Origin of the sequence: Streptomyces sp. NPDC058619, from assembly GCF_042717785.1 — a bacterium.
GTDB lineage: Bacteria > Actinomycetota > Actinomycetes > Streptomycetales > Streptomycetaceae > Streptomyces.
Genome location: NZ_JBHXQN010000002.1, coordinates 56175 through 169447, shown reverse-complemented (window position 1 = coordinate 169447; position 113273 = coordinate 56175). Strand labels below are relative to the sequence as shown.

The following is a 113273-nucleotide window of genomic DNA, read 5'->3' as shown; positions in this document are numbered from 1 at the left end:
CGTCACCGCCACCGCCGGAACCACCGACGCCGGCCTCATCGACCCCCTCCCCGAAATCGCCGACCTCTGCGACCGCCACGGCAGCGCCGAACTCCACATCGACGCCGCCTACGGCGGACTCCTCGCCCTCAGCCCCCGCCACCGCCCCAAGCTCGCCGGCCTCGACCGCGCCCGGTCCCTCACCGTCGACCTCCACAAACTCGGCTGGCAGCCCGTCGCCGCCGGACTCCTCACCGTCCCCGACGCCGCCCTCCTCGCCCCCCTCGCCCACCAGGCCGACTACCTCAACGCCACCGACGACACCGAAGCCGGCCTCCCCGACCTCCTCGGCCGCTCCCTGCGCACCACCCGCCGCCCCGACGCCCTGAAGACCGCGGTCACCCTCCGCTCCCTCGGCCGCGACGGCCTCGTCCGCCTCATCGACCGCACCTGCGCACTGGCCGAGGACCTCGCACGGCGCCTCGACGCCCACCCCGGCTTCGAACTCCACGCCCCGCCCACCATCAGCACCGTCCTCTTCCGGCCCGCCCACGCCGACGACGAGCAACTCGCCGCCCTGCGCCGCACCCTCCTCCACGAAGGCCGCGCCGTCCTCGGCCGCGCCAGCGCCGACGGCCGCCTCTGGCTCAAAGCGACCCTGCTCAACCCCCACACCACGGCGCGGGACCTGGACACCCTCGTCGCCCTCCTGGAAGGCAGCACCCACCGATGACCGCCCACCTCGATGCGCCCCACGACCTCGTCGGAATCGGCATCGGCCCGTTCAACCTGTCCCTCGCGGCCCTCGCCCACGGCCTGCCGCAGCAGGGAGCGGGAGAACTCGCCACCGCCTTCTACGACCAGCGCCGCGACTTCCGCTGGCACCCCGGCCTCCTCATCGACGGCGCCACCCTCCAGGTCCCCTTCCTCGCCGACCTGGTCACCCTCGCCGACCCGGCCAGCCCGTGGAGCTTCCTGAACTACCTCAAGCAGAAGGAACGCCTCTTCCCCTTCTACTTCGCCGAGCGGTTCCACATCCAGCGCGCCGAATACGACGCCTACTGCCGCTGGGTCGCCGGCCGCCTCCCCGGACTCCACTTCGGCCACCAGGTCGACGCCGTCCGCTGGAACCCCGAACGCGACCTCTTCGAAGTCGACTTCACCCAGGTCGACGCCGACGGCGAAGCCGAAGCCCTCGGCCGTACCTACACCCGCAACCTGGCCCTCGGCATCGGCACCGCCCCGTTCGTCCCCGAACCGCTGCGCCCCCTCGCCGAAGCCCCCACCGTCCCGGTCATCCACTCCGCCGACTACCTCGACAACCGCGACCGCATCCTCGGCGCCGGCCACGTCACCGTCATCGGATCCGGCCAGTCCGGCGCCGAGGTCTTCCTCGACCTGCTCCGCGCCCGCCCCACCGGCCGCGAAGGCCTCACCTGGCTCGCCCGCACCCCCTCCTTCGCGCCCATGGAGTACTCCAAACTCGGCCTGGAGCACTTCACCCCCGACTACACCCGGTACTTCCACGCCCTGCCCGAACCGGTCCGCGACCGCCTCGTCCCCGCCCAGTGGCAGCTCCACAAGGGCATCGACACGGAGACCATCGCCGCCATCCACGAGGAGCTCTACCGCCGCTCCCTGCACGGCGGCTGGCCCGACGCCGTCCTCACCCCCGGCGTCAGCGTCCGCACCGCCGGCCGCGTCGCCACCACCAAGGTGGAACTCCACCTCGAACACCTCGAACAGGGCACCCGCTCCCGCCTCACCACCGACGCCGTCGTCCTCGCCACCGGCTACCGCGAACGCCCCCTCGGCAGCCTCCTCGCCGGCCTCGACCCGTACCTGCGCAAGGACTCCTCCGGCCGCCCCCGCATCGACGACAACTACCGCATGGTCCTCGACCCCAGCATCACCGGCAGCGTCTTCGTCCAGAACGGCGAACGCCACACCCACGGCGTCGGAGCCCCCGACCTCGGCCTCGCGGCCTGGCGCAGCGCCGCCATCCTCAACACCCTCACCGGCAAGGAGCCCTACCCCCAGCCGGTGCGCACCGCGTTCACCACCTTCGGCCTCGACCAGCGCGAACACACCCGCCCCCGGCCCGCCGGAGAACTCCTCCCGCTCGTCGAACACCCGTAGGCACCCATGCCCCGGCGGCCGCCGAACCGCCCCGCGACCGGCCGCCCGGCCCCACTCCGCCCCGGCTGTCGGCGCACCCCGGACACGCCGGAGGGCCGGGGCCCCGCCGAAGCGGGCCCCGGCCCCCGGAACGGACGATCAGGCCCCGAAGACGGGCACGCCCGCCCGCGTCAGCCGCCAGTCCACCGAGGCGAACCCCGACGGGTCCACCGTCCCCTTCGCCTTCACCCACTGGATGATCGTGTTGCGGATCTCGTCCGAGTCCGCCCACACCTGCCGGGCCTGCGGCACGTGCGGGAAGTTCCCGCCCCCCGACGCCCGGTAGTTGTTCACCGCGAGCACGAACAGGGCCGCCGGATCCACCGGCGCACCCCCGAACGACAACCCCGCGATCCGCGAACCGGCCGGCTGCGCGATGTCGATGTCGTACGTGAACCCGTACACCGCGTCGTAGTTGTAGTCCGGAATCCCGTCGGCGTTCGTCAGCTTCGCCGGGTCCACCACGCCACCGGGCGCGGTCCGCACGAAGTACCGCGCCGAATACTCCAGATAGTCCTTCAGCTGCGCGCCGGTCAGCAGCCGCGCCTCCAGCGTGTTCTCGAACGGGTACAGACCCGCCGCGTCCTTGAGCGTCACCTGCCCGGCCGGGATCGCCGCCGTCCGGGAGAAGCACGAGGCCTGCGACAGCACCGGCAGCGCCGCCCACTCCGTACCCGCCAGCGCGGCCCTGACCGTCTCCGCCTGGACGTGGTTGATCAAGTCGATGATCGCCACGTCCTTGACCGGCCCCTCCGCCGAGGACATCGCCTGCGTGGACGTGCCGATCACCTGATTGACGTAAGCGACGACCTTGCGGTGCTCGTCCGACAGCAGGCGGGTGATCTTCCGGTCCTCGGCGACCTCGTTGGAGTTCAGCACCTTCGCCGCGACCTTCGCCACCGACCAGCGGCCCTTCACCCACGTCAGCTCGAAGTCGAACAGGGTCAGCCGCTGACCCCACTTGAGCGGCTCCGACAGCACCACGTCCCTGCCGGTCGCCCGGTTCTTCACCCGGTACTCCGGGATCTCCGTGTGCGCGTGCCCCACCAGGATCGCGTCGATCCCCGGGACCTGCTCCGCCACCAGCCCCGCCGCGTTCTCGACGTACGGCAGCTGGTCCCCGTACGAGGACGTCCCGCTCGACCCCGAGTGCGCCGAGACGATCACCACGTCGGCGCCCATCGAGCGCAGCTTCGGCACGTACTTCGCCGCCTGCTCCTCCAGCCCCGGGAAGGTCATCTTCCCCTGCACGTTGGCCTTGTCCCATATCGCGATCCCCGGGTTCGTCAGCCCCAGCACCGCCACCTTCACGTCCGGACCGTGCGGGGTCCGCAGCCGGTGCATGCTGTACGGCGGGAACGCCGGCCGCAGGGTCTTCGCGTCCAGCGCGTTCGCACCGAGCAGCGGAAAGTCACACTGCTCCTCGAACTTGCGCAGCACCGGGATGCCGTAGTTGAACTCGTGGTTCCCCAGCGCGGCCGCGTCGTAGCCGATCGCGTTCATCGCCTGGGCCATCGGGTGCACCGGGCCCCGCCGCGCCGTGATCGGGTCGACCTTCGCGTAGTAGTACGACAGCTGGGTGCCCTGGATCGTGTCACCCGCGTCGATCAGCAGCGTGTTGCACCGGCCCTTCTCCTCCCGGACCCGGTTCACCAGGGTGGAGATCTTCGCCAGGCCGACGTCGTTGTGCGCCTTGTCGTCGAACTCCCTGTCCGTGAAGTAGTCCCAGTTGAAGACGTTCCCGTGCAGATCGGTCGTGCCCATCACGGTGAACGAGTAGGTCCGCGGCCCGGAACGCGCGGCGGCCGGGGTGCTCGTGGCCCCCGTCAACGCCACGGCCGCACCGGTCGCGGCCGTGGTCCCCAAGAAAGTCCTGCGGTCGAACGCCATGCCATCTCCCCTTTGTAGGCGTGAACAACGCGCGTAGATTCTGACCCAGCGGTAACAAGCCGCAACACCCCCACCAGGTTTCGATCCGGTGACCACACCCCCGCACGGACGACAGTGCGACAGTGAAGACATGACTCAGGACGCAGCGCACCAGCCCTACGGAACCCCGGAAGTACCCCGTGTCGCCGTCTGCGGCGAGGCCCGCATCGAGGTCGACCCCGAGATCGCCCGCATCGGCATCACCGTGAGCGCCCGCGGCACCGACCGCCGCACCGCGCTCGACGACCTCACCCGGCGCAACAACGCCGTCCTCGACCTCGTCAAGAGCTACGGCGACCCCGTGGAGAAGCTGGAGACCGGCGCCTTCTCCATCAGCCCCGAACTCACCCGCCACGGCCGCGGCGACCGGATCCGCGCCTACCATGGCCGCGTACACATCACCGCGGAGCTCAACGACTTCACCACCTTGGGTGAACTCACCACCCGCCTCGCCGACCTCGAACTCACCCAGGTCGACGGCCCCTGGTGGGCCCTGCGGCCCACCTCGCCCGCCCACGGCGAGGCCCGCCGACAAGCCGTGCTCGAAGCCGTCCAGCGCGCCCGCGAGTACGCCGAGGCCCTCGGCTCCCGCCTCTCCGCCCTCGTCGAACTCGCCGACCTCGGCGCGGAGAACGCCGTCCCCTTCCAGGCGGCGGCACCCGGCGGAGGCATGCGCACCATGGCCTTCAGCGCCACCGAGGACGCGGGCGCACCGCCGCTCGACCTCGAACCCCAGCGGCAGACCGTCTACGCCCAGGTGAACGCCCGCTTCACGATGACCCCTCCGCAGCTCTGAGGAACCGTACGCAACACGCCATGGGGGTGCTCATCAGAGCACCCCCATGCACATTCAACAGTTGTCAACAACCTTTTTCCCAAAGGTTGTTGAGTGGACACCTGGAAGCGATTACCTACCCGTTGGTAGGGGAATACGCTCGCCTCATGCGCCGAGCGAAAATCGTATGTACCCTGGGCCCCGCCACCGACTCATACGACCAGATCAAAGCCCTGGTCGAAGCCGGAATGGACATCGCCCGCTTCAACCTCAGCCACGGCACCTACGCCGAACACGAGGAGCGCTACCAGCGCGTACGCAAGGCCTCCGACGAGACCGGCCGCAGCGTCGGCGTCCTCGCCGACCTTCAAGGTCCGAAGATCCGCCTCGGCCGCTTCCGCGAAGGCCCCGTACTCCTTGAACGCGGCGACGAGTTCACCATCACCGTCGAAGACCTCGAAGGCGACCGCCACACCTGCGGCACCACCTACAAGGGCCTCGCCGCCGACGTCACCACCGGGGAGCGCATCCTCGTCGACGACGGCCGCGTCACCCTCGAAGTCACCGCCGTCGACGGCCCCCGCGTCCGCACCACCGTCATCGAAGGCGGCATGGTCTCCGACCACAAGGGACTCAACCTCCCCGGCGTCGCCGTATCCGTCCCCGCCCTGTCCGAGAAGGACATCGACGACCTCCGCTGGGCCCTGCGCATCGGCGCCGACGTCATCGCCCTCTCGTTCGTCCGCAGCGGCCGCGACATCGAGGACGTCCACCGCGTCATGGACGAGGAGGGCCACCGCCTCCCCGTCATCGCCAAGGTCGAAAAGCCCCAGGCCGTCGAGAACATCGACGACATCGTCGCCGCCTTCGACGGCATCATGGTCGCCCGCGGCGACCTCGGCGTCGAAATGCCCCTGGAACAGGTCCCGATCGTCCAGAAGCGCGCCGTCAAACTCGCCAAGCGAAACGCCAAACCCGTCATCGTCGCGACCCAGATGCTCGACTCGATGATCGACAACTCCCGGCCCACCCGCGCCGAGGCCTCCGACGTCGCCAACGCCGTCATCGACGGCACCGACGCCGTGATGCTCTCCGGCGAGACCAGCGTCGGCAAGTACCCCGTCGAAACGGTCCGCACGATGTCCCGCATCGTCGAAGCCGCCGAGGAGGACATCCTCGCCAAGGGCCTCCCGCCCCTCACCGACCGCAACAAGCCCCGCACCCAGGGCGGAGCCGTCGCCCGCGCCGCCGCCGAGATGGGCGACTTCCTCGACGCGAAGTTCCTCGTCGCCTTCACCCAGAGCGGCGACACCGTCCGCCGCCTCTCCCGCTACCGCTCGCCGATCCCGCTCCTCGCCTTCACCCCGGACCCGGCCACCCGCTCCCAGCTCAACCTCACCTGGGGCGTCGAAACCTTCCTCGGCCCCCACGTCGACTCCACCGACGCGATGGTCGCCCAGGTCGAGGAAGAACTCCTGCGCATCGGCCGCTGCGTCCCCGGCGACGTCGTCGTGATCACCGCCGGCTCGCCCCCCGGCGTCACCGGATCGACCAACCTGGTCCGCATCCACCACATCGGCGACGCCGTCCGCTGACCCGCCGCCCGACCGCGCCGGGCGCAGCCACCGAGCCGGTCGGCGCCGCGTCGAGCACCCGCCCGACGCGGCGCCCGGCTCCGTGCCGGCCCCGCCGGACCTACCAGCCGAACCGCCGGTCGACCACGGCCGCGAACTCCTCGAACGACAACACCGCGTCCCCGTTCTGATCCGCCGAGTCGAACAGCGCCGACGACGCGTCCACGTCCCCCACACCCCAGTACGGCATGTCCCCCCGCGCCGCCAGCGTCGGCCCCTTCGAGCGCAGCGCCGTGATCACCTCGACACGGGTCAACTCCCCGTTCGCGTCCAGATCCAACGCCTCGAACAGCTTCCGGGCCTTCTCACTCATCACACAGTCCCCTCATCGCGAATGCCTTGACCTCAACCTACGTCGACGTCGTACGTTCACGGCATGACGATCAAGGAGTACCCCCGGCAGCAGCAGCTCGCCGCCCAGCCCCACGGCCACTGGAGCCGCGAGGCCGCCAGCCCGGGCGGCGACGGCGACCCCCCCGTAACCGCTCAGCCGGCCGAGACCTTGGCCGCGAAGGCGTCCAGGTTGCCCGCCATCCGCGCCACCCGCTCGTCCACCGTCAGGGACTCCTCGTACCGCGTCGTACGCAGCTTCGGCTGCCGCTTCCCGCGCACGTACAGGGAGCAGGCGAGGTCGGCGCAGAAGTACGTGCCCACCGTGTTCCCCTCGCGGCCGCGGGCCCCCGCCAGCGGGGCGGCGAGCAGGGTGACCCCTGACGAGGCGTGCCCCGTCAGGCAGATCTGGCACAGGCTGGACTTCAGCGCACTCGTCCGCCCCACGGAGGGCACCCGCAGCGAGATCCCCAGCGGCCCCTCCTCCCGGGGCAGTACCAGATGCGCCCGCAGCGGCGCCCCCGGATCCACCCACCCCAGGAAGTCCAGGTCCTGCCAGGGCAGTTCGGCGAAGTCGAGCGGCAGTCTCAGCCGCGACGCCTCGCCCTTGGTGCAGTTCACGAAGGACGAGCGGATCTGTTTCTCGGAGAGCGGCTCCACGGGCGTCGACTCTACGGCCACCATGGATGGCCCGCACATCAATATCCCCGGGTCAGTGCTTCGGCCCGATGTGCAGGTCCATGAGGGCCACGGACCCCTTCCGCGCGATCGAGACGTTGCAGGCGTTCGCCTGCTTCCACTCGACGCCGAGCCGGCCCAGGGTGGCGGTCAGGAGACCGGTGATGTCGTCGGACTTGTCGGTGAAGAAGTACCGGGAGTACTCGTACCGCTTCCGGACACCGCCGACGAGGCGGGTGGTCCAGTTCGTGGTCCGGCACCCGTCGGAATGGATCAGTCCCCGCACGAACTCCCAGGGGTGGGCGTCGACGATCTCCTGCTGCCAGCCTTCGAGGGCGATGCGCCGCTCGTGCTTCTTGCCGGGCCCGTGCTGCGGGAACAGGCACGTCCAGTGCCGTGTGTACGACTTGACTTCCACGCAGCCCTGCCTCTGGCGTCGTCCCACCCTTGGCAGAGGCATGACGAGGTGCATGGCCTCCTCGGCGGCGTCGATGAGTCCGGGCCATGCCACGTCGCAGAAAACGGACAGGTGGTGCTGCTTGTACCGCGAGACGATATGGCCGTCGCCGAGGTAGAGGCCCAGAAGGTAACTGTAGGCGCGATGATCGAATGCGCGCCCCGTGCACCTAGGGCAGTCGGTCGGCGGTTCATATGTCTCGCCGCGATGCTTCCGGTCCTGATACCTCGGCGCAACAGCAGGACTGCCTCTTCGCGTATCGAAGGATTGTGCTCCACAGTCCGTGAGCTTGGCCGCGCCTCGTCCGGTTGTCCGTGAATCGAAGATTCGTTCACCATGACGAGTGAAGATCGTAAAAGCGCTTTGCGGCCTTGGAAAAGAAGGAGAAGTGCCCCGAGTCGGATTCGAACCGACGCTGAATGGGTTTTGAATCCATCGCCTCTGCCGCTGGGCTACCGGGGCTCCTTCGAAACAAAGGATACCGAAGACCCTCCGTGTCACAAACATACAGGAGCTAGGTAGGCTCGGGGGAGCTGAATCGCCTTGCAACAAGGAGCCCCCCGTGACCGCCGAGCACGAGTCGACGCCCACGCCCGACGCCGACCAGTCGCACGTTCCGCCGCTGACGACCCGCGTCGTCATCGCCGAGGACGAGGCGCTCATCCGTCTCGACCTCAAGGAGATGCTCGAGGAGGAGGGGTACTCCGTCGTCGGCGAGGCCGGCGACGGGCAGACGGCCGTCGATCTCGCCCGCGAGCACCGGCCCGATCTCGTCATCCTGGACGTGAAGATGCCCGTCCTGGACGGGATCTCCGCCGCCGAGAAGATCGGCGAGGAGTCCATCGCCCCCGTGCTCATGCTCACCGCGTTCTCGCAGCGCGACCTCGTCGAGCGGGCCCGCGACGCCGGGGCCATGGCGTACCTCGTGAAGCCGTTCAGCAAGAGCGACGTCGTGCCGGCCATCGAGATGGCCGTCTCCCGCTTCGCCGAGCTGAAGGCGCTGGAGAAGGAGGTCGCCGACCTCTCCCTCCGGCTGGAGACCCGCAAGCTCGTCGACCGGGCCAAGAGCATCCTGCAGACCCAGTACGGCCTCACCGAGCCGAACGCCTTCCGTTGGATCCAGAAGACCTCCATGGACCGCCGCATGTCCATGCAGCAGGTCGCCGAGGCGGTCATCGAGGACGCCGAGGAGAAGAAGAACGCCGCCAAGGGCTGATCCGCGCACCGGGCGCCGCGCACCGCGCGCCCGCCGTGCCCCGGACATGCGTGAGGCCCGCCTCCCCCCGGGGGGAGGCGGGCCTCACGCGTTTTCCGGCTCTCAGTCCTCGCCGAGGTACGCCTTGCGGACGTCCTCGTTGACCAGGAGCTCGCGGCCCGGGCCCGAGAGGACCACGTTGCCGATCTCCATCACGTGGCCCTGGTCGGCCAGCGAGAGCGCCGCCTGGGCGTTCTGCTCGACCAGCAGGATGGTGGTGCCCTGCGCCTTGAGCTCGGCGATGGTCGCCATGATCTTCTGCATCATGATCGGCGAGAGGCCCATCGAGGGCTCGTCCAGCATCAGCAGCTTCGGCCGGGACATGAGCGCACGGCCCATGGCCAGCATCTGCTGCTCGCCGCCGGACAGGGTGCCGGCCGCCTGCTTGCGACGCTCTCCCAGGATGGGGAAGAGGTCGTAGGCGCGCTGGACGTCCTGCTGGATGCCTTCCTTGTCCTTGCGGAGGAAGGCGCCCAGGAGGAGGTTGTCCTCGATCGTCATGCGCGGGAAGATGTGGCGCCCCTCGGGGGAGTGGGCGAGTCCGAGCGCGACGATGTCGTGCGCGGGCACCTTCTTCAGCGACTTCCCGTTGAACTTGATCTGGCCGCCGCGCGGCTTGATCAGGCCCGACAGGGTGCGCAGCGTGGTCGTCTTACCGGCGCCGTTGGTGCCGATGAGGGTGACGATCTGGCCGGCGTCGACGCTGAACGAGATGCCCTTGACGGCTTCGATCTTGCCGTAGGCGACGCGGAGGTCCTCGACCTCGAGGAGTGCGGTCACTTGGCTTCTCCGTCCGTGCGGGTGGTGCTGTGCGCCTCGGTTTCGGCCTCGGCGGCTTGGGCCTGCGCGGCTTCGGCCTCCGTGGTTTCGGCCTGTGCGGCTACGGCCTCGGCGGCTTCGGCCTCCGCGGCCTCGACCGCGGCGGCTTCCTCGGCGCCGGGGGCGCCTTCGAAGGGCTCCCCGAGGTACGCGGCGACGACGCGCTCGTCGCCCTGGACCTCGCTGGCGGTGCCCTCGATGAGCTTCTCGCCCTGGACGAGGCAGGCGACCCGGTCGCAGAGGTTGAAGATGAAGCGCATGTCGTGCTCGATGACGAGGACGGCGATGCCCTTGTCCCGGATGGCGAAGATGAGTTCTTCGGTGGTCCGGGTCTCCTGCGGGTTCATGCCGGCGGTGGGCTCGTCCAGGAGGATGAGGCCGGGGTCGCTGGCGAGCGCGCGGGCGATCTCCAGCTTGCGCTGGTCGCCGTACGGGAGGTTGCGGGCGAGGTGTTCGGCCTTGCTGTCGAGGCCGATGAACTCCAGGAGTTCCATGGCCCTTTCACGGCTGGCCTTCTCCTCCCGGTGGAAGCCGGGGAGGCGCAGCAGGGCGGACCAGAGGCCCTCCTTGGTGCGGGTGTGGCGGCCGACGAGGACGTTTTCCAGGACCGTCATGTTGTTGAAGAGACGGATGTTCTGGAAGGTGCGGGCGACGCCGGCGGCGGTGACCTTGTAGGACTTCGGAGGCAGGACCGTGCCCTTGTACCGGACTTCGCCCTCGGTGGGGATGTAGAGGCCGGTGAGGCAGTTGAAGAAGGTGGTCTTGCCGGCGCCGTTGGGGCCGATGAGTCCGACGATCTCGCCGCTGCGGACGGTCAGGTCGACGTTGCGGACGGCGGTGAGGCCGCCGAAGCGCATCGTGACGCCGCGTGCGTCGAGGACGGTCTCCGCCGTGCTGGGGGCGGTGGTGGTGGTCGTCATGGGTCAGACCCCTGCCTTGCCGAGGACCGTCGGAGCTGCAGCCTCGGGGTGGAGTTCGAGCTGGTTGCGCCGGTTGGGGATGAGGCCTTCGGGGCGCAGTCGCATGAGGACGATGAGTGCGAAGCCGAAGACGAGGAGCTGGTACTCGCCGAGGAACTGGAGCTTGTTGGGGATCAGGAAGAGGAGCGATCCGCCGACGAGCGGTCCGGCGATGGTGCCCATGCCGCCGAGGACGACCGCGGCGAGGAGGAAGGCGGAGTTCGGCGGTACGGCGTTGGCGAACTGGTACTGGTCGGGGGTGACCGTGTACTGGACGTGTGCCTGGACGACGCCGGCGAGGCCGGCGAGGGTGGCGCCGAGGGCGAAGGCGATGAGCTTGACGCGGAAGCCGTTGATGCCCATGGCCTCGGCGGCGGTCTCGTCCTCGCGGATGGCGACCCAGGCCCGGCCGATGCGGGATTCCGCGCTGCGGCGGAACACGAGGACCACGATGAGCGTGATCAGCAGCATCAGCAGGAAGTAGTTCGCGAACCGGCCGATGGTGAAGCCGGCGATCGTGTGTGCTGCCCCGAAGTCGAACCCGAAGAGGTTGATGTTGGGGATGTTGGCGATGCCGTTGGGCCCGTTGGTGATGTCGGGGCCGGAGACGCCGTCGAGGTTGTTCATCGAGATGCGGAAGATCTCTCCGAAGCCGAGCGTCACGATGGCGAGGTAGTCGCCGCGCAGGCGCAGGGTCGGGGCGCCGATGAGGACACCGAAGATCATCGAGGCGGCGGCGCCGGCGAGGAGTGCGGCCCAGAAGGGCAGCTGCACGCCGAACGGGGAGTTCGGGGAGCCGGAGACCAGGGCCGCGGTGTAGGCGCCGACTCCGAGGAAGGCGACGTATCCGAGGTCGAGGAGGCCGGTGAGGCCGACGACGATGTTCAGGCCGAGGGCGACGGTGGCGAAGATCAGGATGTTGACCCCGAGGTTCGCGTACTGGTCGTCGGTCTGGGTGAGGGGGAAGGCCGCCGCGGCCGCGAAGGCGCCGACGAGGGCGACGTTGCGGTGGCGGGCGGTGAGGGTGGTGAGGCGGCCCATGAGGCCGGCCTTGTTGAGCGCGGCGGCACCGAAGCCGGTGGTGATCAGGAAGCCGATGAAGAGTTCCTGGTACGGGGTGGTGATGCCGTAGGTGAAGACGGTGAGGCCGAGTCCGAGGACCGCGGCGATCAGCAGGATCTCGACCCAGGAGGGCAGGGCGCGGGCGGGGGTGGCGGGACCGGAGGCGAAGGAGGCCTTGACGGTCGTCCACTTGTTGCCGGCTTCGTGCTTGAACTTGTCCCAGCCGGTGTCGTCGGGGTCCGGTCCTTCGAGCGAGGGGCGCTCGAAGGGCAGGGCGAAGGCTCCGACGACGGCGAGGAGGCTGACCAGGGCGGCGACACCGGCGCCGGGTTCGAGGTCGACGATCGCGCCGAGCTTCACCACGATGGCGATGACGGTGTACCAGATGACGGCGAACGCGGCGAGGGCGGAGAGCTTGATCGCCGCGTCGGCTCCGGAGGGTGCGAGCCAGCGGAAGCCCTTGACGCCGTAGGAGGCGAGGCCGAAGGCAGTGGTGAGGGCGCCGCCGATGAGGGCGAGCCACTGGAGTCCGCCGGGGTATCCGTAGACGGTGAGGTCGCCGGGGAAGGCGGAGGTCCAGGTCCAGGCGAGGAATGCGGAGAGGACGGTGAGTGCGCCGCCGACGGTGGCCAGGGCGCGGGCCGTCTTCTCGGGGAGGGCGATGAAGCCCTTGTCCGGTGCGGGGGTGGTCTTCGCGGTGTCCGCGGTGATGGTCGTCGTCATGGATCTCACACCCTGTCCGCCACGCGCTGGCCCAGCAGGCCCTGCGGCCGGAAGAGGAGCACGAGGATGAGAAGTACGAACGCCCAGGTGTTGCCCCAGGACTGTCCACCGAGCTGTTCGAGGCCGGGGATTTCGGCGACGTAGACGGTGGTCAGGGTCTCGGCGAGGCCGAGGACGAGGCCGCCGACCATGGCGCCGTAGATGTTGCCGATTCCTCCGAGGACGGCGGCGGTGAACGCCTTGAGGCCGAGGAGGAAGCCCATCTTGAAGTTGACCTCGCCGTACTTGAGGCCGTAGGCGACGGCTCCGACGGCGGCGAAGACGGCGCCGAGGGCGAACGCGGTGGTGATGATGCGGTCGGTGTTGACGCCCATCAGCTTCGCGGTGTCGGGGTCCTGCGCGGTGGCCTGCATGCCGCGGCCGGTGCGGGTCTTCTTGACGAAGAATCCGAGGAAGGCCATCGAGATGGGGGCCGCGATCAGGAGGAAGATGTCACCGGTCTGGATGGTGATGCTGCCGAGGTGGAAGGGTCCGCCGGGGATCTCGGGGAAGACGAGCGAGCTCGTCGCGCCCGGGTACCAGGCCCATACCGCCTGCTGGAGGGCGATGGAGAGCCCGATGGCGGTGATGAGTGGTGCGAGGCGCGGAGCGTTGCGCAGCGGGCGGTAGGCGAAGCGTTCCGCGGCGACTGCGATGGTGGTGGCCACGAAGACCGCGCCTATGAGCATCAGGGGCAGCGCGACCCACATGGTCGAGCCCGTGGGGAGCATCATCCAGACCGTGAGGGCTCCGAAGCCGCCGGTCATGAAGATCTCGCCGTGGGCGAAGTTGATGAGCTGGACAATGCCATAGACCATCGTGTAGCCGATGGCGACGAGCCCGTACATGGATCCCAGTAGCAGGCCGTTGACCAGCTGTTGCGGCAGTTCGTGCACCGCAGGTCCTCCGAGTCTTTCGACGGATGTGACACCGCGCGGGGCGCTGTGGTGTGCGCGCCCCGCGCGGCAGGTGTGGTGGGTGCCGGCGGACGTTGTCCGTCAGCGGGTGGAGGTCAGCCGCCGAAGGTGCCGGACTCGACGGACTTCCAGTCGCCGCCCTCGACCTTGTAGACGGTGAGCTGCTTGTTGGTGGCGTCACCGAACTCGTCGAAGGAGACCTTGCCGGTCACACCCTCGAAGGAGACGCTCTGGACGGCGCCGAGGACCTTGGCGCGGGCGTCGGTGGGCAGCTTGCCGCCGTTGCCGTCGACGACGGCCTTGATGCCCTCGATGATGGCCCAGGCGGAGTCGTACGAGTAGCCGCCGTAGGCAGCGAACGGCTCCTTGAAGCCGGCCTTCTCGTAGTTGGCGACGAACTCCTTGGCGGAGGGCAGGCTCTCGACCGGCGCGCCGACGGAGGTGGAGAGGTCGCCGACGGCGCCCTCTCCCGCGAGCTCGACGAACTTCTTGTCGTAGATGCCGTCGCCGCCGACGAGCGGGATGTTGGTGCCCGACGCCTTGATCTGCTTGCTGAGCGGGCCGGCCGCCGGGTACTCGCCGCCGTAGTAGACGACGTCGGCGCCAGAGCTCTTGACCTGGGTCACGATCGCGGAGAAGTCCTTGCTCTCCGGGTCGATGTGGCCTTCGCCCGCGACGGCGCCGCCGAGCTTGGTGAACTCGCCCTTGAAGGTTCCGGCGAGGCCGGCGCCGTAGGTCTTCTTGTCATCAATGATGAAGACCTTCTTCTTGCCCGCCTTGTTGAAGAGGTACTGCGCCGCGAACGGGCCCTGGATGGCGTCCGTGGTGGCGGTGCGGAAGTAGCTCTTGTAGGTGCGGACCTTCTCGCCGGTCGCCCACTTCGGACCCTGGGACAGGGACGGGCTGGTGTTGGCCGGGGAGATCTGGACGAGCTTGGCGTCGTCGAAGACCTTCTGCATCGACTCGGAGACCGAGGAGTTCAGGGGGCCGACGACACCGAGGACGTCCTTGTTGGCCGTCAGCTTCGTGGCGTTCTGCTGGCCGGACGAGGCCTGGGCCTGGTCGTCGAGGGCCTCGATCTTGAAGGTGACGCCCTTGACGTACTTCTTCTCGTTGGCCTGGCGGACGGCCAGGTCGACGGAGTTGCGGATGCCGAGGCCGAGGGCCGACAGGTCGCCGGTGAGCGGGGCGTCGACGCCGATGACGACCGTGGTGTCGCCGCCGCCGGCGTCGTTACCACCCTTGTCGTCGCGCGAACCACAGGCGGTGAGAGTGAGGGCACCCGCGGCAAGCGCGGCCGTCACGGCTATGAGCGAACGATGACGCACGATCAGTCCTTTCCAGGCACAGCGTCCCCCGTGGGACGCTCCGAGTCGTATCGCGGGAAACCGAACTGAAGGAAATCCGGTGGTCGCGGTGACTGGCCGTGACTCTAGGCGGCTGATAGGCCGATATGGAGGGCTCAGGCCAATGATGTGACTCTCTTGTTATGCCACGGCGTAATGCATAGCGGATCTCTGGGGGTGGAACGGGGGAATTCCGGTCGGTTCGTCTTGTCCGCATGCTGAGATGCGGCAGGACTGTCAGGTGGTTTGAGTCCTGACGGCGCAGGAGTGTGGGGGGTTTTGCTCATGACGCGCCGGAGGTCACCGCATCTCGATCTTCGGGACAAGCCCTGGTCAGAGCGTCGGAGAGGTCGCGCGCATAACGGTCACCCAGGATGTAGCCGTGCTCTTCTTTCTGGCGTTGATTGCTCAGAGTTACCTCAAGAAAGGGAAGCCCTGAATTCCGTGCTACATGCACGCAGTCGACGGCCCGAATCTCGACCACCAGGTCACGGGCCTCGCCCGCGGCGACGACGAGCGGCGGCCGTGGCCGGGAAGCGACGGCGAGTGCCCGCGACGGCTGGCCGATCCGCTCGACGGTCACCGGCGGCCCCGACGATGCGGCGACACGGAGGGTGAAGGCGAAGGCGCTGCCCGGCTCGGCGGGGTCCACGGGGTGCCCGTACGCGAACGAGACCACCTGGGACGGCGCGGAAGGCGCCGCCGCCACCGGCGCGGGCGGCCGCGGACGGGCGGCGTGGAGGTACCCGCCCCCGCCGGCCAGCGCGGTCAGCGCGGCCGCGGCGACCAGGGCGCGGCGGTGCCGTGGCGCCCGCGCCGCCCAGGCCGGGAGCGGCCGGGGCCGGGCCGGCGGGCGTTCGAGGCCCCTGGTGCCCTCGCCGGGCTCCACGGGGCCGACGCCGCTCACCGCGGGCCGTCCGCGGCGGCCGGGCGGCTCACCGCCAGGGGCCGTCGGTCGGGGCGCCGGAGCGGTGGCGCTCGGTGCAGCGGGCCCGCGCCTCCCGGGCGGCGAGGGCGCGCCCGGCGGCCGGGCCCGCGGTCCGCTCCTCGGCGCGGGCGGCGGCGGTGACCGCGCGCAGGATCTCGTACTGGGCGCCGGACAGGCCCATGGCCTGGTAGTCGAGCCCGACGGCGTCCCGGCGCTCCCCGGCGTCGAGCAGGACGCCGCTCCAGTGGGTGACGAGGCCGGTGCACAGCTCGGCGGGCGAGGTGGTGTGCGGGGCGGGTGTCCCGGGGGCGGGCGCGCCGGACGGGCCGCCGGCCCCGGAGCAGCCCAGGGCGAGCGCGGCGATCAGCGTCGCCGCGCCCGTCGCCCGGGCGCTGCCCGGCATCGGTCCCGTACCCATGCGAGGCACGCTAGACCGATGGGCCGGGGGTGACAACGGTCAGGCGTTGCCGGGGTGTTGCGGGTTCGCGTCGCGCAGCAGGCAGGTCAGTCGGGCGGTGCAGACGCGGCGGTCCTGGTCGTCGCTGATGACGATCTCGTAGGTGGTGGTGGAACGGCCCCGGTGGACCGGGGTCGCGACGCCGGTGACCAGGCCGGACCGGGCGCCGCGGTGGTGGGTGCAGTTCAGGTCGACGCCCACGGCGATCTTGTTGATGCCGCCGTGCATCATCGCGCCGACGGAGCCGAGGGTCTCGGCCAGCACGGCCGAGGCGCCGCCGTGCAGGAGCCCGTACGGCTGGGTGTTGCCCTCGACCGGCATCGTGGCCACGACGCGGTCGGCCGAGGCCTCCAGGATGCGGATGTCCATCCGCTCGCCGAGGTGGCCCGCCGAGAACAGCTTGGGCAGGTCGATGCCCAGGGCCGCGTACTCGTCGAGGACCTCCTGCGGGAACTTCACGGTGTGCTGCTCGCCCATGGGCCGGCTCCGTCTCTCAACGCTCGTCAACCTGCTTGTCCTGAGGTCGTTCTATCAGGCCGGTTCGAAGCGGATGACGACGGACTTGCTCGCGGGGGTGTTGCTGGTGTCCGCGGTGGAGTCGAGGGGGACCAGCACGTTGGTCTCGGGGTAGTAGGCGGCCGCGCAGCCCCGGGCGGTCGGGTAGTGCACGACGCGGAAGCCGGGCGCGCGCCGCTCCACCCCGTCCCTCCACTCGCTGACCAAGTCGGTGTACGCGCCGTCGGCGAGCCCGAGCTCCGCCGCGTCCTCGGGGTTGACCATGACGACGCGGCGGCCGCCGGTGATGCCGCGGTAGCGGTCGTCGAGGCCGTAGATCGTGGTGTTGTACTGGTCGTGGCTGCGCAGGGTCTGCAGGAGCAGCCGTCCGGCCGGGACCCTCGGGTACTCGACGGGAGCGGCGGTGAAGTTCGCCTTGCCCGTCACGGTCGGGAAGCGGCGTTCGTCGCGCGGGGCGTGCGGCAGCCGGAAGCCGCCGGGGCGGGCGACGCGGGCGTTGAAGTCCTCGAAGCCGGGGACCACGCGGGCGATCCGGTCGCGGATGGCGGAGTAGTCCCGCTCGAACTCCTCCCACGGGGTCTTCGACGCCTCGCCGAGGACCGCGCGGGCCATGCGCGCCACGATCGCGGGCTCGGAGAGCAGGCGTGGGCCCGCGGGGGCGAGGTTGCCGCGCGAGGAGTGGACCATGCCCATGGAGTCCTCGACGGTGACGAACTGCCGGCCCGAGGCCTGGTTGTCCTTGTCGGTGCGGCCCAGGGTGGGCAGGATCAGGGCGCGGCGGCCGGTGACCGCGTGGGAGCGGTTGAGCTTGGTGGAGACGTGCACGGTGAGCGAGGCGCGGCGGACCGCGGCCTCGGTGACCTCGGTGTCGGGGGTCGCGCCGACGAAGTTGCCGCCCATGGCGAAGAAGACCTTGGCCTCGCCGTCCCGCAGGGCCTGGATGGAGCGGACGACGTCGAAGCCGTGGGCGCGCGGAGAGGTGATCGCGAACTCGCGGTCGAGGGCGTCGAGGAAGGCGGGCGCGGGGCGCTCGAAGATCCCCATGGTGCGGTCGCCCTGAACGTTGGAGTGGCCGCGGACCGGACAGACCCCGGCGCCGGGCCGGCCGATGTTCCCGCGCAGCAGCAGCAGGTTGACGACCTCGCGGATGGTGGCGACGGAGTGCTTGTGCTGGGTGAGACCCATGGCCCAGCAGACGATGGTCCGCTCGGAGGCCAGGACCATGGCGAGGGCGCGCTCGATCTCGGACCGGGTCAGGCCGGTCGCGGCGAGGGTCTCCTCCCAGTCGGTCTCTGCGGCGGCCGCGGCGAACTCCTCGTAGCCGTGGGTGTGTTCGCGGATGAAGGCCTCGTCGGTGGCTCCGCCCGCCGCGATGACCAGCTTGTTGAGGAGCCGGAAGAGGGCCTGGTCGCCGCCGATGCGGATCTGGAGGAACAGGTCGTTCAGCGCGGTGCCCTTGAGCATGCCGAGCGGGGTCTGCGGGTTCTTGAACCGCTCCATCCCGGCCTCGGGCAGCGGATTCACCGAGATGATCTTCGCGCCGGACGACTTGGCCCGCTCCAGGGCGGACAGCATGCGGGGGTGGTTGGTGCCCGGGTTCTGCCCGGCCACGATGATCAGGTCGGCCTGATGCAGGTCCTCCAGGGAGACGCTGCCCTTGCCGATGCCGATCGTCTCGTTCAGCGCGGAGCCCGAGGACTCGTGACACATGTTGGAGCAGTCGGGGAGGTTGTTCGTGCCGTACTCGCGGACGAAGAGCTGGAAGAGGAACGCGGCCTCGTTGCTGGTGCGGCCCGAGGTGTAGAAGACGGCCTCGTCGGGGGAGGCGAGTCCGCGCAGCTCCTCGGCGATGATCGCGAAGGCGCGCTCCCAGGACACCGCCTCGTACCGGTCGCCGCCCGGCGGCAGGTACACCGGCTCGGTGATCCGGCCCTGCTGCCCCAGCCAGTACCCCGACCGCGCCGCCAGCTCGGCGACGGGGTGCGCGGCGAAGAACTCCGGGGTGACCCGGCGCAGCGTGGCCTCCTCCGCGACGGCCTTGGCCCCGTTCTCGCAGAACTCGGCGGTGTGCCGCTCGTCGCCCTCGGGCCAGGCGCAGCCCGGGCAGTCGAAGCCGTTCTTCTGGTTGACCTTGAGCAGGGTGCGGGCGGTACGCGCGAGGCCCATCTGCTGCTGCGCGATCCTCAGGGTGTGCCCGATCGCCGGCAGCCCCGCCGCGGCGTGCTTGGGGGGCGCGACCTGCGGCGCGTCCTGTACCGGATCACCTGCGGGCGGCTTGGTGGCCATGTCGCTCCCCTTCGAGCAGTTATGCGCGTACACGACCGATCCTGTCACGGTCCTCCGACATCGCCGACGCCGGAATTGTCAGCGGGGGCGCCTAGGATCGGGGGCGTGGCAGAGACAGCAGCGCAGAAGACGGACCAGACGACCGCGGCGGACCGCCCCCGCCTGATGCTCATGGACGGGCACTCCCTGGCGTACCGGGCGTTCTTCGCGCTGCCCGCGGAGAACTTCACGACCGCGACCGGACAGCCGACCAACGCGATCTACGGCTTCGCGTCGATGCTGGCGAACACGCTGCGCGACGAGGCGCCCACGCACTTCGCGGTCGCGTTCGACGTGTCCCGCAAGACGTGGCGCTCGACGGAGTTCCCCGAGTACAAGGCGAACCGCTCCAAGACGCCCGACGAGTTCAAGGGGCAGGTCGAGCTGATCGGCGAGCTCCTCGACACGATGAACGTGCCGCGGTTCGCGGTCGACGGCTTCGAGGCCGACGACGTGATCGCGACGCTGGCCACGCAGGCGGAGGCCCTCGGCTTCGACGTGCTGATCGTCACCGGCGACCGCGACTCCTTCCAGCTGGTGTCCGAGCACACCACCGTGCTGTACCCGACCAAGGGCGTCTCCGAGCTCACCCGGTTCACCCCGGAGAAGGTCGAGGAGAAGTACGGCCTCACCCCCCAGCAGTACCCGGACTTCGCGGCGCTGCGCGGCGACCCGTCCGACAACCTGCCCGGCATCCCCGGCGTCGGCGAGAAGACCGCCGCCAAGTGGATCACCCAGTTCGGGTCGTTCAAAGAGCTCGTCGAACGCGCCGAGGAGGTCAAGGGCAAGGCCGGACAGAACTTCCGGGACCACCTGGAGGCCGTCAAGCTCAACCGCGTCCTGACCGAGATGGTCAAGGACGTTGAGCTGCCCAAGACCCCCGCCGACCTGACCCGCCTCCCGTACGACCGCGCCGGGATGCTCGGCGTACTGGACGTGCTGGAGATCCGCAACGCCTCGCTGCGCGAGCGGCTGCTCGCCGTGGACCCGGGCACCGCAGAGGAGGAGGCCCCGGCCCCGGCGCCCGCCGTGGAGCTGGACGGCTCCGTCCTGGGCGCGGGCGAGCTCGCCCCCTGGCTGGAGGCCCACGCGGGCGGACCGCTGGGCGTGGCCACCGTCGACAGCTGGAACCTCGGCGCGGGCAAGGTCACCGAGATCGCGCTCGCCGCGGCGGGCGGCGCGGCCGCCTGGTTCGAGCCGCACGCCGTGGACGAGGCCGACGAGCGGGCCTTCGCGGCCTGGGCCGCGGACCCGGCGAAGCCCAAGGTCGTGCACAACGCCAAGGGCCTCATGCGGGTCTTCCCCGAACACGGCTGGACCCTCGCCGGGGTCACCATGGACACGGCCCTCGCCGCCTACCTGGTCAAGCCCGGCCGCCGCTCCTTCGCCCTGGACGCCCTGTCCAACGAGTACCTGCACCGCGAGCTGGCCCCCGCCGCCGCCGACGGCCAGCTCGCCTTCGGCGCCGACGACACCGCCGAGGCGGACGCGCTCATGGCGCAGGCCCGCGCGGTCCTCGACCTGGGCGACGCCTTCACCGGCAAGCTCGACGAGGTGGGCGCGACCGAGCTGCTCCACGACATGGAACTTCCGACGTCCGAACTGCTCGCCCGGATGGAGCGGACCGGCATCGCCGCCGACCGCGACCACCTGGACGCCATGGAGCAGCAGTTCGCCGGCGCGGTCCAGCAGGCGGTGAAGGAGGCGCACGGCGCGGTCGGCCACGAGTTCAACCTCGGCTCGCCCAAGCAGCTCCAGGAGGTCTTCTTCGGCGAGCTGGACCTGCCGAAGACCAAGAAGACCAAGACCGGCTACACCACCGACGCCGACGCGCTCGCCTGGCTCGCCACCCAGACCGACCACGAGCTGCCGGTCATCATGCTGCGCCACCGCGAGCAGGCCAAGCTGCGCGTCACCGTCGAGGGCCTGGTCAAGGCCGTCGCCGCCGACGGCCGGGTGCACACCAGCTTCAGCCAGACCGTCGCCGCGACCGGCCGCCTGTCCTCCACCGACCCGAACCTGCAGAACGTCCCGGTGCGCACCGACGAGGGCCGCGCCATCCGCCGCGGATTCGTCGTCGGGGAGGGCTTCGAGTCCCTCATGACCGCCGACTACAGCCAGATCGAGCTGCGCGTCATGGCCCACCTCTCCGAGGACGCGGGCCTGATCGAGGCCTTCGCCACCGGCGAGGACCTGCACACCACCGTCGCCTCCCAGGTGTTCGCGGTGGAGCGGTCCCAGGTCGACGCGGAGATGCGCCGCAAGATCAAGGCCATGTCGTACGGGCTGGCGTACGGGCTGTCCGCCTTCGGCCTGGCCCAGCAGCTGAACATCGAGCCCGCCGAGGCGCGGGGCCTGATGGACACCTTCTTCGAGCGGTTCGGCGGGGTCCGCGCATACCTCCAGCGCGTCGTCGACGAGGCCCGCGCCACCGGGTACACGGCGACCGTCTTCGGCCGCCGCCGGTACCTGCCCGACCTCAACAGCGACAACCGCCAGCGCCGTGAGGCCGCCGAGCGGATGGCGCTCAACGCCCCGATCCAGGGCACCGCGGCCGACATCGTCAAGGTCGCCATGCTGCGCGTGGACCAGGCGATCACCGGGGCCGGGCTGTCGTCGCGGATGCTCCTCCAGGTCCACGACGAAATCGTGCTGGAGATCGCCCCGGGCGAGCGGGAGCGGGTCGAGGAGCTGGTGCGCCGCGAGATGGGCGCCGCCGCCGACCTGCGGGCCGAGCTGGACGTGTCGGTGGGCGTGGGCCCCGACTGGGAGTCCGCCGCGCACTGACGTCCGCCAGGTGTGGAGCGCCCGTCCCCGCTACGCGCTGGGGACGGGCGTTCGCGCGTCCGCGTCGGTTCCGGCGTCGGTGTCGGAGCTCGGGTCCGCGCCCTGCGCCGTACGGTCGTGGCGGTGCCGCAGCCGGACGAGGACCCCGAACAGCAGCAGGGCCACGGCGAGCCCGCCGCCCGCGCCGAAACAGATGGTCGGGACGATGTCGAGCGGATGGCCGATGCGGTCGGAGAACGCGAAGAAGCGGACCACGCGCACCGTGACCCCCGCCGCCACGCCCACCACGACCAGGACGAGCGCGCCCACGGTCTCGGCGCGGGTCAGCACCGGTACGGACGCCGGGGCCGGAGCGGCCGGGATCCGGCGCAGCGCCGTCGCTGTGAACCAGAGCAGGACGCAGGCGGCGACCGCCGAACTGCCGTACTGCAGGTACGAGTAGAGGGGCAGACCGAAGGCGACCGGCTCGCCGAGCGCGGGCAGCGCGTTGGTGCCCCACCGGTCCAGGTGGGTGAAGCTGTCCCACACGACGTGCGTGAGGGAGCCGATGACCGCCGAGAGGTAGAACCACGCCGCGAGCAGAGGCAGTTGGCGGCCGCGCCACCGCTCACCCCGCAGCAAGGCGTACACCCGGCCCCGCTGCCCGCGCGGGAGGAGCGCGACCAGCGGCTCGCGCATCAGCAGCCAGCACGCCGCGAGGACCGCGGTGAGGACGGCGTCCGCGGTGAGGACGCCCGTCAGCGTGTGGGTGAAGGAGCCGTACGACATGACGCCCCCGACGACCGCGTCCGCGAAGTAGAAGGTGTCCGGCGCGAACGAGCCGAGGACCAGCGCCGAGGCCACGAGCGGGCCGCGCGCCCGGCCGGTCCGGCGGACGGCCGGCAGGACGGCGGCCGCATGGCTGAGGGTGAACGGCATGGCGCCTCTTCTCGGTGTGCGGTGTGCGGTGGGTGGTGGTTGGTGGTTGGTGCGGAGGGGTGTCGGGGCCGGGGGCCGGAGACCCGCCCTTTACTTCGGTTACTTCGGGCCAATGGGCCCTGAGGGTCCGGACAGTATGCGTGACCTGCGCAGGGACGTGGGGATGTGGTGAAACTCCGTACCGTGGTGCGTGCCCTGTGCAGCGATCTGACATAGGGTCACGCGGACGTCGAGGGGGAGGGGTCCGGCTCATGGCGGCTCGAATATTCGGACGCAGGCTGCGCAGGGGCGGCGCCGCCGCCCTGGTCTCCGCTCTGGTGGTCGCCGCGGTGACGGCCTCCCAGGGGCCCGGCGCGGGCGGCACGGACCGCATCGCGGCGGCCGGGGAGGACAGCGCGCGGTCCGCCCCGGAGGCGCACTCCGGCGGCGACTCCTCCTACTTCACCGAACTGCCCCCGCTGATCAGCCCCGAGGCGCTGCCCGTCGTACCACCCGCGGACGCCGCGTCGGCGGATGCTCCCGCGCCGGCCGGGCAGGCCGCGGCGGCGACCGGGCCGGGCGCGGAGCAGGTGGTCACCGGCGCGGGCGAGGGCGCGCAGGGGATACCGGCGAGCGTCCTCGCCGCGTACCGGAACGCGGAGCGCACGGTGGGGGAGAGCGACCCCGGGTGCGGGCTGCGCTGGCAGCTCCTCGCGGCGATCGGCAAGGTCGAGTCGGGGCAGGCACGCGGCGGCCGGGTCGACGCGGCGGGAACCACGCTGCGGCCGATCCTGGGGCCGGTGCTCGACGGCAACGGCTTCGCGAACATCTCGGACACGGACGGCGGGGCCTACGACGGCGACGCCCGCTACGACCGCGCGGTCGGACCGATGCAGTTCATCCCCTCCACCTGGGCGGCCTGGGGCCAGGACGCGGACGGCGACGGCCGGCGCAACCCGAACAACGTGCACGACGCGGCCCTCGCGGCCGGCCGCTACCTGTGCGCCGGCACGCGGGACCTGCGGGTGGCGGCGGACCTCGACCGGGCGGTGCTCTCGTACAACCAGTCCACGGAGTACCTGCGGACGGTGCGGTCCTGGTTCGCGTACTACCTGAAGGGGGCGCACGAGGTCCCGGACGGCAAGGGCGGCGGCACCGGCACGGGCGTCGGCGCGGGTACCGGTCCGGCCGCCCCGGCCGCACAGCCGAAGCCGGGCCCGCACCCGGGTCCGGACCCCACCCCGTCCCCCCGGCCCACCCCGAAGCCGACGCCGACCCAGCCCCCCAAGCCGACGCCGTCTCCCACGCCCCCGTCGGCCCCCACCCCGGTGCCGACCCCGAGCCCGAGCCCGACTCCCACCCCCGAGCCGACGCCGCCCCCGACGCCGTCCCCGACGCCGACCCCGACTCCCACCCCCGAGCCGACGCCGTCCCCGACGGCCACCGCGTCCCCGAAGCCGGCCGCGACGCCGTCGACGGCCGCGACGCAGAAGCCCACCGCGTCCCCGGAGCCCGGCCCGACCGCCTCGCCGTCCGCGTCCCCCTCCGCCACGCGCCCGGTCGCGCCGACCCCGTAGCCGGAGCCGTAGTCGTAGCCGGGGCGCGTCACCTGACCCGGCTCCGCCCGCCGCCCGGCTCCGCCCGGTGCCCCGACGGCGCCGGGCGCCGCCGTCCGCCCGCCGCCCGGCCCCTTCGCCGGAGGCGACACGGCGCCCGAGCGCGCGGCGCCCGAGCGCGCATCACCCGCGAGCGCGCTCCGGCGAGGCGGTCCGGTACCCCCGCCCTCCCCGCCCCGGTGTTCGGCCGCGCAGGTCAGGGGTGTTCCCGGGATCCGGGGCCCAGACGGTTCTCATCTCGTCCCCGCATTGCTACGGTGCCTCCGCCCTGACGCCCTATCAGATTCCGGAGGCCCGGCATGCGTCCGTTCATCGCCGCCGCCAGCGGGCTCGTCCTCGCGGTGCTCCTCGTCCTCGCCGTCACGGCGCTCGGGGCGCCCGAGGGCAAGACCTCCCCCAAGCCCCTGCTCACCACCGCGCCCCCCGCGCCCGGAAAGTAGAGGAGGGCCCGGCGATGCGACGCAGAGCGAGCCTTGTCCTGCTGGCCCTAGCCGTCTTCTGCGCGGCCCTCGCGCCGCTGCTGCGCTGGTACGCGTACCCGCGGCTCGCGAAGATCCCGCCGAACCAGTACCAGGAGATGGTCCTGGAGGCGAAGGACGCGACCCTCATCGACTACCTCGACGGCATGAAGCCCAAGAAGGTCGACAAGGTCACCATCGTCCAGACCCTCAAGGGCAACGTGGAGGCCTCGAGGGAGATCGAGGCGAGCGCGGGCCGGGACGTCGTCGTGTGGGACACCCTGTCCCACATCATGGGCCCGGACGGGAAGACGGTCTCCCAGATCCCCGAGCGCTACATCTTCGACGCCCACACCCAGGACCCGGTGCACGCCACGGGCGAGATGGTCGACGGGGACGCCGTCAAGCGCGAGGGCATCGAGTTCAAGTGGCCCTTCTTCACCGAGCCGCGCGACTACCTCTACTTCGACGCGCAGACCCGCACCTCGTCGCCGATCCACTACGTCGGCCCGCGCACCTTCAAGGGCATGGACGTCTACTACTTCGAGCAGACCGTCCCCTGGACCAAGGTCCCCATGCCCAAGAAGATGCCCATCGAGGGCATCGACCCGACGACGCTCGAACAGACCACCGGCACCAGCCTCTGGTACACGACCAAGGCGATGTTCTGGGTCGACCCGGTGACCGGCGCGCCCGTCAACGCCGAGCAGCAGATCCAGCAGGAGATGCGCGGCGGGTTCGCGGCGGCGGCCCCCGACGGCAAGATCACCGCCTTCGCCGGGCACGTGAAGATGCGCGAGGACTACAGCGACTACACCGTCGACCTTGTCCGGGCGAACCGTACGAAGGTCCTCGCGCTCCACACGTACGCCCCCACCGGCCTGGCTGCCGGCGGCCTGGTGTTCCTCGGGCTCGCGCTGTGGCTGGAGGGCCGGGGCCGGCGGCGCCGACCGGACGGCGGGGACGGCGCGCTCAGCGCTTGAGCCGGGCGCTGGTGTACCGGGTGGCCTCCGCCGTGGCCGGGTCCTCCGGCCACGGGTGCTTCGGGTACCGGCCGCGCAACTCGGCGCGGACGGCGCGGTAGCCGCCCCGCCAGAACGACGCCAGGTCGGCGGTGACGGCCGCGGGCCGCCCGGCGGGGGACAGCAGGTGGACGAGTACGGGCACCCCCGCCACCCGCGGCGTCTCGGCCAGCCCGAACAGCTCCTGCAGCTTCACGGCGAGCACCGGCTGCTCCCCGGCGTAGTCCACCCTGACGCGGGAGCCGCTGGGCACCCCGATCCGCTCCGGGGCCAGCTCGTCCAGCCTGGACGCCTCCCCGGTGGCCCACGGCAGCAGCCGGTTCAGCCCCTGCGCGGCGCTGATCCGGCCGAGGTCCGAGCGGCGCCGGGCCCGCGACAGCTCGGGCTCCAGCCAGTCGTCGGCCCGGTCCAGCAGGGCGGCGTCGTCCGCCACGTCCGGCCAGCCGCCGCCGAGGGTGCGGTGCAGGAAGCCCAGCCGGGCCCGGAGCGCCCGCGCGTCGGGGGACCAGTGCAGCAGGCCGAGGCCCTCCGTGCGGAGCCCGTCGAGCAGGGCCGCGCGCACCAGCGCCGGATCCGGGGCGCGCAGTGGCCGGACGGCGAGCTCGATCGCCCCGAGCCGTTCGGCCCGGCGGGCCACCAGGTCGCCGTCCTCCCAGCGCACCTCCTCCGCGTCCGAGTGGAGGTGCCCGGCGGCCAGGCGGGCGGTGTCCCCGTCGATGACGGCGGCCAGCCGGATCCGGGCCGAGGCCGCGTGCGCGGCGCGGTCCGCCACCGCCACCGCCAGCCAGGGCGCGCTGCGCAGCCGCGACCCGTCGCCGAGCTCGGCTCCGGTCCCGGACGCCATGAGGAACGCCCCCTCGCCCCGCGCCCGCGCCACCCGCTCCGGGAACGCGAGCGCGGCGACGAGCCCGGCTGCGGCGTCGTCGGGGAGCGCCGCACCGGGGGAGCGCCCCGCGGCGTCAAGGGAGGAGCGCCCCGCGGTGTCAAGGGAGGAGCGCCGCGCGCCGTCCCCGCGCGCGGCCCCCGCTGCGCGGCCGCCCACGGCCCCCGCGGTACCGCTGCCCGTGGATCCCGCGCCGTCGCCGGTGGACCCCGTACCGCTGCCCGTGGATCCCGCGCCGTCGCCGGTGGACCCCGTACCGGCGCCCGTGGATCCCGCGGCGCGCTCCAGCCGCCCGGCCTCCGCCCGCCAGCGGGCCGCGTAGGCGTCGCCGCCCCGGCGGGCCGCCCGCCACGCGCCTGCCAGGTCGTCCCCGTACTCCCGCGGCGGCTCCTCGCTCAGCAGCGCCACCACCTCGGCCGCCCGCCGGGCCCCGAGGGCCGGGGCGCCGTCGAGCAGGGCCCGGGCGAGCCGCGGGTGGAGCCCCAGCCGGGCCATGCGCACCCCGCGCGGCGTCGGCCGCCCGGCGGGGTCCACCGCGCCCACCGCGCGCAGCACCTCCCGCGCCGCGGCCATCGCCCCGGCCGGCGGCGGGTCCAGCAGCGCCAGCCCGGTCGCGTCCGGGTCGCCCCAGCACGCGGCCTGCAGGGCGAACTGGGCCAGGTCGGCGATACGGATCTCGGGCGCCGGGTAAGAGGGGAGCCGGCCGTCCTCCGCCTCGGTCCAGCACCGGTACACCGCGCCCGGCGCCTCGCGGCCGGCCCGCCCCGCCCGCTGGCGCCCGGCCGCGCGGGACGCCCGTACGGTCGCCAGCGCGCCCAGCCCCCGCGCGTGGTCCACCCGGGGCTCGCGCGCCAGCCCGGAGTCCACCACCACGCGCACCCCCGGCACGGTGAGGCTCGACTCCGCGACCGCCGTCGCGAGGATCACCCGGCGGTGCTCCGAGGCCGTCAGCGCCGCGTCCTGCACGGCCGCCGGGGCCCGGCCGTGCACCTGGAGCACCTCCGCGTCCACCCCGCGCAGCTGCCCGGCGACCCGGGCGATCTCCCCGACGCCGGGCAGGAAGCACAGCACGTCACCGGAACGTTCCGCCAGCGCCCGCCGCACCACCGACGCCACGTGCGCCAGCTGCGCCGGGTCCACCCGCATCCCGTGCGGCGGCCGCACCGGGCGGGCGGGCGGCGCCCAGACCGTCTCCACCGGGTACGCGGTCCCCGCGGCCTCCACCACCGGCGCGCCGCCCAGCACCCGGGACCAGCCCGCCGCGTCGGTCGTCGCCGAGGCTGCCACGAGGCGCAGCTCCGGCCGCAGGGTCTCCCGTACGTCCAGCAGGAAGGCGGCGACGGTGTCGGCGTCGAGGTGCCGCTCGTGGCACTCGTCCAGGACCACCACGTCCACGCCCGCCAGCTCCTGGTCCCGCTGGAGCCGCTGGAGCAGGACGCCCGTGGTGACCACCTCGACGGCGGTCGACGGGCCCACGGCCCGCTCCCCGCGCACGGTGAAGCCGACCGAGGCGCCGATCCGCTCGCCCAGCAGCCAGGCCATCCGCCGCGCCGCCGCCCGGGCGGCGATCCGCCGGGGCTCGGCGACCACCACCCGGCGGCGCGGCCCGCCGCCCACCAGGCCGGCCAGGACCAGGGGCACCAGGGTGGTCTTGCCGGTGCCGGGCGGCGCGCACAGCACGGCGGTGCCGGGGCCGTCGAGCGCGGCCGTGAGCGCCGGCAGGGCCTCCCGTACGGGAAGGGCGTCGAGGTCGCGGGTGCGCGGGGTCGGGGACACGGTCAGTCGCGCTCGCAGACGAAGATCGCGGTGCCGGGGATCAGGTTGCCGCGCAACGGGGACCAGCCGCCCCACTCCTGGCTGTTCCAGGCGGGCCACTCCGGCTCGACCAGGTCGAGCAGGCGGAAGCCGCCGGCGACGACGTCGCGGACGCGGTCGCCGACCGTGCGGTGGTGCTCCACGTAGACGGCGCGGCCCTCCTCGTCCTGCTCGACGTACGGGGTCCGGTCGAAATAGGACGCGGAGACGGACAGTCCCTCCGGACCCGGTTCGTCGGGGAAGGCCCAGCGCAGGGGGTGGGTGACGGAGAAGACCCAGCGGCCGCCGGGCCGCAGGACGCGGTGGACCTCGCGCATCACGTTCACCGGGTCGGCGACGAAGGGGACGGCGCCGTACGCGGAGCAGGCCAGGTCGAAGGAGCCGTCCCGGAAGGGCAGCCGGCCGGCGTCGGCCTCCACGAGCCGGACCACCGGCAGGTCCGGGCGGCCGATGCGCAGGGCGTGCTGGAGCTGGCGGTGGGAGAGGTCGAGGGCGACCGGGCGGGCGCCCCGGGCGGCCAGCCAGCGCGAGCACTGCGCGGCGCCGGCGCCGATCTCCAGGACGTCCTTGCCCTTGAGGGATCCGGCGGGACCGAGCAGCGCGGCCTCGGCCTCGTCGAGCCCCTCGGGACCCCAGACGAAGCGGTCGTCGCCGAGGAACGCGCCGTGCTCGTTCTGGTAGTCGTCGGCGTTGCGGTCCCACCAGCCGCGGGCCGCCCGGCTGCTCTCCGCTTCCCCGGCGTCACGCCGCGTGGCCTCGGCGTCGTCCTCGGGGGCCGGATCGGCTCCGCGGGCGTCTTCGTGGGCGTAGTCCTCTTGGTTCATGGGGCCCGTCGTCGTAGTCTGCGAATGTCTGCTGGAACCGGCAGGGAAGTCCCATAGGGGCGCCCACACCTACGAATTGTGCCGGTAATGCGGCGATCCGCCCGTGGTGTGCGCCTTCGCGCATTGACCCTGTCCGGCTGTCCCCGTATGCTACAAGTTGCGCTGCGAGCCTGTGCTCCTCAGACCTAGCAGGCTGCGCTTGTATTTGTTGAGGTCCCCTCGGTTTTCGAGGCCCCTCCGCATCTGCGGAACGGGGGTCTCCTTGGCTGTCCGGCTTCGGCAGATGCCGATAAGGGCTCCCGGCGTAGCAGTACCTACGACTTTCTGTCCGTAACCGGAGCCCTTTCCCACATGACGAGCAGCACCGAGACCACCGCCACCACTCCGCAGGTTGCGGTCAACGACATCGGCGACGCGGACGCGTTCCTCGCGGCGATCGACGAGACGATCAAGTACTTCAACGATGGCGACATCGTCGATGGAGTCATCGTCAAGGTTGACCGGGACGAGGTTCTCCTCGACATCGGTTACAAGACCGAAGGTGTCATCCCGAGCCGCGAGCTCTCGATCAAGCACGACGTCGACCCGAACGATGTCGTCAAGGTCGGCGACGAGATCGAGGCCCTGGTTCTCCAGAAGGAGGACAAGGAAGGCCGCCTGATCCTCTCGAAGAAGCGCGCTCAGTACGAGCGTGCCTGGGGCACCATCGAGAAGATCAAGGAAGAAGACGGCATCGTCACCGGTACCGTCATCGAGGTCGTCAAGGGTGGTCTCATCCTCGACATCGGCCTCCGCGGCTTCCTGCCGGCCTCTCTCGTCGAGATGCGTCGCGTCCGCGACCTCCAGCCCTACGTGGGCAAGGAGCTCGAGGCGAAGATCATCGAGCTGGACAAGAACCGCAACAACGTGGTCCTGTCCCGCCGCGCCTGGCTCGAGCAGACCCAGTCCGAGGTGCGCCAGACGTTCCTCACCACCCTGCAGAAGGGTCAGGTCCGCTCCGGCGTCGTTTCCTCGATCGTCAACTTCGGTGCCTTCGTGGACCTGGGCGGCGTCGACGGTCTCGTGCACGTCTCCGAGCTGTCCTGGAAGCACATCGACCACCCGTCCGAGGTTGTCGAGGTCGGCCAGGAGGTCACCGTCGAGGTCCTCGACGTGGACATGGACCGCGAGCGCGTCTCCCTGTCGCTGAAGGCGACGCAGGAAGACCCGTGGCAGCAGTTCGCCCGGACCCACCAGATCGGTCAGGTCGTCCCGGGTAAGGTCACCAAGCTGGTTCCGTTCGGTGCGTTCGTCCGTGTGGACGAGGGCATCGAGGGTCTGGTCCACATCTCCGAGCTGGCCGAGCGCCACGTGGAGATCCCGGAGCAGGTCGTCCAGGTCAACGACGAGATCTTCGTCAAGGTCATCGACATCGACCTTGAGCGTCGCCGGATCTCGCTGTCGCTGAAGCAGGCCAACGAGTCCTTCGGTGCCGACCCGGCGTCGGTCGAGTTCGACCCGACCCTGTACGGCATGGCCGCGTCCTACGACGACGCGGGCAACTACATCTACCCCGAGGGCTTCGACCCCGAGACCAACGACTGGCTCGAGGGCTTCGACAAGCAGCGCGAAGCCTGGGAGGGCCAGTACGCCGAGGCGCAGCAGCGCTTCGAGCAGCACCAGGCCCAGGTCATCAAGAGCCGCGAGGCCGACGAGGCCGCCGCTGCCGAGGGCGCTGCCGCTCCGGCCGCGGGTGGCGGCAACGTCAGCGCGGGCATCTCGGGCGGTTCGTACTCCTCGGAGTCGGACGAGACCTCTGGCGCCCTGGCGTCGGACGAGGCCCTCGCCGCGCTCCGCGAGAAGCTGGCCGGCGGCCAGAGCTGATCGCAGCACGCTTCGCACCCCGGTGTGAGCATGCAGAGCAGAGCTGAACAGAGCTGAAAGGTAAGGCCCGTCCCCTCAGGGGGGCGGGCCTTACTGCTGTGCCCGCGCGGTGCCCGGCCGGCGTGCCCGGCCGCTGCCGGCGGCCGGAGTGATCCGTCGCGTTCTCGTGAAGGGCGTCAACTGGGGAATGACGGCGGTCGTTTGGACGTTCTTCCAGAGAACGAGGCGAGGAGGAGTGGTGACGGTGCTTGATCCACAGGGTCTGTACGAATGGGACGCCAAGGGCCTGGCGGTGGCCGACCTGGCTCTCACCCAGGACTCGGCCGGGCTGGTCATGCTGTACCACTTCGAGGGGTACATCGACGCGGGTGAGGCCGGGGAGCAGATCGTCGAACGGCTCCTGGACACCCTGCCCCACCAGGTCGTGGCCCGCTTCGACGCGGACCGGCTGGTGGACTACCGGGCCCGGCGCCCGCTGCTGACGTTCCAGCGCGACCACTGGGCCGAGTTCGAGGAGCCCCGCCTGGAGGTCCGGCTCGTCCAGGACGCCACGGGCGCGCCCTTCCTGCTGTTCTCCGGCCCCGAGCCGGACGTGGAGTGGGAGCGGTTCGCGCTCGCCGTCCGGCAGATCGTCGAGCGCCTCGGCGTCCGTCTCTCGGTCAACTTCCACGGGATCCCCATGGGCGTCCCGCACACGCGCCCCGTGGGCATCACCCCGCACGGGAACCGGACCGACCTCATGCCGGGGCACCGCAGCCCCTTCGACGAGGCCCAGGTGCCCGGGAGCGCGGAGTCCCTGGTGGAGTTCCGGCTGGGGCAGGCCGGGCACGACGTGCTGGGCGTCGCCGCACACGTACCGCACTACGTGGCGCGTTCCGCGTACCCGGACGCGGCGCTGACGGTGCTGGAGGCGATCACCGCGGCCACCGGGCTGGTGCTGCCGGCCGTGGCGCACGCGCTGCGGACCGAGGCGCACCGAACGCAGACCGAGATCGACCGGCAGATCCGGGAGGGCGACGAGGAGCTGGTCGCCCTGGTGCAGGGGCTGGAGCACCAGTTCGACGCGGCCGCCGGGGCGGAGACCCGGGGCAACATGATCGCCGAGCCGGCCGAGATCCCGTCGGCGGACGAGATCGGGCGGGAGTTCGAGAAGTTCCTCGCGGAGCGCGAGGGCGAGAACTGACGCCGGAACCGACAGGGGAGGCGATACCGGCGGGGAGCGATTCCGGCGGGGAGCGGCCGGGTGACCGCGGGGGTGCAGGGGGCTGTGGTGGCCAGGGGGGCAGGGCCTAGGCTGCGGGGCATGCTGAAAGTAGGACTGACGGGCGGAATCGGCGCCGGCAAGAGCGAGGTCTCGCGGCTGCTCGCGGGGTACGGAGCGGTCGTCGTCGACGCCGACCGGATCGCACGGGAGGTCGTCGAGCCCGGGACACCCGGGCTCGCCGCCGTCGTGGCGGCGTTCGGGGAGTCGGTACTGACCTCCGCGGGGACGCTCGACCGGCCCCGGCTCGGATCGATCGTCTTCGCCGATCCGGAGAAGCTCCGGACCCTGAACGGGATCGTGCACCCGCTGGTCGGGGCCCGGTCCGCCGAGCTGGAAGCCGCCGCGGGACCCGACGCGATCGTGGTCCACGACGTTCCGCTGCTCACGGAGAACGGTCTGGCCGCGCTGTACGACCTGGTGGTCGTGGTGGACGCCGCCCCCGAGACGCAGCTGACGCGGCTCGTCGACCTGCGGGGAATGGCCGAGGAGGAGGCGCGGGCCCGGATGGCCGCGCAGGCCACGCGGGAACAGCGGCTGGCGGTGGCGACGCTCGTCATCGACAACGACGGGCCGCTGGAGGCCCTCGAACCGCAGGTCCGCAAGGTCTGGGAGGAACTCGTGGCGCGGGCGGCGGAGCGGCCGGACTCCGGAGCCTGACGCGCGCTTCCCCGGGGCCGCGTCGGGGACCAGGAGAAGGAACACGGGCCGGGTCCGGGTGAGGAACGGGCTGGGAGAAATCGGGAAGAGACCGCCTGGGGCGGATGCGTCGAACGCGCCCGCAGAGGGAAGGAACAGATCGTGTCCGACACCACGCCGCCGCCGTCGTCGCCGTCTTCGTCCTCGTCCTCGTCGTCCGGTGCGGCGAGCCCGGAGACGCACGTCATCGACTACCGGGCCGCCGAGCAGCTGCTCGCCGCACGTGATCCGCGCGGTGCGGTCAAGCTGCTCGACTCCGTCATAGCCGCCCACCCGGAGAACACCGCGGCCCGGCTGCTGCGCGCCCGCGCCTTCTTCGCGTCCGCCCAACTGCGCCCGGCGGAGCTTGAGTTCGAGCTGGTGCTGGAACGGGAGCCGGACAACGCCTTCGCCCACTTCGCACTGGCCCGTACGCACGAGCGCTCCGGCCGCCCCCAGCAGGCCCGCAAGCACTTCCGGCTCGCCGCGGCCCTCGACCCCCGGCCGGAATACCTGGCGGCGGCCCGCTTCGAGGACTGAGCGGCGGGCGGGGGGCCGCAAGACCGGGCCCGTCGGCGGGCCTCAGGCGCCGGGCGGCGGCTCGTACGGCGGGACGTCCCGGCCGGGCTGGTAGTGCGGCCCCTGGCGGATGTGGCGGACGACCACGGCCAGGTCCACGGCCGCCAGCAGCGCTAGCGCCCCGCAGGCCGCCGCCCACCCGGGGCGACCGGCCAGTGAGAACACGGCGGTCCCGCCGGCGGCCCACAGCAGCCCCCACAGGCTCAGCCACAACCGCAGCCGCAGCGGGCTGCGGGCGGTCACCGGCTCGTTTCCCGTACGCATGCTCATCGCCTCGGTTCCCATGGTCCCACCGCGGCGGCGGCAGCGGGGGATCCGGGGGTGCGGGAATTCCCGGATCAGGGACTACGGATCGGGCATCAGCGATCGGGGATCAGCGATCAGGGATTGAGCTTGTTCACGGCCTTCGTGGTGGTCTTCTTGAAGGCCGGGACCGGGGCGTCGGTCAGGTATCCCATCTGGCTCCACTTGACGACCGTCACCGTGGAGCCGTCCCGCCCGATGCCGAAGAGGGTCACGCCCGGCTCGGACTCGGGGATCGAGGTGTGCACGCCGTAGACGTGGGCGCCCTCCTCGACGGAGAGCTTCCCGTAGTCCTGCCAGGAGGCGGTGCCGCCCGGCGTGGTGCGCAGCCAGTCGGAGGCGCAGGCCGCGACCTTGCGCTCCAGGGCGCGGGCGAGTTTGACGGCCGCGGCGTCCGAGGCGGCCCGTACGGAGACCTGGACGGCGCCTGCGTCGACGTCGGTGCCGAACGAGCGGTGCCAGCTGCCGGCCGCGGGGAGCGCGCCCTCCAGACAGAACGGCGTGGTCTCGGGCAGCCCCTTGGTGACCTTGCCGGAGTACCAGGGCGAGCTGGCGTGCGGCGGCAGGTCGGTACCGGTGAGGAACCCGGGGGCGGTGACCGCCGCGGTGGCCGTGGACGAGGCGGTGAGGACGAGCGCGGAGGCCGCCGCGAAGAGCGCGGTGGCGAGGGTGGCGGAGGCGCCTGAGCGTCGGAACATCGGTGGATCTCCCCGTTGGTGTCGGTGTGTTGCGGTACGGGGACAACCCTGCCCCGGCGCGGGGTGTCGGGCGACGGATCGCGGGGGATTCGGGACACTGGAACGACCGTACGTGCTGTCACCTGGGGGAACAGCCGCTGCATGGAACGGCGTCGTGGGACGGGTGGCGCCGTGACGCCGTGGGCGTGGGCGGGGGAACGGGCAGGGGGACGGGAACGGGCATGGGGGCGGGCATGGGCATGAGGACGGGTGCGGGGACCGGCGCGGGGACGGGGACGGGCGAGTCGGAGCGGTTCGCGCGGCTGATGCGGGAGCTGAAGGAGCGTGCGGGGCTGAGTTACGGGGCCTTGGCGCGCAATCTCCACACGAGCACCTCGACCCTGCACCGCTACTGCAACGGTGAGGCGGTGCCGACGGAGTTCGCGGTCGTGGACCGCTTCGCGCGGGTCTGCGGGGCCTCGCAGGGGGAGGCGGTGGACCTGCACCGGGCGTGGCTGCTGGCGGACGCGCGGCGACGGGCGGGCGCGGCGGGTGCGGGAGTGCCGCAGGCCGTGCCGCTGGAGGCGGAGGCGTCGGGAGGGGCGGCGGAGGCGCCGCCGGAGCCCGCGGTCGCGGTGGAGGCGGGGGCAGCGGGCGCCGTCGCGGCTGCGGGCGCCGCCGTGCCGCCGCCCGCGGGCGGCGGCGAGGGCGGACCCGCCCGGGGTGAGGGCGCGGGTACCGGCAAGGGAAAGGGCGCGGGCGAAGGCACGGGCCAGGGCGTGGACGCGGCCAACGGTGCGGGTACCGGCAAGGGCGCGGGTACCGGCAAGGGCGTGGACGCGGGTGAGGGCGCGGGCCAGGGCGTGGACGCGGCCCAGGGCGGGGGCACTGGCAAGGGCGTGGACGCGGTTCAGGGCCGGGGCGAGTGCGGGGGCGGGGGCGGCGGCGTTGGGGCCGGGGCGGGTGCGGAGCTGGGCCTGGCCGTCGTGGTGGACATGGCTCCGCCGGTGCCGGGGGCCCGGCTCCCCTGGTACCGGCGCCGGGCGGCCGCGGTCGCCGCCGCCGGGGTCACCGCGGGCGTGGTCGCCGTGGCGGTGCTGGCCGCGGCCGGCCCGGAACGGCCCGGCACGCCGACCGGGACCACCGCGGGCCCGTCGACGTCGGCCGCCGCGCGACCGGGACACACGCCGGCGCCGCCCGGCGGGACGGCCTCCGCCCCGGGCTCCGGGGCGCCGTCGGTGCTGCCCTCGGACCCGGCACCGGGAGCGGCGCCGGCCTCGGGAAGCGCGTCGGCGGCCGCCTCGGCCGCGGGGCAGCCCCCCGGGGCGTCGGCGCCGCCGGCCTCGGGACCGGTCCAGGCCCCGGTGGTGCCGGTCAGGGCCGCGGTCCGGTCGCACGTGTGGGCCGCGGGGTGCGACCACGCCTACCTGACCGAGCGCGGCCCCGGCGCGGTGCCCCCGCCGCCCGTGGAGGCGGACGCGCCCGCCTGGGCCTCCGCGCAGCGGGCCGTACACGCCGGGCAGCAGATCCTGGAGGTCACGGTGCACGGTGCGGGTGCGGGCACGGTGGTCCTGGAGGGCCTGGACGTACGGGTGGCGGCGCGCCGCACCCCGCCGGCCTGGAACGTGTACCAGATGTCGCCGGGCTGCGGCGGGGCGCTCACCCCCGCCGTCTACGCCGTCAACCTGGACGCCCCGCGCCCCGTGGCCCGGCCCGTCGACGGCGGTGACTCCGAGGGCCCCATCCGGGCGCCCGCGTTCCCGATGCGCGTCTCGGCGGCCGACCCGGTGGTGCTGCGGGTGCTAGCCGCCACCACGGGCTGCGACTGCGACTGGTACCTCGACCTGCGCTACACCGGACCCACTGGTTCCGGCCGGCTGCGCATCGACGACAACGGCCGCCCGCTGCGCACGAGCGCCGCGACGGGACGGCCGGTGTACGGGTACGCGTCGGACCAGGGCCGCTGGGCGCGCTGACCCCGGCCCCTGGCTCCCCGGCTCCGAGATCCGTGCAGGTCAGCGGCATTGTCAGTGGGCCCGCCTAGACTCGGCGGCACAGGAGACCCGCGCCGGACCCGCGCCGGACCCGCGTCGGGACCTGATCGGGACCCGTATCGGGATCCGTAGCGACGGGGGAGGGAGGGGACGCGGTGAGGACGACATCGGAGCCGTCAGGAGTGTGGTCGCCGCAGCCGCAGCCGCTGCCGCAGCGGCACGGGCAGCCCACGCAGCCGCAGCCGTCGGGACAGCGGCAGCAGCATCAGCAGCAGCCTTCGGCCGCCGCGCGTGCGCTGCTGCGCCATGCCGCCGTCTTCCTGCCCGCCGCCGTTCCCCGTGAGGCCCGCGTGGCCTTCTGGGCACCCGACGGGGACGACCTGCCCGAGGCGGGCCGCCCGGCCCCGCTCACCGTCGTGCGCCCCTCCGGCTCGGGGGTGCGCAGCCGGACCGTGCCCTCCGTGAGCCTGTCCGTCACCGCCGCCCTGCCGCTGCTCGCGCGGGCGCCCCGCAACCCCGCCGCGCATCCCGCCACCCGTGCCTGGGGCACCGCCGCCGTCCAGGCGCTCACGCTGGCCGCTCGCGGCCGGCTGCTCCCCGGCCTGACCCCCGAGGGGTTCGACGCGTGGCGTGCCGGTCCGCTCGAAGCCGCCGATGTCGCCCACCTCCGGGCGGTCGCCGCCGCGCTGCCGCACGAGGGTTACGCGACCCCGCTGGCCGGCCGCCGTCCGCTCCAGCTGCCCGAGCCGGAGGCGCTGGTGCGAGCGTTCCTCGACGCCGTGGCCGACAGCCTGCCCCGGACGCCCGCCGCGGGCGTGGCCGCCGGGCGGCCGTTCGCGGCCCGGGAGCCGCAGCGTGTGCCCGGGATACAGGACTGGGCCGCCCAGGTAGCGGCCGGCTCCGACACGGGCGTGGGGATCTCGCTCCGGCTCGACCTGTCCTCGTTCCGCCTCTTCGACGAGGCCGAGGGGGAGGACACCCGGAGGGCGGGCGCCGCCGTGGTCCAGGTGCACAGCCTCGCCGACCCCACGCTGGTCGCCGACGCCGCCACGCTGTGGGCGGGCACGGCGGCCGCCGGGTTCGGGCCCCGTGCCAGGATCGACGCCGTGCTCGCGCTGCGCCGGGCCGCGCGGGTGTGGCCGCCGCTGCTGCGGCTGCTGGACCAGCCCGCCCCCGACGCGCTCGCCCTCTCCGACCCGGAGCTGGAGGACCTGCTGGGCGCCGCCGCGACCCGGCTGGCGGCCGCCGGCGTCCTGGTCCACTGGCCGCGCGAGCTGGCCCGTACGCTGTCGGCGACCGCCGTCGTACGGTCCACGGCGCCCGGCTCCGCCACCGACGGCACCGCCTTCTTCGACGCCGAGCACCTCTTCGCCTTCTCCTGGGAGCTGGCCCTGGGCGGCGACCGGCTGACCACGGGGGAGATGGACGCCCTGTCCCAGGCCCACCGGCCCGTGGTGCGCCTGCGGGACCAGTGGGTGCGGGTCGACCCGGAGCTCGTGCGCAAGGCCCGCAAGCGGGAACTGGGCCTGCTGGACCCGGTCGACGCGCTGGCGGCCGCCCTCTCGGGGACGGCCGAGATCGCCGGAGAAGCGGTCGAGGTGGTCCCGGTGGGGGCGCTGGCCGCCCTGCGGGAGCGGCTGACGGCCGAGCTGGCCCCGCTCCCTCAGCCCGCCGCGCTCAAGGCCACCCTGCGCGACTACCAGGCGCGCGGCCTGGCCTGGCTGGACCTGATGACCTCGCTCGGCCTCGGCGGCTGCCTCGCCGACGACATGGGCCTCGGCAAGACCGTCACGCTCATCGCCCTGCACCTGCACCGGGACCGCCCCGAGCCGACGCTCGTGGTCTGTCCCGCGTCCCTGCTGGGCAACTGGCAGCGGGAGATCGAGCGGTTCGCCCCCGGCACGCCCGTGCGCCGGTTCCACGGCGGCAGCCGCAGCCTCGACGGCGCGGCGTCCGGCACCGGCGGGTTCGTCCTCACCACGTACGGGACGATGCGGGCCAGCGCCCCGCTCCTCGCCGAGCAGCGCTGGGGCATGGTCGTCGCCGACGAGGCCCAGCACGTCAAGAACCCCCACTCGGCGACCGCCAAGGCCCTGCGGACGATCCCGGCGCCCGCCCGGGTGGCGCTCACCGGCACCCCGGTGGAGAACAACCTCTCCGAGCTGTGGGCGCTGCTCGACTGGACCACCCCCGGGCTCCTGGGCCCGCTCACCACCTTCCGGGCCCGCCACGCGCGGCCCGTCGAGCACCAGCAGGAGGAGGACGGCGGGAACGAGGCGGCGGTCGCCCGGCTCGCCGCGCTCGTCCGGCCGTTCCTGCTGCGCCGCAAGAAGTCCGACCCCGGGATCGCGCCCGAGCTGCCGCCGAAGACGGAGACGGACCACCCGGTCTCCCTCACCCGTGAACAGGCCTCGCTCTACCAGGCGGCGGTGGACGAGGCGATGGCGGTCATCGGGTCCAGCGAGGGCATCGAGCGGCGCGGCATGATCATGAAGCTGCTGGCCTCCCTCAAGCAGATCTGCAACCACCCCGCGCAGTACCTGAAGGAGGACCGCCCGCGGATCCCGCACCGCTCGGGCAAGCTCGCCCTGCTCGACGAGCTGCTGGACACGATCCTCGCCGAGGGCGGCTCCGTCCTGGTCTTCACCCAGTACGTGACCATGGCCCGTCTCATCGAGCGGCACCTGTCGGACCGCGGGATCTCCCACCAGCTGCTGCACGGCGGGACGCCGGTGCCGCGACGCGAGGAGCTGGTCGACCGCTTCCAGGACGGCGGGGTCCCGGTGTTCCTGCTGTCCCTCAAGGCGGCCGGGACCGGACTGAACCTGACCCGGGCCGGACACGTCATCCACTACGACCGCTGGTGGAACCCGGCCGTCGAGGAGCAGGCCACCGACCGCGCCTACCGGATCGGCCAGACCCAGCCCGTACAAGTCCACCGGATCATCGCCGAAGGCACCGTCGAGGACCGGATCGCCGAGATGCTGGAGGCGAAGCGGGCCCTGGCCGACGCGGTCCTAGGCTCCGGCGAGGCGGCGCTGACCGAGCTGACCGACCGCGAGCTGGCCGACCTCGTCTCCCTGCGCAGGCCCGAGTGATCACCGCACGGGACGACCGCCGCCGCACCTTCGAGACCCTGCCCGCCGGGACGGAGGCGGTCAGCTGGTGGGGCCGGGCCTGGGTGACCTCGCTGGAGGAGGCCTCCCGCGACGCGGCCCGCCTGGCCCGGGGCCGCACGTACGCCGCCGAGGGCCACGTCGACGCGGTCACCGTCACTCCCGGCAGGATCGTGGCGTACGTACGGGGCAGCCGGGCCCGCCCGTACCGCACCGAACTGGCCCTGCCCGCCTTCGCGGACGCGGAGTGGAGCGAGCTCCTGGAGGCGGTCGCGGCCGACCCCGCCGCGCTCGCCGCCCTGCTGGAACGGGAGGTCCCGCAGAGCCTCGCCGGGACGATCCTGCCCGGCGCGGGCGAACTCGCCCCGCACTGCTCCTGCCCGGACGTCGCGCGCCCGCCGTGCAAGCACGCGGCGGCCCTCTGCTACCGCGCGGCCCGGCTCTTCGACGAGGACCCCTTCGTCCTGCTGCTCCTGCGCGGCCGCGGCGAGCGGGAGCTCCTGGACGAGCTCACCCGCCGCAACGCCGCCCACGCCGCCCGCGAACAGCCCGACACCGCCCCGGACTTCCCCGGGGTACCGGCCCGCGCCGCGCTGGCCCGCACCGGACTGCCGCTGCTCCCGGCGCCCTCGGCCGTGCCCGCCGCGGCCGGACTGCCGCCGGCCTTCCCCGCCGACCCGGCGGCCCCCGACCCGCTGGCCCTGGACCAGCTCGCCTCCGACGCGGCCGCCCGCGCCCTGGCCCTCCTGACCACCGGCGAGGACCCGATCGAGGGCCTCGGGCTGTGGCAGGACGCCGTCCGGCTGGCCTCCGCGCACCCCACCGCGGGCCTTACCGGCGCGGCCCGCACGCTGTACCGGGACCTCGCCCGCGCCACCGGCCGCACGACCACCGACCTCGCCCGGGCGGCGGCGGCCTGGCGCCAGGGCGGCCGCGCCGCACTCGCCGCCCTCGAAGAGCCGTGGGACCCGCCGGCCGGCCCCTTCGACCGGGCCCGCCCGGCGCTCCTCGCCGCGGCCCCGGGCTCCTTCCGCCCCGACCGCAACCGCCTCACGTCCGGCACGCGCCAGCTTCGCCTCGGCCGCGACGGCGTCTGGTACGCCTACGAGTCCCGCCCGGACACGGAGGACTGGTGGCCCATGGGCCGCCCCTCCCCGGACCCCGTCACCGCCCTGCTGGGCTGAGTTCCGCCGCCCAGCGGGTCAGCGTGGTGAAGTCCCGGTCGCGCAGGCCGTGGCGGGGGTGGACGCGCAGGAGGAGGGCCGGGGCCGGGTGGTGGGCGGCGACCCAGGTGCGGTCGAGGGGGCTGATCATGTCGTCGACCCAGGCGAAGGGCCGGCCGGCCGCCCAGTGGACGAGGGCGCGGGTCTTCCACGCGAGGCCGTCAGGGTCCGGAGCGAACAGTTCCGGCCACTCGATGACGGGCAGGTCGCCGGGAAGCCCGATGCGCGGCGCGATCATCGTGTTGGCCTGGTGCATCCACGTGGTGGCCCAGGCGAGCTCGTACGGCAGGGCCGTCAGCCGCGCGCCGTGGGCGGGGTGGAGGCGGACCTTCAGGCCCCGGCGGGCACTGCGGGAGTCAGGTGCCCGGCGGGACATCCAGATCGCCGGGCGCATCCGGTGGCCTGCGTAACCGCGCAGGCCGGCGAGGCGCGACCGGAACGGGTTGAGGGGGCCGTCCACGTCGAGGAGGAGCAGGGGGCGCTCAGTCATGAAGTAGGCACTACCCAGTACACGATGGGGTGAAATGCCCACGGCCTCTATAACCCGAATGGGTTCAAGGCGTTGTTCCGGTACGGGTGCAACGCCCGTGGACTCCTCCGGAAGGCAGGGAAACTGATGCGTCACAGTCGACGGAATGGCTTGATCGCGGCGGTGGTTGCGGGAGGTGGGCTGGCGGTCGCGGGTGTGGGTGGCCTGGCCCACGCCGATGCGGACGCGGCGGGGAAGGCCGAGCGCTCCCCGGGGCTGCTCTCCGGGAACCTGGTCCAACTGCCCGTGAACACACCGGTGAACCTGTGCGGCAATACCGTCAACGTGGTCGGCGTGCTCAACCCGGCCGCCGGGAACCGATGTGCCAACGAGGCGCCCGGGAGCGGTCGGGACCATCCGGGGCCGAGGTCCGGACACGCCTCGAACTCGGGCCCGAACACCGCGGGTCACGGCGGCGGGGCGGTCGCCGACGGGCACGGAAAGGATTCACCCGGGGTGCTGTCCGGCAACGGGCTCCAGCTGCCGATCGACCTGCCGCTCAATGTGAGCGGCAATTCCGTCAACGTCGTCGGCATCGGAAACCCCTCGACCGGCAACACCTCCGTCAACGGCGAGACGCCCAGCGGACCCAAGCCCGTCCAGCCGCCCGTCCGGCCGCCCGTCGTGAAGCCGCCCGTGACGCCGCCGGCGCCGGAGACCCGGACCCTGCCTCCGCGGCCCGCCGAGCCGCGACCCGGCGAGGCGCTCGCGCACACCGGGGCCGACGGCGTCGGCTACCTGCTGCCCGGCGGGGGAGCGCTGCTGCTGGGCGGGGTGCTCCTCTACCGCCGGTTCCGCCTCAACTGACCCCTGCCGTACGCCAGCCGTCGAGGACCGCGTCGATCTGCGCGGCCAGCCGGGCGCGGGCCGCGAACCGGGGGACCCCCGCCATCAGCAGGGCGTCGTACTCGGTGTCGACGTGCCGCACCGCCGCGCGGACCGCGAACGAGACGGCCGGTTCGTCGAGCGCCCGGCCGGCCGCGCTGCGCCCCACCCGGCCGCTGCCCCGCACCGAGGCGTGGGCCGCGATCGACTGCGCCCGGTCTGCGGGGCAGCCCGGGAACAGCCGCCGTATCTCCGCCGCGAACGCGGCGGTGAACCGGGTGTCCTCGGCCGCGCGGCGCAGCCGGTCACGCTCCCGGCGACGGGCCCGGGCCTCGGCGTCCGCGAGGCAGGCGAGCTCCGCGCGAGCCAGCGCCGCGTCCTCGACGAGCAGGCCCCGGCGCTCGTAGCGCCGCCGGCGCTTGTCGAAGCGGACGACGACGGCGGAGAGCGAACTGGCCTCGCGGGAGCGGCGGGTGAGCGCCGCGTCCCCGCGGGGCAGGAAGACCAGGTGCCCCAGGTCGGCGCAGTCCAGGCAGCGCGGCACGCCGCACTCGCGCACGAGGTGCCGGAGCGGGCCCTGCCGGCACTCGGCGCAGTTGATCTGCTTCAGGGACTCGAACACCACCAGGCTCATACGGGTGTGATACCGCCGTGCGGGCCCTCTATCACCTGGTGGAGCAGGGAGGTTGGTGTTTCACCGATTCCTTGGGGACGGGGTGAGGTCCTCCTACGGTGGGGTCGAGCGGACCGGGACCGGTCCGGCCGGGGAGGGCACATGGGCGGGTGGCAGGCGACGGTACGGCCCGCCGGGGCGCGCGTCGCCCCGGCGCCGGCGGGCCGGGAGGTGGTCATCGCGCCGGGCGGCTGCACCGGCTGGCACTATCACCGCGTCCCGCTGAACGCCGTCGTCCGCGCGGGGACGCTCACCCGGGTCCTGCACGACCGCACGGTCGTGGTGCACCGGGCCGGATCCGCCTTCGTGGAACCGGCCGGCATCGACCACGTCCACCTCGGCCACAACCTGGGCAGCGAGCCGGTCGTACTCCACGTGACCCCCGGTTTCCGCACGCGTGCGGGGACCCCCTTCGCCATAGCGACCCCCGCCCCGCACGGTGTCACGCGCGCGGTGTGCCGCGAACACGCGCTCTGAGCGCGCGCCCTGAACAAGCGCCCTGAGTAAGTGCCGTGGCCGCGCGTCGTGACAGCGCGTCGTGGCCGCGCGGGGCGAGCCCGTCCGCGTGAGTTGTCCCGGCCCCGACCGGCACCGCCCCGGTGCCGGGTCCCGGCCGCCTCCACCCCGCGTACCCCCGTGCTCACACCAGGCGGCGTATCTCTCCGCGCACCCGGTAGAAGCCTCCCGAAGCCGGGTGCAGCCCGTCCACCACGTACCGGGCGCCCGCCTCCCGTATCCCGCGCGGGAACTGGACGTTCCACGAGGGCTCGAAGCCGCCCGTTACCACCTGCACCCGCGTCCGGCCGCCCTGCTGGACGCACTCCACCACCACGCCGCCCGCCGGGGCCGCGGCCACCGAGACCGTCGCCACCGCCGAGGCCGACGCGGCCGGGGTGTACACGGGCAGCGCCGCCGCCGACTTCACGTCCATCGCCGCCGGAACGGATCCCTGCTGGGCGGCCGCGATCGCCTGCTCGCTCGCGTCCACGCAGACCAGCGAACCGTCCGTGGTGACCAGGTACAGCCGGCCGTCCAGGTACTGCATGGACAGCGCGGACCCGCACCCGGTGCCCAGCTTCCACAGCCGCCGCCCGTCCGCGTCGAAGCAGTACACCGACGAGGAGTAGTCGCCGGCGAAGACGTGCCTGCCGTCCGGCGAGGTCGCGCACGAGTACACGGCCGCGTCGCACAGGTACGAGGCCTCCACCGCGCCGGTGGCCTTCGACAGCCGCTTCACCGCGTGCCGCCCGGTGCCCGCGTAGACCGCGTGCTCCTCCTGCCAGCCGAACAGCACGGAGCCGCCCGTGTCGGTGTGCCACAACTCCCGCCCGCCGTCGGCGGCGTAGGCTGTGACGCCGTTGCTGTGCCCGTGGTAGACGCCCCGCTCGTCGGCCCTGACCATCCAGGCGCTGGAGCCGCCCGAGCGCCGCGACCACTGGAACTCGTCTTCGTGGTCGATGACCGTCAGACCGCCGCTGCGGTCGGACACGTTCAGCACGCCCTCGCGGATGTCGAGCCAGAAGATGTCCACGTCGGCGGCTATGTCGTATGCCCCGAACGGCACCTTCGAGGACAGGTCGTACACCGTGCCGTCGTCACAGCCCGCGTAGATCCAGAACTCGTCCGCCACCAGGCACTTCACGCCGTCCGGCAGCGAGTACCGGGCCAGCACCTCGCCGCTGTGGCTCAGCGTGTAGACGTCCCCGGCCTGGTTGCCCACCCAGCAGCGGTCCTCGTCCACGTGGATGCCGAACGCCGAGGATCCGGTGCGGAAGCGCCACAGGACCGGGGCCACCGACCGCGCCGTGGACGGTGCCGAGGTGACCTGACGGCGGGTCACCGAACGGGCGGTGCGCTGCCCGCGCACGGCCGTGGCGTACCCCTTGCGGACCTTCTCCCCGACCTTCTTCGCGGCGGCCGCCCGGGCCTTCTCGACCGTGGGGAAAGAGGAGCTCTGCACCTGGCCGTCCGCACCGATGCGTCCGTACCGCACGGTGACGTCCGCGCCGTCGACCGTCACCTCGTAGAACTTGTGCGCGGCGCCGTCCTCCTGCGACAGCTCCAGGTACGTCGTCTCCCGAGCCATGACAGACCCCTCCCCAAGGTCGGGCCGCCGACTCCTGTCCGCCGGTGATCCCTCGTGAAAAAGCTAAGGGCCGCCACTGACAATGGTCGGGTGCAGTGGGAAGCGATCACATGGCAGCGGATGGCCGAGCGGCTCGCCGGTCACCTCGACGGGCCCGCGGCCGCGCCGGAGGAAGGCGCCTGGCAGCGCGTGGGCATCGACGGTGCGCCCGCCGCCGGGACGGGCGTGCTCGCGCAGGCGCTCGCCGACGCCCTGCGCCCGCGCGGACGTTCGGTACTGGTGGTCCCGGTGGCGGGATTCCTGCGGCCGGCCTCCCTGCGGTACGAGTTCGGCCGCGAGGACGTGGACTCCTACCTCGGCGGCTGGTTCGACACGGCCGCGCTCTGGCGGGAGGTGTTCGGCCCGACGGAACCCGGCGGCACCGGCCGGGTACTGCCCGACCTCTGGGACCCCGTCACGGACCGGGCCACGCGCAGCCCGTACGCGCACCTGCCGCCCGGCGCGGTGGTGATCGTGCACGGACCGCTGCTGCTCGGCCACTGGTTCCCCTTCGACCTGAGCGTCCACGTCCGGCTCTCCCCGGGTGCGCTGGCCCGCCGCACGGAGGAGTCGGCGCGCTGGACCCTGCCCGCCTTCGCCCGCTACGAGGCCGACACCGACCCGGCGTCGGCCGCCGACGCCGTGGTCCGCGCCGACGACCCCCGCCACCCCGCCTGGACCGGCATCCGCGGCACCGGGGCCCGGGCCGCCGGGGGCTGACACGAGCGGCCGTCCGGACCGTCGGCCGTCTCCTTGCCGTCCTGCCCGCCCGTCCAGCCCGGCTGTGTCCGCGCCGCCCGTCCACCCCGGCTGTGTCCCCGCCGCCCGTCTTGCCCGTCCGTCCGCGCCGCCTGTCCTGCCGGCCCTTATCCGCGCCGCCCCTCCCGTGCGGGCCTACCCCGGCCGGCCCCCCAGCCGGGTGACCGCCGACGCCGCCGCCCGGCAGCCCGCGCGGGCGGCCTCCGCCGGGTCGGCACCCCCCAGCCGGGCCGCGAGGAAGCCGCCCGTGAACGCGTCGCCCGCGCCCGTGGAGTCCACCGCCTCGGCCGGCGCCGCCTCGACCTCGGCGGTGATCCGCCCGCGCTCGGCCACCAGCGCCCCGGCCGCGCCCCGGGTCACCACCACCAGCGGCACCCGCAGGCTGAGCTCCGCCGCCGCCCGGCCCACCCCCGCCGGCTCCGGCAGCCCGGCCAGCAGCCGCGCCTCGTCCTCGTTCGGCAGCAGTACGGCCGCCCCCGCCACGGCGTCCAGGAACCGGCCCGGACCCAGCGCCGCCAGGAACCCCGCCGAGGCCGGGTCCACGCTCACCGGAACCTCCCGCGCCACGGCGGCCCGCAGCGCGACCAGGGCCAGTTCCCGGCTGCTCCCGGCGAAGAACAGGTAGCCGGACAGGTGCAGGTGGGCCACCCCGTCCAGCAGGTCCGGCGCCCAGTCGGCGGGGGAGAGCCGCAGCGAGGCGCCGCTGTCGGTCAGGAACGTCCGCTCCGCGTCCTTGCCGACCAGCGCGACCACCGTCCCGGTCGGCTCGGCCGGATCGACCACCAGCCGGGGCCGCACCCCGGCCTCCCGCAGCGCCCGTTCGTGCCACGGGGCCGATTCGGAGCCGACCCGCGCCAGGAGGCGTACCTCCGCGGTCCCCGTACGGGCCGCCCAGCAGGCCGCGTTGGCCCCGGCACCGCCCGGGAGGGTGCGAATGCGGGCGGCCGTGTCCGTGCCCGGCGCCAGCGGCTCCGGATGGACCGCCACCACGTCGGTCACCACGTCCCCGACGACCAGCAGCGCCCCGCGGCCCGCCCCCGGTCCCGTCCTGCCCGCGCCGTTCTGCGCCGGCCGCCCCGTCATGCCCGCGCCGCCCAGGCCCCCGCGATGGCGGCCCCGAGCCGCACGTTGCCCCGTACCGCCGCCAGGTTCGCCTCCAGGGAGGCCCCGCCCGTCGCCTTCACCAGGAACCCCAGGAGGAACGGCGTCACCGCCTGCCCCGTGATCCCGCGGCCGCGGCACTCGGCGAGCGCCTCCGCCAGCACCCGTCGGTGCAGCTCCGGATCGAGCTGGTCCGCCTCCGCCACCGGATTGGCCACCAGCAGCGCCGACTCCGGTCCGCCGAGCGCGTCCTGGGCGGTCATCACCCCGGCGACCTCCTCAGGCCGGTGCACGGTCCAGTCCACCGGCTCGCCGGAATCGGCCAGGTAGAACCCCGGGAACCGGTCCGTCCGGTAGCCGAGCACCCCCACCCCCAGGGTTTCCAGCCGCTGGAGCGTCCCCGGTACGTCCAGGATCGACTTCACCCCCGCGCAGACCACCGTGATCCGCGTCCGGGCCAGCAGCGCAAGGTCCGCCGACTCGTCCTGGGTCTGCGCCCACTTCCGGTGTACGCCGCCCAGCCCGCCGGTGGCGAAGACCCGCAGGCCCGCCCGCGCGGCCAGGAACGCCGTCGCGGACACCGTCGTCGCGCCGGTCGCCCCCGTCGCGAGCGCGGGCGCCAGGTCCCTGTGGCCGAGCTTGCGCACGCCCTCGCCCCCGGCGATCCGCTCCAACTGCGCCTTGTCGAGGCCCGCGTACGCCACCCCGTCCAGCACCGCGATGGTCGCCGGAACGGCGCCCTCAGCCCGGACCAGCGCCTCCAGTTCGGCGCCCACGGCCAGGTTGCGGGGGCGGGGCAGACCGTGCGCGATGATCGTCGACTCCAGGGCCACGACGGGCCGCCCCCGGTCGAGCGCCTCGCGCACCTCTGGCGACAGGACCGGGACCTCGGATGCTGTGTGCTGTGACATGTCCCCATCCATGGCACGGGATCCGGGCACCCAAACGCCCTCCCGCCCCTCCCGTCCCAAGCTGTCCGAGTACTGCCCCCGCCGCGGCCGGGCTGGACAGGGTGACTCGCCGGGCGGGCCGTTCCTGGACGCTGTGGTCACCGCGCGGCGCGGGCGGCCCGGATTAGGCTGGCGCGCCATGAGCACCAGTGACCACCACGCCGCCGCGCCCGCCGCCGACCCCGCTTCCGCCGGGCCCGCCGCCCCCACCGCGCCCGCATCCTTCGCCGTCAGCCTGCCGGACGTCCCCGACGCCGAGCTGGAGGCCGAGGAGCTCGACCCCGGTCAGATCCTCGCGGGCGAGCCGGTCGTGACGGGCAAGGTGCTGTGGGAGTCGCCGGACGGCAAGCAGGTCCGCGGGATCTGGCAGATCACCCCGGGGGTGGTCACCGACACCGAGGCCGACGAGCTGTTCGTGGTCGTCAGCGGCCGCGCCACCATCGAGGTCGAGGGGGGCGGGACCCTGGAGGTGGGGCCGGGCTCGGCGTGCGTGCTGCGGGAGGGCGACCGGACGACCTGGACCGTGCACGAGACGCTCCGCAAGGCCTACCACATCAGCTACTGAGCCCCTTGGGGTCCTTGGCGTCCCTGAGCCCCTCGGGGTCCTTGGCGTCCTCGGGGTCGCCCAGGCCTGCGGGTCCCGGTGCGGGGTGGCGGCGCGCGGTGAACAGCGCGAGCGCCGCCATCGGCAGCAGCAGCCCGGCGCCGATGGCGTTCAGCCAGCCGTAGCTCGCCTGCGCCATGACCAGCCCGGCGGCCGCGCCGCCCAGGCCGGCGGCGGCGTTCATCGTGAGGTCGCTCAGGCCCTGCGCGGCGGCCCGCGCGGGCTGCGGCACCGAGTCCGTCAGCAGCGCGGATCCGGCCACCATCCCCGCGGACCAGCCGAGGCCGAGCAGGAACAGGCCGAGGGCGCTCTGGCCGTGGTTCGGCCCGGCCGTCCCGGCGAGCAGCGCGGCGACCGACAGCAGCCCGGCCGCCAGCCCGATCACCGCCAGCCGGCCGATGCGGTCCGCGAGCCACCCCATGACGGGGGAGAAGGCGAACATGCCCGCGATGTGACCGCTGATCACCAGCCCGACGAGCTCCAGCCCGGCCCCGTGGTGACCCAGGTCCATCGGGGTCATGATCATGATCGAGACCATGGTGGTGTGGGACACCGTGACGGTGAGGAGGGCGAGCCGCGCCCGCGGCGAGGCCTTCACGGCGGCGATCCCGGCGCGCAGCGAGCGGCCCTCCCGGGTCTGCTCCCCGGGCGCGGCCAGGGCCCGGGCCGTCAGCAGCGGGTCCGGCCGCAGGAGTACGGCGATCAGCGTGCCGGTCAGCAGGAAGACGGCGGCGGCCCACACGAAGGGCCCCGCCGTCTCGGGTATGGAGGTACCGGCGAAGCTGCGGCTGGCCGGGGCGGACAGGTTCGGCCCGAGCACCGCGCCGACGGTGGACGCCCAGACGACGACCGAGATCGCCCGGGCCCGGTGGTCCGGGGCCGCGAGGTCTGCGGCGGCGAACCGGGCCTGGAGGTTGGCCGAGGAGGCGGCGCCGAAGGCGGCCATGCCGAGCAGCAGCAGCGGGAAGTTCCGGACGGTGGCGGCGAGGACGACGAGGGCCGCGCCCGCCGCGCCGATCGCGTACGCGAGGACCAGGCCGGGCCGGCGGCCGCGCGCGGTCATCAGCGCGGCGAGGGGGAGCGAGAGGAGGGCGGTGCCCACCACCGAGGCGGTGGAGGCGAGCCCGGACAGCGCCTCGGTACCGCTGACCTCGGTGGCCAGGACGGGCGCCAGGGCGATGCTGATCGGTACGCCGAGCCCGCCGAGCGCCTGACTGGCGATCAGCACCCCGGAGGTGCGGCGCTGCAGCCGGACGAGGTCCGCCGGGTCGACGGGCGAAGCCGTCCGGGCGGTACGGGGCGAGGAGGTCACGCCGCGCACCCCGGACAGGAACGCGGGGCGGCGGCGGGCGCGGCGGCGGGGGCGGCGGTAGAGGTCACCGCGGCAGTCTCGCACCCCGCTCCGCGCCGCGGAACAGGGACTTCGGCGGCCGGGGCATCGACCCGCCCACCGCTCCAGGTACTGACCGGATACGGCCCGGGCACTGACCTGGGCACCGCACCGGGCGCCGACCCGCCCACCGGTCCAGGTGCTGACCGGATACGGCCCGGGGGCACCGAACGGGGCGCCGGCCCAGGCGCCGGCCCAGGCACCGGCCACGCAAGCCCCGGCTCCCGCCCGGCAGCCCGCGTGGGGCCAGGTGCTGGGCGCTGCGCCAGGGCCTCGGCGGGCCGGATGTGTGGCGGCCCGGCAAGGTGCCGGCGGAGGCGGGACCGGGGTCGGTGCCGGTGGGCACGCGTCGTACGGGCGGCCGAGGGGCCAGGGTCCGGGCGGCTCCGGCGCTGGAGGGCGTACGTCGAGTCCCACGGCCCGCATCGAGCCCGGTGGCGTCCACGGGCTCGGCCCGGCCCGTCGCAGCGGCTTCACGCGTCGGCCCGGCCCGTGGACGTACGCCGGCCCGAGGCTGCCCGCGTCGAGCCCGGTGGCTCCGCGGCTGCGGCCGCGCTGCCCTCCGCGGCGCGAGCCGGTTGGCGCGGGCTGTGCGCCGGTAGCGGCCCGGTCGTGCCGCGGAGGGACGTCCCGCGCCCGGTCCCCCGCCCCGCGTACGCCCCTTGCCCGGCCTCCGGCTCCGCGGGGTCGGGCGCGGCTGCCGATGGGCTCCGCGGCTTCGGCGGGGCCGCGGAAGGCCCCCAGCGCCCCGTCCCGCGACCCGCCCCGCCCCGGGACACGGCGGGGCCCCGGTCCCGCGACCCCGGTCCGTCAGAACAAGGGCTGCGGCAGGACGCCCTCCAGGGCGAGCAGCAGGCGCTTGGTCTCCACCCCGCCGCCGAAGCCCCCGATGCCCCCGTCGTTCTCCACGACCCGGTGGCAGGCCACCACCAGCGGGAGCGGGTTCGACCCCATGGCGTTGCCCACGGCCTGGGCGGCGCCGGGCTGGCCGACCCGGGCGGCCAGCTCCCCGTAGCCGACGACCGCCCCGTACGGCACGGAACGGTCCAGCTCCCGCAGGACCTGCCGGTTGAAGCCGGAGCTGAGCCGCCAGTCCAGCGGCAGCTCGAAGCGCCGCAGTGTGCCGGCGAAGTACGCCCGGAGCTGCCGCAGCGGTTCGGCCAGCAGCACTTCCGTGCCCGGCGCGGGCCGCCACGCGTCGGCGCCGAGCCGGGAGACGAGCGGGCCGATCATCGCGTCGACCCGGTCCGGTCCGGCGTGGAACTCGACCCGGACCAGCCCCTCCGGGGTCGCGGCCAGGAGCAGGGGACCGATGTCGCTGGGGACGACGGTCCATTCGAGGCGCGGCCCGCGGGGCCGCTCGGTGCTGTCCACGGTGCTGTCCACGCGTTCACCGTACGTCGCACCTCCGACAACCCCGGCGAAGGCCCGCCCCTCCGCCCGCCCCGAGACCCAGGCCCCCGCCCGGCGGCGTCAGAGGACGTCGACCGCGTCCCGGACCACGTCCGGCGCGTTGGTGATGATCCCGTCCACCCCCATGTCGCGCACCTTCCGGGCCGTCGCCGCGTCGTCCACGATCCAGGTGTCCACCTCCATCGTCCGGCCGTGGGCGCCGAGCAGGCCGTGCACCGCCGTGACCCAGTCGGCCGAGATCGTGGTGTGCCACGGGTTGATCCGGTCCGTGAACTTCGCGTACAGCGGCAGGTCCGCCACGGAGGGCGTCCCCAGGAAGGCCGTGATGAGGTCCGGCCGCAGCTCGTGCACCATGCGGACGCTGTCGGCGCTGAAGCTCTGCACCACCAGGCGCTGCGACACGTGGCGCTCGTCGAGCCAGCCGGCCGCCCCCAGCACCTTCAGCGTGTCCGCCTCGATCCCCGGGTAGAGCTCCGGCTTCTTGATCTCCAGCAGCAGCCGTTGCTGGTTGCGCTGCACCCGGTCCAGGTACTGCCGCAGGGTGGGCACCCGGGCGCCCGCGAACTCGTCGCCGAACCAGCTGCCCGCGTCCAGCCGGGAGATCTCCGCCGCCGTGAAGTCCCTCACCCGCCACGGCTTGCGGTCGGGGAACACCTCCTCGACGTCGGTGGTGCGGGCCAGGGTGTCGTCGTGGATCACCACCAGCTCGCCGTCGCCGGTGCGCTGCACGTCGTTCTCGACCCAGCCGAAGCCCAGGTGCATGGCCAGGTCGACGGCGTCGAGGGTGTTCTCCGGCGCGTACGCCGAAGCCCCCCGGTGGGCGTACACCACCGGGGTCGCGAAGACGTCGGCGGCGGTTCCGGGAGCCGACGGGCGGGACGGGAGGGTGGGGGAGGCTGCGGAGGAGGCTGTCCCGCCGAGCACGGTGAGGGCGAGGCCCAGGAAGGCGGCGGCTGCCGCGGCGGCGGGTCGGACGACGTACATGTGCGTTCTCCTCGGGTCGTGAACCCTGCTCCCGGCTCAAACGGGCGCGGAGCGGAAGATGTTGCGGCGGCACTTCACGGAGATCTCTTCACGGCGATCATGGCGGCGAAGATCACCGGGCCGCCACCGAACTACGACAAACGGACCAGACCCGTGCAGACCCGTGCAGACCGGCCGGACCCGCCGGAGCCCGCGGACCCGCGCCTTTGCGTGAGTGTCAGTGGCGGGTCGTACGGTTGACCCATGCGGCCCGTATCGAAGATCGAACGCACGGTGGCGCCTTTCGAGGTCGTCAGCTCCTACCAGCCCAGCGGCGACCAGCCGGCGGCCATCGCCGAGCTGGAGAAGCGCGTCCGCGCAGGTGAGAAGGATGTCGTCCTGCTGGGCGCGACCGGCACCGGCAAATCGGCGACCACCGCGTGGATGATCGAGAAGCTCCAGCGCCCCACCCTGGTCATGGCGCCGAACAAGACCCTCGCCGCCCAGCTGGCGAACGAGTTCCGCGAGCTCCTGCCGAACAACGCCGTCGAGTACTTCGTGTCGTACTACGACTACTACCAGCCCGAGGCCTACGTCCCGCAGTCGGACACCTACATCGAGAAGGACTCCTCGATCAACGAGGAGGTGGAGCGGCTGCGCCACTCCGCGACGAACTCCCTCCTCACCCGGCGCGACGTCATCGTCGTCGCCTCCGTGTCCTGCATCTACGGCCTCGGCACCCCGCAGGAGTACGTCGACCGGATGGTCCCCCTCAAGGTGGGGGAGGAGTTCGACCGCGACCAGCTGCTGCGCCGCTTCGTCGACATCCAGTACACGCGCAACGACGTGGCGTTCACCCGCGGCACCTTCCGGGTGCGCGGCGACACCATCGAGATCTTCCCGGTCTACGAGGAACTGGCCGTCCGCATCGAGATGTTCGGCGACGAGATCGAGGCCCTGTCCACCCTCCACCCGCTGACCGGCGAGGTCATCAGCGAGGACCGGGAGCTGTACGTCTTCCCCGCCAGCCACTACGTCGCCGGCCCCGAGCGCATGGAGAAGGCGGTCCGCGGCATCGAGGCCGAGCTGACCGCGCGCCTCGCCGAGCTGGAGAAGCAGGGCAAGATGCTGGAGGCCCAGCGGCTGCGCATGCGCACCACCTACGACCTGGAGATGATGCGCCAGATCGGGTCCTGCTCCGGCATCGAGAACTACTCGCTGCACATGGACGACCGCGAGCGCGGCTCCGCGCCCAACACCCTCATCGACTACTTCCCCGAGGACTTCCTCCTCGTCATCGACGAGTCGCACGTCACCGTCCCCCAGATCGGCGCGATGTACGAGGGCGACGCCTCGCGCAAGCGGACCCTGGTCGACCACGGGTTCCGGCTGCCCTCCGCGCTCGACAACCGTCCGCTGAAGTGGGAGGAGTTCCAGGAGCGCATCGGCCAGACCGTCTACCTGTCGGCCACCCCCGGCAAGTACGAGCTCTCCCGGGGTGACGGATTCGTCGAGCAGATCATCCGCCCCACCGGCCTCATCGACCCCGAGGTTGTCGTCAAGCCCACCGAGGGCCAGATCGACGACCTGGTGCACGAGATCCGCCAGCGGGTCGAGAAGGACGAGCGCGTCCTGGTGACCACCCTCACCAAGAAGATGGCGGAGGACCTCACCGACTACTTCCTGGAGCTCGGCATCCAGGTCCGCTACCTGCACAGCGACGTGGACACCCTGCGGCGCATCGAGCTGCTGCGCGAGCTGCGGGCCGGCGAGTACGACGTCCTGGTCGGCATCAACCTGCTCCGCGAGGGCCTGGACCTGCCCGAGGTCTCCCTCGTGGCGATCCTCGACGCGGACAAGCAGGGATTCCTGCGCTCCGGCACCTCGCTGATCCAGACCATCGGCCGCGCGGCGCGCAACGTGTCCGGCCAGGTCCACATGTACGCCGACAGCATCACCCCGGCGATGGCGCAGGCGATCGACGAGACGAACCGGCGCCGCGAGAAGCAGGTCGCCTACAACACGGCCCACGGGATCGACCCGCAGCCGCTGCGCAAGAAGATCAACGACATCGTCGCCACCATCGCCCGCGAGGAACTGGACACCGAGGAGCTCCTCGGCACCGGATACCGCCAGGCCAAGGACGCCAAGGGCACCAAGGCACCGGTTCCGGCGCTCGGCGGCAAGGCGGACCGGGCCGCGGCGGGCAAGGGGGCGAAGGGCGCCAAGGGGGCCCGATCCGGCGCGGTGCCCACCGACCGCCCGGCCGCCGAACTGGCCGCTCTCATCGAGCAGATGACCGAGCGGATGCGCGGTGCCGCGGCCGAGCTGCAATTCGAGGTGGCCGCCCGGATCCGCGACGAGGTGGGCGAGCTGAAGAAGGAGCTGAGGCAGATGAAGGAAGCGGGCCTCGCCTGACCCGGACCCTGTCAGTAGGGTTGGTGCACAGCCGCGGGTACACGCTGCGCGCCCGATGTCGGGGCGGGCTATGGAGAGGGGACAGCGAGTGACGGTCAACATGACCAAGGGTCAGGCCATCAATCTGCAGAAGGCGGACGGGGGCACGCTGACCGCGGTCCGGATGGGCCTCGGCTGGCAGGCGGCGAAGCGCCGCGGGCTGTTCGGTTCGCGGACCCGGGAGATCGACCTGGACGCGTCGGCGGTGCTCTTCGCCGACAAGCAGCCGGTGGACGTCGTCTTCTTCCGGCACCTGCAGAGCGACGACGGCTCGGTCCGGCACACCGGTGACAACCTCGTCGGCGGCGCCGGCCAGGGCGGGGACGACGAGTCGATCCTCGTCGACCTGCAGCGCGTGCCGGTGCACATCGACCAGATCGTCTTCACGGTGAACTCGTTCACCGGTCAGACGTTCCAGGAGGTGCAGAACGCGTTCTGCCGCATCGTCGACGAGACCAACGGCCAGGAGATGGCCCGGTACACCCTCGACGGCGGTGGCCAGTACACCGCGCAGATCATGGCGAAGGTGTCCCGCGTCGGCACCGGCTGGCAGATGACGGCCCTCGGGAACCCGGCCAACGGCCGCACCTTCCAGGACCTCATGCCGTCGATCCTGCCGCACCTGTAGCAGTACCGGACAAGAGAAGAAGGCACGGGGGAGGGGCTGCACGATGACGGCCGAACTGGTCCGGGGGCAGAACCACCCCGTGTCCCACAGCCGGGTGGAGATCAGGGTCTCGGCGGGCACACCCGTGCTCGCCCTGGCCTCGCTCGCCGACGAAGGGGGCCGGCTCGCCGGCCCCGAGGCACTGGCGCACCCGGGCGCCCCGACCCTCCCCGGTGTCCGCTCACCGGAGGAGTCCGCCGAGCGGCACGCCTTCCCCGTCGACCTCGACGCCGTTCCCGCGGCCGTCCACACGGTCGGCGTGGTGCTGGTGCTGCCGCCCGGCGGCCCGGCGCGCTTCGGCGCGGTACCGGCCTCGTACGTGGCCGTGGCCGACCCGGAGGGCGCCGAGCTCGTCGGGTACACCCTGACGGGGCTCGACGGCGAGAGCGCCGTGGTGGCGCTGGAGCTCTACCGGCGCCAGGGCGCCTGGAAGGTCCGCGCGGTCGGCCAGGGGTACGCCGAGGGCCTGCGCGCCCTGCTGGCCGACGGCGGACTCGCGGCGCAGGAGGCCGCCGAGCTGGCCGCCGCCGCGCTGCGGACCGCCTCGCGGAGCGGCGGGAGCGACGCCACGCTCGCCACCATGCCCACCCTCGTCGGCGACCTGCGCGCCCCGCGGACCCCCGACGAGGCGCCCGCGGCCGCTCCCGAGCCGCCGGACCCGCTCCCCGTCTCCCCGACCCCGTACGCCGGCACGCCGGGCCCCGGGCCCGGTGGTGACGCCTCACCGCCGACGATCGGCGCCGGCACCCTCAGCTACGTGCACCCGCGGCGCCGCCCGAGCAGCACCGAGCCGCCCGAGCCGGCCCCCCGGGCCGCGGCGCCGGCCGAGCCCGGCCGGCCCCCGCGGCCCGTGGCCGGGGACGCCGGAGGCTGGTCCATGGAGGAGCGGCTGTACAACCAGGTCTGGGGCATGTTCGAGGACCTGGCCCGCTCCGTCGCCGCCTACCGCAGCGCCGTGGAATTCGCCGACTCCCGGATGGACCGCGAGCTCGACGACGCCCTGTCCGACCCGCGCCACCGCCTCGGCGGCTCCGGCAACGCCGCCCGCGACACCGCGCGGGCCCGCCGCGACGACCTCGTCGCCCAGGCCCGGGCCGTGCTCGACCGGGACCTCGTCCAGCTGGTCGCCGAGTGCGAGGTCGTCGAGCCCGCGCTGCCCGCCGCGTACGCCCGCTGGGACAACCCGGTCTGGCACGGCCACCGCATCCCCGAGGAGAACCCGCTGGCCCTGCGCCTGGGCGAGCTGCACCTCCCCGAGCGGCCCGACCTGCGCATCCCCATGCTGGCCCGGGTCCCGCTGGAGCGGGGGCTCTGGATCGACAACGGCCGCACCGGTTCCGAGGCCGCGATGGCCATGGACACCGACCGGCTGCGCCGGGCCGCCATGGACATGGCCGTCGCCCTCGCGGCGCGGCTGCTCGCCGTCCACCCCGGCGACCGGTTCTCCGTCCACGTCATCGACGCCGCCGGGGCGGGTGCCGCATCCCTGGCGCCCCTCGTCCGGGCCGGGGTGCTGGCCGGCCCGCCCGCGGCCGGGGCCGCCGGGGTCACGCAGACCCTGGCCGAGCTGACCCGCCGGGTGGACCTCGTACAGATGGCGCTGCGGGCCGGCGCCCCCGAGGACCTGCCTCCGGACGTGGACACGGCCGATCAGCTGCTGATCGTGCACGACTTCCCGCACGGGTTCGACGACCGGGCCGTGACCCGTCTGCGCTACCTCGCCGACGAGGGTGCGGCGGTCGGCGTACACCTGCTGATGGTCGCGGACCGTGACGAGGCCTCGGCCTACGGGCCGCTGCTGGACCCGCTGTGGCGGTCGCTGATGCGGCTCTCCCCGGTGCCGGACGACCACCTCGCCGACCCCTGGGTGCGTCACGCCTGGACGTTCGAGGCGGACCTTCCCCCGCAAGGCAGTCAGGTCCTTGACCAGGCACTGAGGCTGATCGCGGAGGCCCGCCGGACCAGCCGGCCCTGAGCGGGGACGGCCCGCGGCGGCGGGCTCCTAGACCGTCCTATGACCGGTTCTTGGTAGTCCCTTTACCTTTCCCGGCTCGGCCGGGTACCCTGGTGAGCGCGGAGGGGAGTATTCCTGCTTTCCTGCTACGGCGTGCCCGTCAATACGGACTGCAATCGGTCCCGGGGCGTCGGCCCACGGCCTCCAGGCCGCCCGGGTGGAAGAGACCTCCGGCAGCGATGACGCTGACGAAGTCCTGAGCCATCCGCCGGAGGCGCGTTCACCATGGAAGTTTCCTGGGCCCTGTGGGCACTGACCATTCTCGGTCTGTCCGTTCTCATCGGAGCCGATTTCTTCATCGGCCGCAAACCGCACGACGTGTCCATCAAGGAAGCCGGCATCTGGACGGTCGTCTGGGTCGTCCTCGCCGTGATCTTCGGCCTCGGCCTGTGGTTCTTCGGCAACGGACAGGCGTCCCAGGAGTTCTTCGCGGGGTTCATCACCGAGAAGTCCCTTAGCGTCGACAACCTGTTCGTCTTCGTCCTGATCATGGCGAAGTTCGCGGTCCCCTCCCACCTCCAGCAGCGGGTGCTGCTCATCGGCGTGCTGATCGCCCTGGTCCTGCGCGCGATCTTCATCGCAGCGGGCGCCGCGATCATCGCCAGCTTCTCGTGGGTCTTCTACATCTTCGGCGCGTTCCTCATCTACACCGCCTGGAAGCTGATCCAGGAGGCCCGCAAGGACGAGGACGACGAGGAGTTCGAGGAGAACCGCCTCCTCAAGTCCGTCGAGAAGAAGTTCGGCGTCGCGGACCGGTACCACGGCACCAAGCTCTTCATCCAGAGCAACGGCAAGCGCATCCTGACCCCGCTGATGGTCGTCATGCTCGCCATCGGCACCACCGACGTGCTGTTCGCCCTGGACTCGATCCCCGCGATCTTCGGCCTCACCCAGGACCCGTACATCGTCTTCACGGCCAACGCCTTCGCCCTCATGGGTCTGCGCCAGCTGTACTTCCTCATCGGCGGCCTGCTGAAGAAGCTGGTCCACCTCAGCTACGGCCTGTCGATCATCCTGGGGTTCATCGGCGTCAAGCTGGTGCTGCACGCCCTGCACGAGTCCGGGGTGCACGTACCGGTGATCTCCATCCCGGTCTCGCTCGGCGTGATCTGCGGTGTCCTGGTCATCACCACGATCACCAGTCTCATCGCCTCCAAGAAGCAGGCGGCGGCCGAGGCCGCCGCCCACCAGGAGGACAAGAGCGTCGACGCGTAACAGCGGGCGCACCGAGTTCGGCGGCCGCCTTCCGCAGGCCTATGCGGGGGCGGCCGCTTCGGCTGTCCCCGTCCGGGTCCGCAGCACCACCGGGTTCGTCTCCGGCAGGAGCGCGAAGCAGACCAGGCTGACCAGGGCCACCCCGGTCAGGTAGACCGCGACCGCCCAGGGCGGTCCGGAGCCGTCCGCGAGCGCCGTCGCCACGATCGGCGTCAGGGCGCCGCCCAGCACGCCGCCGAGGTTGTAGCCGACGGCCGCACCGGTGCAGCGGATCCGCGGGGCGTACAGCTCCGGGAGGTACGCACCCGCCACCGAGAACATCGTGACCATGCCCAGGAGGCCCACGGCGAAGCCCGCGGTCATCAGCAGCGGGTCGGCCGTGCGCAACAGCGCCACCAGCGGGAACATCCACACCACGCAGACCGTGCAGCCGATCAGGCACAGCGGCCTGCGGCCGTAGCGGTCGCCCAGCATGCCCAGCAGCGGCGTCGCCAGCCCCTTCACGGTCACGGCGGCCATGATGCAGGCCAGCATCGCCGTGCGGCCCACGTCCAGGTGCTCGGTCGCGTACGCGAGGGACCAGGTGGTCACCGCGTAGAAGACGGCGTACGCCGCGGCGAGCGCACCGCCGGTCAGCAGGAGCAGCCGCCAGTGTCCGCGCACGACCTCGGCGAGCGGGGCCTGCGCCCGGCGGCCGGTCTCGGCCAGCGCGAGGAACTCGGGCGACTCCTCCACCGCACGGCGCAGCCACAGCCCGGCCAGGGCCAGCACTCCGGCGGCCCAGAACGGAACCCGCCAGCCCCAGGACGTGAACTGGGCGTCGGTCAGCGTGGCCGACAGCGCCAGGATGATGCCGTTGGCCAGCAGGAAGCCGACCGAGGGCCCGATCTGGGGGAAGCTCGACCACAGGCCGCGCCGCCGCTCGGGGGCGTGCTCGGCGGTCAGCAGCACCGCGCCGCCCCACTCGCCGCCGAGCCCCAGGCCCTGGAGGAAGCGGAGCACGAGCAGCAGGAGGGGCGCGGCGATGCCGATCGAGTCGTACGTCGGTACGCAGCCGACGGCGACCGTGGCCACGCCGGTGAGCAGCAGGGAGCCGAGGAGGACCGGGCGCCTGCCGTAGCGGTCGCCGATGTGGCCGAAGACCGCCGATCCCAGCGGGCGGGCGAGGAAGCCGACGCCGAAGGTGCCGAAGGCGGCGAGGGTCCCGGCGAGGGGCGAGAAGGACGGGAAGAAAAGCGGGCCCAGGACTAGGGCGGCGGCCGTCCCGTAGACGAAGAAGTCGTAGAACTCGATGGCGGTTCCGGCCAGCGAGGCCGTGGCGAGCCGCAGCATGCCGGGCCGGCGTCCGGCGCGTCTGAAGCGTCCGGTGCCGGGGGGCGGTGGGGCCCCGGGGGCGGGCGGGGCCTTGGTGGGCCGCGCGGTGGAGGAGGGGGGCGAGGGCGGGGAAGGGTCCTGTTGCATGGTGCAGCAGATACCGCCTCCCCGTCCCTCAGGGAGTGCTTTCGGTCAGGCACGACCGGAACGAGTCGATCGCGTACCGAAGTTGACGGATTCCGGCCTACCAGCCGCGCTCGCGCCACTCGGCGAGGTGCGGCCGCTCGGCGCCGATCGTGGTGTCGTTGCCGTGCCCCGGGTAGACCCACGCCTCGTCGGGCAGCTGCTCGAAGAGCTTGTGCTGCACGTCGTCGATGAGGGTCGCGAAGGCCTTCGCGTCGCCCCCGGTGTTGCCGACGCCGCCCGGGAAGAGGCAGTCGCCGGTGAACACGTGGGGGTGCCCGTGCGGGTCGTCGTAGACCAGCGCGATCGAGCCGGGCGTGTGGCCGACCAGGTGGCGCGCCGTGAGCCCGACCCGGCCGACGCGCACGGTGTCGCCGTCCGCGACGCGCACGTCGGTCGCCACCGGGATGCCCTCGGCGTCGTCCTCGCCCGCGTACGTCCGCGCACCGGTCGCCCCTACCACGGCCTGGAGCGCGCCCCAGTGGTCGCCGTGGCGGTGGGTGGTGACGACGGACGCGATGCCGTCGTCGCCGATCAGGCTGAGCAGCGTGTCCGCCTCGGCGGCCGCGTCGATCAGGAGCTGCTCGCCGGTGGCCCGGCAGCGCAGCAGATAGGCGTTGTTGTTCATCTCGCCCACCGCAACCTTGGAAATCATCAGGTCCGCGAGTTCGTGCACGTCGGCCGGACCGCCGACCTTGACCGCTCCGCTGTACGTCATGTCGGCAATCCTAGAGCGGGGGGAGCGCGGGGAGGGGCCCGCCCGCCGTGGTGAGGGAGGCGCCCTTGTCCCCGCGGCCGGCCAGCCAGGCCAGGAGGGCGGCGGGGGTGCCCGACACGGTGACCGCCGGATCGCCCGCGGAGCCGGTGCGCCAGGTGCGCCCGCCGGCCGCGGCCAGCGCCGTGGGGGGCACCTCGGAGCGGCCGGACCACCGGTCGGCGAGGAAGGCGATCTCGCGGCCGGCGAACTCCTCCGGGAGGTCGGCGAGCTCGTAGCCGACGGCCAGGTCGACGTGGTGCAGCTCGACCTCGACGAGGCGGCGGAAGGGCACGTTGGCGGCGAGGTCGGTCACGCCGTTGCGCAGTTCGACCGTGCGCGACCAGTCCTGCTCGGGCTCCGTGGTGGCCAGGAAGGCGGCCCCGGAATGACGGAGGTCCGCCAGGTGTTCTTCCAGGGGCCGGCCGGAATCCCGCTCGATGTCCGCGTCGCGCGCGGTGGCGCTCTCGTACATCGGACGTCCCTCGAGGACGTTCACGAGGGCGTCGGCGTTACGCGCGAGATGGGCGAGGACGTGACCGCGGGTCCAGCCGGGGAGGTGTGACTCCCCGGCCAGGGCGGCGTTGTCCAGCTTGGCGACGGCGGTCAGCAGCCGTTCCGTCGCCTCACGCACAGATCGCAGGTCGTGCACATGATCAGTCATGACGGCGAGCCTAGTGGCCGCCGACCCGCGGCCGCACGATCGGGTGAAGCGGTCTCCGGAGTGCCGTAAATCGAATGCGCGTGCTATACGCTCGGAAGTCCAGCTCGACTCCATCGCAGAGGCGCCCCCCATACCCTGGACGGGGGCCCGTCCCCGCTCTCTCAAGAAAGGTGCGGACCGGCGTGACCGACCGTCTCATCGTTCGTGGCGCTCGCGAGCACAACCTCAAAAACGTCTCGCTCGACCTGCCCCGCGACTCGCTCATCGTCTTCACCGGACTCTCCGGGTCGGGCAAGTCCTCCCTGGCCTTCGACACGATCTTCGCCGAGGGCCAGCGCCGCTACGTCGAGTCGCTCTCGTCGTACGCCCGCCAGTTCCTCGGGCAGATGGACAAGCCCGACGTCGACTTCATCGAGGGCCTCTCCCCGGCCGTCTCGATCGACCAGAAGTCGACCTCGCGCAACCCGCGCTCCACCGTGGGCACCATCACCGAGGTCTACGACTACCTCCGCCTCCTCTTCGCCCGCATCGGCAAGCCGCACTGTCCCGAGTGCCGGCGGCCGATCTCGCGCCAGTCGCCGCAGGCGATCGTCGACAAGGTGCTCGCCCTTCCCGAGGGCAGCCGCTTCCAGGTGCTCTCGCCCCTGGTGCGCGAGCGCAAGGGCGAGTTCGTCGACCTCTTCGCCGACCTCCAGACCAAGGGCTACAGCCGGGCGCGGGTGGACGGGGAGACCATCCAGCTCTCCGAGCCGCCCGTGCTCAAGAAGCAGGAGAAGCACACCATCGAGGTGGTCATCGACCGCCTCACCGTCAAGGACAGCGCCAAGCGCCGGCTGACCGACTCGGTGGAAACCGCCCTCGGCCTCTCCGGCGGCATGGTCATCCTGGACTTCGTCGACCTCGCCGAGGACGACCCCGAGCGCGAGCGGATGTACTCCGAGCACCTCTACTGCCCGTACGACGACCTGTCCTTCGAGGAGCTGGAGCCCCGCTCCTTCTCCTTCAACTCGCCCTTCGGCGCCTGCCCCGAGTGCACCGGCATCGGTACGCGCATGGAGGTGGACCCGGAGCTGATCATCCCCGACGAGGACAAGTCCCTCGACGAGGGCGCGGTCTCGCCGTGGTCGCTCGGCCACACCAAGGACTACTTCCAGCGGCTGGTCGGCGCGCTCGCCACGGAGCTGGGCTTCCGCACGGACATCGCGTGGGCCGGACTCCCGCTGCGCGCGAAGAAGGCCCTGCTGTACGGACACAAGACGCAGATCGAGGTCCGCTACCGCAACCGGTACGGCCGGGAGCGGGCGTACACGACGGCCTTCGAGGGCGCCGTGCCGTTCGTCAAGCGGAGGCACTCGGAGTCGGAGAGCGACGCGAGCCGCGAGCGCTTCGAGGGCTACATGCGCGAGGTGCCCTGCCCGACCTGTGACGGCACGCGCCTCAAGCCGATCGTCCTGGCGGTCACGGTCATGGAGAAGTCCATCGCCGAGGTCGCGGCCATGTCGATCAGCGAGTGCGCGGACTTCCTCGGCCGGATGAAGCTCGACGCCCGCGACAAGAAGATCGCCGAGCGGGTCCTGAAGGAGGTCAACGAGCGGCTCCGCTTCCTCGTGGACGTCGGCCTGGACTACCTGTCGCTCAACCGCGCCGCGGGCACCCTCTCGGGCGGCGAGGCCCAGCGCATCCGGCTCGCCACGCAGATCGGCTCCGGTCTGGTCGGCGTGCTGTACGTACTGGACGAGCCCTCCATCGGCCTGCACCAGCGGGACAACCACCGGCTGATCGAGACGCTGGTGCGGCTGCGCGACATGGGCAACACGCTCATCGTCGTCGAGCACGACGAGGACACCATCAAGGTCGCCGACTGGGTCGTCGACATCGGCCCGGGCGCGGGCGAGCACGGCGGCAAGGTGGTGCACAGCGGTTCGCTGAAGGACCTGCTGAAGAACCCCGAGTCGATCACCGGGCAGTACCTGTCCGGCAAGCGGGCCATCCCGCTGCCGGACGTGCGGCGCCCCGTGGACGGGGAGCGCAGGCTGACCGTCCACGGCGCCAAGGAGAACAACCTGCGGGACATCGACGTGTCCTTCCCGCTGGGCGTGCTCACCGCGGTCACCGGCGTCTCCGGATCGGGCAAGTCGACGCTGGTCAACGACATCCTGTACACGCACCTGGCCCGCGAGCTGAACGGCGCCCGCTCGGTGCCCGGACGCCACACGCGGGTCGACGGCGACGACCTCGTCGACAAGGTCGTCCACGTCGACCAGTCGCCGATCGGCCGGACCCCGCGGTCGAACCCGGCGACGTACACCGGTGTCTTCGACCACGTGCGCAGGCTGTTCGCGGAGACGATGGAGGCGAAGGTGCGCGGCTACCTGCCGGGCCGCTTCTCCTTCAACGTCAAGGGCGGCCGGTGCGAGAACTGCTCCGGCGACGGCACGATCAAGATCGAGATGAACTTCCTCCCGGACGTCTACGTCCCCTGTGAGGTCTGCCACGGCGACCGGTACAACCGGGAGACGCTGGAGGTCCACTACAAGGGCAAGTCCATCGCGGAAGTCCTCAACATGCCGATCGAGGAGGCGCTGGGCTTCTTCGAGGCGGTGCCGACGATCGCGCGCCACCTGAAGACGCTGAACGAGGTCGGGCTCGGGTACGTCCGGCTCGGCCAGTCCGCGCCGACCCTGTCGGGCGGCGAGGCCCAGCGCGTCAAGCTGGCCTCGGAGCTGCAGAAGCGGTCGACGGGCCGGACGGTGTACGTGCTCGACGAGCCGACGACGGGCCTGCACTTCGAGGACATCTCGAAGCTGATCAAGGTGCTGTCGGGGCTGGTGGACAAGGGGAACTCGGTGATCGTCATCGAGCACAACCTCGACGTCATCAAGACCGCGGACTGGGTCATCGACATGGGCCCGGAAGGCGGCTACGGCGGCGGCGTGGTCGTGGCCGAGGGCACCCCGGAGCAGGTCGCCTCGGTGGGCGCGAGCCACACGGGCAAGTTCCTGCGGGACATCCTGGGCGCGGACCGGGTCTCCGACGCCGCGACGCCTCCGGCGAGGGCGGCGGTGAAGAAGGCCCCGGCCGGGAAGGCTCCCGCCAAGAAGGCCGCGGTGCCGGCCAAGAAGGCGGCTGCGAAGAAGGCGGCTGTGCCGGCGAAGAAGACGGCGACGCGGGCGCGCAAGGCGTAGCCGGGGCGCTGCGCCGGGCTTGAGCGGCCCGGTGCGTCTCGGGGTCGGCGCGTATCGGGGCGGGCTCGCGCTCGAACGGAGGGGCCCGGCCCGGTGGCCGGGCCCCTCCGCTGTCGCCGCCGGGGGTGGGGCGCGGGCCCTGGCCCCGGCCCTGCCCGGCGGGTTCCTGCCGGAGGGTGCCGTCCGGCCTCGGCGTCCGCCCGGGGGGTCCCGTCGAGGTCCCGTCCGGCGGCCGGGGGTGGAGCGGGGAGCCGCCGTGTGTACGCAGGGGGCAGGTGGCCCCGGCGCGCGCGCCGGCAGGGGTTGGGGCGGATGCCTTCCGGCGGGTGCCGTCCGGCCCTGCACGCTCGGGGGTGCCGTCCGGGCGCGGGCGTGGGCGGTGGGGTTAGGTGGCGATGCCCATCGGGCGGCGGAACGTCGCGGGGTCCGTCAGGGTCGCCAGCAGCGCGTGGGCCACGTCCGCGCGGGGGATGACGTGGCCGGCCGGGACGTTGCCGCCGATCACGCGGCGGTACGTGCCGGTGCCCGGCCGGTTCAGCAGCCGGGGCGGGCGGATCACCGTCCACTCGGTGGGGCTGGCCGCGAGCGCCGCCTCCATGACCGCCAGGTCCGCGTACAGGTCCCGCATGGCCCGCCGCAGGACCGGCAGGAGCACCGCCCGGGTGAAGACGCCCTCGCCCGGCACGTCCGGGCCCAACGGGGCCGCGCTGACCACCGACAGGCGGCTCACGCCCGCGCGGTCCATCGCCGCGAGCACGGCCCGTACGGCGGGCCCGGTCACCGGCGCCGCCTTGGCCTGCTTGTTGCTCCCCGCGCCGAGGGCCGACACCACCGCGTCCCGGCCGGCCAGGACCGGTACCAGCGCGTCCTCGTCCGTCAGGTCGGGCACCACGGCCACTTCCAGCCGCTCGTGCGCCTGCACCCCCAGCCGGGCCGCGTCGCGCACGACCGCCGTCACCTCGTGGCCCGCGGCCAGGGCCTGGACGACCACCTCCCGGCCGACTCCGCCCGTCGCTCCGAACACCGTGATCCTCATGCCTGGCTCCCGCCCCACTAGGGGTGGGTGAGTGTTTACTCACCCCCGTTCCCCTTAGGGTGAGCGAATGCTCACCCCGAAGTCAAGCCGCCCCACCCCCGAGCGCCTGCTCGACGCCGCCGAGACGCTGATGCGCACGAGCGGGCTCGCCAACGCCACCACCAAGGCCATCGCCCGCGAGGCCGGCTGCTCGGAGGCGGCGCTGTACAAGCACTTCGCGAACAAGGAGGAGCTGTTCGTCCGGGTGCTGATGGAGCGCACACCCAACGCCGGCCCCCTGATGGCCGCCCTGCGCGCCGGATCCGGGGAGCGGGGGGTCGAGGAGGTGCTCGCGGACATCGCCCGGCACGCCTCGCTCTTCTACGCCGACGCCATGCCCATGGCCGCCGCGCTCTTCGCCGAGCCCGCCCTGCTCACCCGCCACCGCGAAGGGGTGCGGCAGATCGGAGCCGGGCCCCACATTGTCCTGGAGGCACTCGCGGGCCGACTGCGGCGGGAGCGCGACGCGGGCGGGCTGCGGCCCGACGCCGACCCGGACGCCGCGGCCGCCCTGCTGCTCGGCGCCTGCTTCCAGCGCGCCTTCTTCCTGCACTTCTCCGGTGCGGACGTGGTCGCTCCGGTCGAGGAGTTCGCCCCCGCCGTGGCCCGGACCGTCTGGGCCGCGCTGCGCTGAGGCGTCAGAGCTCGGCCGCGTACGGCGGCTCGGCTCCCGCCCGGGTGCAGGTCAGGGCGGCGGCGTGCGCGGCGTACGCCAGGACGTCCGGCCAGTCGACCGGGTCGCCCCGGTCGCCCGGGCGGTCCGGTGAGGTCAGGGAGGCGGCCGCGCCCGGCGCCCCCGCGAGGCGGTGCAGCAGGGCCGCGCTGACGGTGTCGCCCGCCCCGATGGTGTCCGCTACGGCGACCCGGCGCCCGGGGACCGAGTGCTCGGCGCCGTCCCGCGTCCAGACGCTCAGGCCCGCCGCGCCTCTGGTCAGCACCACCGCCGACGGCCCCGCCGCCAGCCAGTCGCCGACGCCGCCGCCCAGCCAGGCCGCGTCCTCCTCCGACAGCTTGAGCACCGAGGTGTACGGCAGCAGCCGCTCCCGGAACCGCGCGCGGTACCCCGCCGGGTCCGCGATCAGCGCCGGCCTGATGTTGGGGTCCAGCAGGGTCAGCAGCCCGCGCCGCGACTCGCGGCCCAGCAGGGCCTCGTACGCGCTCGCCCCGGGCTCCAGGACCAGGGAGCAGGTCCCGAGCGCGAGGGCCCGTACGCCGTCCGGGAGGGCGGGCGGCAGCGCGAACAGCCGGTCCGCGGTGCCCTCGACGTAGAAGCCGTACGAGGCCGAGCCGTCCGGGGCCAGCGAGGGCACGGCGAGCGTGGTCGGCTCCGGCCCGCGCTGGACCAGCGAGAGGTCCACCCCGGCCGCCCGCAGCCCGGACAGCAGGCCCTCGCCGAACCCGTCGGTCGAGACCCGGGAACAGAAGGCGGTGGCGGCGCCGAGCCGCCCCAGCGCGAGCGCGGTGTTGTACGGGCCGCCGCCCGGCCTCGGCAGCAGCGCGCCCGGCGGCTGCGCCGCGGGGACCAGGTCGATGAGGGCTTCTCCGCCGACGACGATCACGCGGGGGAAGCTACCCCATCGCCGCCGGTATCGTCGGGCGGGCCGGCGCTCCGGCCGGGTCCCCGGCCGGCACCGCGCACGGCCCCCCGAACCCTCCGGCCCCGCACCACCAGGGAGAACCGCATGTCCGCGCCGCAGCCCGCCGCCCGCCGCACCGTCCTCAAGGGCGCCGCCGCGCTCGCCGGGGCAGCCGGTGCCGGGCTGACCCTCGCCGCCTGCTCGACCGCGACCAACAGCGGCGGCAACACCCCCGCGACCCCGACGGCCCCGGTGGACCTGGGCGCCGCGGCCGACGTCCCGGTGGGCGGCGCGAAGCTGTACCGGGAGCGGAAGCTGATCGTGAGCTGCCCGGCGGAGGGCCGGTACACGGCGTTCAGCGCCCAGTGCACCCACGCGGGCTGCGTCCTGGACAAGATCGTCGGGGGCGAGGGCAACTGCCCCTGCCACGGCAGCCGGTTCGACGTGGAGACCGGCGCGGTCCTGCGCGGCCCCGCCACCGAGCCGCTGCCCGCCGTGCCGGTGCGGGCGGAGAACGGCACGCTGATCGCGGGCTGACGGCGCCCCTCGGCCCGGCTCAGCCGCAGTCGGTCACGAACCGGCCTTCGAGGCCGTCCGGGCTGACGAAGACGAACCCGCTGCCGTCGCCGAAGTCCAGGGAGAACGGGTCGTCCGGGCCCGTGCCCCGGTCCGCGAAGCGGCACAGGAACTGCCAGGGGGCGTCGACGCCCCGGCGTCGGGGCCGGGGCGCGGCGTACGCGGCGGCCCCGCCGAGGAAATCCCGGGGGAGGCCGCCCTCCGGGGCCCCGGCGCGGCGAAGGCCGGGGTCCGGCCGCCGGGCTGCACGAGCACGACGGCGTCCCCGAACTCCGGCTCGCAGGGCGCGTCCCAGCCCTCCTCGGCCAGGAACGCGTACGCGAGGCGGACCTCGTCCCCCGGCACGCGGAACCGGCCGACGAACACCAGCCGTTCCCGGACACCGGACACCGGATGCGTCGGCCACACGGTTCGTCGAGCCGCACCGGCTGTCCGCCGAGCTTCGACACCGGCTCGGTGACGGGCTCCGCCGGGGCCCGGAGGACCATCGTCAGCCGCGGTAGGAAGGCCGCGTCGTGGGGGCCGCCGGCCCAGTCGGTCGGCCGGTCGGCCGGTCGCCAGACCATGACGCGGAGGCTACGGGAGCGGGCCGGGCCGCAGGCGACGGGAGCGGGCCGGGCCGCAGGAGACGCCCTAGTCCCAGTCCCACGCGATGCCGAGGATGCCCCGCCGCACGCCCTGCTCCAGCAGGTGCACCGCCCGGTGGCGGCCGCTCGGGGTCAGGTCCGCGAACCCGGTGCGCGGTGCCTGCGGGCCGCTGCGGGCGAAGCGCCGGCAGCGCACCGGCAGGGCCGCCTCGTCGAAGCGGACCTGGAGCATGTACTGCCCGCCCGCGTAGCTGAAGCCACGCACGTACTCGCCGCTGCGCGTGCCCGTGCCGTCCTCGACGCCGTACCCGAAGACGTACGTGTCCCCGCGCCGCAGCCGGGCGTCGAACAGCAGCTCGGCGACCACGACCCCGGCCGCCGGGTGGCAGCGCACGCGGCCGGTGCGGCAGTTCTCGTACGCCGTCACGCCCACCCGGGAGGCGTCGCAGCCCGGATCGCCGTGGTGGACGGCGAGGTAGCGGTCGACCCCGTCGCGGTGGGCCCGGACGATCTGCTGGGACTCCCGGGACCGCAGTTCCCCGGCGGCGCCGATGCGCACCCGCTCGTGGTGGCCGACGGAGTGCAGTCCACCGTCGGCCGGCAGCTCCATCGCCTCCAGCAGCTGCTCCACGGCCGCGCCCACCCCGACCAGGGCCCGGTACGAGCGGGAGGCCGGGCGGGCGGGCCCGGCGGCCGCCCCCGGCGTGCCGAGCAGGCGCAACAGGGCCCCCTCCGGGAGCTCCAGGATCTGCTCCAGGGCGGTGACGGCCCGCAGGGACTCCGGGTGGCGGGGCCGCCGGGCGCCCTGCTGCCAGTAGCTGAGGCTGGTGACGCCGACCTTGATGCCGCGCACCGCGAGCCGGTGCTGCACGCGGTGCAGCGGAAGGCCGCGCGCGGCGAGGGCGGCGCGCAGGGCGAGGTGGAACGGTCCGGCGCGCAGCAGGTGTCCGATATCCGCCGTGTCCCCGGCCGGCCGCATGGCGACTCCTCTGTGAACGTTCACACGCGTCGGAGCGGGGCCTGAGCCGGTGGCTCCGGGGGACCAGGTGAAGCGACGGCAACCGTTCACACCGCAGTCCCACCATTCACACTGCAATGTCACCGCGTATTGAAGCGTGTTGACCTGATCGCGACAACACCCCGATGCTCCTCCACAGCGTCCGGACGCGCTCCTCCACCCCCACATCCCCGCCTCGGGAGGAACGCGATGCGCAACAGAATGCGGTGGCCGTACCCGGCCGCCCTCCTCACCGCCCTGCTCCTCGCCCTGTCCTTCAGTACCGGCACCGCCACCGCCGTCGGCGCCGGTACGGACAGCGCGAGTGCGGCCCTCGCCACCAAGCGCCTGAACATCACCATGCAGGCGCAAGCGAAGACCAACTGGTGCTGGGCCGCCGGCGGCAACACCATCGCCACCTGGTTCGGCCGCAGCTACAGCCAGAACCAGTTCTGCAACGCCGCCTTCAACCGCCAGCAGGGCTCCGAATGCCCCAACAACCAGGCGACCCTCGGCAACGTCCAGACCGGCCTGCGCTGGGCCGGCGTCAACCCCGGCTCCTACGTGACCGGCTGGCTCCAGTACTCCACCGTCCAGACGGAGATCAACGCCAACCGCCCGATCGAGACCCGCATCCAGTGGTCCAACGGCGGCGGCCACATGCACGTCGTCTACGGCTACGACACCGCGAGCAACTGGGTCTACTGGGGCGACCCGTGGCCCTCCAGCGACCGCTACAACTGGGCCTCCCACGCCTGGTACGTGAACAACAGCACCTTCTCCTGGACCCACTCCCTCTACCGGATCGGGGCGTGAGCGCCATGACCCCGCGCGCCACAGCCGCCGCGGCGGTCCTCGCGGCCACCGCCCTCCTCGGCCTCGGCGGACAGGCCGCCGCCGCTCCCGTGCCGCAGCCCGGGGCGGTCACCGCCGAGGTCCTGGCCGCCGCCGACCGGGCGGCCACGGCCCCCGAGACCCTGGCCACCCTCTCCCGCTTCTTCGCCCGGGAGGGCAGGATCGCGGCCGCCGCCGCACGGCCCCGGGTCGAGGGCGCGGCGATCCCGGTCAGCCACCTCTCCCCGGAGTTCGTCGCGGGGAAGGCGGGGGCGCCGGTGGCCCGCCTGGAGTTCCTCGCCAGCGAGGCCGTCTCCGCCGACGGGCAGCGGGCCGCCCTGTGGACCGCCCGTACGGAGGCCGGCTGGCAGGTGGTGAACATCGCCACCGGGGACGACGAGTTCCGCTACGCGCGCCTCGGCGCCGCGAAACTCCCGGGCGGGACCGTGTTCCGGGAGCCGCAGATCGACGCCTGGTACGTCGCCGGGGGCAACAGGGTGCTGCCGCTGGACGAGGACGCGGTCCGGGCCGTGGGCGCCGGGGGCACCAGCCTCGGCGGCTACCGGGCGCGGGTCGTGCAGGCGTACGGGAACAAGCTGCCGGGCTCGGCCTATGCCGAGGGGGGCATGGCGGGGGGCTTCGACGAGACCCCGTCGCCCGCCGGGTCCGCAGGGGTTCCGGTGGAACTCGTCGCCGGAGCCGGGGCGCTCGCGCTGGGCGGTGCGGGGTCACTGGCCCTGGCGCGCTCCCGGCGGCGCACCGCCGCCTCGGCGTAGCCCCGCGCGCGGGGTCCGGCTCCCGCCCCGGGGCCGGACCCCGCCGTGTCCCGCGGCCCCGACCGTCCCGCCGGCCGCCGACGGCCCCGCCGGGTCCTGACCGGGGCCGTCGGGGCTCCGCCCCGGACCCCGACCCCGGACCCCGACCCCGGACCCCGCGCCCCGAACACCGCGCCCCGAACACCGCGCCCCGAACGCCTGCGGCCCCCGCCGGGGGGCCGGGCGTACGGACCGTTGTCGGCGGGCGCAAGTAGGGTGGGCGGCATGGCCGACCCTTCCAGCTACCGCCCCAAGCCGGGACAGATCCCCGACTCCCCGGGGGTCTACCGATTCCGCGACGAGCACCGCCGGGTGATCTACGTCGGGAAGGCCAAGAACCTGCGTCAGCGGCTGGGCAGCTACTTCCAGGACGTCGCCAACCTGCACCCCCGCACCGCCACCATGGTGACCACGGCCGCCTCCGTCGAGTGGACCGTCGTCTCCACCGAGGTCGAGGCGCTCCAGCTGGAGTACTCCTGGATCAAGGAGTACGACCCCCGGTTCAACGTCAAGTACCGCGACGACAAGAGCTACCCCTCCCTCGCCGTCACCCTCAACGAGGAGTACCCGCGGGTCCAGGTCATGCGCGGCCCCAAGAAGAAGGGCGTGCGCTACTTCGGGCCGTACGGGCACGCCTGGGCCATCCGCGAGACCGTCGACCTGATGCTGCGGGTCTTCCCCGTCCGCACCTGCTCCGCCGGGGTCTTCAAGCGCTCCGCGCAGATCGGCCGCCCCTGCCTCCTCGGCTACATCGGCAAGTGCTCCGCGCCCTGCGTCGGCCGGGTCACCCCCGAGGAGCACCGCGAACTGGCCGACGACTTCTGCGACTTCATGGCCGGCCGCACCGGCACCTACCTCTCCCGCCTCGAACGGCAGATGCACGAGGCCGCCGAGGAGATGGAGTACGAGAAGGCCGCCCGGCTGCGCGACGACATGGGCGCGCTGCGCCGCGCCATGGAGAAGAACGCCGTCGTGCTCGCCGACGCCACCGACGCCGACCTCGTCGCGGTCGCCGAGGACGAGCTCGAAGCCGCCGTGCAGATCTTCCACGTACGCGGAGGCCGGGTCCGCGGCCAGCGCGGCTGGGTCACCGACAAGGTCGAGGCCGTCGACACCGCCGGACTCGTCGAGCACGCCCTCCAGCAGCTGTACGGGGAGGAGAAGGGCGAGGCCGTGCCCAAGGAGGTGCTGGTCCCGGCGCTCCCCGAGGACACGCCGGCCCTGAGCCAGTGGCTCGCCGAGCGCCGCGGCTCGAACGTCAGCCTGCGCATCCCGCAGCGCGGAGACAAGAAGGCCCTGATGGAGACCGTCCACCGCAACGCCCAGCAGTCCCTCGCCCTCCACAAGACCAAGCGCGCCAGCGACCTCACCACCCGCTCCCGGGCCCTGGAGGAGATCGCCGAGGCCCTGGACCTGGACGGCGCCCCGCTGCGCATCGAGTGCTTCGACATCTCCCACCTGCAGGGCGACGACGTGGTGGCCTCCATGGTCGTCTTCGAGGACGGCCTGGCGCGCAAGGGCGAGTACCGCCGCTTCCAGATCAAGACGTTCGAGGGGCAGGACGACGTCCGCTCCATGCACGAGGTGGTCTCGCGCCGCTTCCGCCGCTACCTCCAGGAGAAGCTCAAGACGGGCGAGTGGTCCCCCGAGGACGCCGCCGACGCGGGCGCAGCGGCCGGGGCGGAGGACGACGGGCGGCCCAAGCGCTTCGCCTACCCGCCCCAGCTCGTCGTGGTCGACGGCGGCCAGCCGCAGGTGGCCGCCGCCAAGCGGGCCCTGGAGGAGCTCGGGATCGACGACGTCGCCGTGTGCGGCCTGGCCAAGCGGCTGGAGGAGGTCTGGCTGCCGGGCGAGGACGACCCGGTCGTGCTTCCCCGCACCAGCGAGGGCCTGTACCTGCTCCAGCGGATTCGCGACGAGGCCCACCGCTTCGCCATCCAGTACCAGCGCAACAAGCGCGGCAAGCGCTTCACGTCCGGACCGCTGGACGAGGTGCCCGGCCTCGGCGAGAGCCGCAAGCAGGCCCTGGTCAAACACTTCGGTTCGGTGAAGAAGCTGAGACAGGCGACAATCGACCAGATCTGCGAGGTCCCGGGCATAGGCCGCAAGACGGCCGAGACCGTGGCCGCGGCCCTCGCCGGAGCGGTGCCCGCCGGTCCTGCGGTCAACACGGCCACAGGAGAGATCATTGAGGATGAGACCCCCGCGCCCGCGGGAGCATCGTCCGAACGGGGGACCGAGCAATGACCGAGCACGAGACCACGCACGACCGAGACGGAGCACAGGTGAGTACGGGCACGACAGTGGAGCCCGGAGATACCGCCGAGGCGGCCATCCCCGAGCTGGTGATCATCTCCGGCATGTCCGGGGCCGGCCGCAGTACGGCGGCCAAGTGTCTGGAGGACCTCGGCTGGTTCGTCGTCGACAACCTCCCGCCGGCGCTGATCCCCACCATGGTGGAGCTCGGCGCCCGCTCCCAGGGCAACGTGGCGCGCATCGCCGTCGTCGTCGACGTCCGCGGCCGCCAGTTCTTCGACGCCCTGCGCGAGTCCCTCGCCGACCTCGACAGCAAGGGCGTCACCCGGCGCATCGTCTTCCTGGAGTCGTCCGACGACGCGCTGGTCCGCCGCTTCGAGTCGGTGCGCCGCCCGCACCCCCTCCAGGGCGACGGCCGCATCACCGACGGCATCGCCGCCGAGCGCGACCTGCTGCGCGAGCTGCGCGGCGACGCCGACCTGGTGATCGACACCTCCAGCCTGAACGTGCACGAGCTGCGCGCCAAGATGGACGCCCAGTTCGCCGGCGATGAGGAGCCCGAGCTGCGGGCGACCGTCATGTCCTTCGGCTACAAGTACGGCCTCCCCGTCGACGCCGACCTCGTCGTCGACTGCCGCTTCATCCCCAACCCGCACTGGGTGCCGGAGCTGCGCCCCTTCACCGGGCTCAACGAGGAGGTGTCGGGGTACGTCTTCAGCCAGCCCGGCGCAAAGGAGTTCCTCGACCGTTACACCGAGCTGCTCCAGCTCATCGCCACCGGCTACCGCCGCGAGGGCAAGCGGTACGTGACCATCGCGGTCGGGTGCACGGGCGGCAAGCACCGCAGCGTGGCCATGTCCGAGAAGCTCGCCGCCCGCCTCGCCTCCGAGGGAGTCGAGACCGTCGTAGTCCACCGGGACATGGGGCGCGAGTGACCCCACGGACCCCCCGGCTGAGCCGCCTGCGCCGCCTCACCCCGGGACGGGGCGAGGACGGCGCGGGCCGCTCCGGCCACCGGCGCGGCGCCGCTCCGAAGGTGGTCGCCCTCGGCGGCGGCCAGGGCCTGTCGGCCTCGCTCGCCGCTCTGCGCCGCATCACCGGTGACCTCACCGCCGTGGTCACCGTCGCCGACGACGGCGGCTCCAGCGGCCGGCTCCGGGAGGAGCTCGGCGTGCTGCCGCCCGGCGACCTGCGCAAGGCGCTGGCCGCGCTGTGCGGCGACGACGACTGGGGCCAGACCTGGGCCCGCGTCATCCAGCACCGCTTCCAGTCCGAGGGAGACCTGCACGGGCACGCCGTCGGCAACCTGCTGATCGTCGCCCTGTGGGAGCAGCTCGGCGACCCCGTCCAGGCCCTCGACCTGGTCGGCCGGCTCCTCGGGGCGCAGGGCCGGGTGCTGCCCATGTCGGCGGTGCCGCTGGAGCTCCAGGCCCTGGTCAAGGGCCACGACCCGGACCGCCCCGAGGACGTCGACACCGTACGGGGGCAGGCCACGGTGGCCCTGACCCCTGGCGAGGTGCTCTCCGTCCAGGTGGTGCCGAGCGACCCGCCGGCCGTGCCGGAGGCCGTGGCCGCGGTGCTGGACGCCGACTGGGTGGTGCTCGGGCCCGGCTCCTGGTTCTCCTCCGTGATCCCGCACCTGCTGGTGCCGGAACTGCTCGACGCGCTGGTCGAGACGAAGGCCCGGCGGGTCCTGTCGCTGAACCTCGCGCCGCAGCCCGGTGAAACAGAGGGCTTCTCTCCGCAGCGTCATTTGGAGGTTTTGGCCCGACACGCCCCTAAACTCGCCCTGGACGTGGTGCTGGCCGACGAGGCCGCCGTACCCGACCGCGAGTCCCTCTCCGATGCCGCGAAACGCTTCGGCGCCGCGGTCGAGCTGGCTCCCGTGGCCAGGCAGGACGGCTCTCCGAAGCACGATCCGGAGCTGCTGGCCGCCGCGTACGACCGTATTTTTCGGATGCATGGAAGGATCGGCCCATGGCGATGACGCCCGCGGTGAAGGACGAGATCTCTCGCCTGCCCGTGACCCGGACCTGCTGCAGGAAGGCCGAGGTCTCGGCGATTCTCCGGTTCGCGGGCGGGTTGCACCTGGTGAGCGGCCGCATCGTCATCGAGGCGGAGCTCGACACGGGCATCGCCGCGCGAAGACTGCGCAAGGACATCCTGGAGATCTTCGGCCACTCCTCGGACCTGGTCGTCATGGCCCCCGGCGGCCTGCGCCGCGGCAGCCGGTATGTGGTCCGGGTCGTGGCCGGCGGGGACCAGCTGGCCCGCCAGACGGGCCTCGTCGACGGCCGCGGACGCCCCATCCGGGGCCTTCCGCCCCAGGTGGTGTCCGGGGCCACCTGTGACGCGGAGGCGGCCTGGCGCGGCGCCTTCCTGGCCCACGGCTCGCTCACCGAGCCGGGCCGGTCCTCCTCCCTGGAGGTCACCTGCCCCGGCCCGGAGGCAGCCCTGGCCCTGGTGGGCGCCGCCCGCCGGCTCTCCATCGCCGCCAAGGCGCGCGAGGTGCGGGGCGTGGACCGGGTCGTGGTCCGCGACGGCGACGCGATCGGCGCCCTGCTCACCCGGCTCGGCGCGCACGAGTCGGTACTGGCCTGGGAGGAGCGGCGGATGCGGCGCGAGGTGCGCGCCACCGCCAACCGCCTCGCCAACTTCGACGACGCCAACCTGCGCCGCTCGGCGCGCGCCGCGGTGGCCGCCGGAGCCCGTGTGCAGCGGGCGCTGGAGATCCTCGCCGAGGAGGTCCCCGAGCACCTCGCCGCGGCCGGCCGGCTGCGCATGGAGCACAAGCAGGCCTCCCTGGAGGAGCTGGGCGCGCTCGCCGACCCGCCGCTGACCAAGGACGCGGTCGCGGGCCGGATCCGCCGGCTGCTGGCCATGGCCGACAAGCGGGCCCAGGACCTGGGGATCCCGGGCACCGAGTCGAACCTGGACCTCAGCGAGGAGATGGCCGACAACATGGCCGGCTGAACGGCCGCCGCCGCAGTCGCCGTACGCACACCGCGAGGGGCCCGCACGAGTGATCGTGGGGGCCCCTTTCGGCAGGCCCCATTGACATGTGCATGGGCTGGTCGTGAGCCTGTCGTCCGAACGCTTTCGTGGCAGACGACGCCCAGGGGGGCACATGAGGCACCGCGCGAGATCGATCCTCGCCGCAAGCGCACTCGTCTTCGCAAGCACACTGGCCGCGCTGCCCGCGGCAGCCCAGGACCGGGCCGCGACCGGCGCCCCGTCAAGCGCCGACGAGGTGCGGGTCTACGACGCCGACATCACCCGTGAGCAGGTACCGCTCGTCCTGGCCGCCGGCCAGGACGCCCACGAGCTCACCGAGCGTGCCCCGGAGACCGGGACCGCCAAGGTAGAGCTCTTCCTCACGGGCGGCCAGGCGAAGGAGCTCGCCGCGCAGGGGGTCCGGCTCGCCGAGCGCAAGGTCCCCGCCGCGGGCCTGGCCCGCGCAGAGGCAGCCGGGGACGGCGTGTTCCGGCCGTACAGCGGCAAGGGCGGCCTCCAGGAGGAGATCCTGCGGACCGCCCGGGAGCACCCCGGGCTCACCAAGGTCGTCTCCATCGGCAAGACCGTCCAGGGCAAGGACATCCTCGCCCTGAAGGTCAGCAAGAACGCCAGGAAGACCCGGGACGGCGACAAGCCGTCCGTGCTCTACATGTCCAACCAGCACGCCCGCGAGTGGATCACCCCGGAGATGACCCGCCGGCTGATGCACCACACGCTGGACACCTACGGCAAGGACCCGCGCGTCACCAAGCTGGTCGACTCCAGCGAGCTGTGGTTCCTGCTCTCGGCCAACCCCGACGGGTACGACTACACCTTCGCCGCGGACGGCGAGCGGCTGTGGCGCAAGAACCTCCGCGACAACAACGCCGACGGCAAGATCACCGCGGGCGACGGGGTCGACCTGAACCGGAACTTCGCCTACAAGTGGGGCTACGACAACGAGGGCTCCTCGCCGAACCAGGCGAGCGAGACCTACCGCGGGCCCAAGGCCTCCTCCGAGCCGGAGACCGTCGCCGTCGACCGGTTCCAGAAGCGCATCGGCTTCGAGTACGCCATCAACTACCACTCGGCCGCCGAGCTGCTGCTCTACGGCGTGGGCTGGCAGGTCGCCACCCCCACCCCCGACGACGTCGCCTACAGGACCCTCGCCGGAACGCCGGAGAACCCGGCCGTCCCCGGCTACCACCCGCAGGTGTCCTCGGAGCTCTACACCACCAACGGCGAGGCCGACGGACACGCCTCCAACACCAACGGCATCATGATGTTCACGCCGGAGATGACCACCTGCCAGACGGCCTCCGCGATCGACCCGGACGATCAGTGGAAGCCAGAGGACTGCGCCTCCGGCTTCAACTTCCCGGACGACGAGAAGCTCATCCAGGCGGAGTTCGCCAAGAACGTCCCCTTCGCCCTCTCGGTCGGCGAGAGCGCGGCGCACCCGGACCGGCCCGCCTCCACCATGGGCCTGACCGCCCCGGACTTCACCCTCGACCCCTTCGCCACCTCCTACGCCGCCCGCGGCGAGGACCAGCCGGTCGCCGTCACGGCCCGCAAGTCGCTGCGCGACAAGGAGCTCAACTTCCGCGTCAACGGCGGCCGCACGCACGACGAGGACCTCAAGGCCTGGAAGGGCGGCGACGTCTACGGCGGCGAGGACAACAACTGGTTCGACGAGTACCGCGCCGAGGTCGACGGCACCAGGCCCGGCGACAAGGTCGAGGTCTGGTTCACCGGGCGCGACCGCACCGGCCGGCTGGTCTCCAGCGAGCACTTCACGTACGCGGTGGCCGAGCGGCCGCGCGCTGACGTGCTGGTGATCGCCGAGGAGGGTGCCAAGGCCCAGCACTCCCAGACCTACGTGGACGCCCTGCGCGCCAACGGCAGGTCCGCCGCCGTCTGGGACGTCGCGACCCAGGGGGCGCCGCACCACCTCGGGACGCTCTCCCACTTCCGCACGGCCGTCCACTACACCGGGGCCAAGACGCCCGGCGGCGACACCCAGCTGGCGGTCCGCGACTTCCTCAACGAGGGCGGCAAGCTGATCGAGGCCGGCGAGCTCGCCGGCGGGAACGCCCAGGTCGGGCGCGCCGTGACCAACGACTTCAGCCAGTACTGGCTCGGCGCCTACGGCCGTACGAGCGCCTCCGGCGCCACCGGCTTCACCGGCGCGGCCTCCCTCGCCGGAGCCCGCGGAGGCCTCGGCGACGCCGCGGGCAACCCGCTGAACGCCCCCGGCTCCTACACGGTGACCTCCGAAATCCTGGCGCCCGCGCAGTTCCCGCAGTTCAAGAGCGCGCAGGCAGGCCAGTTCGCCGGGGTCGTGAACCCGTACGCCCCCTACGCCGGCACCGGGATGGCCTCGGCCCTGCACACGGACGACGACTGGAAGCGGCTGGTCCGCACGATCGACCTCACCGGCGTCTTGGCCGCGGACAAGCCGCAGCTGAAGCTCGCCCTGAACTGGAACACCGAGGAGGGCTACGACCACGCGGCCCTGGAGGCGCGCACCTCCGGCGGGGACGACTGGACGACCCTGCCGGACGCGGGCGGCCTGAGCAGCTCCGCCGTGCCCGAGGAGTGCGCGGCGGGCTTCTTCATGAACGGCCACCCGTTCCTGCGCCGCTACCTCACGCTGGACGCCGCGGGCTGCACCCCGCAGGGCGCCGGCGGCGCCTGGAACAGCTTCACCGGGTCCTCCGGCGGCTGGAAGCAGGTCTCCTTCGACCTGAGCGCGTACGCGGGCAAGAGCGTCGAGCTCTCGCTCTCCTACATCACCGACCCCGGCTCGGGCGGCCGCGGCGTCTTCGCGGACGAGGCCCGCCTGTCCGTCGGCGGCGTGGACCGCGCCGTCGAGGGCTTCGAGACCTCGCTCGGCGTCTGGGCGGCCCAGGGGGCACCTGCCGGAAGCCCCGACGTTCCGGGCGATTGGTCCCGGTCCGGAGAGCTGTTCAGGTCCTACGCGGCGGTGACTACGCGTGACACGGTTCTCCTCGGCTTCGGCCTGGAACACCTGCCGGCCGCGGCGGACCGCGCCGTACTCGTCGGTAAGGCGCTACGCACACTGAAGCACTGACAGGCAACCCCGTCCCACCCTCACTCTGAGTGACGGATCCAAGGGTCCGGGGGTCCCGTGCCGGAACGGCTGGTACGGGGCCCCCGCGGGGCCTCTCCCGGGAAGGAGGGGGAGTATCAGGCCCACGCCGATGTCACTCAAAAGCTCACGGAGAGGTAGGGTCGTAAGCGGTCGGGGACATCCCATACAGCTCGCCGGCGGACTTTACCGGCGCACCAACGAGGAGATCGGTTCGTGACGATCCGCGTAGGCATCAACGGTTTTGGCCGAATTGGCCGCAACTACTTCCGTGCGCTCCTGGAGCAGGGAGCGGACATCGAGATCGTCGGTGTCAACGACCTGACGGACAACGCCACCCTGGTGCACCTGCTCAAGTACGACACCATTCTGGGCCGCCTCAAGGCCGAGGTCTCCCACACCGCAGACACCATCACGGTCGATGGCAACACCTTCAAGACCTTCGCCGAGCGCGACCCCGCGAACCTCCCCTGGGGCGAGCTGGGCGCCGACATCGTCATCGAGTCGACCGGCATCTTCACCAAGAAGGCCGACGCCGCCAAGCACATCGCCGCGGGCGCGAAGAAGGTCCTCATCTCGGCTCCGGCCAAGGACGAGGACATCACGATCGTGATGGGCGTCAACCAGGACAAGTACGACGCGGCCAACCACCACGTCATCTCCAACGCCTCCTGCACCACCAACTGCGTGGCGCCGATGGCCAAGGTCCTCCTGGAGAACTTCGGCATCGTCAAGGGCATGATGACGACGGTCCACGCGTACACGAACGACCAGCGCATCCTGGACTTCCCGCACTCGGACCTGCGCCGCGCCCGCGCCGCCGCCGAGAACATCATCCCGACCACCACCGGTGCCGCCAAGGCCACCGCCCTGGTGATCCCGGAGCTCGCCGGCAAGCTCGACGGCATCGCGATGCGCGTTCCGGTCCCGACCGGTTCCGTGACCGACCTCGTCATCGAGCTGGAGCGCGAGGTCACCCGGGACGAGGTGAACGCGTCGTTCCAGAAGGCGGCCGAGGGCCAGCTCAAGGGCATCCTCGACTACACCGAGGACGCGATCGTCTCCTCCGACATCGTGAACTGGCCGGCGTCCTGCACCTTCGACTCCTCCCTGACCATGGTCCAGGGCAAGAGCGTCAAGGTCATCGGCTGGTACGACAACGAGTGGGGCTACTCCAACCGTCTCGTGGACCTTACGGTCTTCGTCGGTGGCCAGCTCTAAGGTCGCCCCGGTTCCAAGGCAAGGCACCACGATGTGAGCACAGGGTCCGGGCAGCGCGACGAAGCGCCGCACGGGCCCTGTTGCTTGCCTCGTTCTCCCTTCCTCGCCCTTAGGGTGAAGGGCTCCAAAGGAGTAGAAACACATGAAGACGATCGACGAACTGCTCGCCGAAGGCGTCAAGGGCAAGCGGGTCTTCGTCCGCGCGGACCTGAACGTCCCGCTGGCCGAGGGCACCATCACCGACGACGGCCGTATCCGCGCCGTCCAGCCCACGATCGCGAAGCTCGCCGCCTCCGGCGCCCGCGTCATCGTGGCCTCGCACCTGGGCCGCCCCAAGGGCGCCCCGGACCCGGCCTTCTCGCTCGCCCCGGCCGCCAAGCGCCTGGGCGAACTGCTCGGCACGGACGTCGCGTTCGCCACCGACACCGTCGGCGACTCCGCCAAGGAGACCGCCCTGGCCCTCGCCGACGGCCAGGTCGCCGTCATCGAGAACCTGCGCTTCAACGCCGGTGAGACCTCGAAGGACGACGCCGAGCGCGGCGCCTTCGCGGACCAGCTCGCGGAGCTCGCCGACGTGTACGTCGGCGACGGCTTCGGCGCCGTCCACCGCAAGCACGCCTCGGTCTTCGACCTCCCCGCGCGCCTCCCGCACGCGGCCGGCTACCTCATCGCCACCGAGGTCGGCGTCCTGAAGAAGCTGACCGACGACGTCAAGCGCCCCTACGTCGTGGTCCTCGGCGGCGCCAAGGTCTCCGACAAGCTCGCCGTCATCGACGAGCTGCTCGGCAAGGCCGACCGCATCCTCATCGGCGGCGGCATGGCCTACACCTTCCTCAAGGCCCTGGGCCACGAGGTCGGCATCTCCCTGCTCCAGAAGGACCAGCTGGAGAAGGTCACCGAGTACATGGAGCGCGCCAAGGCCACGGGCGTCGAGCTCGTGCTCCCGGTCGACGTGCTCGTCTCCACGGACTTCCCCGACCTCAAGGGCAAGACCCCGGCGGACTTCGAGACCGTGGACGCGGACAAGATCCCGGCCGACAAGGAGGGCCTCGACATCGGCCCCAGGACGCGCGAGCTGTACGCGTCGAAGATCGCCGATGCCGAGACCGTCTTCTGGAACGGCCCCGTGGGCGTCTTCGAGCACCCCGACTACGCCAACGGCACCAAGGCCGTGGCGCAGGCCCTCGTCGACAGCAACGCCTTCACCGTCGTCGGCGGCGGAGACTCGGCCGCGGCCGTGCGCACGCTCGGCTTCGACGAGAATGCTTTCGGCCACATTTCCACCGGTGGCGGCGCCTCCCTCGAATACCTCGAGGGCAAGACGCTCCCCGGCCTCGCCGCCCTGGAGGGCTGACACCGCATGACTGCACCCGTTTCCGCCGGCCGCACCCCGCTGATGGCGGGCAACTGGAAGATGAACCTCAACCACCTCGAGGCCATCGCCCACGTCCAGAAGCTCGCCTTCGCGCTCGCCGACAAGGACTTCGACGCCGTCGAGGTCGTGGTCCTCCCGCCCTTCATCGACCTCCGGTCGGTGCAGACCCTGGTCGACGGCGACAAGCTGAAGATCAAGTACGGCGCCCAGGACCTCTCGGCGCACGACTCCGGCGCCTACACCGGCGAGATCTCCGGCTCGATGCTTTCGAAGCTGAAGTGCACGTACGTGGCCGTCGGCCACAGCGAGCGCCGCCAGTACCACGGCGAGGACGACGAGACCTGCAACGCCAAGGTCAAGGCCGCCTACCGCCACGGGCTGACCCCGATCCTGTGCGTCGGCGAGGGCCTGGACGTCCGCAAGGCCGGACAGCAGGTCCCTTACACGCTGGCCCAGCTCGACGGCGGCCTCCAGGACGTCCCGGCCGAGCAGGTCGAGTCCATCGTGATCGCGTACGAGCCCGTCTGGGCGATCGGGACCGGCGAGGTCGCCACCCCCGAGGACGCCCAGGAGGTCTGCGGTGCCCTCCGCGGCCGCCTCGCGGAGCTGTACTCGCAGGAGCTCGCCGACAAGGTCCGCATCCAGTACGGCGGCTCGGTCAAGTCCGGCAACATCGCCGCGATCATGGCCCAGCCCGACGTGGACGGCGCCCTGATCGGCGGCGCCGCGCTGGACGTGGACGAGTTCGTCGGGATCGTCCGCTTCGGCGACGCGTAGCGACTGCGGTGAGTATGCGGTAGGACGGATCCGTCGTACCCTTGCGGGGGCCAGAGGCTGCACCAAACAGCCGCTGGCCCCCGCGCACGTCTCAGCGGAGCCCGGAAAGCCAGAAAAGCCAGAAAGTAGGAATCAGCCGTGATTATGGGGTTCTCGATCGCCCTGATCGTCTTCAGCGCCCTGCTGATGCTCCTCGTGCTGATGCACAAGGGCAAGGGCGGCGGCCTTTCCGACATGTTCGGCGGCGGCATGCAGTCGTCGGTCGGCGGTTCCTCCGTAGCGGAGCGCAACCTCGACCGCATCACCGTGGTCGTCGGTCTGCTGTGGTTCGCGTGCATCATGGCGCTGGGACTTCTCATGAAGTCGAGCGCCAGCTGACCGTTCTGGCCATTCCGCCAGTCCCGTCGGTGCCGTCCGGCCTACTATGAGGTTTGGCGTCCATCGCTTGGAATGAGTAACTCCGGTCCCTGGACGTGCGTTGGGCCTTACGTAGACTTGGGCGCCCGCGGCGGAATTCCACTCACGCTCCGCGGCACCATTACGCAGGGAGTTACGACCGTGGCAAGTGGCAACGCGATCCGTGGTAGCCGGGTCGGAGCGGGGCCGATGGGTGAGGCCGAGCGCGGCGAGTCCGCGCCCCGCCTGCGCATCTCCTTCTGGTGCTCGAACGGGCACGAGACGCAGCCGAGCTTCGCCAGCGACGCGCAGGTGCCGGACACCTGGGACTGCCCGCGCTGCGGGTTCCCGGCCGGCCAGGACCGGGACAACCCGCCGGCGCCGCCGCGCACCGAGCCGTACAAGACGCACCTGGCGTACGTCCGGGAGCGGCGAACGGACGCCGACGGCGAGGCGATCCTCGCCGAAGCACTCGCCAAACTCCGCGGCGAGATCTGAACGGCCCGTCAGAAGCGTGTACAGAGGCCCGGTGCGGCAGGGGAGACTCCCGCCGCACCGGGCCTCTTCGCGTCCGCCCGCGCCGACTGTGCCTGTCAGGCATTGCCGCTTGTCATCCTTTAAGTTGGAGATCGGCGGGGCACGACAGGACGCGAGAAATGGGTTGATGGCCAGGATGAATGCAGACAGCCGTACGAAGCTCACCCGGACGCCGGAGTGGCTGGCACTCGGCAAGCACCGGGAGGAGCTCGGGCAGACGCATCTGCGAGAGCTGTTCGAGGAGAACCCCGGCCGCGGCTCCGGCTACACCCTGCGCGCCGGTGACCTGCGCGTCGACTACTCGAAGCACCTCGTGACGGACGAGACGCTCGCGCTGCTGCGCGAGCTCGCGGCGGCAACGGGCGTGGCCGGGCTGCGCGAGGCGATGTTCCGCGGGGACAAGATCAACACGACCGAGGACCGGGCGGTCCTGCACACCGCCCTGCGCGCCCCGCAGGGCGCCGTGGTCGAGGTGGACGGCGAGAACGTGGTCCCCGGCGTGCACGCCGTCCTCGACAAGATGGCCGCCTTCGCCGACCGGATCAGGTCGGGGGAGTGGACCGGCTCCACCGGCAAGCGGATCAAGAACGTCGTCAACATCGGCATCGGCGGCTCCGACCTCGGTCCGGCGATGGCGTACGAGGCGCTGCGCGCCTTCACCGACCGGGCGCTGACCCTGCGCTTCGTCTCCAACGTGGACGGCGCCGACCTCCACGAGGCCGTGCGGGACCTGGACCCGGCCGAGACGCTGTTCATCATCGCGTCGAAGACCTTCACCACCATCGAGACCATCACCAACGCCACCTCGGCGCGGAACTGGCTGCTCACGGGGCTGGGAGCCGGCGACGAGGCCGTGGCGCGGCACTTCGTGGCGCTGTCGACGAACGAGGAGAAGGTCTCCGGGTTCGGCATCGACACGGCCAACATGTTCGAGTTCTGGGACTGGGTCGGCGGACGCTACTCCTTCGACTCCGCCATCGGGCTCTCCCTGATGATCGCGATCGGCCCGGACGCCTTCCGCGAGATGCTCGGCGGCTTCTCCGCCATGGACACGCACTTCCGCACGGCGCCGCCCGAGGAGAACGCGCCGCTGCTGCTGGGCCTGTTGGGCATCTGGTACATCGGCTTCTTCGACGCCCAGTCGCACGCCGTGCTCCCGTACAGCCACTACCTCTCGCGCTTCACCGCGTACTTGCAGCAGCTGGACATGGAGTCCAACGGCAAGTCCGTGGACCGGGACGGCAATCCCGTGGAGTGGCAGACGGGTCCGGTGGTGTGGGGCACGCCCGGCACCAACGGGCAGCACGCCTACTACCAGCTCATCCACCAGGGCACGCGGATGATCCCCGCGGACTTCATCGGCTTCGCACGGCCCGTGTCCGACCTGGAGCCGTCGTTCGCCGCCCAGCACGACCTGCTGATGGCGAACTTCTTCGCGCAGACGCAGGCGCTGGCCTTCGGCAAGACGGCGGACGAGGTGCGGGCGGAGGGCGTGCCGGAGTCCCTGGTCCCGCACAAGACCTTCCAGGGGAACCACCCGACGACCACGATCCTGGCCGCGGAGCTGACCCCGGCGGTGCTGGGCCAGCTGATCGCGCTGTACGAGCACAAGGTGTTCGTCCAGGGAGCCGTCTGGAACATCGACTCCTTCGACCAGTGGGGCGTGGAGCTCGGCAAGGTCCTCGCCAAGCGGATCGAGCCGGTGCTGACCGAGGGCGCGGACGTACCGGGCATGGATTCCTCGACCAGGGCCCTGGTCGCCGGGTACCGGGAGCTGCGCGACCGCGGCTGAGCCGGCCGCGGCCGACCCGGCCGGGCACGACGGAGCGCCCCGCACCTTCGAGGTGCGGGGCGCTCTGCCGTACGGTGCTCTGCCGCCTACGGCTCAGGCCGAGGCCGGCGGGTACATCCCGGAGGGGAGCTTGGCCGCCGCGGCGCGGTCCAGCAGCCACAGGGTGCGGGAGCGGCCGTGGGCCTCCGCCGCCGGGGCCTGGACGCCGCCCGCGCCGCCGAGGGCGATGGAGACCGCTCCGGCCTTGTCCTCGCCCGCCGCCAGCAGCCAGACCTCGCGGGCCGCCCGGATCGCAGGGAGGGTCAGGGAGATCCGCGTGGGCGGCGGCTTCGGTGCGCCGTGGACGCCCACCACCGTGCGCTCGGTCTCGCGGGAGGCCGGGTGCTCGGGGAAGAGGGAGGCCACGTGGGTGTCCGGGCCCACGCCCAGCATCAGCACGTCGAAGCGGGGGACCGGGCCGTGGTCCTCCGGGCCGGCGGCCGCCGCCAGTTCGGCCGCGTACGCCGCCGCCGCCGCGTCCACGTCGGTCCCGTACGGGCCGTCGGAGGCGGGCATGACGTGCACGCGGGCGGGGTCCAGCGGAACGGAGTCCAGGAGGGCCTCGCGGGCCTGGGTGTGGTTGCGCTCGGGGTCGTCGGCGGGGACGTACCGCTCGTCGCCCCACCACAGGTCGAGCCGGCGCCAGTCCACCGCGTCCCGGGCCGGGGCGGCGGCCAGCGCCGCGAGCAGACCGTTGCCGTTGCGGCCGCCGGTGAGCACGATCGACGCGCTGCCGCGGGCCGCCTGCGCGTCCACGATCCTGGTGATGAGCCGGGCGGCCGTGGCCTGGGCCATCAGCTCCTTGTCCCGGTGGACGACGACCTGGGGAGTCGTCATACCCATGTGCTGCCGCCTTGTCGGTAGTTCGGGGGTGCCTGCCTGATGCGCGTACGGGTGCCGGGTACGGGCGCCTGCTGCGGGTTCGGGTGCCGCTGCGCGGAGCGGACCCCGCGCCTCGAACGCCGGCGGGGCCGGATCACCCAGCCCCGCCGGCGTTCTCGTCACTTCGCCGCGGGCTTCTTCGCCGGCTTCGGCGCGGGCTTCTCCGCCGGGGCCGGCTTCGCCGGAGCCTCGGTCGGCTGGGCGGCGGCCTGCAGCTTGGCCACGCCGAACTTCAGCGAGGCCTCGTACGTGTTGTCGGGGTCCAGCCGGCGCAGCTCCTCCGCCAGCAGCTCTGCCGTGTCGCGGCGCTTGAGCGCCACCGCACGGTCGGGCTGCCCCGGCATGGAGAGCGTGGCCAGGGCCCCGTCCGCCCGGTCCAGGACGATGTCGCCGTCCTTGGTCTCCAGGTGGACGGCCGTCAGGCCCGGCCCGGACGACAGCGTCCGCTTGACGGGGACGCCCAGCCGGTCCGCCAGCCACATGGCCAGCAGCTCACAGCTCGGGTTGTCGCCCTCGCCCTCGACGACCGCGGTGTCGACCGACAGGGTCTGCTGGTCCAGCGCGGCCGCCAGCATGGAGCGCCACGGGGTGATCCGGGTCCAGGACAGGTCCGTGTCCCCGGGGGCGTACGCGGAGGCCCGGCCGGCCAGGGCGCCGATCGGGTTCTCGCACGAGTACGTGTCCGTGATCCGGCGCTGCCCCAGCGAACCGAGCGGGTCGCCCGCCAGGTCCGACGGAGCGCCCTCCGGCCACCAGACGACCACGGGGGCGTCCGGCAGCAGCAACGGGAGGACCACCGACTGGGCGTGGTCGACCAGTTCGCCGTGGAGGCGCAGCACCACCGTCTCGCCGGACCCGGCGTCCGCTCCGACGCGGACTTCCGCGTCGAGACGGGCGTCGCGGCGGCTGCGCGGCGAGCGGCTGACCCGCTTGATGACGACGATGATCCGCGAGGGGTGCTCGTGGGACGCGTCGTTCGCCGACTTGAGCGCGTCGTACGCGTTCTCCTCGTCGGTCACGATCACCAGCGTGAGGACCATGCCGATGGCCGGCGTGCCGATGTCCCGGCGTGCCTGCACCATCGCGGCGTTGATCTTGCTGGAGTTGGTCTCCGTGAGGTCGATCTTCATGGCCGGCGCCAGCTCCGTCCGTCTCGTGCGAGCATCTCGTCCGCCTCGACCGGTCCCCAGGTGCCCGCCGAGTACTGCGCGGGCTTGCCGTGCTTGTCCCAGTACTGCTCGATCGGATCGAGGATGTTCCAGGAGAGCTCGACCTCCTGGTGGCGCGGGAAGAGGTTCGCGTCGCCGAGGAGCACGTCGAGGATGAGCCGCTCGTACGCCTCGGGGCTCGACTCCGTGAAGGACTCGCCGTAGGCGAAGTCCATCGTCACGTCCCGTACCTCCATGGAGGTGCCGGGAACCTTGGAACCGAAGCGCACCGTCACGCCCTCGTCCGGCTGGACCCGGATGACCAGGGCGTTCTGCCCCAGCTCCTCGGTCGCGCCCGACTCGAACGGGAGGTACGGGGCCCGCTTGAAGACCACCGCGATCTCGGTCACCCGGCGGCCCAGGCGCTTGCCCGTCCGCAGGTAGAAGGGGACGCCCGCCCAGCGGCGGTTGTTGATCTCCAGACGGATGGCCGCGTAGGTGTCGGTCTTCGACTTGGGGTCGATGCCGTCCTCTTCGAGGTACCCGACGACCTTCTCGCCGCCCTGCCACGCCGCCGAGTACTGGCCGCGCACGGTGTGCTTGCCCAGGTCCTCGGGCAGCTCCACGGCGGTCAGCACCTTGAGCTTCTCCGCCACCAGCGCCTTGGGGTGGAAGGAGCCGGGCTCCTCCATCGCGGTGAGCGCGAGCAGCTGCAGCAGGTGGTTCTGGATGACGTCACGGGCGGCGCCGATGCCGTCGTAGTACCCGGCACGGCCGCCGATTCCGATGTCCTCGGCCATGGTGATCTGCACGTGGTCGACGTACGACCGGTTCCAGATCGGCTCGAACATGGTGTTGGCGAAGCGGAGCGCCAGGATGTTCTGGACGGTCTCCTTGCCGAGGTAGTGGTCGATCCGGAAGACCTCGTCACGGGGAAAGACCTCGTGGACGACCTGGTTCAGCTCTTCCGCGCTCTTCAGGTCGTGGCCGAAGGGCTTCTCGATGACGGCGCGCCGCCACGAACCCTCCTTCTGCGCCAGACCGTGGTCCTTGAGCTGCTGGACCACCTTGGGGAAGAACTTCGGCGGGACCGACAGGTAGAAGGCGAAGTTCCCGCCCGTTCCCTGGGCCTTGTCGAGCTCCTCGATCGTGGCCTTCAGCGTCTCGAAGGCGGCGTCGTCGTCGAAGTCGCCCTGGACGAAGCGGCAGCCCTGCACCAGCTGCTGCCAGACCTCCTCGCGGAAGGGCGTCCGGGAGTGCTCCTTGACGGCGTCGTGGACCTCCTGGGCGAAGTCCTCGTCCTGCCACTCACGACGGGCGAACCCGATCAGCGAGAAGCCCGGCGGGAGCAGGCCGCGGTTGGCCAGGTCGTAGACGGCAGGCATCAGCTTCTTGCGCGACAGGTCACCCGTAACGCCGAAAATGACCAGGCCGGACGGCCCCGCGATGCGCGGGAGCCGCCGGTCCTGTGCGTCACGAAGCGGGTTCGCTCCGTTCACAGACAAAGTGTTCAGGCCTCCGTGGGGGCGAGGCGCTCAAGCTCCGCCTCGGTCGACTTCAGCAGGTCGTTCCAGGACACCGCGAACTTCTCGACGCCCTCGTCTTCCAGCAGCTGCACCACATCGTCGTACGAGATGCCCAGCTTCGCGACCGCGTCCAGCTCGGCGCGGGCCTGGTCGTAGGTGCCGCGCACGGTGTCGCCCGTGATCTGCCCGTGGTCGGCCGCGGCCTCCAGGGTGGCCTCCGGCATGGTGTTCACCGTGTTCGGGGCGACCAGGTCGTCCACGTACAGGGTGTCCTTGTACGCCGGGTCCTTGACGCCGGTCGAAGCCCACAGCGGACGCTGCTTGTTGGCGCCGACGCGCTCCAGCGCGGCCCAGCGGTCCGAGGAGAAGACCTCCTCGTAGGCCTCGTAGGCCAGACGGGCGTTCGCGAGCGCCGCCTTGCCCTTGAGGGCCTTGGCCTCGTCGGTGCCGACGGCGTCCAGGCACTTGTCGATCTCCGAGTCGACGCGCGACACGAAGAAGGAGGCGACGGAGTGGATCAGGGACAGGTCCAGGCCGGCGGTCTTGGCCTTCTCCAGACCCGCGAGGTACGCGTCCATGACCTCGCGGTAGCGCTCCAGCGAGAAGATCAGCGTGACGTTGACGCTGATGCCCTTGCCGATGACCTCGGTGATCGCCGGCAGGCCGGCCTTGGTCGCCGGGATCTTGATGAGCGTGTTCGGGCGGTCCACCAGCCAGGCCAGCTGCTTGGCCTCGGCGACGGTCGCCGGGGTGTTGTGGGCCAGACGGGGGTCGACCTCGATCGAGACCCGGCCGTCCTGGCCGTCGGTGCGGTCGTAGACCGGGCGCAGGATGTCGGCCGCGTCGCGGACGTCCGCCGTGGTGATCATGCGCAGGGCCTCCTCCACGGTGACCTTGCGGGTCGCGAGGTCGGTGAGCTGCTGCTCGTACCCGTCGCCGCCGCTGATCGCCTTCTGGAAGATCGCCGGGTTGGTGGTGACACCGACCACGTGCGACTGGTCGATGAGCTCGGCGAGGTTGCCGGACGTGATGCGCTTGCGGGACAGGTCGTCCAGCCAGATCGCCACGCCCTCGTCGGAGAGGCGCTTGAGTGCGTCTGTCATGGGAATTGCATCTCCTACTGGTCTGGTACGGGCGTCAGCGCGCGGCGGCGGCGAGCGACTCGTGGGCGGCGGCGGTCACGGCCTCGGGGGTGAAGCCGAACTCGCGGAACAGCACCTTCGCGTCGGCCGAGGCACCGAAGTGCTCCAGCGAGACGATCCGGCCGGCGTCGCCGACGTAGCGGTGCCAGGTCAGGCCGATGCCGGCCTCGACCGCGACGCGCGCCGTGACGGACGGCGGCAGGACGCTGTCCTTGTACTCCTGGCTCTGCTCCTCGAACCACTCGACGGACGGCATCGAGACCACGCGCGCCGGGACGCCCCCGGCCTGCAGCGCCTCGCGCGCGGCGACGGCGAGCTGGACCTCGGAGCCGGTGCCGATGAGCAGGACCCGGGGCTCGGCGGCCGCGCCGTCGGGGCCCGTCGCGTCGAAGAGCACGTACCCGCCCTTGGCGGCGTCGTCGTTGCGGTCGTACGTCGGCACGCCCTGGCGGGTCAGCGCCAGGCCGTGCGGAGCGCCCTTGCCGTACACCTTGGTGTGGCGGCGCATGATCTCGCGCCAGGCGACGACGGTCTCGTTGGCGTCGGCCGGGCGGACGACGTTCAGGCCCGGGATGGCGCGCAGCGAGGCGAGGTGCTCGACCGGCTGGTGGGTGGGGCCGTCCTCGCCGAGGCCGATGGAGTCGTGCGTCCACACGTAGGTGACCGGCACGTGCATCAGCGCGGAGAGGCGGACGGCGTTGCGCATGTAGTCGGAGAACACCAGGAAGGTGCCGCCGTAGATGCGGGTGTGGCCGTGCAGGGCGATGCCGTTCATGGACGCGGCCATGGCGTGCTCGCGGATGCCGAAGTGGACGGTGCGGCCGTACGGGTCGGCCTCCGGCAGCGGGTTGCCCACCGGCAGGAACGAGGAGTCCTTGTCGATGGTGGTGTTGTTCGAGCCGGCGAGGTCGGCCGAGCCGCCCCACAGCTCGGGGACGATCGCACCGAGCGCCTGGAGCACCTTGCCGGAGGCGGCGCGGGTGGCGACGCTCTTGCCGGTCTCGAAGACGGGGAGGGAGTCCTCCCAGCCCGCGGGCAGCTCGTTGGCGTTGATGCGGTCGAACTCGGCGGCGCGCTCCGGGTTGGCGGTGCGCCAGGCGGAGAACTCCTTCTCCCATTCGGCGCGGGCCTCGCGGCCGCGGTCGACGGCCTGACGGGTGTGCGCGAGGACCTCGCCGGCGACGTCGAAGGACTTCTCCGGGTCGAAGCCGAGGACGCGCTTGGTGGCCGCGACCTCGTCGTCGCCGAGCGCCGAGCCGTGCGCGGCCTCGGTGCCCTGGGCGTCCGGGGCGGGCCAGGCGATGATCGAGCGGGCGGCGATGAAGGACGGGCGGCCGGTCTCGGCCTTCGCGGCCAGCAGCGCGGCGTACAGCGCCTTCGGGTCGAGGTCGCCGTTCTCCTGCTGCTCGACGCGCTGGACGTGCCAGCCGTACGCCTCGTACCGCTTGAGGGTGTCCTCGGAGACGGCCGTCTCGGTGTCGCCCTCGATGGAGATGTGGTTGTCGTCCCACAGCAGCACCAGGTTGCCGAGCTTCTGGTGGCCGGCCAGCGCGGACGCCTCGTGGGAGAGGCCCTCCTGGAGGCAGCCGTCGCCCGCGACCGCGTAGATCATGTGGTCGAACGGGGAGGAGCCCTGCGGGGTTTCCGGGTCGAACAGGCCGCGCTCGTAGCGGGTGGCCATGGCCATGCCCACCGCGTTGGCGATGCCCTGGCCCAGCGGGCCGGTGGTGGTCTCGACGCCCTTGGTGTGACCGTACTCCGGGTGGCCGGGGGTCTTGGAGCCCCAGGTGCGGAACGCCTCGAGGTCCTCCAGCTCCAGCCCGAACCCGCCGAGGTACAGCTGGGTGTACAGGGTGAGGGACGAGTGGCCCGCGGAGAGCACGAAGCGGTCGCGGCCGACCCACTCGAGGTCCGACGGGTCGTGCCGCATCACCTTCTGGAAGAGGGTGTACGCGGCGGGGGCCAGGCTCATCGCCGTACCGGGGTGGCCGTTTCCGACCTTCTGGACCGCGTCAGCGGCCAGGATGCGGGCGGTGTCGACGGCCCGCTGGTCCAGTTCGGTCCACTCGAGCTCTGTGGTGGTCGGCTTGGTGCTCACCGTTTTTCAGGGCTCCTCTCCACATGTCTGTTCCCGGTGACGAGGCGGTGCACCGGCGCGATTCCGAGCCTACCCCCGCCACGGCGTGCAGCTATTCGAGTGCCGTACGCCGGTCACGTCGCCGGTGCCCGCCGTTCACCTGAGCGCCTGGGGCGCCCTCTGAGCGCCGGGGATGCGCGGGTGGTCGTACCGTCCCGTATGCCCGATCCGACCGGGCCAACACGAACCGACCCCCGCGCGGGGCGACGTAAGCGCAACGTCTAGAGTGGCGTGGTACGCGCAAGCCTTTAGCCGGACCTTCATGTCTTCCCTGGTCCGGGCCGAGCTTGCTGGATTCTCTGTCAGGGGTGTGCGTGACGGCCGTCGAATCCCGTCCAGCGGGGGTGCTCGGGACGAGCCCCGGCCACCGGCCGATCGGGGCCCGGGCCATGGCTTTCGTGGCACTGACGAAGCCGCGGATCATCGAGCTTCTGCTCATCACGACCGTGCCGGTGATGTTCCTCGCCGAGCAGGGCGTGCCGTCGCTGTGGCTGGTCCTCGCGACCTGCTTCGGCGGCTATTTGTCGGCCGGCGGCGCCAACGCGCTGAACATGTACATCGACCGTGACATCGACGCGCTGATGGACCGGACCTCGCAGCGCCCGCTGGTGACCGGCATGGTCAGCCCGCGCGAGTGCCTGGTCTTCGGCATCGTGCTCGGGGTGCTCTCGACGCTGTTCTTCGGCCTGCTCATCAACTGGCTGTCGGCCGCGCTCGCGCTCGGCGCGCTCCTCTTCTACGTCGTCGTCTACACGATGCTGTTGAAGCGGCGGACCTCCCAGAACATCGTCTGGGGCGGCATCGCGGGCTGCATGCCGGTGCTGATCGGCTGGTCCGCGGTCAAGAACGAGGTCTCCTGGGCCGCGGTCATCCTCTTCCTCGTCATCTTCTTCTGGACGCCGCCGCACTACTGGCCGCTGTCCATGAAGGTGAAGGACGACTACGCGCGGGTCGGCGTGCCGATGCTGCCGGTCGTGGCCGGGAACAGGGTCGTGGCCCGTCAGATCGTCCTCTACAGCTGGGTGATGGTGGCGGTCTCGCTGCTGCTGACGCCGCTCGGCTACACCGGCTGGTTCTACACCACGGTGGCGCTGGTCGCCGGCGGCTGGTGGCTGTGGGAGGCGCACGCGCTGCACGCGCGGGCCAAGTCGGGCGTGACGGGCGCGAAGCTCAAGGAGATGCGCTTGTTCCACTGGTCGATCACCTACGTGTCGCTGCTCTTCGTGGCGGTGGCCGTGGATCCCTTCCTCCACTGATTACTCACCGGTAGCATGCTGTCCATGGCAGACACCGCGCAGACCGCAGACAAGAAGCTGGACCGTACGGCGGCGAAGCTGGCCAAGCAGATCGGTGCGTTCGCCAGGCAGCACGGCGGCGCCGAGGGCCAGCTCGCCCACATCGGCCAGGCCGGCACCCGGATCGTGCTCGTCGGCACGGACGGCGGCTGGGGCGACCTGGTGGCCCCGACGTACGCCGCGGCCGAGCTGGCCGCCGAGAAGGCCGCGCTGACCCTCCACGACGAGTTCGACGGCGAGTTCGCCGCCCGGGTGCGGACCGGCCCGTACGAGTGGACCCGGATGGCCGGCATCCAGATCGGCGGACCGGCGAACCCGGCGGTCTGACCGCCCGGCGCCCCGCGCGACGGCCTCCGCGACACCCTCCGCGGCCCCTTCCGGGGCCCGTGGGTGCCGTCTCGGTCAACAGCGCGAGCAACACCTCACACCCCGCTCATCCGTTAGGACATGTGGAAGCGCCTTCCCCACGTCCGCAACGGGATGCCCGGATGATCGAAACGCCGCCCCTGGTCGACCAGCACTGCCACGGAGTGATCCGTACGGAGCTGGGCCTGGGCACCTTCGAGGCCGAGCTGCTCCGCTCGGCCGGCCCGCCCGCCGCGGGCACCACCTTCTTCGACACGCAGACCGGCTTCGCCGTCCGCCGCTGGTGCCCGCCGCTGCTCGGGCTGGAGCCGCACTGCCCGCCCGCCCGCTACCTGGCCCGCCGGCGCGAGCTGGGACCGGCCGAGTCCGCGCGGCGGCTGCTGCGGGGTTCGGGGGTCGCCGCCTACCTGGTCGACACCGGGGCGCCCGGGGACCTCACGGGAGCCAAGGAACTGGCGTCGGCCGCGGACGCGGAGGCCTTCGAGGCGGTCCGGCTGGAGTTACTGGCCGAGCAGGTCGCCGACACCTCCGGAACCGTGGCCGCCTTCCTGGCCAACCTCGCCGAGGCCGTCCACCACTGTGCCGCCGGGGCGGCCGCCTTCACCTGCGGCGAGGCCCCCGGGAGCACGGCCCCCTCCCTCGGCGCCCTCCTCGCCTTCGCGCCCGGGCCGCCGGGGGCGGGCGAGGTCCGCGGGGCGGCCGGCCGCTGGCTGGCCCGGCGGACCCGGGGCGAAGCCGTACGGGACCCCGTGCTCCTGCGGCACCTGCTGTGGAGCGCGGTCGAGTCCGGGCTCCCGCTCCAGCTGCACACCGGGGCGGACGCGGGGGAGCCGGGGCAGCGGCCGGACCGGGGGGACCCCGGGCTCCTCGCCGAGTTCGTACGGGCCACGGCCGGGCTGGGCGCGCGGCTGGTGCTGCTGGGCGGATACCCGTACCACCGGCACGCGGCGCAGCTGGCGGCGGCCTTCCCGCACGTGTACGCCGACGCCGGCGCGGCCCTGGCGCGGACCGGGACCCGGGCCGACGCGGTCCTGGCCGAGCTGCTGGAGCTGGCGCCCTTCGGGAAGCTGCTGTTCTCCAGCGGCGGGCGCCGGCTGCCCGAACTGCACGCGGTGGGGGCCCTGGTGTTCCGGGAGGCGCTGGGCCGGGTGCTGGGCGGGTGGGCCGCCGACGGCTCCTGGTCCCGCCGGGACGCGGAGCGGGTGGCCGCCATGATCGCGGCGGGCAACGCCCGCCGCGTCTACCGGCTGGACGGGCCGGGGTGATCGCGGCGGGCGCGCCCCGCACGGTGTGGGCGGGCGGCGGGCGGTGCGTCAGGCGGCGGAGAGCTGCGGCGCGCCCTGGGCCGGGATCTCCGGCTGGTCCGACGGCCGCTCGCGCAGGCTGAGCGCGACGCGCAGGACCGCGATCCACACCAGGCAGGAGCCCAGCATGTGCGCGGCGACGAGCACCTCGGGCAGCTCGGTGAGGAACTGCACGTAGCCGATGGCGCCCTGCGCGAGCAGCACGACCAGCAGGTCGCGGGCGCGGGCCCGGGTGTCGGACGGGGCATCGACCACGCGCAGCACCAGCCACATCGCGACGGCGAGCGCGCACACCATCCAGGCGGCGACGGCGTGCACGTGCGCGGTGGCCTCCCAGTCGAACGGCATCCGCTTGATCTCGCTGCTGTCGCCGGCGTGCGGTCCGGAACCGGTCACGACGGTGCCCGCGGCGATCAGGACGAAGGTGGTCGCGATCAGCGCCCACGCCAGCTTGCGCACCGGTCCCGGGACGCGCGGCCGGGGGGCGCCGTCGCCCTCGCCGGCGCGGTGCAGGCTGAGGGTGGTCACCGCGATCAGGGCGGTGGCGAGGAGGAAGTGCCCGGCCACGCTGTACGGGTTGAGCCCGGTCCGGACGGTGATCCCGCCGAGCACCGCGTTGGACATCACGACGGCGAACTGGGTCCAGCCGAGCCTGGTCAGCGAGTGCCGCCACGGCTTGGCCGCGCGCGCGGCGAGGATGTACCAGCCGACGGCCGCGGAGAGCACGTACGTCAGCATCCGGTTGCCGAACTCGATGGCGCCGTGGAAGCCCTGTTCCCGGGTCGCGATCAGGCTGTCGTCCGTGCACTTGGGCCAGGTGTCGCAGCCGAGGCCCGATCCGGTCAGCCGCACGGCGCCGCCGGTGACGACGATGGCCACGCTCATGACGAGCGCCGCGAGTGCGGCCCGCCGGACGATCCGGGGTGACGGAGTCCAGCGGCCGGCGAGGTAGGTGAATGGGTTCAACACGGCGCCTATCGTATGCGGAGCCTTGTGCAAAGTTTCACGAGGGGGTGCCCGGCGCCGCGTCGGGGCCGACGACCAGGCGGAACCGGGCCCCCGCCGGATCGCCCTCCTCGTGCCACCACAGCCGCAGGCGCCAAGGGACGTTGTCGCCCGGGTAGTCGGCCGAGTCGGTGAAGCCGCGCACTAATTCTGACGCTACGTCCTCGGCTGTCATGTTTCGCACCTCTGTGGTGCTGTGCCATGGATGGTCCTGTACGTTCCACCGCCCGTCGGGCCCGCGCACCTCGACGCGCCACACCGCGAGCCAGGGGGTGACCTCCAGCATCGTGTGCACCTGCTCGGCGCCGAGGCGCAGCCGGGCCGCGATCTCCGACTCCGGCACCCCCTGGATCCGGGCGGCCACCACGGCCTGGGGCAGCAGCCGTTCGGGCAGCAGCCGCCGCGCGCGCAGGCTGACCAGCGAGCCGAACGCCAGTAAGCGCAACCGCAGTTCCAGCTGGCGGCCGATGTGGTCGAGCGCCTCCTCGGCGTCCCCGGACTCCGCCGCGCCCGGGTCCGCGAGCAGCAGCTGCCGGAAGTCCGACTCGGCGTCCACCGCCCAGGCCACCGCGTCCTCGGCGGACCCCAGCTCCGCGAGCCGGTCCGCGAGGAAGACCTTCGCCTGGGCGAGGCCGCTCCGGTTGACGGGGTCCCGCTGGTCGAGCCCCGCCCACACCCCGACCGCGGTCCGGGTCAGGTCGCGGGCGCGCTCGCCGGCCGCCCGTTCCGTCGCGCTCGGCCCGCCGGTGGCGGCCCGGCCCAGCGGGTGCCGCGGCAGCCGGGCCCCGTCGCTCAGCGGCCAGGCGAGCCACACCCCGTGGTTGATCAGCCCCCGGGCGTACCAGCGGGCGAATTCGGGGGAATACGCCGCCGCGCGCTCGGAGCTGCGCAGCGCCTCCTCGATCGTGGCGAGGGCGCCCGCGCGGTCCCCCTCGGCGAACCGCAGCGCGGCCCGGTCGGCGAGGCGCAGCCCCAGCAGGGCCGTGCAGCGGGGGTCCTCCGGGAGGGTGCGCAGAGCCCCGATCAGCCCGTCCAGCAGCCGGTCGCGCTCCGCCGGCTCGACGTGCGCGTCCCCCGCCCGCACCCGCGCCCACTGCCCGTCCAGCCGGAGAACGGCCTCTCGCTCCGCCATGCCCGCCCCCCGGCGTCGTGGTCCGCGCACCTCATGGGTCGGGATCCATAGTCGCGGGAAGGCGGACCGCAGCGGAAGGGATTCACTCCCAGCGGAACAGCCGTGCCGCGGCCCCCAGGCCTAGCACGGCCCAGCCCGCCAGGACGGCGGCCGTGCCCCACGGCAGCGAGGCGCCGTCCTGGAGCACCGCGCGCAGCCCGTCGGACAGGGCCGAGATGGGCAGCAGCTCCAGTACGGAGCGGACCGCGTCCGGGAACTTCTCCAGCGGCACGATCACTCCGCCGCCGACCAGCAGCAGCAGGAAGACGAGGTTGGCGGCGGCCAGGGTCATCTCGGCCTTGAGGGTGCCGGCCATCAGCAGCCCGAGCCCGGAGAACGCCGCGGTGCCCAGCAGGACCAGCGCCAGGACCGACAGCGGGTTCCCGTGCGGGGACCAGCCCAGCGCGAGGGCGATCACCGTCAGCAGGGCGATCTGCAGCACCTCGGTGACCAGCACCGACAGCGTCTTGGCGGCCATCAGCGCCCAGCGCGGCAGCGGCGAGGCCCCGAGCCGCTTGAGGACCCCGTAGCGGCGGTCGAACCCGGTGGCGATGGCCTGGCCGGTGAAGGCGGTGGACATCACGGCGAGCGCCAGGATGCCCGGGGCCAGGAAGTCCACGGACGCGCCCGTGCCGTCCTGGCCGGCCGGCACGCTGATGATGTCGACGGCCGAGAACAGCACCAGCAGCAGCGCCGGGATGATCACGGTCAGCAGCAGCTGCTCCCCGTTGCGCAGCAGCATCCGGGTCTCCAGTGCCGTCTGCGCGAGGATCATGCGGGAGACGGGCGCGGCCCCCGGGTCGGGGGTGAACGTACCGGCGCTCATGCGCGCAGCTCCTTACCGGTCAGTTCCAGGAAGACGTCTTCGAGCGTGTGGCGCTCCACCGAGAGGCTGTCCGGCATCACACCGTGCTGGGCGCACCAGGAGGCGACGGTGGCCAGCAGCTGCGGGTGGACGTCACCGGTGACCCGGTAGACGCCCGCGGTCAGCTCGACGGCCTCCGTGCCGTCGGGCAGTGCCTTCAGGAGCGAGCCCAGGTCGAGCGCGGGGCGGCCGGTGAAGCGCAGGGTGTTCTCGGCGCCGCCGCGGCACAGCTGCTCGGGACTGCCGTGGGCGATGACCCGGCCCGCGTCCACGATGGCGACCTCGTCGGCGAGCTGCTCCGCCTCGTCCATGTGGTGGGTGGTGAGGACGACGGTGACCCCGTCGGCGCGCAGCTCCCGTACGAGGTCCCAGGTCGCGCGCCGGGCCTGCGGGTCGAGTCCGGCCGTGGGCTCGTCCAGGAAGACCAGCTCGGGGCGGCCGACCACGGCCATGGCCAGGGCGAGGCGCTGCTGCTGCCCGCCGGAGAGCCGGCGGTAGGGGGTGCGGCCGCAGCCGCCGAGGCCGAGGCGCTCCACCAGGGGGTCCACGTCGAGCGGGTGGGCGTACAGCTTGGCCATGTGGCGCAGCATCTCGAGGGCTCGGGCCCCGGAGTAGACGCCGCCGGACTGGAGCATCACGCCGATCCGCGGGCGCAGCCGCCCGGCCTGGGCCACCGGGTCGAGGCCGAGGACGCGGACGGTGCCGGCGTCGGGGCGGCGGTAGCCCTCGCAGGTCTCCACGGTGGTCGTCTTGCCCGCGCCGTTGGGGCCGAGGACCGCGGTGACGGAGGCCCTCCGGACGGTGAGGTCCAGGCCGTCCACCGCGTTCCGGGGGCCGTACCGCTTCACCAGTCCGCGGATCTCCACGGCGGGGTCGTTGCTCATGAGGGGTGAGTCTACGGAGCCGCGGCGGGGGCCCTTGGTCCCGGGGCCGAAGGGTCATGGCCCGCTCATGCCGGTCTGCCCGGCCGTCTGGATGTTCACCCGGGCCCGGGGGGACGCCGCGAAAATCTTCGTCCTGTGGCTGCCGGTGGGGGTCTTCGTGGCCGTGGGATTCGAACACCGCGTCGCGAACAAGGCTCTTTTCAGCCTCGCGATCCTGGATGGACCAGTCGGTTTCAGTGATCTTTTCCGGAACCTGATGTTTACCGTGCCCGGGAACGTCGTGGGTGGAGGTCTGCTGGTGGGAGCCGTGTACTGGTTCACGGGAGGGTCCCGGCGGCAGAGCGGAACATGTCCCTCCGAATAGCATTTCATAACTCTGCGTCGACAAATTAGGTGACCCTTAGTGATGGAGGCCACCAGGTGTGGCCGCGGTCACCGCTTGTCGCATGGCGGTTAATTACGCAACAATAGCGTTGTGAAATACGGCGAACGGCAGATCGAGACCCCCCAGGGGGAGCTCGCGACCGGGGAGCGGTCAACCCGCAACCGGGTCGCGCGGTCCATCCTGGACCACGGTCCGTCCACCGTCGCCGACCTCGCCAAGCGCCTCGGCCTTACCCAGGCCGCCGTTCGCCGCCACCTCGACACGCTCGTCGCCGACGACGTGGTCGCACCCCGTGAGCAGCGCGTGTACGGCACGCGCTCCCGGGGCCGGCCCGCCAAGGCCTTCGCGCTGACCGACTGCGGCCGCGACGCCTTCGACCAGTCCTACGACACGCTCGCCGCGGACGCCCTGCGCTGGATCGCGCAGTCCGTCGGCGGCGGGGAGCAGGGGGAGGCGGCGGTCGCCGCCTTCGCCCGGTCGCGGATGGAGACGCAGGCGCAGGTCTACCGGGACGCAGTGGAAGCGGCCGCCCCGGAGGACCGCACGGAGGCCCTTGCCAAGGCGTTGACCGTGGACGGGTACGCTGCTACGGCGAAGAGCGCTCCCGGTCCGCACAGCGGCGAACAGCTCTGCCAGCACCACTGCCCGGTCGCACATGTAGCCGAGCAGTTCCCGCAGCTCTGCGAGGCGGAGACCGAGGTCTTCTCCCGCCTGCTCGGGACACATGTGCAGCGCCTCGCCACGATCGCCCACGGCGACGGAGTGTGCACGACGTTCATTCCGCGCAGCGCGAGCGCGACACAGACCGACACATCAGCATCTGCACGTACGGCCGGGAGGAACCCCGCATGACCACGGAGACTGCTCACCCTGAGCTCGATGGCCTCGGCACCTACGAATACGGCTGGGCCGACTCCGACGTGGCCGGCTCCGCTGCCAAGCGGGGTCTGTCCGAGGAGGTCGTCCGCGACATCTCGGCGAAGAAGTCCGAGCCGGAGTGGATGCTGAACCTCCGCCTCAAGGGCCTCAAGCTGTTCGGCAAGAAGCCCATGCCCAACTGGGGTGCCGACCTCTCGGGCATCGACTTCGACAACATCAAGTACTTCGTGCGTTCCACCGAGAAGCAGGCCGCTTCGTGGGAGGACCTGCCGGAGGACATCAAGAACACGTACGACAAGCTCGGCATCCCCGAGGCGGAGAAGCAGCGCCTCGTCGCGGGCGTCGCGGCCCAGTACGAGTCCGAGGTCGTCTACCACCAGATCCGCGAGGACCTGGAGGAGCAGGGCGTCATCTTCCTCGACACGGACACCGCGCTCAAGGAGCACCCCGAGCTCTTCCAGGAGTACTTCGGCACGGTCATCCCGGTCGGCGACAACAAGTTCGCGTCGCTGAACACCGCGGTGTGGTCCGGCGGCTCCTTCATCTACGTCCCCAAGGGCGTGAAGGTCGACATCCCGCTCCAGGCCTACTTCCGCATCAACACGGAGAACATGGGCCAGTTCGAGCGGACGCTGATCATCGTCGACGAGGACGCGTACGTCCACTACGTCGAGGGCTGCACCGCCCCGATCTACTCCTCGGACTCGCTGCACAGCGCCGTGGTGGAGATCATCGTGAAGAAGGGCGGCCGCTGCCGCTACACGACCATCCAGAACTGGTCGAACAACGTCTACAACCTGGTCACCAAGCGCGCCGTGGCGTACGAGGGCGCGACCATGGAGTGGGTCGACGGCAACATCGGTTCCAAGGTCACCATGAAGTACCCGGCCGTCTACCTGATGGGCGAGCACGCCAAGGGCGAGACCCTCTCCATCGCCTTCGCGGGTGAGGGTCAGCACCAGGACGCCGGCTCCAAGATGGTCCACATGGCGCCGAACACCTCCTCGAACATCGTCTCGAAGTCGGTGGCCCGGGGCGGCGGCCGCACCTCGTACCGCGGTCTGGTCGAGATCGGCGAGGGCGCCCACGGCTCGAAGTCCAACGTGCTGTGCGACGCGCTCCTGGTGGACACGATCTCCCGCTCCGACACGTACCCCTACGTGGACGTCCGCGAGGACGACGTGTCCATGGGCCACGAGGCGACCGTTTCCAAGGTCTCCGACGACCAGCTCTTCTACCTCATGAGCCGCGGACTGACCGAGTTCGAGGCCATGGCGATGATCGTGCGCGGCTTCGTCGAGCCGATCGCCCGCGAGCTCCCCATGGAGTACGCGCTGGAGCTCAACCGGCTGATCGAGCTGCAGATGGAGGGCTCGGTCGGCTAGTCCCCGACCGCACCGCGCATCCGCGGCGGATTCTTCGACGTAGGCACGCTTTACAAGAGAGTGAGCAAGACGACAGCCATGGCTGAGGCTCAGAACGCCCCCAAGAACCTTGCGGTTCAGGGAGGTACCCCCGCGGCGGGTTCCACCACTGCCGGCGCGATCGCGGTGGCCGCCGAGTCCACCGTCGCCACCCGGATGAGCGCGCCCCCGTCCTTCGACGTGGCCGACTTCCCGGTTCCGAACGGCCGCGAGGAGGAGTGGCGGTTCACCCCGCTCGCCCGCCTCAAGGGCCTGCACGACGGCACCGCGGTCGCCAACGGCACCATGAAGGCCCAGATCGACGCGCCCGACGTCGTGACGGTCGAGTCGGTGGAGCGCGGCGACGCGCGCATCGGCAAGGCCGGCACCCCGGTGGACCGGGTCGCCGCCCAGGCGTTCTCGTCCTTCGCCAAGGCCACGGTCGTCACCGTGCCCAAGGAGGCCGTCCTGACCGAGCCGGTGCGCGTCGCGCTGCACGGCGAGGGCGGCACGACCTTCGGCCACACGGTCTTCGACGTCCAGGCGTTCGCCGAGGCCGTCGTCGTCATCGACCACACCGGTGACGGCGTGCGCGCCGCCAACGTCGACTTCCTCGTCGGCGACGGCGCCAAGCTCACCGTCGTGTCCGTGCAGGACTGGGACGACACCGCCGTCCACGTCTCCCAGCACAACGCGCTGATCGGCCGCGACGCGACCTTCAAGTCGATCGTCGTCACCTTCGGCGGCGACCTGGTACGGCTGCACCCGCGCGTGACCTACGCCGGCCCCGGCGGCGAGGCCGAGCTCTTCGGCCTGTACTTCACGGACGCCGGACAGCACCAGGAGCACCGCCTCCTGGTCGACCACAGTGCCCCGCACTGCAAGTCGAACGTGGTCTACAAGGGTGCGCTCCAGGGCCAGGACGCCCACGCGGTCTGGATCGGTGACGTGCTCATCGAGAAGACCGCCGAGGGCACCGACACCTACGAGATGAACCGCAACCTCGTCCTCACGGACGGCGCGCGCGTCGACTCGGTGCCGAACCTGGAGATCGAGACCGGCGAGATCGTCGGCGCCGGCCACGCCTCCGCGACCGGCCGCTTCGACGACGAGCAGCTCTTCTACCTCCAGTCGCGCGGCATCCCGGCCGACGAGGCCCGCCGCTTGGTCGTGCGCGGCTTCTTCGCCGAGCTCGTCCAGCAGATCGGTGTCGACGACATCGAGGAGCGCCTGCTCTCCAAGATCGAGACCGAGCTCCAGGGTTCCGTCTGATGAACTACGTCAAGGCCTGTGCGCTGAGCGAGCTGGAAGCGGACACCCCCAAGCGGGTCGAGCTCGACGGCACGCCGGTGTCCATCGTCTCCACCGAGGGGGAGGTGTTCGCGATCAACGACATCTGCTCGCACGCGAACGTGTCCCTCTCGGAGGGCGAGGTCGAGGACTGCATGATCGAGTGCTGGCTGCACGGGTCGGCCTTCGACCTGCGCACCGGAAAGCCGTCCGGCCTGCCCGCGACGCGCCCCGTACCCGTATACCCCGTAAAGATCGAAGGGGACGACGTGCTCGTCTCCCTCACCCAGGAGTCCTGAGGTATCCATGGCAACGCTTGAAATCCACGACCTGCACGTCACCGTCGAGACCGGCGACTCGGCGACTGGTGCCCGCGAGATCCTCAAGGGCGTCGACCTCACCGTCAAGCAGGGTGAGACGCACGCCATCATGGGTCCGAACGGCTCCGGCAAGTCCACCCTGGCGTACTCGCTCGCCGGTCACCCGAAGTACACCATCACCGGTGGCACCGTGACCCTCGACGGCGAAGACGTCCTGGAGATGTCCGTAGACGAGCGCGCCCGCGCCGGCCTGTTCCTCGCCATGCAGTACCCGGTCGAGGTCCCCGGCGTCTCGGTCTCCAACTTCCTGCGCACGTCGGCCACCGCCATCCGCGGCGAGGCGCCGAAGCTGCGCACCTGGGTGAAGGAGGTCAAGGCCGCCATGGAGCAGCTCTCCATGGACACCTCCTTCGCCGAGCGCAACGTGAACGAGGGCTTCTCCGGCGGTGAGAAGAAGCGCCACGAGATCCTCCAGCTGGAGCTCCTCAAGCCGAAGATCGCGATCCTCGACGAGACCGACTCCGGCCTGGACGTCGACGCCCTGCGCGTCGTCTCCGAGGGCGTCAACCGGGTCCGCGAGGGTGGCGAGGTCGGCACGCTGCTGATCACCCACTACACGCGCATCCTGCGCTACATCAAGCCCGATTTCGTTCACGTGTTCGCGAACGGCCGCATCGCCGAGTCCGGTGGCGCCGAGCTCGCCGACCAGCTGGAGGCCGAGGGTTACGACAAGTACGTGAAGGGTGGCGCGACCGCGTGACACAGCTGCCTGGCCTCCTCGACACCGAGGCGATCCGCAAGGACTTCCCCCTGCTGGATCGTGTGGTCCACGACGGGAAGAAGATCGTTTACCTGGACAACGCGGCGACTTCGCAGAAGCCGCGCCAGGTGCTCGACGCGCTGAACGAGTACTACGAGCAGCACAACGCCAACGTCCACCGCGGCGTGCACGTGCTCGCCGAGGAGGCCACGGCGCTGTACGAGGGCGCTCGCGACAAGGTCGCCGCCTTCATCAACGCTCCGAGCCGCAACGAGGTGATCTTCACCAAGAACGCCTCGGAGTCGCTCAACCTGGTCGCGAACATGCTCGGCTGGGCGGACGAGCCCTACCGGGTCGACCGCGAGACCGAGATCGCCATCACGGAGATGGAGCACCACTCCAACATCGTCCCGTGGCAGCTGCTCGCGCAGCGCACCGGAGCGAAGCTGAAGTGGTTCGGCCTCACTGACGACGGCCGGCTCGACCTGTCCAACATCGAAGAGGTCATCACGGAGAAGACGAAGATCGTCTCCTTCACGCTGGTCTCCAACATCATGGGCACGGTCAACCCGGTCGAGGCGATCGTCCGGCGCGCCCAGGACGTCGGCGCGCTGGTGCTGATCGACGCCTCCCAGGCCGCTCCGCACATGCCGCTGGACGTGCAGGCCCTCGGCGCCGACTTCGTGGCCTTCACCGGCCACAAGATGTGCGGTCCGACCGGCATCGGCGTCCTCTGGGGCCGCCAGGAGCTGCTGGAGGACCTGCCTCCGTTCCTCGGCGGCGGCGAGATGATCGAGACCGTGTCGATGCACGCCTCGACGTACGCCCCGGCGCCCCACAAGTTCGAGGCGGGCACGCCCCCGATCGCCCAGGCCGTCGGCCTCGGCGCGGCCGTGGACTACCTGACCGCGATCGGCATGGACAAGATCGCCGCGCACGAGCACGCGATCACGGAGTACGCGGTCAAGCGCCTCCTGGAGGTGCCCGACCTGCGGATCATCGGCCCCACCACGGCCGAGGACCGCGGCGCCGCGATCTCCTTCACGCTCGGTGACATCCACCCGCACGACGTCGGCCAGGTTCTGGACGAGCAGGGCATCGCGGTCCGCGTGGGACACCACTGCGCGCGCCCGGTCTGCCTGCGGTACGGAATTCCTGCGACGACGCGGGCGTCTTTCTACCTGTACTCCACTCCGGCCGAGGTCGACGCGCTGATCGACGGCCTGGAGCACGTACGTAACTTCTTCGGATGACGAAGGACACGACGAAGGTGTTGGGGCCGCAGTGAAGCTGGATTCGATGTACCAGGAACTGATCCTGGACCACTACAAGCACCCGCACGGGCGTGGCCTGCGCGACGGCGACGCCGAGGTGCACCACGTCAACCCCACCTGCGGTGACGAGATCACGCTGCGCGTGAAGTACGACGGCGAGACGCTGACCGACGTCTCCTACGAGGGCCAGGGCTGCTCCATCAGCCAGGCCAGCGCGTCCGTGCTGAACGAGCTGCTCGTCGGCAAGGAGCTGGCCGAGGCGCGGAAGATCCAGGACGTGTTCCTGGAGCTGATGCAGTCCAAGGGCAAGCTGGAGCCGACCGAGGAGATGGAGGAGGTGCTGGAGGACGCGGTCGCGTTCGCCGGCGTCTCCAAGTATCCGGCGCGTGTGAAATGTGCTCTGCTGAGCTGGATGGCGTGGAAGGACGCGACGGCCCAGGCTCTGGGCAGCGCGGAGAGGGAGACGGCATGACCGACAACGCGACGCCCGAGGCGTCGATCAAGCCGGCCACCGAGGAGGAGGTCCGCGAGGCCCTCTACGACGTGGTCGACCCCGAGCTGGGCATCGACGTAGTCAACCTGGGCCTGATCTACGGCATCCACGTCGACGACGCGAACATCGCCACCCTCGACATGACGCTGACGTCGGCGGCCTGCCCGCTGACGGACGTCATCGAGGACCAGGCGAAGTCGGCGACGGACGGCATCGTCAACGAACTTCGCATCAACTGGGTCTGGATGCCCCCGTGGGGCCCGGACAAGATCACGGACGACGGCCGTGAGCAGCTTCGTGCGCTCGGCTTCAACGTCTGATCGACGCCCGCGTGTGAGGGCCCCCGGCACGGTCGTGCCGGGGGCCCTCCCTGTTTTCCGGCCGGTGGCCCTCCGGCGCGTTCTCCCGGCCGCTGTTCTCCGGGGGGGGCGGGTGCCGTGTACCGGGAGTTGGTCACGGTGGCCGAATCTTCTCGACGGCCGTCACGACGTGACGCAGCACTGGAGAGGACCCCCTGTGACCGTTCGCCTTTCACCGGCCCGCCGCCTGGGCGCCGCGGGAGCCGCGGCCCTGCTCGTCGCGGGGCTGGGCGCCCCCGCGCACGCCGCCGGGTACGCCGACCCGACGATCGCGCTGTCCGCCACGCACCTCAGCGGCGCGGTGGGCGCGCACGGCGACCCGTACGTGACGGTGGACGTCGAGCAGGCCGGGATGCCGGCCGGCCTCCTGCGGCTGAGGGTGCTGTCGTCCAGCGACCCCTCGGTGGCGGGCGCGGGCGACGTACGGCAGGAGCGGACCCGGACGGGTGACCGGATCCTGACCGTGCGGGCCCGGGCGCAGGGGTACACCGACCTGGTCCTGGAGGTGACCGGCCGCGGCGGGAAGACCGCGACGGCGACGCTGTCCTACGCAGCGTCGGCGCGGGTCGCCGGGTCGCCGGCCACCCGCTACCTCACCGGGTCCTCGGACGCCTCCGCCGTGGTCGACGCGGGCGGCGGGCACGTGCTGGTGGCCGACGACGAGTCCAACGTGCTGCGGCTGTACGACCGTTCCCGCTCGGGCGCGCCGGTGAAGACCTGGGACCTCGGTCCCGCCCTGGGCTGGAAGAAGGAGGCCGACATCGAGGCGGCCGCCCGGGTGGGCGACACCGTCTACTGGACGGGCTCGCTCGGCAACAACAAGGACGGCAAGTACAAGGCGGAGCGAAACACCGTCTTCACCACGAGGATCACCGGCTCGGGCGCCGCGACCGAGGTCACCTTCGGCAGCGCCTACAAGGGCCTGCGCGAGGATCTGGTCGCCTGGGACGCGGCGCACGGCAACCGCTACGGCTTCGCGGCCGGGACGGCGAACGGCCAGGTGCCGAAGCGGATCGACGGCTTCAACGTGGAGGGGCTGGAGTTCGCACCGGGCTCCACGACCACGGCCTACCTGGGCTTCCGGGCCCCGCTGGCCCCGGCGGTGCCGGGCGGCAAGGCGCTGGTCGTGCCGGTCACCAACATCGACCGGGTCCTGGCGGACGGCGCCAAGGCGGTCTTCGGCGAGCCGATCGAGATGGACCTCGGCGGCCTGGCCGTCCGGGACCTCCGCAGGAACGCGGCCGGCCAGTACCTGATCCTCGCCGGCTCGTTCGCGGCCGACGACAACTCCGACCCGTACGCGCTCTACCAGTGGGACGGCGTCCCCGGCCACGCCCCGAAGAAGCGGGCGGACCTGCCGACCACCGACCCCGGCGGCTGGGAGGCCGTGGTCAGCGTGCCCGACCTGCGCGCGCGCGGCGCCCGCGTCCAGCTGATCACCGACAGCGGCTCCGCCGACCTGTACGGCGACGGCACGGAGGCCAAGGACCTCGGTCACCCGGAGTGGAAGAAGGTGCGGGCGGCCTGGTTCACCCTGGGGTGATCCGTTTGTGTACGAGCGTACGCAACGCATGTGTACGCTCGTACACATGCCATATGTACTGCTCGCCGCGGCCATCGCCGCCGAGGTCGCCGGGACCACCGCCATGAAGTACAGCGACGGGTTCACGAAGCTGTGGCCGTCGCTGGGCACGCTGCTGGGGTACGCCATCGCCTTCACCCTGCTCGCGCAGACGCTGAAGACGATGTCGGTCGGCACGGCCTACGCGATCTGGGCGGGCGTGGGAACGGCCGCCATCGCCGCCATCGGCATGGTGTTCATGGGGGAGGCGGCGAGCGCCGCGAAGATCTGCGGCATCGCGCTGGTGATCGGCGGGGTGGTCCTGCTCAACCTCGGCGGGGCGGCGCACTGATGGCCCCGGGCGCCCGCAGGTACGACCCCGACCGCCGGCAGCGGATCGTCGACGCGGCCATCCGGGTGGTCGGGGCCAAGGGCATCGCGGGCCTGAGCCACCGCAGTGCGGCCGCCGAGGCCGACGTACCGCTCGGGTCGACCACGTACCACTTCAAGACCCTGGACGACCTGCTGGTCGCGGCGCTGCGCCAGGCCAACGAGGGCTTCGCGCGGGCGGTGGAGGACTCCGGGGCCCTGGGCGACCCGGACGCGGACCTCGCGCAGGCGCTGGCCCGGCTGCTGGGCGAGTTCTTGACGGCCGACCGGGGCCGGGCGGAGCTGGAGTACGAGCTGTACCTGGAGGCCCTGCGGCGCCCCGCACTGCGCCCGGTGGCCGCGCAGTGGTGCGAGGCGGTCGCGCAGGCGCTGGAGGCGCGGACGGATCCGGTGACGGCGCGGGCGCTGGTCGCGGTGGTGGACGGCATCGGCCTGCAGGTGCTGCTCGGGGACGCGGAGTACGACGAACCGTACGCGCGCGAGGTCCTGGGGCGGGTCCTGGGCCGGAGCTGACCGGCGGAGCCGACCAAAGCCGACCGGTGGCGCCCGGCTCCGTGCCGGCGGTCGTGTCCGAGGTCGTGCGGACGGTCGTGTCCGAGGTCGTGCGGACGGCCGTGCCGGCGGTCGTGCGGACGGCCGTGCCGGCGGTCGTGCGGACGGCCGTGCCGGCGGTCGTGCGGACGGTCCTGTGCGTGCTCCGTGCACGTTCCCGTAACGGGGGACACGGACCGGCACATGAGACCGGTTCGCGACCGCGGCCCGTCGCCGGTTAGGTTTCGGGCATGACTGCTACGCGTACCACCGGCGCCGTCGCCGCCGGACTTGCCACCCTCACCGCCGACGGCACCGTCCTCGACACCTGGTTCCCCGCCCCCCAGCTGGTCGCCGAGCCCGGCCCGGCCGGCACCGAGCGCCTCACCGCCGAGCAGGCCGTGGAGCTGCTCGGCGCCACCGCGCCGAAGGCGGTCCGCTCGGACGCGGTCCGCGGCGTCGAGGTCGTAGCCGTCCGCACCGTCATCGCCTCCCTCGACGACAAGCCGCTGGACGCGCACGACGCGTACCTGCGCCTGCACCTGCTCAGCCACCGCCTGGTCAAGCCGCACGGCCAGAACCTCGACGGCGTCTTCGGCCTGCTCACCAACGTCGCCTGGACCTCGCTCGGCCCCGTCGCGGTCGACCAGGTCGAGACGGTCCGCCTCAACGCGCGTGCCGAGGGCCTGCACCTCCAGGTCACCTCGATCGACAAGTTCCCGCGGATGACCGACTACGTCGCTCCCAAGGGCGTGCGCATCGCCGACGCCGACCGCGTCCGCCTCGGCGCGCACCTCGCCGAGGGCACCACCGTGATGCACGAGGGCTTCGTCAACTTCAACGCCGGAACCCTGGGCACCTCCATGGTCGAGGGCCGCATCTCCGCGGGCGTCGTGGTCGGCGACGGCTCCGACATCGGTGGCGGCGCGTCCACCATGGGCACCCTGTCGGGCGGCGGCAAGCAGATCATCTCTATCGGCGAGCGCACCCTGATCGGTGCCGAGGCGGGCGTGGGCATCGCGCTGGGCGACGAGTGCGTCGTCGAGGCCGGCCTCTACGTGACCGCCGGCACCCGCGTCACCCTTCCGGACGGCCAGATCGTCAAGGCCCTGGAGCTCTCCGGCGCCAACAACATCCTCTTCCGCCGCAACTCGGTGACCGGCGCCGTCGAGGCCCGCCCGTACAAGGCGGCCTGGGGCGGCCTGAACGAGGTCCTGCACAGCCACAACTGACCCACCACCGCCGGGGGCCGCGGCTCAGCCGCTGCTGCCGGCGGCCGGTGCCGGTCGTGACTGAGCGCCCTCCCGCAGTCCGGGAGGGCGCTCAGCGGCGTTTCGGCCCGGGCGGCGCTACGGGGGCCGGGACGGCCCGGTGGCCTAGTGCAGGGGGAGCGTGCGGATCAGGCCCGCGAAGGCCTGCTGCTCCGCCTCCGTCAGCTCCACCGACTCCATCGGGTGCGCCGCGGAGGTGCGCTGCGCCGGGATGGCCGACAGGTTGTCCAAGACGCCGGGCTCCGGGTGGTGGAAGCGGCCGTCCCACAGCATGTGTCCGAGGCCGACGACCCAGACGAGAGCGGCCACGAACAGGACGGCGAGGCCGATTTCCTGGGCGAGGGAGATGGAGGGGAACACGCGGTCCTCCAGGGAGAGCGGGCGGTACAAGGCGGTACAAGACCGGGCGTGCAGACACTCAACACCACAACCGGCAGATTCGGTAGGGTTGTGTCGAGTGTCACGCCAGGGCCGAAAGTCCCCAACTCGCCCGCGAAAGGCAGCAAAGGGGACGGCGTCCCCGCAGGTCGTGACGGGGCCGGAGCGTGGCAGCGGGCCCGGCCGCGGGGGTACCCCCTGATGGCGGTCGGAGGAGTCGGCCGGGCCCTCTGCGGTCCGGTGGTTACGGACGGAAGCGCAGCACCTGCGGGTCGTGGTCGCTGTTCTGGGCCGAGAACTCCGCGTTGATGTGCACGCTGTCGTACGTGAAGTTCTTGATCGCCGGGCTGGTCAGGATCTGGTCCAGCACCTGCGCGTTGCCCTGGTACACGTACGAGTACCGCTCGGTCTTCGGCAGCGACTTGATGGCCGGGTAGAGGGCCCCGCCGTCCGCCAGCGCGTTCGTCGTCGCCGAGAACTCGAAGTCGTTGATGTCACCGAGGACCAGGACGTTCGCGTTCTTCTCGGCCGCGAGGATCTCCTTCACGAAGCCGTTCACGGCCTGCGCCTGCAGCAGCCGCTTCGCCTCCGAGGAGCGCACCGGCGGCTGGTGGTGCGAGGTCAGGCCCTCGTCGCCGCCCTTGGAGCCGAAGTGGTTGGCGATCACGAAGACCGTCTTGCCGCGGAAGGTGAACTCGCCGGCCAGCGGCTTGCGGCTGTCCGCCCACGCCGGGTTCGCGGGGTCGATGCGGCCGGGGGAGTGGGTCAGGGCGGCCTTGCCCTTCTCCTCGACCACGCCGGTCGCCGTCACCGCGTCGCCCGGGGCGCGCTCGGTGAAGGAGACCCGCGCCGGGTTGTAGAGGAACACCTGGCGGATGTTGCCGCCGGGCTCGCCGCCGTCCTTCTTGTCCTCCGGGTTGACGGTCCGCCACTGGTAGGCCGGGCCGCCCGCCGCCGCGATGGCCGCGGTGAACTTCGCGATCGTCTGCTCGGCCGAGACCGTGCCGTCGTTCTTGGCGCCGTTGTCGTCCTGGATCTCCTCCAGGGCGAGGATGTCGGGGGAGGCCAGGTTCTCCACGACCGCCTTGCCGAGCGCGTCGAACTTATCCTGCGGGTCGCTCGGGTCGAGGTTCTCGACGTTGTACGTCGCCACCGCGAGCTCGTTCGAGGCCTGCGCCTTGGTCTTCTCGGGGGCGAGGGTGCCCGCCTTGACCGTGCCGAGCGTGCGGGCCACCAGGGTGTAGCCGCCGAACTGGTTGAAGTCCAGCGGGCCTTCGGTGGTGCCGGTCAGGCGGTCGCCGACGTTGGCCACCGGGAAGGGCTGCTGCGCGAGGGGCGCGAGCTGCTGGATCTGGAGGCGGCCGGTGTTCTGGGACTCGTACGAGCCGTAGACCGTCCCGCCGCGCTTGGCGGCGTTCTCCCAGCCCTTCACCGTGACCCACAGCTCCGCGTACGGGTCGGTGGCGCCGACGACGCGCGAGGTGCCGATGCGGACGTTCATCCCCTCGAGGGACTCGTAGTGGTCCAGCGCGTAGCGGGAGGGCTCCAGGGTCAGGCCGTTGATGCTGCCGCCGACGGCAGGGTCACCGGCCGGGGCGTACTCGGCGGGGACCGTGTACTCGTTGATCGCGGTGGCCGCGGGCAGGGCGTTGCCCGAGGAGACCACGGTGACGACGGGCTTGGAGATCTGGGTCGCGGACTGGTTGCCGGAGTGGACGCCGCCGGGGACGTACTCGCCGACCGTGCCGGAGACCTTGACCGCGTCGCCCACGGCGACGGTCGGGACCGAGCCGGTGAAGACGAACACGCCCTCGCTCGTCGCGTCGTTGTCGTCGGCGTCCGGGTCCTGGATCCAGAAACCGCGCGAGCCGTACGTGCGCACGCCCGTCACGACGCCCTCGACGTCCGCGACCGGCTGACCGTTGAGCGGGGATATCCGGGTGGTGCCCTGGATGTCGTGGATGCGTATCGGATCGGCGGCGGCGCCGCCTTCGGCCGCGTCGGCGGAGCCCACGAGCAGGCCGGTGGCCAGGGCGGTGGCGACGAGGGCCGCGACGGCGGCGGAACGGGGATGCGAGGAGCGCATGGTCAGGGACTCCGGTGTGGGATGAAGGAACGGAGGAGGTGCGGCGCGAAGACGTCCGGGGAGTTTGCGGCTCCCGAAACATCTACGCGCGTCAATTTCCTTTGTGGCCAGCAAAGTTGTC

Annotated in this window: 99 protein-coding genes and 1 tRNA gene (1 of these 100 only partly in view); 56 read left to right on the top strand and 44 right to left on the bottom strand. The window is 72.4% G+C overall.

Translation table 11 applies throughout. The annotated features are described in order from the left end of the window. Together ACFWTC_RS02785 and ACFWTC_RS02780 are read left to right on the top strand one after the other, a co-directional pair. A protein-coding gene (locus ACFWTC_RS02785) for a pyridoxal phosphate-dependent decarboxylase family protein (RefSeq protein WP_384025394.1) crosses the window boundary here: on the top strand, nucleotides 1–712 show its 3' portion. The gene continues 698 nt to the left of window position 1, outside the view; 712 of the gene's 1410 nt are visible here — the last part of the coding sequence; its start codon lies off the left edge, out of view; it ends in the stop codon at nucleotides 710–712. Continuing rightward, complete coding sequence (locus ACFWTC_RS02780; protein ID WP_384025391.1) at nucleotides 709–2118, top strand: lysine N(6)-hydroxylase/L-ornithine N(5)-oxygenase family protein; 1410 nt, start codon at nucleotides 709–711, stop codon at nucleotides 2116–2118. The genes ACFWTC_RS02785 and ACFWTC_RS02780 overlap by 4 nt, the downstream gene beginning before the upstream one ends. A gap of 138 nt (nucleotides 2119–2256) precedes the next feature. Here ACFWTC_RS02780 and ACFWTC_RS02775 read toward each other — a convergent pair whose 3' ends face one another. Beyond that, entirely contained in the window at nucleotides 2257–4047 is a 1791-nt protein-coding gene (locus ACFWTC_RS02775) for a bifunctional metallophosphatase/5'-nucleotidase (RefSeq protein WP_384025388.1), read from the bottom strand. A 130-nt stretch (nucleotides 4048–4177) separates the two neighbouring features. Here ACFWTC_RS02775 and ACFWTC_RS02770 point away from each other — a divergent pair, with 130 nt between their 5' ends. Both ACFWTC_RS02770 and pyk read left to right on the top strand, forming a co-directional pair. After that, a complete protein-coding gene (locus tag ACFWTC_RS02770; RefSeq protein WP_383915223.1) occupies nucleotides 4178–4882 on the top strand; it encodes an SIMPL domain-containing protein in 705 nt (234 codons plus the stop codon). A gap of 146 nt (nucleotides 4883–5028) precedes the next feature. Beyond that, nucleotides 5029–6456, top strand: coding sequence for a pyruvate kinase (gene pyk, locus ACFWTC_RS02765; protein WP_383915222.1), 1428 nt, complete (start codon nucleotides 5029–5031; stop codon nucleotides 6454–6456). Between the two features lie 100 nt (nucleotides 6457–6556). Here the strand turns inward: pyk and ACFWTC_RS02760 are convergent, their stop codons facing one another. From ACFWTC_RS02760 to ACFWTC_RS02745, 4 genes are all read right to left on the bottom strand, one after another. Continuing rightward, a complete protein-coding gene (locus tag ACFWTC_RS02760; RefSeq protein ID WP_383915221.1) occupies nucleotides 6557–6808 on the bottom strand; it encodes an EF-hand domain-containing protein in 252 nt (83 codons plus the stop codon). Nucleotides 6809–6981: 173 nt separating this feature from the next. After that, nucleotides 6982–7485: an FBP domain-containing protein gene (locus ACFWTC_RS02755; RefSeq protein ID WP_383915220.1), complete on the bottom strand. Its 504-nt coding sequence runs from the start codon at nucleotides 7483–7485 to the stop codon at nucleotides 6982–6984. A gap of 52 nt (nucleotides 7486–7537) precedes the next feature. Beyond that, entirely contained in the window at nucleotides 7538–8014 is a 477-nt protein-coding gene (locus tag ACFWTC_RS02750; RefSeq protein ID WP_384025385.1) for a hypothetical protein, read from the bottom strand. A 335-nt stretch (nucleotides 8015–8349) separates the two neighbouring features. Beyond that, nucleotides 8350–8422 (bottom strand) — tRNA-Leu (locus ACFWTC_RS02745). Between the two features lie 100 nt (nucleotides 8423–8522). Between ACFWTC_RS02745 and ACFWTC_RS02740 the strand changes: the two genes are divergently transcribed. Further along, nucleotides 8523–9176 (top strand): ANTAR domain-containing response regulator, encoded by a 654-nt coding sequence (locus ACFWTC_RS02740; protein WP_383915218.1) that lies wholly within the window; start codon nucleotides 8523–8525, stop codon nucleotides 9174–9176. A 102-nt stretch (nucleotides 9177–9278) separates the two neighbouring features. Here ACFWTC_RS02740 and ACFWTC_RS02735 read toward each other — a convergent pair whose 3' ends face one another. The 9 genes from ACFWTC_RS02735 to ACFWTC_RS02695 all read right to left on the bottom strand — a co-directional run bounded on the left by ACFWTC_RS02735 (nucleotide 9279) and on the right by ACFWTC_RS02695 (nucleotide 19267). Continuing rightward, the gene (locus ACFWTC_RS02735; RefSeq protein ID WP_267722255.1) at nucleotides 9279–9995 is read right to left on the bottom strand and encodes an ABC transporter ATP-binding protein; all 717 of its coding nucleotides are present in this window, start codon (nucleotides 9993–9995) and stop codon (nucleotides 9279–9281) included. After that, nucleotides 9992–10954, bottom strand: a complete 963-nt coding sequence (locus tag ACFWTC_RS02730; RefSeq protein ID WP_383915217.1) for an ABC transporter ATP-binding protein — start codon at nucleotides 10952–10954, stop codon at nucleotides 9992–9994. Before ACFWTC_RS02730 ends, ACFWTC_RS02735 begins: the two co-directional genes overlap by 4 nt. Nucleotides 10955–10957: 3 nt before the next feature. Beyond that, nucleotides 10958–12778 carry a branched-chain amino acid ABC transporter permease gene (locus ACFWTC_RS02725; protein WP_384025382.1) on the bottom strand — a complete coding sequence of 607 codons (1821 nt, stop codon included), beginning with the start codon at nucleotides 12776–12778 and terminating at the stop codon, nucleotides 10958–10960. Nucleotides 12779–12783: 5 nt separating this feature from the next. Continuing rightward, the gene (locus ACFWTC_RS02720; protein ID WP_383915215.1) at nucleotides 12784–13713 is read right to left on the bottom strand and encodes a branched-chain amino acid ABC transporter permease; all 930 of its coding nucleotides are present in this window, start codon (nucleotides 13711–13713) and stop codon (nucleotides 12784–12786) included. A 116-nt stretch (nucleotides 13714–13829) separates the two neighbouring features. Then, the gene (locus ACFWTC_RS02715; RefSeq protein ID WP_351280444.1) at nucleotides 13830–15062 is read right to left on the bottom strand and encodes a branched-chain amino acid ABC transporter substrate-binding protein; all 1233 of its coding nucleotides are present in this window, start codon (nucleotides 15060–15062) and stop codon (nucleotides 13830–13832) included. Between the two features lie 301 nt (nucleotides 15063–15363). Next, on the bottom strand, nucleotides 15364–15732 hold the full coding sequence (locus tag ACFWTC_RS02710; RefSeq protein ID WP_383915214.1) for a hypothetical protein: 369 nt from the start codon (nucleotides 15730–15732) through the stop codon (nucleotides 15364–15366). Between the two features lie 283 nt (nucleotides 15733–16015). Then, nucleotides 16016–16426: a hypothetical protein gene (locus ACFWTC_RS02705; protein WP_384073980.1), complete on the bottom strand. Its 411-nt coding sequence runs from the start codon at nucleotides 16424–16426 to the stop codon at nucleotides 16016–16018. Between the two features lie 39 nt (nucleotides 16427–16465). After that, a complete protein-coding gene (locus tag ACFWTC_RS02700; protein ID WP_383915212.1) occupies nucleotides 16466–16942 on the bottom strand; it encodes a PaaI family thioesterase in 477 nt (158 codons plus the stop codon). Nucleotides 16943–16996: 54 nt separating this feature from the next. After that, nucleotides 16997–19267 (bottom strand): FdhF/YdeP family oxidoreductase, encoded by a 2271-nt coding sequence (locus tag ACFWTC_RS02695; RefSeq protein WP_383915211.1) that lies wholly within the window; start codon nucleotides 19265–19267, stop codon nucleotides 16997–16999. 105 nt (nucleotides 19268–19372) lie between these two features. Here ACFWTC_RS02695 and polA point away from each other — a divergent pair, with 105 nt between their 5' ends. Then, on the top strand, nucleotides 19373–22093 hold the full coding sequence (polA, locus tag ACFWTC_RS02690; protein ID WP_384025373.1) for a DNA polymerase I: 2721 nt from the start codon (nucleotides 19373–19375) through the stop codon (nucleotides 22091–22093). Nucleotides 22094–22123: 30 nt separating this feature from the next. Here polA and ACFWTC_RS02685 read toward each other — a convergent pair whose 3' ends face one another. Then, complete coding sequence (locus tag ACFWTC_RS02685; protein ID WP_383915209.1) at nucleotides 22124–23011, bottom strand: DUF4184 family protein; 888 nt, start codon at nucleotides 23009–23011, stop codon at nucleotides 22124–22126. A 251-nt stretch (nucleotides 23012–23262) separates the two neighbouring features. On the opposite strand from ACFWTC_RS02685, the gene ACFWTC_RS02680 reads away from it, so the two are divergent. From ACFWTC_RS02680 to ACFWTC_RS02670, 3 genes are all read left to right on the top strand, one after another. Then, on the top strand, nucleotides 23263–24567 hold the full coding sequence (locus ACFWTC_RS02680; protein ID WP_384025371.1) for a lytic murein transglycosylase: 1305 nt from the start codon (nucleotides 23263–23265) through the stop codon (nucleotides 24565–24567). Between the two features lie 338 nt (nucleotides 24568–24905). Beyond that, complete coding sequence (locus ACFWTC_RS02675; RefSeq protein ID WP_383915207.1) at nucleotides 24906–25046, top strand: SPW_0924 family protein; 141 nt, start codon at nucleotides 24906–24908, stop codon at nucleotides 25044–25046. A 14-nt stretch (nucleotides 25047–25060) separates the two neighbouring features. After that, nucleotides 25061–26047 carry a DUF3068 domain-containing protein gene (locus ACFWTC_RS02670; protein WP_384025368.1) on the top strand — a complete coding sequence of 329 codons (987 nt, stop codon included), beginning with the start codon at nucleotides 25061–25063 and terminating at the stop codon, nucleotides 26045–26047. Here ACFWTC_RS02670 and ACFWTC_RS02665 read toward each other — a convergent pair. Next, nucleotides 26037–28745 (bottom strand): ATP-dependent RNA helicase, encoded by a 2709-nt coding sequence (locus ACFWTC_RS02665; RefSeq protein ID WP_384025365.1) that lies wholly within the window; start codon nucleotides 28743–28745, stop codon nucleotides 26037–26039. The two genes, ACFWTC_RS02670 and ACFWTC_RS02665, sit on opposite strands and share 11 nt — an antisense overlap. Nucleotides 28746–28747: 2 nt before the next feature. Further along, the gene (locus ACFWTC_RS02660) at nucleotides 28748–29608 is read right to left on the bottom strand and encodes a class I SAM-dependent methyltransferase (protein WP_383915204.1); all 861 of its coding nucleotides are present in this window, start codon (nucleotides 29606–29608) and stop codon (nucleotides 28748–28750) included. A 351-nt stretch (nucleotides 29609–29959) separates the two neighbouring features. Here ACFWTC_RS02660 and rpsA point away from each other — a divergent pair, with 351 nt between their 5' ends. From rpsA to ACFWTC_RS02640, 4 genes are all read left to right on the top strand, one after another. Then, nucleotides 29960–31471: a 30S ribosomal protein S1 gene (gene rpsA, locus ACFWTC_RS02655; protein ID WP_383915203.1), complete on the top strand. Its 1512-nt coding sequence runs from the start codon at nucleotides 29960–29962 to the stop codon at nucleotides 31469–31471. A gap of 244 nt (nucleotides 31472–31715) precedes the next feature. Then, on the top strand, nucleotides 31716–32654 hold the full coding sequence (locus ACFWTC_RS02650) for a PAC2 family protein (RefSeq protein WP_383915202.1): 939 nt from the start codon (nucleotides 31716–31718) through the stop codon (nucleotides 32652–32654). Nucleotides 32655–32774: 120 nt separating this feature from the next. Beyond that, entirely contained in the window at nucleotides 32775–33392 is a 618-nt protein-coding gene (gene coaE / locus ACFWTC_RS02645) for a dephospho-CoA kinase (protein WP_384025362.1), read from the top strand. Nucleotides 33393–33617: 225 nt separating this feature from the next. Continuing rightward, complete coding sequence (locus tag ACFWTC_RS02640) at nucleotides 33618–33950, top strand: tetratricopeptide repeat protein (RefSeq protein ID WP_384025778.1); 333 nt, start codon at nucleotides 33618–33620, stop codon at nucleotides 33948–33950. Between the two features lie 42 nt (nucleotides 33951–33992). On the opposite strand, the gene ACFWTC_RS02635 is transcribed toward ACFWTC_RS02640, so the two are convergent. Next, nucleotides 33993–34253 (bottom strand): DUF6343 family protein, encoded by a 261-nt coding sequence (locus ACFWTC_RS02635; protein ID WP_383915199.1) that lies wholly within the window; start codon nucleotides 34251–34253, stop codon nucleotides 33993–33995. Nucleotides 34254–34369: 116 nt separating this feature from the next. After that, complete coding sequence (locus tag ACFWTC_RS02630; RefSeq protein WP_383915198.1) at nucleotides 34370–34990, bottom strand: hypothetical protein; 621 nt, start codon at nucleotides 34988–34990, stop codon at nucleotides 34370–34372. Between the two features lie 233 nt (nucleotides 34991–35223). Here ACFWTC_RS02630 and ACFWTC_RS02625 point away from each other — a divergent pair, with 233 nt between their 5' ends. The 3 genes from ACFWTC_RS02625 to ACFWTC_RS02615 all read left to right on the top strand — a co-directional run bounded on the left by ACFWTC_RS02625 (nucleotide 35224) and on the right by ACFWTC_RS02615 (nucleotide 41263). Next, nucleotides 35224–36945 carry a helix-turn-helix domain-containing protein gene (locus ACFWTC_RS02625; RefSeq protein WP_384025359.1) on the top strand — a complete coding sequence of 574 codons (1722 nt, stop codon included), beginning with the start codon at nucleotides 35224–35226 and terminating at the stop codon, nucleotides 36943–36945. 314 nt (nucleotides 36946–37259) lie between these two features. Continuing rightward, nucleotides 37260–40061 (top strand): SNF2-related protein, encoded by a 2802-nt coding sequence (locus tag ACFWTC_RS02620; RefSeq protein ID WP_384025775.1) that lies wholly within the window; start codon nucleotides 37260–37262, stop codon nucleotides 40059–40061. Next, a complete protein-coding gene (locus ACFWTC_RS02615; protein ID WP_384025356.1) occupies nucleotides 40058–41263 on the top strand; it encodes an SWIM zinc finger family protein in 1206 nt (401 codons plus the stop codon). The genes ACFWTC_RS02620 and ACFWTC_RS02615 overlap by 4 nt, the downstream gene beginning before the upstream one ends. Here ACFWTC_RS02615 and ACFWTC_RS02610 read toward each other — a convergent pair. Then, on the bottom strand, nucleotides 41244–41792 hold the full coding sequence (locus ACFWTC_RS02610; protein ID WP_384025353.1) for a hypothetical protein: 549 nt from the start codon (nucleotides 41790–41792) through the stop codon (nucleotides 41244–41246). The two genes, ACFWTC_RS02615 and ACFWTC_RS02610, sit on opposite strands and share 20 nt — an antisense overlap. A 162-nt stretch (nucleotides 41793–41954) precedes the next feature. Here ACFWTC_RS02610 and ACFWTC_RS02605 point away from each other — a divergent pair, with 162 nt between their 5' ends. Then, nucleotides 41955–42638, top strand: a complete 684-nt coding sequence (locus ACFWTC_RS02605) for a chaplin (RefSeq protein ID WP_383915194.1) — start codon at nucleotides 41955–41957, stop codon at nucleotides 42636–42638. Here the strand turns inward: ACFWTC_RS02605 and ACFWTC_RS02600 are convergent. Continuing rightward, complete coding sequence (locus ACFWTC_RS02600; RefSeq protein ID WP_383915193.1) at nucleotides 42631–43290, bottom strand: DUF2293 domain-containing protein; 660 nt, start codon at nucleotides 43288–43290, stop codon at nucleotides 42631–42633. The two genes, ACFWTC_RS02605 and ACFWTC_RS02600, sit on opposite strands and share 8 nt — an antisense overlap. Before the next feature lie 141 nt (nucleotides 43291–43431). Between ACFWTC_RS02600 and ACFWTC_RS02595 the strand changes: the two genes are divergently transcribed. Next, on the top strand, nucleotides 43432–43806 hold the full coding sequence (locus ACFWTC_RS02595) for a cupin domain-containing protein (protein WP_383915192.1): 375 nt from the start codon (nucleotides 43432–43434) through the stop codon (nucleotides 43804–43806). A 163-nt stretch (nucleotides 43807–43969) separates the two neighbouring features. Here ACFWTC_RS02595 and ACFWTC_RS02590 read toward each other — a convergent pair whose 3' ends face one another. Then, nucleotides 43970–45415 carry a WGR domain-containing protein gene (locus ACFWTC_RS02590; protein ID WP_383915191.1) on the bottom strand — a complete coding sequence of 482 codons (1446 nt, stop codon included), beginning with the start codon at nucleotides 45413–45415 and terminating at the stop codon, nucleotides 43970–43972. A 90-nt stretch (nucleotides 45416–45505) separates the two neighbouring features. Here ACFWTC_RS02590 and ACFWTC_RS02585 point away from each other — a divergent pair, with 90 nt between their 5' ends. Then, nucleotides 45506–46174, top strand: a complete 669-nt coding sequence (locus ACFWTC_RS02585) for a uridine kinase (protein WP_383915190.1) — start codon at nucleotides 45506–45508, stop codon at nucleotides 46172–46174. A 174-nt stretch (nucleotides 46175–46348) separates the two neighbouring features. On the opposite strand, the gene ACFWTC_RS02580 is transcribed toward ACFWTC_RS02585, so the two are convergent. Then, nucleotides 46349–47296 (bottom strand): carbohydrate kinase family protein, encoded by a 948-nt coding sequence (locus tag ACFWTC_RS02580; protein WP_383915189.1) that lies wholly within the window; start codon nucleotides 47294–47296, stop codon nucleotides 46349–46351. Beyond that, the gene (locus ACFWTC_RS02575; RefSeq protein ID WP_384025350.1) at nucleotides 47293–48225 is read right to left on the bottom strand and encodes a pseudouridine-5'-phosphate glycosidase; all 933 of its coding nucleotides are present in this window, start codon (nucleotides 48223–48225) and stop codon (nucleotides 47293–47295) included. Before ACFWTC_RS02575 ends, ACFWTC_RS02580 begins: the two co-directional genes overlap by 4 nt. Before the next feature lie 178 nt (nucleotides 48226–48403). On the opposite strand from ACFWTC_RS02575, the gene ACFWTC_RS02570 reads away from it, so the two are divergent. Further along, complete coding sequence (locus ACFWTC_RS02570; protein ID WP_384025347.1) at nucleotides 48404–48829, top strand: cupin domain-containing protein; 426 nt, start codon at nucleotides 48404–48406, stop codon at nucleotides 48827–48829. On the opposite strand, the gene ACFWTC_RS02565 is transcribed toward ACFWTC_RS02570, so the two are convergent. The 3 genes from ACFWTC_RS02565 to ACFWTC_RS02555 all read right to left on the bottom strand — a co-directional run bounded on the left by ACFWTC_RS02565 (nucleotide 48819) and on the right by ACFWTC_RS02555 (nucleotide 52655). Then, nucleotides 48819–50180 carry an MFS transporter gene (locus tag ACFWTC_RS02565; RefSeq protein ID WP_384025772.1) on the bottom strand — a complete coding sequence of 454 codons (1362 nt, stop codon included), beginning with the start codon at nucleotides 50178–50180 and terminating at the stop codon, nucleotides 48819–48821. The genes ACFWTC_RS02570 and ACFWTC_RS02565 overlap by 11 nt on opposite strands. A gap of 888 nt (nucleotides 50181–51068) precedes the next feature. Further along, nucleotides 51069–51632, bottom strand: coding sequence for a methylated-DNA--[protein]-cysteine S-methyltransferase (locus ACFWTC_RS02560; RefSeq protein ID WP_383915244.1), 564 nt, complete (start codon nucleotides 51630–51632; stop codon nucleotides 51069–51071). Between the two features lie 99 nt (nucleotides 51633–51731). Next, a complete protein-coding gene (locus ACFWTC_RS02555) occupies nucleotides 51732–52655 on the bottom strand; it encodes a glycerophosphodiester phosphodiesterase (protein WP_384025344.1) in 924 nt (307 codons plus the stop codon). A 243-nt stretch (nucleotides 52656–52898) separates the two neighbouring features. Here ACFWTC_RS02555 and uvrB point away from each other — a divergent pair, with 243 nt between their 5' ends. From uvrB to ACFWTC_RS02535, 4 genes are all read left to right on the top strand, one after another. Continuing rightward, nucleotides 52899–55052, top strand: coding sequence for an excinuclease ABC subunit UvrB (gene uvrB / locus ACFWTC_RS02550; protein ID WP_383915185.1), 2154 nt, complete (start codon nucleotides 52899–52901; stop codon nucleotides 55050–55052). An 88-nt stretch (nucleotides 55053–55140) separates the two neighbouring features. Beyond that, nucleotides 55141–55719 (top strand): TerD family protein, encoded by a 579-nt coding sequence (locus tag ACFWTC_RS02545; protein ID WP_383915184.1) that lies wholly within the window; start codon nucleotides 55141–55143, stop codon nucleotides 55717–55719. A gap of 43 nt (nucleotides 55720–55762) precedes the next feature. Then, on the top strand, nucleotides 55763–57733 hold the full coding sequence (locus ACFWTC_RS02540) for a TerD family protein (protein WP_383915183.1): 1971 nt from the start codon (nucleotides 55763–55765) through the stop codon (nucleotides 57731–57733). Between the two features lie 264 nt (nucleotides 57734–57997). After that, nucleotides 57998–58987 (top strand): TerC family protein, encoded by a 990-nt coding sequence (locus tag ACFWTC_RS02535; RefSeq protein ID WP_383915182.1) that lies wholly within the window; start codon nucleotides 57998–58000, stop codon nucleotides 58985–58987. Nucleotides 58988–59026: 39 nt separating this feature from the next. On the opposite strand, the gene ACFWTC_RS02530 is transcribed toward ACFWTC_RS02535, so the two are convergent. From ACFWTC_RS02530 to ACFWTC_RS02520, 3 genes are all read right to left on the bottom strand, one after another. Continuing rightward, nucleotides 59027–60319: an MFS transporter gene (locus tag ACFWTC_RS02530; protein ID WP_383915181.1), complete on the bottom strand. Its 1293-nt coding sequence runs from the start codon at nucleotides 60317–60319 to the stop codon at nucleotides 59027–59029. 226 nt (nucleotides 60320–60545) lie between these two features. Beyond that, nucleotides 60546–61202, bottom strand: coding sequence for an MBL fold metallo-hydrolase (locus ACFWTC_RS02525; protein WP_383915180.1), 657 nt, complete (start codon nucleotides 61200–61202; stop codon nucleotides 60546–60548). Between the two features lie 10 nt (nucleotides 61203–61212). Next, nucleotides 61213–61902: a maleylpyruvate isomerase family mycothiol-dependent enzyme gene (locus tag ACFWTC_RS02520; protein WP_383915179.1), complete on the bottom strand. Its 690-nt coding sequence runs from the start codon at nucleotides 61900–61902 to the stop codon at nucleotides 61213–61215. Nucleotides 61903–62084: 182 nt separating this feature from the next. On the opposite strand from ACFWTC_RS02520, the gene uvrA reads away from it, so the two are divergent. Beyond that, nucleotides 62085–65087, top strand: coding sequence for an excinuclease ABC subunit UvrA (uvrA, locus tag ACFWTC_RS02515; RefSeq protein WP_383915178.1), 3003 nt, complete (start codon nucleotides 62085–62087; stop codon nucleotides 65085–65087). Nucleotides 65088–65472: 385 nt separating this feature from the next. On the opposite strand, the gene ACFWTC_RS02510 is transcribed toward uvrA, so the two are convergent. Then, on the bottom strand, nucleotides 65473–66123 hold the full coding sequence (locus ACFWTC_RS02510; RefSeq protein ID WP_383915177.1) for an NAD(P)-dependent oxidoreductase: 651 nt from the start codon (nucleotides 66121–66123) through the stop codon (nucleotides 65473–65475). Between the two features lie 67 nt (nucleotides 66124–66190). Between ACFWTC_RS02510 and ACFWTC_RS02505 the strand changes: the two genes are divergently transcribed. Then, entirely contained in the window at nucleotides 66191–66796 is a 606-nt protein-coding gene (locus tag ACFWTC_RS02505; protein WP_383915176.1) for a TetR/AcrR family transcriptional regulator, read from the top strand. A 4-nt stretch (nucleotides 66797–66800) separates the two neighbouring features. Here ACFWTC_RS02505 and ACFWTC_RS02500 read toward each other — a convergent pair whose 3' ends face one another. After that, nucleotides 66801–67721 carry a carbohydrate kinase gene (locus ACFWTC_RS02500; RefSeq protein WP_384025339.1) on the bottom strand — a complete coding sequence of 307 codons (921 nt, stop codon included), beginning with the start codon at nucleotides 67719–67721 and terminating at the stop codon, nucleotides 66801–66803. A 123-nt stretch (nucleotides 67722–67844) separates the two neighbouring features. Here ACFWTC_RS02500 and ACFWTC_RS02495 point away from each other — a divergent pair, with 123 nt between their 5' ends. Further along, nucleotides 67845–68276, top strand: coding sequence for a Rieske (2Fe-2S) protein (locus ACFWTC_RS02495; protein WP_383915174.1), 432 nt, complete (start codon nucleotides 67845–67847; stop codon nucleotides 68274–68276). 672 nt (nucleotides 68277–68948) lie between these two features. Here ACFWTC_RS02495 and ACFWTC_RS02490 read toward each other — a convergent pair. After that, nucleotides 68949–69881 carry a hypothetical protein gene (locus ACFWTC_RS02490; RefSeq protein ID WP_383915172.1) on the bottom strand — a complete coding sequence of 311 codons (933 nt, stop codon included), beginning with the start codon at nucleotides 69879–69881 and terminating at the stop codon, nucleotides 68949–68951. A gap of 228 nt (nucleotides 69882–70109) precedes the next feature. On the opposite strand from ACFWTC_RS02490, the gene ACFWTC_RS02485 reads away from it, so the two are divergent. From ACFWTC_RS02485 to pgi, 13 genes are all read left to right on the top strand, one after another. Then, complete coding sequence (locus ACFWTC_RS02485) at nucleotides 70110–70715, top strand: papain-like cysteine protease family protein (protein WP_383915171.1); 606 nt, start codon at nucleotides 70110–70112, stop codon at nucleotides 70713–70715. A 5-nt stretch (nucleotides 70716–70720) separates the two neighbouring features. After that, nucleotides 70721–71509 (top strand): hypothetical protein, encoded by a 789-nt coding sequence (locus ACFWTC_RS02480; protein ID WP_384025769.1) that lies wholly within the window; start codon nucleotides 70721–70723, stop codon nucleotides 71507–71509. 264 nt (nucleotides 71510–71773) lie between these two features. After that, entirely contained in the window at nucleotides 71774–73795 is a 2022-nt protein-coding gene (gene uvrC / locus ACFWTC_RS02475; protein WP_383915170.1) for an excinuclease ABC subunit UvrC, read from the top strand. After that, nucleotides 73792–74739, top strand: a complete 948-nt coding sequence (rapZ, locus tag ACFWTC_RS02470) for an RNase adapter RapZ (RefSeq protein ID WP_267722314.1) — start codon at nucleotides 73792–73794, stop codon at nucleotides 74737–74739. The genes uvrC and rapZ overlap by 4 nt, the downstream gene beginning before the upstream one ends. Next, entirely contained in the window at nucleotides 74736–75791 is a 1056-nt protein-coding gene (gene yvcK, locus ACFWTC_RS02465; protein WP_383915169.1) for a uridine diphosphate-N-acetylglucosamine-binding protein YvcK, read from the top strand. Before rapZ ends, yvcK begins: the two co-directional genes overlap by 4 nt. Then, on the top strand, nucleotides 75782–76777 hold the full coding sequence (gene whiA, locus ACFWTC_RS02460; protein ID WP_267722317.1) for a DNA-binding protein WhiA: 996 nt from the start codon (nucleotides 75782–75784) through the stop codon (nucleotides 76775–76777). Before yvcK ends, whiA begins: the two co-directional genes overlap by 10 nt. 154 nt (nucleotides 76778–76931) lie before the next feature. Next, on the top strand, nucleotides 76932–79892 hold the full coding sequence (locus tag ACFWTC_RS02455; protein ID WP_384025336.1) for a M14 family zinc carboxypeptidase: 2961 nt from the start codon (nucleotides 76932–76934) through the stop codon (nucleotides 79890–79892). A 234-nt stretch (nucleotides 79893–80126) separates the two neighbouring features. After that, nucleotides 80127–81131 carry a type I glyceraldehyde-3-phosphate dehydrogenase gene (gap, locus tag ACFWTC_RS02450; RefSeq protein WP_384025333.1) on the top strand — a complete coding sequence of 335 codons (1005 nt, stop codon included), beginning with the start codon at nucleotides 80127–80129 and terminating at the stop codon, nucleotides 81129–81131. Between the two features lie 142 nt (nucleotides 81132–81273). After that, a complete protein-coding gene (locus ACFWTC_RS02445; protein WP_383915166.1) occupies nucleotides 81274–82485 on the top strand; it encodes a phosphoglycerate kinase in 1212 nt (403 codons plus the stop codon). A 6-nt stretch (nucleotides 82486–82491) separates the two neighbouring features. Continuing rightward, nucleotides 82492–83283: a triose-phosphate isomerase gene (gene tpiA / locus ACFWTC_RS02440; RefSeq protein WP_383915165.1), complete on the top strand. Its 792-nt coding sequence runs from the start codon at nucleotides 82492–82494 to the stop codon at nucleotides 83281–83283. Nucleotides 83284–83427: 144 nt separating this feature from the next. After that, nucleotides 83428–83661 (top strand): preprotein translocase subunit SecG, encoded by a 234-nt coding sequence (secG, locus tag ACFWTC_RS02435; protein ID WP_267722499.1) that lies wholly within the window; start codon nucleotides 83428–83430, stop codon nucleotides 83659–83661. Between the two features lie 180 nt (nucleotides 83662–83841). After that, nucleotides 83842–84177, top strand: a complete 336-nt coding sequence (locus tag ACFWTC_RS02430) for an RNA polymerase-binding protein RbpA (RefSeq protein WP_007263454.1) — start codon at nucleotides 83842–83844, stop codon at nucleotides 84175–84177. A 175-nt stretch (nucleotides 84178–84352) separates the two neighbouring features. After that, nucleotides 84353–86008, top strand: coding sequence for a glucose-6-phosphate isomerase (pgi, locus tag ACFWTC_RS02425; RefSeq protein WP_384025330.1), 1656 nt, complete (start codon nucleotides 84353–84355; stop codon nucleotides 86006–86008). Nucleotides 86009–86101: 93 nt separating this feature from the next. Here pgi and pgl read toward each other — a convergent pair whose 3' ends face one another. The 5 genes from pgl to tkt form a co-directional block, all read right to left on the bottom strand. Beyond that, nucleotides 86102–86884 carry a 6-phosphogluconolactonase gene (pgl, locus tag ACFWTC_RS02420; protein WP_384025327.1) on the bottom strand — a complete coding sequence of 261 codons (783 nt, stop codon included), beginning with the start codon at nucleotides 86882–86884 and terminating at the stop codon, nucleotides 86102–86104. Between the two features lie 164 nt (nucleotides 86885–87048). Beyond that, entirely contained in the window at nucleotides 87049–88059 is a 1011-nt protein-coding gene (opcA, locus tag ACFWTC_RS02415; RefSeq protein ID WP_383915162.1) for a glucose-6-phosphate dehydrogenase assembly protein OpcA, read from the bottom strand. Next, entirely contained in the window at nucleotides 88056–89582 is a 1527-nt protein-coding gene (gene zwf / locus ACFWTC_RS02410) for a glucose-6-phosphate dehydrogenase (protein WP_383915161.1), read from the bottom strand. Before zwf ends, opcA begins: the two co-directional genes overlap by 4 nt. Nucleotides 89583–89587: 5 nt before the next feature. Then, complete coding sequence (gene tal, locus ACFWTC_RS02405; RefSeq protein WP_384025324.1) at nucleotides 89588–90706, bottom strand: transaldolase; 1119 nt, start codon at nucleotides 90704–90706, stop codon at nucleotides 89588–89590. Nucleotides 90707–90740: 34 nt separating this feature from the next. Further along, nucleotides 90741–92843, bottom strand: coding sequence for a transketolase (tkt, locus tag ACFWTC_RS02400; protein WP_383915159.1), 2103 nt, complete (start codon nucleotides 92841–92843; stop codon nucleotides 90741–90743). Nucleotides 92844–93196: 353 nt separating this feature from the next. Between tkt and ACFWTC_RS02395 the strand changes: the two genes are divergently transcribed. The 3 genes from ACFWTC_RS02395 to ACFWTC_RS02385 all read left to right on the top strand — a co-directional run bounded on the left by ACFWTC_RS02395 (nucleotide 93197) and on the right by ACFWTC_RS02385 (nucleotide 95808). Beyond that, nucleotides 93197–94138, top strand: a complete 942-nt coding sequence (locus tag ACFWTC_RS02395; protein WP_383915158.1) for a heme o synthase — start codon at nucleotides 93197–93199, stop codon at nucleotides 94136–94138. Between the two features lie 24 nt (nucleotides 94139–94162). Continuing rightward, on the top strand, nucleotides 94163–94504 hold the full coding sequence (locus tag ACFWTC_RS02390; RefSeq protein ID WP_383915157.1) for a hypothetical protein: 342 nt from the start codon (nucleotides 94163–94165) through the stop codon (nucleotides 94502–94504). Between the two features lie 161 nt (nucleotides 94505–94665). Then, a complete protein-coding gene (locus ACFWTC_RS02385; protein WP_384025321.1) occupies nucleotides 94666–95808 on the top strand; it encodes an amidohydrolase family protein in 1143 nt (380 codons plus the stop codon). A gap of 48 nt (nucleotides 95809–95856) precedes the next feature. Here ACFWTC_RS02385 and ACFWTC_RS02380 read toward each other — a convergent pair whose 3' ends face one another. From ACFWTC_RS02380 to ACFWTC_RS02365, 4 genes are all read right to left on the bottom strand, one after another. Beyond that, the gene (locus ACFWTC_RS02380; RefSeq protein ID WP_383915155.1) at nucleotides 95857–96846 is read right to left on the bottom strand and encodes a heme A synthase; all 990 of its coding nucleotides are present in this window, start codon (nucleotides 96844–96846) and stop codon (nucleotides 95857–95859) included. Between the two features lie 4 nt (nucleotides 96847–96850). Continuing rightward, a complete protein-coding gene (locus tag ACFWTC_RS02375; RefSeq protein ID WP_384025318.1) occupies nucleotides 96851–97984 on the bottom strand; it encodes a hypothetical protein in 1134 nt (377 codons plus the stop codon). Between the two features lie 82 nt (nucleotides 97985–98066). Beyond that, nucleotides 98067–98849, bottom strand: a complete 783-nt coding sequence (locus ACFWTC_RS02370; protein WP_384025315.1) for an ABC transporter permease — start codon at nucleotides 98847–98849, stop codon at nucleotides 98067–98069. Next, on the bottom strand, nucleotides 98846–99772 hold the full coding sequence (locus ACFWTC_RS02365) for an ABC transporter ATP-binding protein (protein WP_383915152.1): 927 nt from the start codon (nucleotides 99770–99772) through the stop codon (nucleotides 98846–98848). The genes ACFWTC_RS02370 and ACFWTC_RS02365 overlap by 4 nt, the downstream gene beginning before the upstream one ends. On the opposite strand from ACFWTC_RS02365, the gene ACFWTC_RS02360 reads away from it, so the two are divergent. The 13 genes from ACFWTC_RS02360 to dapD all read left to right on the top strand — a co-directional run bounded on the left by ACFWTC_RS02360 (nucleotide 99771) and on the right by dapD (nucleotide 110649). Further along, complete coding sequence (locus tag ACFWTC_RS02360) at nucleotides 99771–100136, top strand: formate/nitrite transporter family protein (protein ID WP_384025766.1); 366 nt, start codon at nucleotides 99771–99773, stop codon at nucleotides 100134–100136. The genes ACFWTC_RS02365 and ACFWTC_RS02360 overlap by 2 nt on opposite strands. 111 nt (nucleotides 100137–100247) lie before the next feature. After that, on the top strand, nucleotides 100248–101009 hold the full coding sequence (locus ACFWTC_RS02355) for a helix-turn-helix transcriptional regulator (RefSeq protein WP_383915150.1): 762 nt from the start codon (nucleotides 100248–100250) through the stop codon (nucleotides 101007–101009). Continuing rightward, complete coding sequence (gene sufB, locus ACFWTC_RS02350; protein WP_383915149.1) at nucleotides 101006–102421, top strand: Fe-S cluster assembly protein SufB; 1416 nt, start codon at nucleotides 101006–101008, stop codon at nucleotides 102419–102421. Before ACFWTC_RS02355 ends, sufB begins: the two co-directional genes overlap by 4 nt. 78 nt (nucleotides 102422–102499) lie before the next feature. Continuing rightward, nucleotides 102500–103711, top strand: a complete 1212-nt coding sequence (gene sufD / locus ACFWTC_RS02345) for a Fe-S cluster assembly protein SufD (RefSeq protein ID WP_384025311.1) — start codon at nucleotides 102500–102502, stop codon at nucleotides 103709–103711. Next, nucleotides 103711–104028: a bifunctional 3-phenylpropionate/cinnamic acid dioxygenase ferredoxin subunit gene (locus ACFWTC_RS02340; protein WP_053681636.1), complete on the top strand. Its 318-nt coding sequence runs from the start codon at nucleotides 103711–103713 to the stop codon at nucleotides 104026–104028. Before sufD ends, ACFWTC_RS02340 begins: the two co-directional genes overlap by 1 nt. A gap of 7 nt (nucleotides 104029–104035) precedes the next feature. Further along, nucleotides 104036–104809: a Fe-S cluster assembly ATPase SufC gene (gene sufC, locus ACFWTC_RS02335; protein ID WP_267722352.1), complete on the top strand. Its 774-nt coding sequence runs from the start codon at nucleotides 104036–104038 to the stop codon at nucleotides 104807–104809. After that, the gene (locus ACFWTC_RS02330; RefSeq protein WP_383915147.1) at nucleotides 104806–106062 is read left to right on the top strand and encodes a cysteine desulfurase; all 1257 of its coding nucleotides are present in this window, start codon (nucleotides 104806–104808) and stop codon (nucleotides 106060–106062) included. The genes sufC and ACFWTC_RS02330 overlap by 4 nt, the downstream gene beginning before the upstream one ends. A 31-nt stretch (nucleotides 106063–106093) precedes the next feature. Further along, nucleotides 106094–106555, top strand: coding sequence for a Fe-S cluster assembly sulfur transfer protein SufU (gene sufU / locus ACFWTC_RS02325; protein ID WP_383915146.1), 462 nt, complete (start codon nucleotides 106094–106096; stop codon nucleotides 106553–106555). Next, complete coding sequence (locus ACFWTC_RS02320; RefSeq protein ID WP_008741046.1) at nucleotides 106552–106896, top strand: metal-sulfur cluster assembly factor; 345 nt, start codon at nucleotides 106552–106554, stop codon at nucleotides 106894–106896. The genes sufU and ACFWTC_RS02320 overlap by 4 nt, the downstream gene beginning before the upstream one ends. A gap of 196 nt (nucleotides 106897–107092) precedes the next feature. Beyond that, complete coding sequence (locus ACFWTC_RS02315) at nucleotides 107093–108478, top strand: hypothetical protein (RefSeq protein WP_383915145.1); 1386 nt, start codon at nucleotides 107093–107095, stop codon at nucleotides 108476–108478. A 46-nt stretch (nucleotides 108479–108524) separates the two neighbouring features. After that, nucleotides 108525–108848, top strand: coding sequence for a DMT family transporter (locus ACFWTC_RS02310; RefSeq protein ID WP_383915144.1), 324 nt, complete (start codon nucleotides 108525–108527; stop codon nucleotides 108846–108848). After that, the gene (locus tag ACFWTC_RS02305) at nucleotides 108848–109399 is read left to right on the top strand and encodes a TetR/AcrR family transcriptional regulator (RefSeq protein WP_383915143.1); all 552 of its coding nucleotides are present in this window, start codon (nucleotides 108848–108850) and stop codon (nucleotides 109397–109399) included. The genes ACFWTC_RS02310 and ACFWTC_RS02305 overlap by 1 nt, the downstream gene beginning before the upstream one ends. Nucleotides 109400–109668: 269 nt before the next feature. Continuing rightward, nucleotides 109669–110649, top strand: coding sequence for a 2,3,4,5-tetrahydropyridine-2,6-dicarboxylate N-succinyltransferase (gene dapD, locus ACFWTC_RS02300; protein WP_383915142.1), 981 nt, complete (start codon nucleotides 109669–109671; stop codon nucleotides 110647–110649). A 144-nt stretch (nucleotides 110650–110793) separates the two neighbouring features. On the opposite strand, the gene ACFWTC_RS02295 is transcribed toward dapD, so the two are convergent. Together ACFWTC_RS02295 and ACFWTC_RS02290 are read right to left on the bottom strand one after the other, a co-directional pair. Continuing rightward, nucleotides 110794–111078 carry a hypothetical protein gene (locus ACFWTC_RS02295; protein ID WP_384073977.1) on the bottom strand — a complete coding sequence of 95 codons (285 nt, stop codon included), beginning with the start codon at nucleotides 111076–111078 and terminating at the stop codon, nucleotides 110794–110796. A 232-nt stretch (nucleotides 111079–111310) separates the two neighbouring features. After that, complete coding sequence (locus ACFWTC_RS02290) at nucleotides 111311–113152, bottom strand: endonuclease/exonuclease/phosphatase family protein (RefSeq protein ID WP_384025308.1); 1842 nt, start codon at nucleotides 113150–113152, stop codon at nucleotides 111311–111313. Nucleotides 113153–113273: the final 121 nt, after the last annotated feature.

What these genes read in the sequence shown, in the direction of transcription:
- ACFWTC_RS02730 (WP_383915217.1), bottom strand. Translation starts at nt 10,954, where the DNA reads ATGACGACCACCACCACCGCCCCCAGCACGGCGGAGACCGTCCTCGAC.
- ACFWTC_RS02490 (WP_383915172.1), bottom strand. Translation starts at nt 69,881, where the DNA reads ATGCGGCCGGCCGGGGACACGGCGGATATCGGACACCTGCTGCGCGCC.
- ACFWTC_RS02525 (WP_383915180.1), bottom strand. Translation starts at nt 61,202, where the DNA reads ATGACGTACAGCGGAGCGGTCAAGGTCGGCGGTCCGGCCGACGTGCAC.
- ACFWTC_RS02780 (WP_384025391.1), top strand. Translation starts at nt 709, where the DNA reads ATGACCGCCCACCTCGATGCGCCCCACGACCTCGTCGGAATCGGCATC.
- ACFWTC_RS02455 (WP_384025336.1), top strand. Translation starts at nt 76,932, where the DNA reads ATGAGGCACCGCGCGAGATCGATCCTCGCCGCAAGCGCACTCGTCTTC.
- ACFWTC_RS02385 (WP_384025321.1), top strand. Translation starts at nt 94,666, where the DNA reads ATGATCGAAACGCCGCCCCTGGTCGACCAGCACTGCCACGGAGTGATC.
- ACFWTC_RS02695 (WP_383915211.1), bottom strand. Translation starts at nt 19,267, where the DNA reads ATGGCCACCAAGCCGCCCGCAGGTGATCCGGTACAGGACGCGCCGCAG.
- ACFWTC_RS02700 (WP_383915212.1), bottom strand. Translation starts at nt 16,942, where the DNA reads ATGGGCGAGCAGCACACCGTGAAGTTCCCGCAGGAGGTCCTCGACGAG.
- ACFWTC_RS02540 (WP_383915183.1), top strand. Translation starts at nt 55,763, where the DNA reads ATGACGGCCGAACTGGTCCGGGGGCAGAACCACCCCGTGTCCCACAGC.
- ACFWTC_RS02505 (WP_383915176.1), top strand. Translation starts at nt 66,191, where the DNA reads ATGCTCACCCCGAAGTCAAGCCGCCCCACCCCCGAGCGCCTGCTCGAC.
- pgi (WP_384025330.1), top strand. Translation starts at nt 84,353, where the DNA reads ATGAATGCAGACAGCCGTACGAAGCTCACCCGGACGCCGGAGTGGCTG.
- rapZ (WP_267722314.1), top strand. Translation starts at nt 73,792, where the DNA reads ATGACCGAGCACGAGACCACGCACGACCGAGACGGAGCACAGGTGAGT.
- ACFWTC_RS02360 (WP_384025766.1), top strand. Translation starts at nt 99,771, where the DNA reads ATGAGGGGTGAGTCTACGGAGCCGCGGCGGGGGCCCTTGGTCCCGGGG.
- ACFWTC_RS02685 (WP_383915209.1), bottom strand. Translation starts at nt 23,011, where the DNA reads ATGCCGTTCACCCTCAGCCATGCGGCCGCCGTCCTGCCGGCCGTCCGC.
- sufC (WP_267722352.1), top strand. Translation starts at nt 104,036, where the DNA reads ATGGCAACGCTTGAAATCCACGACCTGCACGTCACCGTCGAGACCGGC.
- ACFWTC_RS02375 (WP_384025318.1), bottom strand. Translation starts at nt 97,984, where the DNA reads ATGGCGGAGCGAGAGGCCGTTCTCCGGCTGGACGGGCAGTGGGCGCGG.
- ACFWTC_RS02390 (WP_383915157.1), top strand. Translation starts at nt 94,163, where the DNA reads ATGGCAGACACCGCGCAGACCGCAGACAAGAAGCTGGACCGTACGGCG.
- uvrC (WP_383915170.1), top strand. Translation starts at nt 71,774, where the DNA reads ATGGCCGACCCTTCCAGCTACCGCCCCAAGCCGGGACAGATCCCCGAC.
- ACFWTC_RS02535 (WP_383915182.1), top strand. Translation starts at nt 57,998, where the DNA reads ATGGAAGTTTCCTGGGCCCTGTGGGCACTGACCATTCTCGGTCTGTCC.
- ACFWTC_RS02510 (WP_383915177.1), bottom strand. Translation starts at nt 66,123, where the DNA reads ATGAGGATCACGGTGTTCGGAGCGACGGGCGGAGTCGGCCGGGAGGTG.
- whiA (WP_267722317.1), top strand. Translation starts at nt 75,782, where the DNA reads ATGGCGATGACGCCCGCGGTGAAGGACGAGATCTCTCGCCTGCCCGTG.
- pyk (WP_383915222.1), top strand. Translation starts at nt 5,029, where the DNA reads ATGCGCCGAGCGAAAATCGTATGTACCCTGGGCCCCGCCACCGACTCA.
- ACFWTC_RS02530 (WP_383915181.1), bottom strand. Translation starts at nt 60,319, where the DNA reads ATGCTGCGGCTCGCCACGGCCTCGCTGGCCGGAACCGCCATCGAGTTC.
- ACFWTC_RS02320 (WP_008741046.1), top strand. Translation starts at nt 106,552, where the DNA reads ATGACCGACAACGCGACGCCCGAGGCGTCGATCAAGCCGGCCACCGAG.
- pgl (WP_384025327.1), bottom strand. Translation starts at nt 86,884, where the DNA reads ATGACGACTCCCCAGGTCGTCGTCCACCGGGACAAGGAGCTGATGGCC.
- ACFWTC_RS02570 (WP_384025347.1), top strand. Translation starts at nt 48,404, where the DNA reads ATGAGCACCAGTGACCACCACGCCGCCGCGCCCGCCGCCGACCCCGCT.
- sufD (WP_384025311.1), top strand. Translation starts at nt 102,500, where the DNA reads ATGGCTGAGGCTCAGAACGCCCCCAAGAACCTTGCGGTTCAGGGAGGT.
- opcA (WP_383915162.1), bottom strand. Translation starts at nt 88,059, where the DNA reads ATGAAGATCGACCTCACGGAGACCAACTCCAGCAAGATCAACGCCGCG.
- dapD (WP_383915142.1), top strand. Translation starts at nt 109,669, where the DNA reads ATGACTGCTACGCGTACCACCGGCGCCGTCGCCGCCGGACTTGCCACC.
- coaE (WP_384025362.1), top strand. Translation starts at nt 32,775, where the DNA reads ATGCTGAAAGTAGGACTGACGGGCGGAATCGGCGCCGGCAAGAGCGAG.
- ACFWTC_RS02675 (WP_383915207.1), top strand. Translation starts at nt 24,906, where the DNA reads ATGCGTCCGTTCATCGCCGCCGCCAGCGGGCTCGTCCTCGCGGTGCTC.
- ACFWTC_RS02680 (WP_384025371.1), top strand. Translation starts at nt 23,263, where the DNA reads ATGGCGGCTCGAATATTCGGACGCAGGCTGCGCAGGGGCGGCGCCGCC.
- ACFWTC_RS02365 (WP_383915152.1), bottom strand. Translation starts at nt 99,772, where the DNA reads ATGAGCAACGACCCCGCCGTGGAGATCCGCGGACTGGTGAAGCGGTAC.
- ACFWTC_RS02725 (WP_384025382.1), bottom strand. Translation starts at nt 12,778, where the DNA reads ATGACGACGACCATCACCGCGGACACCGCGAAGACCACCCCCGCACCG.
- ACFWTC_RS02610 (WP_384025353.1), bottom strand. Translation starts at nt 41,792, where the DNA reads ATGACTGAGCGCCCCCTGCTCCTCCTCGACGTGGACGGCCCCCTCAAC.
- ACFWTC_RS02305 (WP_383915143.1), top strand. Translation starts at nt 108,848, where the DNA reads ATGGCCCCGGGCGCCCGCAGGTACGACCCCGACCGCCGGCAGCGGATC.
- ACFWTC_RS02660 (WP_383915204.1), bottom strand. Translation starts at nt 29,608, where the DNA reads ATGAACCAAGAGGACTACGCCCACGAAGACGCCCGCGGAGCCGATCCG.
- secG (WP_267722499.1), top strand. Translation starts at nt 83,428, where the DNA reads ATGGGGTTCTCGATCGCCCTGATCGTCTTCAGCGCCCTGCTGATGCTC.
- ACFWTC_RS02775 (WP_384025388.1), bottom strand. Translation starts at nt 4,047, where the DNA reads ATGGCGTTCGACCGCAGGACTTTCTTGGGGACCACGGCCGCGACCGGT.
- ACFWTC_RS02625 (WP_384025359.1), top strand. Translation starts at nt 35,224, where the DNA reads ATGGGCATGAGGACGGGTGCGGGGACCGGCGCGGGGACGGGGACGGGC.
- ACFWTC_RS02555 (WP_384025344.1), bottom strand. Translation starts at nt 52,655, where the DNA reads ATGTACGTCGTCCGACCCGCCGCCGCGGCAGCCGCCGCCTTCCTGGGC.
- ACFWTC_RS02480 (WP_384025769.1), top strand. Translation starts at nt 70,721, where the DNA reads ATGACCCCGCGCGCCACAGCCGCCGCGGCGGTCCTCGCGGCCACCGCC.
- ACFWTC_RS02370 (WP_384025315.1), bottom strand. Translation starts at nt 98,849, where the DNA reads ATGAGCGCCGGTACGTTCACCCCCGACCCGGGGGCCGCGCCCGTCTCC.
- ACFWTC_RS02590 (WP_383915191.1), bottom strand. Translation starts at nt 45,415, where the DNA reads ATGGCTCGGGAGACGACGTACCTGGAGCTGTCGCAGGAGGACGGCGCC.
- rpsA (WP_383915203.1), top strand. Translation starts at nt 29,960, where the DNA reads ATGACGAGCAGCACCGAGACCACCGCCACCACTCCGCAGGTTGCGGTC.
- ACFWTC_RS02485 (WP_383915171.1), top strand. Translation starts at nt 70,110, where the DNA reads ATGCGCAACAGAATGCGGTGGCCGTACCCGGCCGCCCTCCTCACCGCC.
- ACFWTC_RS02310 (WP_383915144.1), top strand. Translation starts at nt 108,525, where the DNA reads ATGCCATATGTACTGCTCGCCGCGGCCATCGCCGCCGAGGTCGCCGGG.
- ACFWTC_RS02495 (WP_383915174.1), top strand. Translation starts at nt 67,845, where the DNA reads ATGTCCGCGCCGCAGCCCGCCGCCCGCCGCACCGTCCTCAAGGGCGCC.
- ACFWTC_RS02595 (WP_383915192.1), top strand. Translation starts at nt 43,432, where the DNA reads ATGGGCGGGTGGCAGGCGACGGTACGGCCCGCCGGGGCGCGCGTCGCC.
- ACFWTC_RS02520 (WP_383915179.1), bottom strand. Translation starts at nt 61,902, where the DNA reads ATGACTGATCATGTGCACGACCTGCGATCTGTGCGTGAGGCGACGGAA.
- ACFWTC_RS02580 (WP_383915189.1), bottom strand. Translation starts at nt 47,296, where the DNA reads ATGACGGGGCGGCCGGCGCAGAACGGCGCGGGCAGGACGGGACCGGGG.
- sufB (WP_383915149.1), top strand. Translation starts at nt 101,006, where the DNA reads ATGACCACGGAGACTGCTCACCCTGAGCTCGATGGCCTCGGCACCTAC.
- ACFWTC_RS02670 (WP_384025368.1), top strand. Translation starts at nt 25,061, where the DNA reads ATGCGACGCAGAGCGAGCCTTGTCCTGCTGGCCCTAGCCGTCTTCTGC.
- tpiA (WP_383915165.1), top strand. Translation starts at nt 82,492, where the DNA reads ATGACTGCACCCGTTTCCGCCGGCCGCACCCCGCTGATGGCGGGCAAC.
- ACFWTC_RS02770 (WP_383915223.1), top strand. Translation starts at nt 4,178, where the DNA reads ATGACTCAGGACGCAGCGCACCAGCCCTACGGAACCCCGGAAGTACCC.
- ACFWTC_RS02445 (WP_383915166.1), top strand. Translation starts at nt 81,274, where the DNA reads ATGAAGACGATCGACGAACTGCTCGCCGAAGGCGTCAAGGGCAAGCGG.
- tal (WP_384025324.1), bottom strand. Translation starts at nt 90,706, where the DNA reads ATGACAGACGCACTCAAGCGCCTCTCCGACGAGGGCGTGGCGATCTGG.
- ACFWTC_RS02630 (WP_383915198.1), bottom strand. Translation starts at nt 34,990, where the DNA reads ATGTTCCGACGCTCAGGCGCCTCCGCCACCCTCGCCACCGCGCTCTTC.
- ACFWTC_RS02340 (WP_053681636.1), top strand. Translation starts at nt 103,711, where the DNA reads ATGAACTACGTCAAGGCCTGTGCGCTGAGCGAGCTGGAAGCGGACACC.
- ACFWTC_RS02705 (WP_384073980.1), bottom strand. Translation starts at nt 16,426, where the DNA reads ATGGGTACGGGACCGATGCCGGGCAGCGCCCGGGCGACGGGCGCGGCG.
- ACFWTC_RS02635 (WP_383915199.1), bottom strand. Translation starts at nt 34,253, where the DNA reads ATGCGTACGGGAAACGAGCCGGTGACCGCCCGCAGCCCGCTGCGGCTG.
- ACFWTC_RS02600 (WP_383915193.1), bottom strand. Translation starts at nt 43,290, where the DNA reads ATGAGCCTGGTGGTGTTCGAGTCCCTGAAGCAGATCAACTGCGCCGAG.
- ACFWTC_RS02290 (WP_384025308.1), bottom strand. Translation starts at nt 113,152, where the DNA reads ATGCGCTCCTCGCATCCCCGTTCCGCCGCCGTCGCGGCCCTCGTCGCC.
- ACFWTC_RS02760 (WP_383915221.1), bottom strand. Translation starts at nt 6,808, where the DNA reads ATGAGTGAGAAGGCCCGGAAGCTGTTCGAGGCGTTGGATCTGGACGCG.
- ACFWTC_RS02575 (WP_384025350.1), bottom strand. Translation starts at nt 48,225, where the DNA reads ATGTCACAGCACACAGCATCCGAGGTCCCGGTCCTGTCGCCAGAGGTG.
- uvrB (WP_383915185.1), top strand. Translation starts at nt 52,899, where the DNA reads ATGCGGCCCGTATCGAAGATCGAACGCACGGTGGCGCCTTTCGAGGTC.